This is a genomic window from Paenibacillus sp. 1-8, from assembly GCF_056316205.1.
In genome coordinates this window covers 1,551,766-1,667,108 of record NZ_CM149995.1, presented here as the reverse complement: position 1 = coordinate 1,667,108, position 115,343 = coordinate 1,551,766, and the positions used below count along the sequence as shown (strand labels likewise).

Below are 115,343 nucleotides of genomic sequence, written 5' to 3'. Positions count from 1 at the left end.
AAAACGTTCTGTTATGAATCGTTGAGTATAAAAGCTTTCGATGCTTTGTTCCTCCAGATAAGATGAAATATCCACCTCGAATTGCTTTAGAATATCATCTACATCAAAATGATATTGGTTAGCTGCCTCAACTATAATATCAAGTGCGGGAAGAACTTCATCTTTTCTTGATGAAAAATAAGCAACATAATCGGGAAGCACGTTTACTTCACCCGCAAGGAGCCTATTCACATAGGTATTGGCGTTTGCCCACTCCTTAAATTGATTTTTCCATTTTAGGGTCGTTTCATCTTCTTCTTCCACCCAGCTTAAATCGGCATATTTCTGGATATGCTGGAGCCCTGTTTCATAATCTTTCTTAGCATCACAAACTTCAGCACGAATTAAATGTGAAAATGCCCAGTATACAAATGGAGGGTAAAATGACTTCTTTCTATGTTCGCTCTTTGCATGATACTGTTGATCAATTTTGTATTGTATTTCTGCTTTATTTCCCAAAGTTGTAGCAAACTTATTGGCCTTATCCCACTTACGCAATGAACGACATGTATTCACTAAATCCCTTAACGCATCTAGCTGATCCGCTTCATCCAAGCGCTCAACGTAAGTTTGAAACTGAACTACCGCATCATAGTTTTCCTCTTGATTATCACCTTGTCTTGCCACAAATAATCGATACTGGCACATAGCCAGACGTTCTGAATATTGCTTTTTCTCACTTACAGCTACATTTTCATAAAGTATAGCTGCCGCCTCATATAACTCTTCTTTAAAGAGTTCTTCAGCAAGTTCGAATAAGGATTCTGAGTATCCCAGCTTGTCCATCAATAAGTTTACAACTTCATGAATACAGTCCAATTTGTTTAATCTCGCACAATTATGTAAGAAAGGACTCATTCGACGCCAATTCGGGTTAGCTTCCGCTAAATACTCATGCACATATCGTTCATAATAATAGCCGACAGGATGCCCCATTGCTTTTGTGATTCGATCTAGTTGATCGACTGAAAAAGTGCGATTCCCATTAATGATGCTGCTCATCGTACCAGGATTCATGTCTACTTCTCTGGCTAAGTTGCTTAGAATTAAATCATTATCTTTCATATGATTGGTTATCTCTGTGAGTATCGTGGCTGTATTAGACAAAATAAACCACCCCTTAAAAGGAACTTGTTAGGAATCAACTCATTAAAAAGAAGGCTATTGCAATCCAATGATAGAACAGACTTACTGCAATACATTGTACCATCTTCTGGAACAATATCATATACCTCTCATATATTTACTTAAGATACCTTTTCGGATTTGAATTTGTTCTCCACCTGCTCCACCCCGTACTTTATAACTTTTTCAAAAACTGTGGTGGTACAAAATCAGAAAGCCAAACCTCATTGTTTGCATAATAGAACTTCACATTATTAGCTAGGGCACTTGTCGTGTTAACTTCCAAAATCGCCAATTCTCCACGTCTACTGCCTGCTAATGTTGCAAATTCAAGAGTTTCGGACAAATGGACGTACTCTCTCCCCATTGGTTTAATTCCTTCTGTAAGGATCTTCTCTATAACCATAGTATTTGTACCATGATAGAGAACAATTGGGGGATGAAATTCCTTATAGTCTAGTCTTCCCGCGCTGTGACCGTAGTTAGCCCGTATGTACCCATTAACAGTTTCGTATCGCTTTTTTGCACAATTCGTTACGACTTGATTGATGTCCTCTTCTCTTATATCCGACCACCTATTTTCTGATTTTATTGCTTCAACTAAATCCTGGACATCACAATACCCTTCATGGTCCAACTTAACCCCAAATTGTTCTGGTGTGTGCCTAAGTATTTTGCTCATGAATTTGCTAAGTCCCTCTTCTTGCTTAGGTGACAACATAACTTTCTCCTTTTGAATTAAAATCGAAAACACCCCTTATCAACATCATGATTACAACCTTCCGATTCATAAATCGGTTTCAAAGTGTAACTTCTACAATATCGCCATGAAAATGACCAAAATGTACCGCCCTATGAATAAATAAACCTTTTATTATAGGAACAATATACCATATAACAGTACACTTGTTCGATCCTTTATTTAGGGTATTAAATAACAACACTCTACAGATGGGTTTTAGACGATGGATTGAAGAAAATTCACGATCTGCTCTTTATGATGCCTGTGTGGGAAATAGCTTCATTTAACAAATCATGTGGTTTCATATTTCTTCCGAAATCAACGGATGCATCGTTAAATGCCTGTACATTTCAGCAATCGTTGCCAAGTGAATTCCTCCTATCTCATATTAGAGCGAGAAGTTCTAAATCAGATTGATTTCAATTCGTACAAGCTATTTTGAAGCGAAAGACTGGCAGGACATGTACCTTTAATCAAGACTTTGGTGTTGTACTCGCGCGGCATCCTATCGTCCGGGAACCAAGGCCGCCGCTTGTCTATTACAATTAATAATCCTTCCGCGTCCCCTAGCGGCGTGAATTGCGGCCCAGCTCCACCCCATGAATCAAGCTGGAACACTTCTGTGATAGTTTGACAAAATTCTGGAACATTATCTACGGGAAGGCCAATCTCACTTATACGAAGTAGAGCCTTTGGCCCGAAAGCTTCATCTACAGCGTTATCGAGTGAATGGTGAGCGATGAACTCGATGAGGTTATGATCTGGATCATAGAAGTAAAGTGCTGTTGCATTCCAGCTTTCGAAAAGAAACTCATCCTCTTTGGTTCTTGAAATCAATGAGATACCCCGGTCGATTACCCATTGTTTTGCTTCAATGAACTTATTGGTTGGAATCGCAAACGCAACGTGATAAAACTCATTCTCCATGAGGGAATCTTCCTGAAAAGCAAGAACCGATTCGCCAACTCGAAATGTCAATCGTGAAGCGGTTTCCTCCAGAACTTCAAGGCCAAAGAGAGAGCCGTAAAAATCTTTCATGGCATCCAATCGGTGTGTATTTAAGAGCACTTCTGTTATTTTCATCGCGTTCGTCATCCTCCTTAAAATAAATGATTTTAGCTCAAGATAACTTGATTACGTAAGCCGTAGATTGATATCCCGTGTCCTTCAAAACCCCTGTTGGAATTAGCAGCTTTTTACCGGAAGGACTCCAGCGTAGCTGGTCACTTATGCCATTATCGCCCAGAACCGGGGTTTGCTCCCCTGTTTCTGCTTCTGTAATGAAAAAACGGTATTTATCTCCATCCTCAGAAACCGCATAGGCCAGCTTGCTGCCATCCGGCGACCAGCTTGTACCGAACAGTTGCATACCTGTAGCCAATGTGGACAGCTCTTTCCCTTTGGTGTCGCAGAGAACCAATACGTTCTCTCCTGGTTTGGTGTGTTTTACAACCGCCAGCTTGCTGCCATCTGGGGAAGGAAGGACCACCCAAACGTTTTTTTTCAGGACTTCGGGTTGCTTGGTTTCGATATCATAGGCGATCAATTCCCCCATTGCAACATAGTAGATCATGTTTCCCGACTGAGCCACGCTAGAAACACTTCTCTGTCCAGTCTTGACTGCGACTTCACTTTTTCCGTTCACATCAGCCCTGATGATGTCCCCTTCCATATTGGGAAAAATAACGTGACCTGTATCCTCCCATACGTCTTCCCCAGCCATAAACTCTACATCGTACATCTTCACGGAAACGCCGGTTTCAAGATTCATGATGTAGCCTATTCCTGTGGATTCATACAATTGCTGATAAAGCATATGCTTCCTGTCAGGGGACAGCTTAGCAAATCCGTAGCTGTTCTCCCCCTCCAGCAGCGGCGTCTCCCCACTGGAAGCAAGATCATATTGATAGAGGTTATGTGGATAACGTTTTTCTCCCTCAACTATCACGGGGGAAAGCTTCCTGTTCTCTTTATCAACCGCAAGCGTGCCTTCACTCACCCAATCCATCCCGCGCACACCCTCGATCTTAGCAATGCCCTTCAGCTTCAACTTGGTGTATACGGATTCAGTGGTGTTATCCATCACGGTAATCTTTTTGCCGGACTTCTCTACGACTTGTCGCGCCTCTGTGTTTCCTGTACTGCAAGCAGTCATGGACAGTAGAATCGCCGTGGCGAGCAGAATGAGTCCTGTCTTGCCCTGCTTGCTGTGGATATTTGCGTTCATTGCATGATTCCCCCTAAAAACGTTGTACAGCATGGACATGATTGAATTCGATTCGTACAAAACTCGCTGTGGAGCCTAATCATGAGTTTTGTGTAACCTTGGCTTACTCTAAGCATACTGGAGGAGTATTTCTAAACCACAACTGCTTATTTCCAAGTTGTAAACTTTTTGGCGTAGCTTTGATACAGAGTGCAGACCTGTTAAGATGTGGCCGGAAAAGATAGCTCAAAAACCGAACCTTCGCCTTCCGACTCCAGCAGCGTAATGCTTCCATTCTGCTTCTCAACCAGATTGCGTACCAGTGACAGCCCCAGTCCCGTGCCGCCCGATTGCCTGGATCGGTCGCGGTTGACCGTGTAGAAGGGCTCGAAAATCCTCTCTCTGGCTTCATCAGGAATGCCTATGCCGGAATCACGGATCGTGATCCTTACCCGGTTGTCTCTAAGTTCGCTGTAAACATGAATAGTTCCTTGAGGGACATTATATTTGATCGCATTATCCAGCAAATTAATAAAAATATGCATAAAGCTCTCTTTATCAATCCAGATGTGGGCTGGCTTCGCATCGCAGGAAATAGTGATACCGAAGCGTTCCGCCTTGCCGCTCATACGTGAACAAACATTGCGCAGCCCCTCTGCAACCTCCAACAGCTCGGCCTGTGACTCAAAATCATATTTTTCCAGCGCCGACACCTGTAGCACCTTCTCCACCATTTCATATAGCCGCTGAGTTTCTTGGGCGATGCTGGCCTTGGCTTCCAACAGCAGTTTGGGATCATCGTCGTACATATTCAGCAGATCCACGTAAGCTTTAATGGAGGTCAGCGGTGTCTTGAATTCGTGGCTAATGTTGCCGATATATTGCTTCTGCTGCTGCTCCAGCGCCTGGAGCTTGTGGATAGCCAGTTGCAGCTTCCGTTGCTCTTCATCCTTAGCAGCAATACTCTGCTCAATCTCCATGCTCATAAAGTAGATGCCCTCGGCCAGCTCGCCCAGTTCATCCTTTCTCCTAAGCGGAGGAGCCTGAATATATTCGGCGCGGCGAATATCCTCTGCCGCCTTTTTCAACCGTCCAATGGCTGCGGCTGCCCGGTTAAAATACAAATATCCGATGATGAAGCTTAGCAAAAGCACCGCGATCCCTGTAGTCAGGAACAAATTCTGGAGGGTTCGTAGAAAGCTCTGCGAACTTTTGAGTGAATATTGCAACTGCACTACCCCCATTTGTTCCTCCGGCCCTTGGAGCGGCGCCAGATACAGGAGTGTGTCCCCCACAACCTCATATGCAATTTTATTTTGCAACGCATAGGCCAATGCAGCATTTACTCCACTCTGCTGGTCCACCGCCGGATGATCTTGAATTGAGCTGCCTACCTGGAGTCCCTGCGCATCATACAGCGTGACTCCCAGTCCGGTAAATCCGGCCAACTCTGTAGCCAGCCCCCGGCCTCGCTGCTTCATAAATGTCTGCGGCTCCAGCCGCGTACCCGTATAATAGGTCTGCTTCACTCGCAGATTAACCGTTTTGACGTGCTGGGCCAGATAAACCTCGGTTTGAGTCTGCTGGTTCTTTTCCACCCCTTGAAGAACGAAATAGCTTAGCACGCCTAGAGCAAGAATAAGCAGTACAGCCAGGAACAGACTGAATTTCAGCTTGATGCTAATTCTCATGGATAATCACCGCTCATCTTTTCTTTATTTGTCTCCTTTTATCTCACTCAAAAGCCTGGCATTTACATTCAATGCTGAAAATTGAAAAAGCACATCCTCTTCATCCAATACCTTACTTTTCGCTATTTCCAAATCAACAACCTCTTCATTTAAAAGCTCTGCGGATCGCTGAGTTTGACCGTTAAAGTTGAGAATTTGAACGTATTGATGCAAGGTCAAGCTTGTAATTCCCCATTTATGCTTAGGTTCAGGTATCAGGTTCCAAGTCATGATACATCCGAATATTCATCGGTTTACCTCCAATAGATCATTTCATTCTCAACATAAATCAATACCCCATCCGTTTTCATCTACTTCTTTTGGTTATGGTTCAATGCAACGACAATTGTGATGACTAATCCGATCAGCGTCACCAGCAATGTACCGAACATTATCATTAATGTCAGCGCATCTTTAACCTCCACAGGCGTCACCTCCTTTGCAGGAGATAAACCGACCGCCCATCTAAGCCAATAGAATGGTTAAAAACATGATAGCACACGATATTAGTAGCCTGAAACCAAGTCTCTGGCTTCATCTTCTGCCTTTTCAATAGCTTCAGCTAAAGTCATTTCAGGCTTTACTTGTTTGTACTGAATGGCTTTACTATATGTACCCCCTGCCTCGCTCCACTCCCAATATGTATGAACATCCACAGACTCCAGAAAGTAGACCGATAACGCCTCTACAGGGTTTACAGCATATAAATCCATGAACTTCTGGTTTGAAAGCTGATCGCGCTTAAGAAATTCATTTTTCATATTGTATAATAGATTCAATACATCTTCGTCATTCACATTCACGATGCGATTCACAAATGCATTGCGTCTTTCCACGTTATTCAATATGATTTGGATAGCGTTGCGTATATACCAAGCCTCCGGGCCAATACTGAGCATATGAATTAAATCGTTCGTAGTCAGGTCAGGATGAAATGGTGCTGGCTGAATTATTCGTGTCCACACTTCATCGTTCCCATTCTCAAACACTTGAATTGCATCAGTAACATTCACCCCAATGGTCTGCCATTGGCGGTTGAGGGCATCTATAATGTGATAGTAGTGCAGCCCGGCTTCTTCGTTTTCTTCTGTCTGTTCCCAGACCTGTCCCATACGAACAATGGTTTTGATGGCTTGTTTGTTGGTTTTAGTGTTTTGCATCATGGTATCATCCCCAATTCTATTTTTGGAAAAATGGCAATAGCAAAGCCAAGGGTATGTTGTACATCCCTTTGATAAGGTACCAGTATTACAAACGTTTTGATCGTTAAACGATCATATATACAAACACAGTATAGCACATGAACGTTTAGTGTGCAATAATTTACATGCAGTCTTTGGAGGTTTTTTAATGGATAATAAGGATTGGGTCTTATACTGTAAACTGGGAGAAATAATTGAAAAGCACGATGTGTCTGTGTTGAAGCTATCTGAGGATATTAACCATAGAAGAACAACGATTATGGATTTAATGCATAATAAGGATATGGAGAATAAGCGTATTCCCGCCTCTCTTATCACTAAATTGTGTGTCTATTTCGATATCACTCCTAACGATTTATTTGAAATTCGTAAGCTCTAAATAAAATGAGGACCCGTAAAATATAGACTCTGAAAAGAGTTATTTTTACGGGTCCCACGTTTACGTAATTAGTAAATAATTATCATGCATTAGATTTGAACATTTTTACTTTTATGATGATTGATAAAAAAGCCAGAAGCGTAAACATTATTCCGCTCCAGATAAGCTGGTGTATTCCCAAGTGAGAGATAAACCAACCGCCAATTGAAGCCCCCAAAGTAATGCCAAGATTAGAAAATGAGACAAACAAGCTATTTCCAAATTCGGGAGCTTCTTTCGTCTCCGTCGTTAACCATGCTTGGCTAATAATAAGCCCTCCGGAATGCACTGCCCCCCAAATGAGTACGACTACAACCATGGGAAGGAAAGAAGAACTAAAATAATAAATAATTAAGTAAATGACCACATACAGCAGAGGAAACATAAGGACGGTCTTTATAAGATTTTTATGTAATAACCCTCCAAATAAAAAATTCCCAAAAATCATGATGATTCCAAAGACCATCAACATGATACTAATCCATGACCCATTCATATGGGTGACCTGACCAAGATATTCAGCAAAGTAGCTGTACACAGAAAACATAGCTGCAAAGATAAAAATAACGGTCACGATATTGAACCATAATTGAGGTTTACGTAGTATACCGAGCTGTTTTCCATAAGACATTTTCTCTTTAACCGGCATAGAAGGAAGCCAAATGAGGATTCCTGTAAAGGCAATCATGCTGACAATAGCCCCAAACAAGAAAGCGGCTTCTAACGATATTTTTTCTGCGAGATAAGAAGTTAAAGGTACGCCAAAAGCAAATCCAACCGTTATTCCGGCGAAAACCTTGGTAACTGCTTTACTGCTTTTTTCCGGCGGGACAAGTTTGGCTGCGACCACTAGGGCAACCGAAAAAAAGACAGGATGAAAAATAGCAGGGAGAATGCGGAAAATGAGCATCACATCGAACTCGGTTGTAAAAGCATAAACCATATTTGAAATCACAAAACTGAGCACAGCCGTTAGCAGAATGACTTTACGATTTATACCGGAAACGAGTAAGGTCAGGAATGGACCTGAAATAGCAACGACTAAAGAAAATACACTTACAAGCCAGCCAGCCTGTGAAGTCGATATATTAAATTTTTGAGTGACCTGGGGTAAAACACCTATAATCCCCATTTCCGTTGTAATAATGCCGAATACGCCTAAAGCCAAAATAATAATAAGCAAAGAGTTAACCTGTTTCATTTTAAATGTAAGCCCCCATTATATTTATATATACAGATTTTTAGATGTGTTTTACGAAAAAAAACCTCCTTTCTGTCTATAGTTCCTTTTGGATGTACTCGGCAAATTCCTGTATTGTCTTTTCGTTCCGACGATAGTACGTCCACTTCCCAATTCGCTCAGACTCCAACAAACCAGCTTTTTGCATCGTTAATAAATAACTTGAGATAACAGACTGTGCAAGTCCTGCTTTAGCCTGAATATCCCCCACGCATACTCCGATTCGAAAATTAAGACCTTGGTTCAGATAAGCCTGTTCATCAAAAAATTCCTTTGGATTTTTTAACCACAGCATAATTAGACGACGTGTCTCATTAGACAAAGCTTTATAAATCAATAACGGTTCCATAAAGTACATTATATCTACTTTATTAGATTTGTAAATATAAAATCCAGATAGCTTTGCAGAAGAAATGAATTAAAACCGCAACTGTCTATCTAAAAAGAGGCTGTTTCCCCCACGGAAAATCCGCTCGGAAACAGCCTTTTTGCGTACCACTTCAACTAAACTGACTTACTACGATTAGAGCGATACATCAAGTACAGAAAATACGGCGCACCGATCAGAGCGATCAGCAGCCCGGAAGGAATCTCCGTCGGCGCAAGCACCGTCCGTCCAATCGTATCTGCCAGCACCAGCATTACCGCTCCCAGGATGCTTGACAAAATAATGGAACGGCGTACATGGTGCCCGATCAACGTACGCACGATATGCGGAGCAATCAGCCCGATGAAGCCAATCGTACCCACGGAGGCTACCGCTCCTCCCGCCAGCAGCACACCCACTGCCATCGCCAGCAGCCGGGTGCGACGCACCGGAAGTCCCAGTCCCATGGCGCTGCTATCGTCAAATACCAAGAGATCGAAGCGGCGAGCTAGCCACCAGGCTACTGGCAACAACACGAGCAGAAAGGCCAGAATCGTCGTCACCTGCGCCCAGCTTCGCGCATAGGTACTCCCCGTCAGCCAAATATAACCGGTGCTGCCCCACAGCGAGCCTTGGATAATTAGCACCTGAATGCCGGCTGACCCGATCGCTGATACAGCGATGCCGAGTAATATGACTACAGACGGATTCAGATGTTTGTTCCAGGATAGAAAGAAGATCACGGCCGCTGAAACTGCCGCTCCAGCGATCGCAGCAACTGGCAGCACATAAACAGGCAGTCCGGGCCAGACGATAATTACTGCAAGCGCGCCGAATCCCGCACCAGAAGAAACCCCGATGATCGAGGCATCCGCCAAGGGATTGCGAACGGCTAGTTGGATCAAGACACCGCTGACCGCAAGCGCGATACCAGCCCCGGCCGCCACCAGCGTGCGTGGAATTCTAAACTGTAGCAAAGCCGAATTCGCACTCTCACCGCCGAACAGGCCAGACAGCAGATCACCCACCGGAATCCGCATTCCTCCAAACATCAGGCTGAATACGGTTAAAAGCACGGCCCCGCACGCAAACAATGTGACCAGCCTGCCATACGGTAATTTCCGAGAGCGCACACCTATGTTCATTGAAGACTGTCCGCCGATGCTGGAAGGCAGTTTCATCCTCCACAGGATCAGCCAAATTAACCAAGGGGCCCCGATCAAGGCCATTACTGCTCCGGTTGGCAGATCCATGCTTGATTGGTGGACCATTTTCGCCAGCACGTCAGCGCCCGTCAACAACAGTGCCCCCCACAGGAAGGAACCAGGCAGCACCCAGCGATGCATTTTGAGGCCGCTTAAGCGCACCAAATGCGGAGCCACTAAACCTACAAACCCGATGGGTCCAATGACGCTGACTGTAATGGTCGACAGCAGGACCGCCAATACAATTCCCGCCGCCCGGGTCAAGCCCACCTTTTGTCCGAGGGACGTGGAAGTGGACTCATCCAGATCCAGCACATCGAATTGCCTCGACAGCAAAACCGCGATAACCGAGAGCCCTACAACCCAGGGCCAAGCATAAGTAGTGCCACTCCAATCGTTTTGCACAAGCGAACCGGAACCCCATAGAAACAATCCCTGCGTTTCAAAGGAGTAAAAAATATGCAGTGCCCCGGTAAACGAACCGAGCACCATAGACACAATGAGGCCAGCAAGCGCCAGCCGGATCGGACTGCCAGCTCGCCCACCGCCCATAAAGTAAGCAAGCACCGCCGCCAGCAGGCCGCCGATGGCGGCAAACAGAAACGGAGCCTGATGCAGCAATGCGGGAAACATCACCGCACCAAGCACAACCACAAAGTAGGCACCAGCGTTGATTCCGAGCGTATCAGAAGCCGCCAACGGATTTTTGGTGATGGCCTGTAGCAACGCACCGGCAACAGCCAGCGCACCGCCAGCCAGGATTCCGATAACCGTGCGCGGCATCCGCAGATCCCAAACCATATTATGATCTAGCGTATTCTGACGCTGGGTCAACGCCTCAATTACTGTGTGCAGCGGGATCGGCGCCTCTCCATAGCACAAGCTTACAAAAAAAAGCACAATGAGGACGGCCAATCCGCCCCCAAAAATGCTTCCTACACGCCAAGCCTTCGACAAATTCGTTCTGTCTGCTCGGGTCATTTCGTCAGAACTCCAACCACCTGATCAACCAACACTTTGGATGAGATTGGGCCGCCGAACGTCCACGTTGTTCCGTCAAGTGGATAGGTCCGTTTTTCTTTGACAAAGTTCAGTTGGTTCCAGACTGAATTGTTCTTCATCGAGGCTCCGAATACATCGTCCGTCTTCTGCGTAATGTAGATAAAATGGCTGTCCTGAACAGCAGGAAGAGCTTCGATGCCAACAGTGCTGAATCCATATTTCTCGGTTTTGTCCGACTTCCAGTCATTCACCATACCGATTTTCGCAAGCGTTCCGACTACAACCGAGTTATCCTTGAACATCCGTAGGCTGGCAGCATTCTGAGCTGTAAAGGCCTGGGTCAGCGCATAGTGGAAATCCGCTTTTCCCGCTTTTTCCAATGCGGCCTTTGCTTCAATATAATGTTGGTCAAGTTCCCTCAGGACTTTATCCGCCTGCTCCGTTTTTCCAGTAGCCACAGCGATCTGCTTAAAGATCTCGACCATGCGGTCGTAATCATAACCGTTTCCCTTGTAAGGATCGTATTCTATCGTTGGTGCGATTCCCTTAAGCTGTGCGTAAATCGCTGCATTATTGTCTGCGTTAGAGATAATAAGATCCGGTTTGAGCGCCGCAATCGCTTCCAGATTCGGTTCGCCCCGTGTGCCGATATCAGTTACGTTATCAGCCAGCTTCGCCTCTGGCGTGACCCACAGCTTGTAGTTTGCATTGTCCGCATTGCCGACAGGCTGCACACCCAGCGCGATCAGATCTTCGGTAAACGTCCATTCCAGTACAATGACACGTTCCGCTGGCTTGTCCAGCTTGACTTCCCCGTGATCGTCTTTAACCGTAACCGGCCCAGCCGCTTTGCTGGTCTGCTCAGACCCGGAAGTGGCTCCCGGCTTCGAACTATCCCCGGCTGATCCGCAACCCGCCAATACAATAGCAAAAACCGTAAACAACAATAGACCGTTCAACATCTTTTTCATTTCTCTCATTCACCCCTGCATGTATATGTCTCATTAGAAAATGATAATCATTATCATTAAAAGAGTATAGGGATTGATTAATTTTGTCAACAAAGATTGTACTAAAGAAAAGTAACTATGTCGCATTGGAAAGCTCCATCTGCCCGCTACCCGGAATTCCAAATTGAATCGCAAACGGGTTCCGTATATGATAGCTTTATCATTGTTTTTAAGGGAGGCTTCATTTACGTGGCAGTATTAATCAACGAGCAAATAAAGGCTTCCGAGGTCATGCTCACTGGACTCAACGGTGAGAAGATCGGTATCGTCTCGAGAGAGGAAGCCTTGGCTATGGCCCGATCCAAAGGAATGGATCTGGTCTGTACATCACTGATGAGCAGTCCTCCGCCATGTAGCCTAGTTGCTAAGGGCAAGGGAAAATCGCTCGCGCAGAAGGAAACCGGAACACGCAAGGTGAGCGGTAGCAACATGGCTGGAAAGAGCAGTAAGGAAAAGGTCAAGGAGCTTCGCTTCACTGCTCATATCGAGGAGCATGACTACGACACGAAGCTGCGCCAAGCAGACAAACATCTGCGCTCCGGCAAGCCGGTGCAGTTGGTCGTAAAGTCGTCCGGCGCCAAGGAAGCGGCCGCCGCCAAAGCGGTGTTAGAACGGCTATTGGTCGATCTGAAAGAAGCCGGGATGAAGGAAACCGGAATCCAGACGGGCGGCAAAGGCTCACAGGTGAAATTAAACCCCATCTCAAAGCAAAAACGGACTGTTTACACAGAATGAAAAAGAGGCCGTTTCGGCCTCCTTTTTCTATTGATAACCTTTTATCTGTACCATACTGCAGGGTTCCTGTTTTGCACACACTCAATTATCGAAAAATTTAACTTGCTGGTGACGTTACGTCACCAAGTATACTAACCTAGTAGATTATACTGGAAAATCAATGCATGGGAAGGAGGGAAAACCTGTTGAGCAAAGGAGATTATTTATCGACTGGGCAGCTTGCCAAAAGTACAGGTATGACACTCCGAACTTTGCGATATTACGATCAGATTGGACTATTGACCCCGGAAGACCATCATTCTGGCTCTGCTCGCAAGTATACGGTGAAGGAACTGAAACGACTGCAGCGGATTCAGACGTTGAAGTATGTTGGGCTATCTCTTCAAGAAATTAAAGACATCTTAAACGCAGAGTTGATATCCGATGGGGACATCAGACATTCGTTGGAAGCACAGCTCGATATTCTCCAGAAGAAGATCGCTCATACGGAACATATCGTCCATGCTATTCGAAATGCTTTGGAAAAGTTGGCCGATGGCTCCGATTTGGATCGCTTCGCGGAGCTTATACAAGCCGTACAGAAGGAAGAGAATTGGGGGGATCAATATCGGACGGCCACCCGCTTGCAAGCACGAATCAATCTTTACGACAAGTTCAGTACGAATCCTCAAGGCTGGCATCGTTGGGTTTTTGATCAGTTGGAGGTGACACCGGAAGCCCATATTCTCGAGTTGGGTTGCGGTGACGGGACCTTTTGGTTAAGAAATGCCGAACGAATTCCCAATAGCTGGCGCATCACGCTTACCGATATCTCCAGCGGAATGGTGGAGGAAGCACGTTGCCGCTTAGGCAGCAGCAATGCAATGTTTAAATTTTTGTCGGCTGATGCCCAACAGCTCCCTTTTCACGAAGAGCAATTCGATGTGGTGCTTGCTAACAATATGCTTTATCACGTCTCGGACATCCCCAGAGCGATCGAGGAAATGTACCGTGTTTTAAAGCCCGGGGGACTAGTTTGCACGTCGACGATGAGTACGCAGCACCTTCAAGAGCTTGAAGACTTGGCGGCTTCCTTCGACCCCAATCTTCGCGTATTAGATCAAGCGATTCATCGGTTCCACCTAGGTAACGGAATGGACTTGCTGTCTTCATGCTTTTCTAATCTTCTGTTGCTCCATTACGACGACCGCCTGATGGTAGACGAAGCGGAACCTCTGATCGATTATATGATTTCGACTCCGATGAATGCAAGGGAACGACTTGTAGGAAAGGCCATCGATATGTTTCGTATCCATGTCAACCAAAACCTGAAGCAGACTGGTGTCCTTCAACTGACGAAAGAAAATGGAATATTTCTAGGGAGGAAATGAACATGAACACAATGGAGCAACAACCAAGAGTACGGATCGTCAAAGAGGAGCTTTTATCGGATAACTGGTACATCTTAAAGAAAGTCACGTTCGAGTATGAAAAAAACAGTGGCCAATGGGAGACACAATCCCGTGAAGTGTACGACCGCGGCAACGGAGCAACAATCCTTCTTTATAATCGAAAAAAACAAACCATAGTATTGACCAGGCAGTTCCGAATGCCAACCTACCAGAACGGTAATGAGACGGGAATGCTTATCGAAACCTGTGCAGGTCTGCTCGATAAAGAGACACCGGAGGAAAGTATCCTGCGGGAAACGGAGGAAGAGACAGGATACCGTGTCGACTGTGTACAAAAGGTTGGTGAGGCCTACATGTCGCCCGGATCGGTTACCGAAATCCTGTACTTTTTTGTAGCAGAGTATAACGAAGATATGGCAACAGGACTGGGTGGTGGACTCGAGGATGATCAGGAAAACATTGAAGTGGTAGAGCTTCCTTTTATTCAGGCGCTCAATTTGGTCAAAAGCGGAGAAATTCGTGATGCCAAGACGATTTTGCTGCTCCAATACGCTCAAATCCATGGTCTTTTAAAGGAAAAAACAAATTCGTTGCATATTCTTATAGCGGGACCTTATCGTTCCGGAACGTCTGATGATCCCGTGCTGATCGAGAAAAATGTTCAGTTCATGAATGAAATTGCTCTTCAAGTTTATGAAACTGGGCATTTACCGGTTCTAGGGGAGTGGTATGCATTGCCCCTAATCGCCACAGCTGGTTCCACTTCTTTGGGAGATGAGGTTTTCAACCGCATTTTTCATCCGTCCTCCATTCGCCTGCTAGACCACTGCGATGCAGTGCTTCGAATTGGAGGACCCTCGCAGGGTGCTGATGAAATGGTCAAGGTCGCAAGAGAGAAGCAACTGCTTATTTTCGAGCATCTTGAGGATCTCCCACCAGTAACCCAACCCTAGACTTAGTCCATCTATTGCTAAACCTAAATCACTCTGAACACTTTACATGCTCCAACACTTACCATTCAAATGAGCTTGCCGTTATTTATGCTAGGGTTCCACCGTGCTATCTATAACGGCAAGTGAAAAAGAGCATCCCGACAGAATACCCCTTCCCTGAAATCACTTGTCAGCGCAGATGAAGCCACTAACGGAGTCTTATATTATCCACTTTTCTTCACTTCCCATACATATTACAATCAAAAGAAATATTTAAAATTTAAACCGCTTGATTTCACTCTCACTCTCGTTTATTCTCTGTATATGTATAGTACAAGTTGGTATTTTCATCGGCTTATTCAAAGTCTACTCAGCCACAGCTCGGTCACACCTCCTCATTTTTCGTCCGGAATTTTTATACGTTTATACAGGCCCTATTTTTGTTGATACCTAATAACAGGGCCTAAGGTACTATGACAGATTTCGTTTTAATGATATATTGATAGGTACTATAAAAGACTAATTACCCAGGGCTTGGGCTGGAGGATGTATGAAAACAGAATCAAATCAAGACGAAGCCAGTTATTTATTTAATGTAGATGTATTAGTTAAAGGTCGTTCGAATGTAGAGGCCCTTCAGTTCCTGCTTAACCTCTTGAGCCAAAACGAACAAATTGCGGATAGCCGGATTCAATCTGGTATCGAACTTGGTAATTTAATCGAAGCTGCACTGTATTTAAAAAAACAGTCAGCCGCTAACGGCTCATCTGACGCTGCCGCTAAGCTTGCGGAGAAGTTCTCCAAAAAAAAATTAGCCGCGGCTACGAACAAGCCACCTGTCGTTCAAGAGATCGAACAATCCCACGTACAGCCGAAGCCTGCAACACAACAAGAACTTAGCACTCATGATTGGATTAAACGTTATATACAAGATAATACGCTTGTACGGTTAATCGTGAACCGCTATGGTGGACAACGAAGCATCCCGTGTCGCATACTTAATTTGGATCATGATAATAGCCTGTTGAGTGTGTATCATGTGGATGAGAAACAGGTTTACTCCTTTAAAATGAATGAAATTGATGAAATCACATCGTAAATGTAAAACACTTACATCATGAAATAACACGCAAAAAGAGAACCGCCGGAAAAACGTTATGCCTTTCCAAGCGATTCTCTTTTTTTTGTGATATGATCTGACAAGTTAAACTAATCCTCTTTCTTCAAACCCAAGGCAGCTAATGCCAGCAAAAGCCAACCAGCGATAAAACACACGCCCCCCAGCGGGGTAATGGCACCTAACACGCGAATCCCGGTCAAACTCAGCACATACAAGCTGCCGGAAAACAAAATGATTCCCGTAAACAGCAGCCGCGCTGCCCATTTTAAACGAGCCGACGCTCCCCACTGTCCCGCAGCCAATGCAATGATCAGCAAACCGACAGCATGAATCATATGATATTTCACACCGGTTTCATACACGGCCAAAGCGTCCGCGTCGATCCGCGTTTTCACGATATGAGCCCCGAACGCTCCAATAGCTACCGCCAGCAGCATCATTATAGATCCTACAATTATCCATCTGCGTTGCATGTTTGTGTACTCCTTTTCATCTCATCCTCTAATCCAAGCTATCTCCTTATTTTATCGAATCCATGTGAAGTTTACCAGCCACTCCATTTAAATTTGAACCTGCAGAACTCCATGATTAAACCCTGTCTTTTGGAGGGTAATGTATAAGGTCCCTTGCTTTTTTGTTCATTTTGTGGAAAATTAGTACCTGTTCGAATACTGTTGAAGGAGTTGAAAAAATGAGTAACCAAGATCCTAATCTGCAAAAGCCTGTTGCGTCTGAGGAGCATCCTGTTTTTTCAGAAGCTCCCGTCTTCCAGCCTCCAGTCAAGCTCAAGCATTCCGGTCCCGGTATCGCTTCTTTTATGATGTCGCTCGTCAGCCTGATCGGGTATATCATTCTGGCTGTTATGGTCATTAATCTGTTGGCTCATTTCAGCCAATACCAAACCCTGGACCCGGAAGTTGTTCTGCAACAAACCGGAACCGTCCTGCTTCCTTTTGTATTTTTAGGCAGTCTGTTATTGAATTGCGCCGGGCTTGTGGTTGGCATTATTGGAATTGCGTTGAAGAACCGCAAGAAAGCCTTTGCCATTGCAGGGCTAATCATTAATGCGTTCATTATTCTGGGCTTCATTGCACTTCTGGCCATGGGTCTCGCCGTTCCGAGTAACACAGCGGATATCTATCCTTCCTCTGTGCAATCCTTATAATTTCTCCGCATCACACAGAGAGGATTCAATGTATGAACAAAATCAAAGTTTTTGCGGACAGTACCAGTGATATTCCGGTCCAATGGCGCGAGCAGTACGAGATTAGCATTGTACCATTGTATACGGTATTTGGGGATGAATCATTACGGGATGGCGTGGATATCCAGCCAGAACAGTTATTTCAGCGCGTAAGTCGTGAGGGACATTTGCCGCGAACCGCCGCACCTTCTCCATCGGACTTTATTCAAGCCTTTGCTCCCTACATAGAACAAGGGGACGACATTTTATATATCAGTCTGTCTTCCGAGCTGTCCTCAACCTACCAAAATGCGCTGCTCGCTACCTCCGAGTATCCGGAAGGCCGCATTACCGTCTTTGATTCCCTGAATCTGTCGTGCGGCTTTGGCATGCTTGTGATGAAGGCCGCACGCGCCGCAGCCAACGGCAGTACGTTGGAACAGATTGTAGACATGCTGACGAGAACCCGTCCTCTGGTGGACACGGAATTCGTGATTGATACGCTCGAATATCTGTACAAAGGCGGAAGATGCTCAGGGATGCAAAACCTGATCGGTAGTCTGCTCAAAATTCGTCCGGTGATCAAAGTAATAGACGGAAAAATGACACCTGCGTACAAAGTCCGCGGCAAACGTGAAAAGGCGCTGGATCAGATGCTGCAAAATGCCCTGAACCAGCGGGAACATATGGATAACGATATCATTATTGTCGTACATGCCTTGGCTGAGGAAGATGCGCTGATGCTGCAAGCTCGTTTGCAGGAAGAAACGGGAGCGCAGGAGGTGCTGCTGGCAACAGCCGGATGTGTCATTTCCAGTCATTGTGGTCCACAGACGATTGGTATAATGTATGCCAAAAAAGAATTGTTTCGAATGTAAAGTCCCTTGCCTCTACAGGTAAGGGCTTTTTGGTGTTTTCCAACAATTTAGCAATGAATAACTTTACTATTTTTGATAGTATTAGTCGTCATGTGACGAACGATTCGTCTGACAATCTATCATAAAAAAGAAGGTTATTGTGTATGAGCCCCATACGATCACGCTTGCTAACCAAACTCACCCTGTTGGCGACTGCCGCCATAACTATAATAACTGCATCCGCTTCAAGTTTATCCGTTCCCGCAGCCGCAGCCGGTGTGGCGTTTCAGGATATTTCAGACAGCTATGCTTATCAAGCAATCACCTCACTGCACGCCAAAGGAATTTTGGCAGGTACACAACCCGGCTACTTTTCTCCCAAAAAGGCGGTTACGAGAGCCGAATGGGTTACCGCGCTGGATCGCACACTCGGTCTGGAACCTGTACAAGCATCGGTCCCCTCCTATCGGGATGTATCCAAACAAGCCTGGTATTATGGATGGATTGAAGCAGCCTCCCAGCTTGACGTGGTGCAGAGAGGGACACCCGCCACGTTTCAACCCAACAGCCCTGTAACCCGGCAAGAAGCAGCCTTGATGATCGCCCGTCTCATACGCTCGACGGGATCAGGAGCAGCGGTTTCCACTTTTACAGACACCGACCAGATTGCAGATTGGGCTGTTGAAGCCGTAACTATCGTGAACTGTTACGGTTTTATGAAAGGGGAAGACAACCAATTTCGCCCCACATCTTCCCTGACCCGCGAAGAAACAGCAGCACTTCTGGAACGTCTGCTGACGTATTCAACACAGCATGCCTCCAAAACAGCCTCCGCGGCATCTTCCATCCGAATAGGCTGGCAATATGACCAGAGCGTTCAACAGTTTGAAAGCTCCGTGCTTCAATCTAACATTAATACGCTATCACCGCGCTGGTTTTTTCTAAACGAAACGGGTAATATTAGCGATCTCACAAACACCTCGCTCCTCACCTGGTCCAAACAGCATCAAAAAAAAATCTGGGCGATGGTAGGCAATCGTTCCAATCTAACGATGACACATCAAATCCTGTCCAGTGATGTTTTACGGAACAAAACCATAACTCAGCTTGCGAATGCCGTATCTACACATCATCTGGATGGGCTTGTGATTGATTTTGAAAATGTAGCTGGTCAGGATCGTACTCAGCTCACGTTGTTCATCCAACAATTAAAAGCCAAGTTAAAAGGCTTGAATGCTGTGCTGGCAATCTGTGTATCTCCTGATTACGGTACAGACTGGACAGCTGCCTTTGATTATAAGCAACTTGGCGCTGCGGCAGACTATTTGATTCTGATGGGATATGACGAACATTGGGGAGGCAGCTCGACCCCTGGCTCCGTATCCTCATTACCGTGGCTCCGTGAAAGCGTACGGCGCTTTGTATTAACCACCGACCCGGATAAGGCAATATTGGCATTGCCTTTATTCACACGAAACTGGACCCTGAATGCGAGTGGTCAATCGGTCGCTTCGTCGGATATTTCCTTGATTGAGCAAAACCAGCTTATGTCTCGTTCCACCTCCAAACCGGTCTGGCATGAGGATATTCAGCAGTATACGGTTTCCTACAAGGATACTCAGCTTCATAAGCTATGGCTGGAGGAAGGGCGATCCTTTACCCGTAAATACCGTCTGGGACAGGACAACGGGTTTGCAGGCTTCGCCTACTGGTATCCGGGCGGGGCAAGCTCTGATCTATGGTCCAGTGTGAAAAATGCAGACCGTTTCGCACAGCGTGGTTTGTAAAGGCCAAAAAAAACCTTCAACTTCACTTTTAGCGTGAGGTTGAAGTTTTTTTGCATACATCCTTATCGCCCGTCTATGCCCGGTACGCAACGATTCCGTTCACAACCGTCATACGTGCTTTAACGTCAAGCAAAGCCTGTGGGCGCTCCGACAAGTCCCGGTCAATGACCGTAAAATCGGCGGCTTTGCCTACAGCCATCGCCCCCCGTTCCTCCGCTTCTCCCGCAGCTGCTGCGCTTCCGATGGTAAACAGATGAATGGCTTCGTGAATGTCCAGCTTTTCATCGGGAAGATAGCCCTCATGCGTCTCTCCTGGCTTGGTGCGGGTCACAGCGGCATGTATGCCGAGAAAAGGGTCCAACGGCTCAATCGGCGCGTCACTGCCGCCAGCACATGGAATACCTGCGCTCAGCAGCTTTTTCCAGGCATACAAATATTCGGTACGTTCCTCGCCAACCCGATCCAGCACCCACGGGAAATCACTTGCTACAAAACGCGGCTGGATGTCTGCAATCAGCGGCAGCTTCGCCATTCTCTTGACTAGATCGGCAGTCAGCACCTGTCCGTGGATCAGACGATCCGGCAAACCGCTTTCCTCCGTTAGCGCATGGGCTTCCATCGCTGTCAAAATCATATGCGCCGCCCCATCCCCTATCGCATGTACAGCGATCGGAAAACCTGCGGCTCTGACAGCCGCAACCATCTGATTCAGCTCTGGTTGCGGTTGAATCGCCATGCCGCTGGTATGTGGAGCATCGCTATAGGGCGCAGACAATAGCGCAGTTCTTCCACCAATCGCACCATCGGCAAACATTTTTACCGCGCCGATTTTAAACCACTCATTTCCGTCACCAGCACGCAAACCTTGCGCTTTCGCTTCTTCCATGAACGGATGATAAATGAGCTGATGCGTACGAAAAGCAATGCCTTCCTCCCTCAGCTCCCTGTAAACCCGCTGCATGGTGTCCACGCTGCCCAGAAAACGCAAATCCTCCGTGTGCGCAGCCGTCAAACCGAGCCGTAGTGCATCCAGACAAGCTCGGCGGACTGCATCTTTTTTAACCGAATAATCCGGCTCTGGCTGCACACTTGTAAAGGCAGTGGACGCTTCCTCATAAATCAATCCGTTCAACTGTCCATCAGCATTTCTTCCGTAGGCTCCCGAAGCCGGATCAGGGGTGTTCTCGCCAATACCAGCACGTCGAAACGCTTCTGAATTCGCCAGAAACGTATGAAAGCATGTACGAGTCAAATATACCGGGTGCTGATCCGTAATGGCATCAAGCTCCGATAGGGTCGGAATCTCAACAGGAATAAACGCATTTTCGTTCCAGTTCAGCCCTAAAATCCATTCTCCCGGCGGTGTTACCGCAACCCGTTTACGCAGCATATCAAGCATTTCTTCCTTCGAAGTAGCCGACGTAAAATCCAGCATCGCCAGCTTCATGCCATGCATGGACAAATGCATATGTGAGTCGGTCAAGCCCGGCAACACATATGCGTCCTCCCAATCCACCGTGTCATATTCCTTACCCGACAATTGCAATTCAAGCTCCCGTGCTGGTCCGATGGCCTGTATAATGCCATTTTGTACAATGACCGAATCTCCCTTGGTAGCCCATTCCCCATACAGCTTGCCGTGCTTGAACAATGTTAGCGTCAACGCAGCTCATCTCCCTTTTTTTCAACTATATAAACCAAACTAAAGAGTTACTATATCGCTACTATATCGCCACTGCGCAGTCGGATGGTGCTTCAAATCACGCTTGTGCTGCCGATTCTAAATATAGTGTATGTATGTTTACCTGCTGCACCAGATCGGCAAAGTGGTCATGTGTTGCACAGACAGCCATTTTGTAGTGTCCATCGATCTCATACTGTTTAAAATGACAATACTCAGTGGTAAAGCCTTCCGTCGTAAATCCGATCAACGGACACTCGCTTAAATTGAATGAAAATGACTTTAGAGGCAGCGTTAATCCCTGTCCTTCGGCCTTCACAAAGCTTTCCTTGAGCGTCCACAGATCGTAAAAATAGGATAAGCGGCTCTCCGCCTCCTGACGCATCAACGCATCATACTCCTTGTCCGAAAAGCACACCCTTCCCACCTCAAAATCAATAGGACGGAGCTGTTCAATGTCGATTCCGAGCGGATGATCATCCACGGCGCATACCACCCATTTTCCCGAATGAGAAACATTAAAATGGAATGCGGGTGCATTCAACAAGGAAGGCTTGCCGAAAGCATTATATGTAAACTGAAGACTGGCGTTGGATACCTTCAATTGCCGACAGGCCAACCACCTTAACAACACATCGGCGTATAAGCCTCTTAAAGCATCCTCCCGATGCAAAAAACGATCCAGCTTCTGCCGCTTTTCAGTCGAAACCCGGTTCAGCAGTGACTCGTAATGACCGTCTGCCTCCGGCTTGCTCGTGTCAATCGCATATATTTCCATGGTTGGCCCCCTATGCTTAATAAGTGTACGGTGTACATGGTCAATATACTACTCTAGCACTTTCAATTCAATATGGATACAATTGGGATATAATCCTCTTGCTGCTCACATTGCATCATCAGACAGGGTGATAGGTATCAGCATAGAGAGCTAATCAGTATAAATCATTTTTGTAAGCGCTTTAAAAAAATACAGAGGGGGGACGAAACAATGAAATATGATTTTGCCGTCTTACTGTGTATTATGCTCGCTGTTTTGCTGTCGTTGAGCATTTTCCAGATGTTTTCACCCAAGATCGCTTCAGCGGCTCCAGCGAATGTTGTGAATGGTATTCAGTTTAAAGACACTGCTGGAAACGTGGTCCATGCCCATGGGGGCGGTATGATTAAGGTAGACGGTTACTACTACTGGTTTGGTGAAAATCGCAACCCCAACGGCACGTTCAAGGCGGTATCCGCCTACCGTTCCTCTGATTTAAAAAACTGGGAGTTCCGCAAAAACGTGCTGACCAGCAGCTCGGCAGTAGAGCTGAATGTTTCGAATATTGAACGTCCAAAAGTTATTTATAATGAGAAAACACGCAAATACGTATTGTGGATGCACAAGGAAAATGGAGTTAATTACAACGAAGCCCGAGTGGCAGTTGCCTCTTCGGATACAGTAGACGGGGATTACACCTATCAGGGCAGCTTCCGTCCACTGGATTACGATTCAAGGGATATGACTGTGTACAATGACAACGGTACGGCGTATCTGATCTCAGCTACTCGTGTGAATGCCGACCTGAACATTTATCGTCTGACACCGGATTTCCTGCAAGTAGAATCGCTGGTCTCCACGCTCTGGCCGGGACAATATCGTGAAGCTCCGGCGATGTTCAAAAAAGGAGACGTCTACTTCCTGATCACATCCGGGGCTACAGGCTGGAATCCCAATCAGGCCAAGTATGCTACGGCATCCAGCATTGATGGAACGTGGAGCAACACGATTAACTTCGGAGACAGTACGACCTACGGTTCACAATCGGCCTACGTCATTCCGGTAGAAGGTACCCAAACGACCTCGTACCTGTATTTGGGGGACCGCTGGGCGGGGGCATGGAGCGGTCCTGTGCAGGATTCACAATATGTATGGCTGCCGCTGCGTTTTCCAACCGGGACTTCCCTGGCTATGGACTGGTTCGACAGTATGAACATCGACACCGCCAGCGGTGTGGTTCAAGGTGTAACCACGCCAATCGCCATTGACCCGGACGGATATTATCAGCTGGTAAGCCGCAAGAGCAACAAGCCGCTGAATGTAATTGACGGTGCAACCACGGATGGAGCGGATCTGGAACAGCGTGCAGATTCGGGAGCATCCAGCCAGCAATGGCAGCTCAAAGATGCGGGCGGCGGATATTACAAAATCGTGAACCGCAACAGCGGCAAGCTGATCGGCGTTGAAAACGGAGCGACGACGGACGGAGCGGTCATCGAGCAATGGAGCGACGGAGGCTGGTCCAGCCAGCAATGGCAGCTGGTATCTGTAACCGGAGGTTATTACAAGCTGAAAAACCGGGCAACGGGCAAGCTGATCGACATTTCCGAAGGCACTACCGCCGATGGAGCCAAAGCGATTCAATGGGGGGATAACGGCGGAACGAATCAGCATTTTCGTGTAGTGAAAGTAAATTAGTTCGTTCAGAATAGACATCATCATTGTCATTGAGGTAGCAGCTTCCAGTGACTCCGTAATTTCCAAAAAGCCGTCTCCCCAGCAGATCACTGCTAACGGAAGAACGGCTTTTTTTGCGGGAAAATGAATAGTTAAACCTTTATCTGGGCTAACCCTTGTCCAGATCGGCTTGAAGCGCGTCAGAACGTTACAGCTCCCACGGATAATCTGTTGTCAGGAAGCTCGCCAATTGCTTGCTTTCCTCCCTGCGCTGACGCCGTATCGCTGCACGAGATGGCGCAGTCTGGTGCAATTGTAATTCTTCTTCTGTCTCCGGAATGACCTGCGGCACGATGACTTTACGGTTATTCTCGTCCAGCGCCACAAAGGTCAGGAAGGCGGTGGCTGCGATTTTCCGGTCGCCAGTCATCAGTCCTTCGCGGATAACCTTCACAAATACCTCCATAGAGCTACGACCTGTCCAGGTTACGAACGCCTCCAGCGTGACGGAATCGCTCGGATGGATGGGCAGCAAAAAATCCACCGAATCCGTAGACGCTGTGACCGTATTCGTGCGGCATAGCTTGGAGGCTGCGATAGACGCAATATCGTCGATATACGACATCAATCGGCCTCCGAAGAGCGTGTTATGATTGTTGATATCGTTGGGAAATACACGGGACGTCTTGAAGCAGTAGGTTTCTCGGATGTACTTGCTTTCCATGGATTCTCTTTCCCCTCTTTTCCTCGTAGCAATCTTTTTATATAGTGGAAGCCTGTGTTAGACTGTGCTAATCATCCCACTAATCCGCATAATAAATCAAGACATAAAAATCCGCATCCACATCCGACTCATTACGGTAAGTATGAAGATCATTCACTTGAAATTGCACAGCATCTCCTGCGCTCAGTTTGAGCTGTTGTCCCTTCATTTCAAAGTACATTTCCCCACGGATCATAAGAATGGATTCTTCCCCCAAATGCCGCTCCGCCTGGTGTGTGAAACCCGGCTTCAGGCTTACGATGAACACCTCGAACTTTTTTTCCGAATGATACGGGAATACAGGGTACACAAAATAGTTGCCGTTCTCATCAATCACCGGATGCAGGTCTTCCCTGCTGATTTTAGTGATTTGCGGGGAGTCCTCTTTGAGGAGTGTGGAAAAGGACACATGCAAACCGTTGGCGATTTTCCAAAGTGTAGTCACCGTAGGATTGGATTTTCCCTTCTCAATCTGTGCCAGCATTCCTTTGCTGACCCCTGTCAGTTCAGCCACTTTATCCAGGCTAAGTCCTCTAATCTTCCTGATATGAGCCAAATTAGAACCGATGATATACTGCATTGAATCCACAGACTGTACCTCCTCGTATCCAAAAGTCTATACAAGAAGAATACACAAAAGTAGGCCCGTTAGCTATAGATGATGTTCACCATAACATACAAATGTATAATATATTGATTATTTTCAAGGTTCCGTTATATACTATAATGAAATTTAAAATGGAGGGAAGGTTGAAATGTCTATAGCTTCGGGGTTGAGCGAAACGGAGCGCGATCCACTCCACTTTTTACAAGGAGTCAAGGATTGTATCCCTACGTTGCTCGGTTATGTGTGTATTGGCTTCGCGGCAGGCATTGTGGGGGCCTCGTCAGGTGTTAGCACGATGGAAATGGCCCTGATGTCGGCGCTTGTCTACGCAGGAGCTTCCCAATTTATTATGTGCTCGATGCTGGCTACGGCCAGTCCTCCCTCTGTCATTATTTTAACGACTTTTATTGTGAATGCCCGCCACCTGTTGTTAAGCGCATCGTTGGCTCCTTATTTCTCAAAGTATTCATTGTGGAAAAATATAGGTATTGGCGTTCTTTTGACAGACGAATCCTTCGGGGTAGCCTCTGATAAACTGGCCAAAGGCGGGCAGGTCAGTGACCGCTGGATGAACGGGCTCAATATAACTGCTTACCTCGTCTGGATTGCCTCCTGTGTTGCAGGAGGGATTCTCGGGAACTGGATTTCCCGGCCGGAGGCTTTTGGTCTGGATTTCGCCCTGCCTGCGATGTTTCTTGCCTTGCTCATTTCGCAGCTACAAAGTGTCCAAACCTCCAAGCTCAAGCACCGACTGCTGCTCGTGCTGTGTATGGCTATCCTGATGTACCTTTTATCCTGGTGGGTGCCATCTCATATCGCGGTTATTGTAGCTACTATGATTACCGCAACGATTGGAGTGTTAACTGACAAATGAACATTGATCCATATGTCATGTACATCATTATCGGCGGTATGGTCGTCACAGCCATCCCGAGAATCATTCCCTTCGTCGTGCTGCAAAAGCTGGCGCTGCCCAAGCCTGTGCTCCAATGGTTGTCCTATATCCCTATTTGCATTTTTACGGCGCTCGTGATGGAACATCTACTCGTTCGAACGGAAGGCTCCGTCACTTTTAATTGGCAAGTGCTTATTGCTATCCTTCCTACACTGGTGACTGCCTTATGGAGCAAAAACCTGCTGGCTACCGTTGTTGTCGGTATTGTGAGTATGGCTGTCGTTCGATTGCTGTGGATGGGATAGAAAAAAAGGTGCAATCCCGTTTTACGGCTGCACCTTTTTAGATATTCATTCTGCGTTCGTTATCCTGCTCTCACTTATATAAACTTGCGATGATGCTTCTTGCCGTCGTATGAGAATAAGGCCAGCTTGCCTTCAATCATCGTTTCCAAATGAACAGTCCGCCCCCACAATTGATACACATACGGAAGCGTACGCTCCATATATTTTAAATCCAGCTCAATCCCTTCAAACTGATGCTTGAGCTTTAACTCGCCAGTGTGCAGATAATCTCCATCCTCAACGACGATATAAGGGGAACCACCATTCACACGAGAGAATACGAGCTGGTCCCGTATGTTCTCCCACGATTTATCTGTAATTTTCCAATCCGGCCCTCGTTTCTCAAACACGTACAGATCCAAATCCTCGGTCAGTTTCTTGGTCATGTAATTGCGTATAAAAGAGGTGTCTGAGTCAAACTCCCGTACCTCGAACATTTTAGCGCGTCCTTCGCCCGGTTTGCGTCCTTGTCGCTCCTGCTCTTCACGGGTTGGGTTATCCCATCGCTTTTCAATATCCTCAAATATTTTAAGCCCCAAATAATACGGATTCAGGCTCTGCTTGGAAGGCTGTACGACAGAAGCATTCAGCAGTGCAAATTCAACGGTTTCATCCCCGGTCAAATCCAGTTCCCTGACAATCCGCTGATGCCAATAGGAGGCCCAGCCTTCATTCATAATTTTGGTCTCCATCTGGGGCCAGAAATACAGCATTTCGTCCCGCAGCATCGTCATGATATCCCGCTGCCAGTCCTCCAGCACTTCTGAAAATTCCTGAATAAACCAGACGACATCCTTCTCCGGTTCAGGCGGGAACTGCCGTATCCGAATGCCTTCGCTCTCAGGCGGATCGGGCTGCTCCTGTACCGTGTCCAGTGACCACAGATCATCGTAGGGCCCGTCTGGGCGCTTCCGTTTTCCCGGTTCCTTTTGCTCACGGATTTTAAGCTCCATATATCGCTGTTTATCCAGATGCTGCGGTTTGATCAACTGCGGATCAATATGCTCCTGTATAGCCAGTACCGAATCAATGAAGGATTCGACGGCCTTCGACCCGTATTCCATTTCATAACTGTTAATCCGGTCTGCCGTAGCGGACATACTCTCTACCATATTGCGGTTGGAGGCTGAAAAGCGGGCGTTGTGCTTAAAAAAATCACAGTGCGCCAGCACATGGGCGACAATCATTTTATTTTGAACCAAAGAATTTCCATCCAGCAGGAAGGCGTAGCAGGGATTGGAGTTGATGACCAGCTCATAGATTTTGCTTAGGCCAAAATCGTACTGCATCTTCATCTTGTGAAACGTCTTTCCAAAGCTCCAGTGGCTGAAGCGCGTAGGCATCCCATAGGCCCCGAACGTGTAGACAATATCTGCCGGGCAAATCTCATAGCGCATCGGATAGTAGTCCAGCCCGAATCCGTTGGCTATCTCCATAATCTCAGCAATCGCATATTCTAGCTCCTGATGGTCACTACTCATCCCACCGTTCCCCCTTCCCGTTTGCGAAAAAAGGTACGCAAGGCTTGGTATACCTCGCCCTTTTCCTTGATGACATAGTACATAAACTGATCCTTTTTAATGTTCTTGTAGGCGGACATCAGTGTGCTGCTGCGGTTATATTGATTCACTTCCCCATAGCCGAACATATTGCTGCGCTTCATAAGCTCCTCGATCAGCTTCACGCACCGTTCGTTGTCCGAGGACAGATTGTCACCATCCGAGAAATGGAAGGGATAAATATTATATTGGGAAGGAGGATAGCGCTTGTCGATAATCTCCAATGCCTTGAGATAAGCCGAAGAACAGATGGTACCGCCACTTTCTCCACGGGTGAAAAATTCTTCCTCGGTGACCTCTTTGGCTTCGGTATGGTGCGCCAGAAAGACAATCTCTACCTTTTCATATTGGCGGCGCAAAAAGCGGGTCATCCAGAAAAAGAAGCTGCGGGCGCAATATTTTTCAAAAGATCCCATCGAGCCTGAAGTATCCATCATCGCAATGATCACCGCGTTGGATTGGGGGATGTTTTTTTCCTCCCATGTTTTGTAACGGAGATCGTCCGGACTGATATGATGAATGCCCGGATTGCCCTGACGTGCGTTGCGACGCAGATTTTCGAGAATGGTTCGCTTCTTGTCAATATTTGCCTGCATGCCTTTTTTGCGTATGTCATTGAATACGATGGACTCTACCTCAATCTGTTCCTTGTCTTTCTGCTGCAAATGCGGCAATTCCATGTCCTCGAACAGCATATCTTCCAGGTCTTCCATGCTGACTTCCGTCTCCATAATATCGTGTCCGGGCTGGTCTCCGGCTTTCTCGCCTTTACCGGGCTTCTGGGAAGCAGGATCACGTCCGATGACATCGCCAACCTGACTGTCACCGTCCCCTTGGCCTACATGCTTTTGCTTTTGATAGTTATAAATGAAGCGGTACTCATCCAGACTGCGAATCGGCACTTTAATAATCTGTTGACCGTCCGACATAATAATATTTTCTTCCGTTATCAGATCGGGCAAATTCTGCTTAATGACATCCTTGACCTTCTGCTGATGACGCTGCTGGTCTTGGTACCCTTTGCGATGCAGCGACCAATCTTCGCGGGATACGACGAATGAATATGGCTGACGTGGTTCCGGCATTGTTAGGCACCCCCCAAGTGGATACACGGCACAGTTTGGCCTTGTTGGTTATTAAGTATATTCACGGGGATGTACGATATGTGATGGATGCCAAAAAACCTTTCTAATTTCAGGGCACCTGTTTTAGTTCGGATGAGGGGGATAGGGTCCAGCGCCAAGCAACTGGCGTTCGTTCACAGCATCTTTTCCGCCTTATAGCCAATTCCATACACCGTCTGTAATAGCGACTGATGCGGTTCGAGCTTCTTGCGCAGGCGCTGGATATGAATATCCACGGTCCGCGTTCCCCCTGCATAATCGAAGCCCCATACCTGCTCTAGCAGCTCGTCCCGTGTGTACACCCGCCCGGCGTGTGACACCAGAAGCGCCAGCACATCAAACTCCTTGGGGGTCAGCTCCAACATTGTTCCCTCCAGCTCAGCCGTCCTGCTGGACGGACGCACGCGCAACGGGCCAAGTACCGTTTCTGATCCCTCTGGCGCGGGCGCTCCCTCCCGTTCCAGCCTCCGTACCAGCGCCTTGATGCGCGCGAGCAACTCTCGCAGATCAAAGGGCTTGCTCATAAAATCGTCCGCGCCCAGCTCCAGCCCGAGCACCTTGTCCACGATATCGTTTTTGGCGGTCAGCAGCAAAATACCGATACCCTTCCGACTTTCCAAACGACGGCACACCTCATATCCGCCCAGCTTGGGCATCATCACATCGAGCACCAGCACATCCGGGTGAAACAAACGGACTTTTTCCAATGCGTCCTCCCCGTCAACAGCGGTTTCTACCAAATAACCTTCTCTTTTCAACCCATAGGCCAGCGCATTTCGAATGCTGGGTTCATCGTCCGCTACTAATATTTTTTTATCCATGTCTTTTCCTCCCTGTCCCATAAACCAACCGTATCTGCCTACTTATGTTCCCGTAAATAAGCCTCCTTCAATACGGGCATTGTCATAAGCACCTGAACGGTTACACCCGGTATTTTCATATGGACAGACCACCTTGCTATTTATTTTGCGGTAACGGCACATATATATAGGAGTTTGCAAAGTTCTCGCCTAACTTAATTTTCAGGATAGTGTACCAAAAAAGTTTACAAAACAAAACCTTTTACCGGATGGAACGCAGATCTAGAAGCAAAGCGTATTGCCCTTTAAAACAGCACCTATTTACCTCATCATGAATAGACTGATAACTAACAGAGGATTACCTTTTTCTATAATCACAAGTCAAGTGAGGTTCCTATGACGAAATCCTATACCAAAGCACAGATACGCAAAATTACCAGTCGTTTCGGTCTGATCCCAATAAAATCAAGCTTAGTCTCATCTCTGTACCGAAAAAATGCAGTGATCCAGGTGAAAACGAAAAAGGGAACTTATGCATTAAAGCCCTTTAGCCGTACTAAGATGGTCCGCTCAAATACAATCCAACAGATGGAGCAGGCTGCAAGCATGATCAGGCTTTTGAAAAAGAGAAAGTATAGCTACATGCCCGCGTGGCTTCCAACACATTCCGGGAAGCTGTGGACTATACATCAAGGAACGCCATTTTATGTAAGTCAGTGGATCAAAGGACGGGGATTGGAGAATGCTGAAGATTTTGAAAAGCTTGGGTGGGCACTTGCCACGCTTCACGCCTCGTCCACTGGCTTGCATCGGATTGGAAGGGGGAAATCCCCTACGTTTCAGCAATTGCGGATATGGAAAAACCAGGACCGTCTTTTTCAAAGAAAAATAACACAAATCAGCCGTCATGACAAAGAATACGGCTACTGGTACAACGCTCACGGCAAAGACTGCAAACGTTTAGCTAGGCGGGCATGGAAGGATTTGCAGGACATATCCATTGTTAAGCTGCTTCAGAAGGAAAACCGTTCCCCCTCTTTAATACACAGCGACATCACGATCCCCAATGTCATTATTTCAGATGATGGTCAACTCAAAATCATTGATTGGGATCGAGTTAAGGTCGGCTCAGTCTATGTAGATCTGGCAAAGGCCCTTATGAATACGACCCAATTCAATCCTGAATTTGTGCAATCCTTGCTGAAGGGATACCAAAAACGCAAACCACTAAGCCGAACTGAACGAAAAATGGTTACAGCCTTGTATAAACTGCCACGCGAAGCGTGGCATGCCTCCCTACACCCGAATCGCTCAAGAAACCGCGAGATCCTGAACAATTGGGATCAATCGTGGCCCCTTCGTTTACAAATCATTCATATTTTGCAGGAATGGGTACATGCATAAAAGAAAGTGAGGATCAAAATGTCGATTTTATCGAACGTTGAGCAGATGTACGGAATCAAAATTCAACGTACTCGTCAAAAGAAGGACATATACAAGATCGAGACCGCCGGCATGACCTATTGTTTAAAGCCCTACAAATTCCCAGAAGATGAAATTCGTTTTATTACACATGTGTTGTCCTTCCTGGATGAGCGCGGGTTTACCCGCAGCCAAAAGGTTTATCCGACAGTGCAGCAAACCGCTTATATGACCCATGAAGGCATTTCGTATACATTAACCAATTGGGTTGATGGAGAAAGACCAAAATTTACAAAAGTCATAGATTTCAAAAAGGGAATTTACACCTTAGCCAAATTTCACTCCAGTGCCGTAGGCTTTCCTATCACCGAGGCTCCGGCAGCCAGAATACGTTACGAAGGCTTGGGTGATGAAATAGCTGGATACAAAAAACACCTCAGTCCCTACAAAGGCACAGCACATCTCGTGGCTCTCTGTGAAGAAGTGTCGAATCATTTACAGCAGACCAAAGTTCGAGAAGCAATCGACTCGGAACAAAAAATCGCCGCATTTATACATGGCGATTACAATTACCCCAATCTGATTAAAGACAGACGGCTCAAGCTCCATTTAATTGATTTTGAAAATTGCTCCCTGCACGTAAGAATGAAAGACTTGTCCCATCTTCTTCATCGAAATTGTCTTTGGAACGGGACCAAGATGCTGCGTGCGGTCGACTACTATCAACGATATCGTCCGTTGAGCGCCCATGATTTACATTTGCTTCACACACTTTTGATCTCTCCCTATCATGTGGTCCGCAACATCAGAATAGGCGGCATCCGTTCTGCCAAACGTGTTATTCCATCATTCGTGCAGTTAAACAAATACCGACGTGAGCTTAGAGCGCTGCTATAATCTGTCGGCTTGGAGCCAAACAGGAAAACAGACCCGACGAAACGGTCTGTTTTTTTATGTTCTGACAACGATCTATGGGAAATCTACATGCCACTGAACCGAATCCGCTTGCTGATTGTACCGGTACAATCAAAAATGTATAGCATTGTAATCAGTACGCCCCCCTTCTACAATGATGCTAAGACTCAAGGATCATTTGTTCCGAAAAGAAAATTTGGGAAACTAACAATAGAGGTGACTGCACATGTACATCATGACAAAAGAAGAAATAAAGGCTTATCTAAACAGGATCGGAATTCAAGATATTCAGCCTCCTACCCAATCCTATTTATTTGAGCTGCATAAGGCCCATGTGAAACATCTTTCGTGGCAAACGGTGGACATTTTTGCAAGAAAGCCGGCAGCCATTGGTTTTCAAGAATCAGTTCAACTTATTTTACAGGGGAGAAGCGGCTATTGTTTTCATCTGAATGGTGCCTTCAGCGCACTACTACATTCACTGGGCTACAAGGTCTCCCTGCATCGTGCCGGGGTTCAGCCTTTAGGGGCAGAGCCGCGCATCAATTCATTTCATCTCGGGTTAACCGTGAACTTGCTAAATGAGCAGCACGAAGATGAAGTATGGATTGTTGATGTCGGTTTAGGCGATATGCCATATGAGCCTGTTCCACTCCGTATGGGCACTTATGAACAAGCCCCTCTTCAATATAAGGTTACGGAGTCCGGGGTTGTTGCAAAAGGCTGGCGGTTAGAGCATGATTCGCTTGCTTCATTTGTCGGCGTTGATTATGACCCTACGGTTGTTCGGGATTTGGAAGAATTTATGCCAAAACATCATTTCTATAGCCGCTCAGCGGATTCTCCATGGTTCAACCTGTTTCTGATTCGGCAAAGACAAGCATTAGAGACGAATGAACTAAGAGGCTGCATCTGGAAAAAACACGGGCTGAACGGACTGGAAAAAATAGAGCTGGATCATAAATCGCAGTGGCTGGAAGTGTTGGCAGATGTATTTGGTGAGCCGCTTGTTAACTATAGTCACCAGGAACGGGACGAGTTATGGAGAAGGGTATTTGCGGCTCATACTGAATGGAAGAAATCAATCATTTCCTTATAAGTATTACGCTCTTCCTCGGTTGGTTGATTGGACCGCCACGGAGGGAGAGCGTTATTTTCCTCAAAAAGCTCTCCCCGGGATACAACTCATTCTATCCTCTCACACCTACATCATTTCGCCGGAATGTTGAAGCGTTTCTAATTCCTTCACCATATTTTCGATCAGCTTTGTAAAGGAAGCCAATTTCTCGGAACTGGAAGCTTGTTGTCGGGCATAATAAAAAAAGAATCCGACAGCAAGCACTGGAAACTTACTGTGCATGCTACCGGATTACTCCACCCTCTTGCTCTTGCTAACCTTAAGCTTACCGAATTTTACCGATTCAGCAGACTGCCCACATACCGAAGCAGGTCGTTGGCGCTGGCACCTGTATAGCCGTGTTCCTCAATCAACCGCTTAATCACCTCATTCATTCGTTTGAGCTGATTAGCATCAGGTGTTTTGGTCGAGGTCGTAATTTTCACAATATCCTTCAAATCAGCGAACAGCTTCTTCTCAATCGCCTCTCTCAGCCGATCATGATGATGATATTCAAACTTACGCCCCTTGCGTGAGTAAGCGGAAATTCGGATGAGAATTTCTTCGCGGAACGCCTTTTTCGCATTTTCCGATACCCCAATCTGCTCTTCGATCGAACGCATCAGCCGCTCATCCGGGTCGAGTTCCTCATCCGTAAGCGGGTCGCGGATTTTCACCCAATTGCAGAAGGCTTCGATGTTATCCAAATAGTTATCGAACAGCGTCTTGGCTGATTCCTCGAACGAGTACACAAAGGCTTTCTGGACTTCTTTTTTCGCCAGCTCGTCATACTCCTTACGGGCCACGGAAATGAAATTCAGATAGCGCTCCCTTTCCTCCTTCGTAATAGAAGCATGCTGATCCAGACCATCCTTGATAGCTCTTAAAATGTCCAGCGCATTGATGGATTCTACATTTTGCTTAATGAGCGCACTGGAAATGCGGTTGATGACGTACCTTGGGTCTACCCCGGACATGCCTTCCTCCAGAAACTCATTTTGCATTTCCTTCAGGTCGGCTGTCTTGTAGCCTTCTACCTCTTCGCCATCATACATGCGCATCTTTTTGACCAGATCCATGCCCTGCTTCTTCGTCTCTTTCAAGCGGGTAAGCACGGAAAAAATAGCAGCCGTCCGCAGCGCATGAGGAGCGATGTGAATATGCTTCATGTCACTTTGTTCAATGAGCTTGGCGTAAATTTTTTCTTCTTCCGAGACTTTAAGGTTGTAAGGAATCGGCATCACGATCATCCGTGATTGCAGAGCCTCGTTCTTTTTGTTTGCGATAAAGCTTTTATACTCCGACTCATTGGTATGGGCAACGATCAATTCATCTGCACTGATTAACGCAAAACGTCCCGCTTTAAAATTACCCTCCTGGGTCAGTGACAGCAAATTCCACAAAAACTTCTCATCGCATTTCAGCATCTCCTGAAACTCCATCAGTCCACGGTTGGCTTTGTTCAGTTCTCCGTCAAAACGATACGCGCGTGGATCGGATTCCGACCCATACTCCGTAATCGTAGAAAAGTCGATGCTGCCCGTCAAATCGGCAATATCCTGTGACTTCGGATCCGAAGGACTGAACGTACCGATGCCGATCCGATTTTCTTCCGATATAAATACCCGCTCCACGCGGACCTTTTCAATATCTCCATCAAATTCTGTGCGTAATCTCATCTGGCAGGCTGGGCATAGATTGCCTTCAATCCGCACCCCCAGTTCCTTCTCAAAATCCGGACGCAGCTCATGAGGAATGAGATGAAGCGGATCTTCGTGCATGGGGCAGCCTTCAATGGCGTATACCGCTCCCTGATCCGTCCTCGAAAATTTCTCCAGACCGCGTTTGAGCAAGGTGACCAGTGTGGATTTACCTCCACTGACGGGTCCCATCAAAAGTAGAATACGTTTGCGCACATCGAGCCGACGGGCTGAGGAATGGAAGTATTCCTCCACCAACTTTTCAAGCGCACGGTCCAGTCCAAAAATCTCCTGCTCGAAAAATTTATATCGCTTATGTCCCCCAGCCTCTTCTACACCAAAAGATTCAATCATCTTGTAAACCCGTGCATGAGCGGTCATCGCCGGCGTCGGGTCTTTCTTGAGTATCTCGATATACTCTCTAAAAGTGCCGCTCCAGGCCAGACGGTTGTTTTCCGCCCGGTACTCCGCAACGCGTTCAAAAATATTCATGCTAGGTTCCTCCTATGACTGCGTAATGACTATCCTCCACTCCGGATGGTTAATGGCTACACTCGTCCACGCCTTTCAGGATATGATGCAATCCTCTTAAAAAAAGTGTAATACATACCTATGCAGATTGATTTCAGAATTGACCTTTTTTTTGCGACAGTTTCCCTGCCTTTTCGAAAAACAGAGAGATACACTGTGCTAAAATATACAACAACGACGCGGACCTGCCGCATTATGGTACAATATAAGCTCGGAATAATGGGATAAAGGAGCGGGAGAAGCATGGCGGTTCGGCATGAGACGGAGCTGTACGCTCCGATCAAAGCCTTTTTTGAGAGCTCGGGATACGAAATCAAGGGAGAAGTGCGTAACTGCGATTTGGTGGGAATAAAGCCAGAACAGCAGGAGCCACTGATTGTGGAGATTAAAAAGACGTTCAATCTGGCGCTGGTGCTGCAAGGCATGCAGCGTCTGAAGCTAAGCAGCAATGTGTATGTGGCGGTGGAACGAAACCGTGCGAAAAAAGGGGCTGTCAATCAGCGCTGGAACGAGCTGGTCGGACTGTGCCGCCAGTTGGGGCTGGGCTTGCTCACCATCACCCACTACAAGACCAAGCCGCCGCTCGTAGAGGTACTTTGCAAGCCTGCGGGTACGAACGGTGGTGACCGCAAAGCGGCGGCAGCCCGCCCCGGCTCGCGCAAGGAAAAGCTGCTGCGGGAGTTTCACGCACGCAGCGGCGACCACAACACTGGCGGCAGTACCCGGCGCAAGCTGGTCACGGCCTACCGGGAAAAAGCGCTGCGCGTGGCCGCAGCCTTGCAGGGCCTGGGGGAAGCGGCCCCGGCGCAGCTCGCCCGCACAGCAGCCGTCAGCGGGGCAGCAGCCGTGCTCCAGCGCAACTACTACGGCTGGTTCGAGCGCGTAGCCCGTGGCCGCTACAGGCTAACCACGTTTGGCGAAGCCGCCCTGAGCGAGTATGCGGCGGTGCTGCAAGAGCAAGTCGCCGAAACGACCGCTGGCAAGGCCGTAGAGCCCAATGATCGCGGCGGACAACGCCTGATCGCGGAAGCACCAGCCGCGTACTCTGCCGCCGCGAATGCAGACAATCTCTGAAAATCCCGCCGCATACTTCTGACGCCACGACTGCCGAAAGTATGCCACAGCAAGTAGATCGTTCGGCCCCTGCTAGCTTCGCGCAGTGAATTCACTGATCGTCTCACCGATCAAGTTCATGCCCATGAGTAGCTGCTCGCGGCCCGGATGACTGAAGTTCAGGCGGATATGGGACGCGCCTTCGCTGCCAACCGCGCACAACTCCCCTGGCATAAAGGCTACACCTTTGGGTAGAGCCGCCTTTAGCAGCAGTGCGCTGTCCAGCCCATCGGGCAACCGAACCCACACATACATGCCGCCGGACGGAATGCGGTACGTCACGTCTTTCCAAAACGGGCGCTTGAGCAGCTCCAGAATTAATTGCAGACGTGTCGAGTACTCTTTGTTCAACATGGCTAAATGCTCGTGCCATTGAAAACGCGAGCTGGTCAGCAACTGGAACAGGAGCCGCTGGTTCATCGTACTGGACTGCATATCGGCCAACTGCTTCAAAGCGTACATACCTTCGATCAACGGGGCGGGGCCTGCCGCCCATCCGGTTCTCAGCGCGGGCGCAACCGTTTTGTTGAATGAACCGATATATAGCACCTGGCCGCCCTGCCCCGCATGATCCAGCGCAAATAACGAAGGATAGGCTTCTGCAAATTTCCGGCTTTGCCCATGCGGGCTCTTGTCGCCGGATTCATTTTTTTGTTTAAAATGAAGTTCTCCATAAGAATCGTCCTCCACGATCAACACCTGATGACGCCTGCACAGGTCCAAAATCTCCTGACGCCTTGCCGCGCTCCATAAGGAGCCGGTCGGGTTCGTAAACGTGGGCGTAGCGAAAAAAAGCTTGGGATGGTGGTGAACGATTAAAGCTTCAAGCTGATCGGGAAGCACACCTTCTCCATCAGATTCTACGGGAACGATCTGCGCTCCCTGCATCGACAGCACTTGCAGACATCCGGGCGACGTCGGATTTTCGACCAACACCGGGTCGCGTTCATCCACCATCAGCCTTACAATCAGGTCAATGGCCTGCTGACTGCCTGTTGTCAGGAGGATTTGTCCTGGTGGTACTCTAACTCCTTTGCGCTGTTCCCACTCTCCTGCAAGCCACGCCCGCAAAGGAAAATAGCCCTCCGGTTCACCATACTGTAGGGCGTCAGGGCCGGAGCCAAACACATCATGAGCCGCTTCTTCCAGCAGCTTCACCGGAAAAAGCTCTTGTGCAGGCAATTCTTCAGCCAAGGATATAAAGGAGTGTCTTCTCGCATTTTCCCGGATATGACGCACTGGAGAAGCCAACATTGCAGCCGTTCGTGAAGCAAAGGAATATTGCATGAACATCCTCCTTCTGCTGAAAAATAGGTCAAGGCTTCCGGGCTGGCGCGTCAGGCATATAGCTGCTTGGTCTGACGCGCATACAGGGCATAACGTTCAATCGCCTGTGCCCGGCTGGACACGCCCAATTTCGCATAAATTTTACGTAAATAATTATCAATAGAGCGCCGACTGACTTCGATCTCAGTAGCAATTTTGTCATATGTAATTCCTTGTACAATACGTTCCATAATAAAAACTTCAGTTTGTGTCAATTCGTCAAAAGGCTCAGAAGCCATTAGCGGTATAAAAGGCCATTTTCCACAACGAATCCAGTCCATCGGTAACGAAGCAAAGCCTTCGCGCAAGCCGTTGATCAGATGGATCAACTGGCTTGGTGACGCCTGTTTGGATAACATTCCATTCGCTCCCAGCGAAATCAGCTGTTGGAAGAGCGTAATATTATCCTCATCCGTCATAATAACAATATGGCTGTCTGGAGACAAGGCCCGTATTTGTGTTAGAAACGGTTCCGCCGTCCCCTCAGGCAACCTGTAATCCATTAAAATGATTTCCGGCCGAATGGAGCAAGCCAATTCCAGACCTTCCGTTCCGGAGGAGGACATCCCTCTGACAAGCAAATCCTGCTGGTCTTCTAAAATAAGCTTTGTTCCCAGCATACTTGTAGGATGGATGTCTATGATGACCACCTGCCATACTTTTCTCATGTCTAAACCTCCTGATTTAACAAAAATACAAAAAAATACATAGTTAGCGAAAATGAATCTATAATTTGGGGTTGCATATGTAGAAATTGCGCAAATGTGAACGTATAAGAAGCGAAAACCGTTTAAAGAAATTGTATCCTAGGACTTCCTTCCGATGCAATCTCTTTTTCCAAATAATTTTATGCATCTATTTCGCTTTTGCGAAATAAATAGGCCCATGATAGAATTGGAACTGCAAAATAAAGACTGGAAATTTGATTTTACACAGGAGTTGAAAATCGCATGCAAGCTTCACCTGAACACCCTCCTGCCGAATCCCGGCGAGGCACTTCAAGAAAGGGGATGCCTGTAAAGGCTTTTCTGCTATTTTGGTTCCTGCTTATTATACTAGGTGCTCTCGCAACCTATCTGTACAGCAATCATTTGAAGCAGGAAATGCTGAACGAAATGCAAACCCATACGGACCAGCAGATTCAAGCGCTCAAAACCGACTATGAAAAACAGTTGGCCGCGCTTTCCAAGGAAGTAAGCGGATTAGAGGGCAAAGTGCAGTCCTTCAATGAGCTGCTGACCTTTACCAAGGATAATGCAAACAATAAAACCGACAACAGCAATAAGCTTTACACCCAACTGAACGAAGTTAAGCAGCGGCTCAATACACTTCAGAAAAAAATGGACCTGCTGAAATGAATATGGATACAAAACAGGTAAATCGTTTCTTCATGTTGGCCCTTGCTCCTTTTATCGGTTTGTTGGGGTGTATTTTGTTAATTCATCCCACATTTAGTTTTTCCGAATCTACTGTCCCGAGTCTGCAAAAAACCGAGGTCGTTCTACAAACGCAGTCCGTAGGCAACCAGCTTGATGAAGCCAAACAAACGGCAACATACACCTTGTCCACCATTCGCCGAACATCGGAGCTGTACAAGCAAACGACCCAAACGATGAACCAGCTTGTTCAAACGGCCTCTACCCAATCCAAGCGTCCCGAAAAAATCTATGATCGACGCATCACCGCCAAGCTCGGGGTTCCCTATGAGCGGGTAGACAGCAACCGGATTACTATTGAATTGTTTAAGGTGAACCCGGGAATTTATCATGGCTATGCCATGAAGGTCAAGCTTAAAGATCCTGCCGCTATGAAAATGTCTCTGGGGAGCGACAAACTGGGCGGCTCTGAAACGACCATGCGTGCTGTCCTGAGACACGGAGCTGTCGCTGGCATTAATGCAGGCGGCTTTGCGGATGGAGACGGCAAACGCTATCCATTAAGCACTACCGTCATGAACGGCCATTACCTGACCGGCTTTCAGTCCAGCTTTAAGGATTTGTCCTTCGTTGGAATGAATAACACCGGCAAGCTCATCGGCGGCAAGTTTTACAGTCAAGGTGCTCTGGACAGCCTGAAGCCTGCCTTTGGAGCTACCTTCGTTCCTGTTCTGCTGCAAAGAGGCCAAAAGATGCCTATTCCAGACAAGTGGAAGGTATCGCCTAAACGGGCGCCACGTACAGCCATCGGCAACTATAAAGATGATCAACTGCTCATTATTGTCGTAGATGGCTACAATGAAAGCGGAGGTTCAGGTGCAACACTGGAAGAATTGCAAGGAAAAATGTACAATCTCGGCGTTCAGGACGCTTATAATCTGGATGGGGGTGGCTCCTCCTCACTCATCCTGAACGGTAGGGTCGTGAACAAGCCGTCGGATGGCAATCTCCGTCCGGTCCCTACTCATTTTTTGTTCTATAAATAGGAGCTTATCGTTTACAGGCATGTAAACTACGCTTGCTCCCTTATACTATTCTATAAGAAAAAAAGCATCACGAACGAATGTCGTGATGCTTTTGCCCCATTTTAGGAGTACTGTGTCATTTCCGTCAAACATTGAGCACAAATATAACGGTCTTTAAAATTGTTCACTTGCTCAACTGATCCGCAGAATACACATTTCGGACGATAACGCTCCAAAATAATATGGTCGCCCTGAACCAAAATTTCGACAGGGTCTCCCTCATTCATTTGATATCTTTTGCGTAGTGACTTGGGCAAGACTATTCTCCCCAGTTGATCAACTTTACGCACCACACCGGCAGGTTTCATCGTGATCGTACACCTCTCCTATTCATTATACTTGCAATTTCTTCCCTGCGAAAAACTAGGTACAAAGACACTATTCTTTATGTAGTATTCGCTGTCTTTTTGTCGAATCCTGCTGATCACAGGAAATTTTATTACATTTTTTCATAAAATCATGAACCATATCAAAGTATGGTACAGAATGTCTGTAATATTTTTATCGACCGGAATGTCCATTATCATTAGCTTTATCTGTGGATTTTACAAATTACTGAATATAACCTTATTTTCAAGCCCTACGTCGGGTTCGTCTGAACAACAGATACGCGAGGCTTGATTAGCAACTAAGGTCCTGGTTCTTTATTCGCATTTATACTCACTCACTTGATATATTCACGATAAACCTGGAAAATCCATTTGCCGCAACGCCTCATATACGATAATTGCAGCGGAATTCGACAAATTTAGCGATCTTACTTTATCTGACATAGGCATCTTGATGCATGTATCCGGGTTGGCAGCCAGAAGCTCGGGAGGCAGCCCCTTCGTTTCTTTGCCAAATACCAGAAAGTCTCCATCCTGAAATGCAATATCACTATAACGCTGATTTGCTTTCGTGGTGGCATAAAAAAAGCGGCCTTCCTGATACTTCTCCTGCACCTCAGTAAAAGATTCATGGTATTCAATATGGACCGCATACCAGTAATCAAGTCCAGCACGTTTTAACGTGGCGTCGTCGGTACGGAAGCCCAGCGGCTTTACCAGATGCAGATGTGTTCCGGTAGCAGCACACGTTCTGGCAATATTCCCTGTGTTAGCCGGGATTTCCGGCTCAACAAGCACAATATGTAATGGCATCACGTTTCGTTCCCTTCATGTTTGAACTGAAAAAAATTACACATTCTATTATTTTAACAAAATCGGCGAGATATGAACATCAAATGAGAAAAATTATCGCTCCACACCACTAAAAGCCTTCCCCTATACACATTCAGGGAAGGCTTTACTTTGGTTTTTTCGATTTCCAACATTCGTGTATCGAAATATATGTCCGTTACAATCAGCTATGACGCTGCTTAAAGCCATCCATAAACTCGGCCAACGCTTGACAGTTCTCCAGCGGAACAGCATTGTAGATCGAAGCGCGAAGCCCTCCTACACTGCGATGTCCCTTCAGACCGACGAAACCAGCCTGCTCGGATTCCTTAATAAATTGCTTTTCCAAGTCCTCATTTGCAAGGCGGAAGGTCACATTCATAATGGAACGGTCAGCGACCTCTACACAACCACGGTAGAAGCCTTCGCTGCTGTCAATACGGTCGTAGAGCAAAGCAGCTTTCTGCTGGTTGATGCGTTCAATACCTTCCAGGCCGCCTTCTTCCTGAATCCATTTCAGTACCTCATTCACCATGTATATAGCAAAGGATGGGGGTGTATTGTAGAGAGAGTTATTTTTTTCATAAGTGCTATAACGCAGCATCGTAGGAACGTTGTCCGGTGAAGATGTTAACAGTTCTTCACGGGCGATCACGACCGTTACGCCGGAGGGTCCCAGATTTTTTTGTGCTCCAGCATAGATCAGTCCGAATTGAGTAGCATCAAACGGCTTGCAAAAAATATCACTGGACATGTCCACAATCAACGGCACAGTACCAGTATCCGGGAATTGCTTGAACTGTGTACCTTCAATCGTCTCGTTGGACGTAATATGCACATAAGCAGTATTGTCAGGCAAGTCCAAAGAATCCACATTCGGAAGACGCATATACTTCTCATCAGCGGAAGACGCAGCAATATGAGCCTTGCCCACAAGCTTGGCTTCTTTGTAAGCCTTGTCCGACCAGCTACCTGTCATGATATAGCTTCCTGTCTGTCCTTCACCCAAGAAATTTAAGGGCAGCATAGCAAATTGCGTACTAGCGCCTCCTTGAAGAAATAACACCTTGTAGCCTTCTGGATTGCCTAGCAGAGATAACACACGTTCCTGCGCTTCATTATGAACAGATTCATACACAGCTCCACGGTGAGACATTTCCATAATGGACATACCTGTTCCCTGAAAATCTACGAATTCAGCTTGTACACGTTCCAGCACTTTGAGCGGCAATGCCGCTGGTCCTGCATTAAAATTATAGGCTCTCTTACTCAACAAATTCCCATCCCTTCTCTACTCTGGTGCGGATATTATCGCTATGATAGCAGTATTCATAAGACCGTTCAAGACTTGTTAAAAAATGTTTCCGATTTCATTTATGATGTGACAAAGATGTGAATGTAAGTATATTTAACATCTTAACTTTGTGGTATTTAATTTAATGTTAAAAGGTCCCCGGCTTAAAAACCGGAGACCTATCTTGAACATTAACCGTTACCAGAGGCTAATGTTAATGTTCAAGGCAGCTACGCTGCTCATTTATTAACTGCTATTAGCAGTCGAAATAAAGGCTGTATTCGTGCGGATGAACACGGATGTTAACCGATTTAGCTTCAGAACGTTTGAGCTCTACATAGTTATCAATAAAGTCCTTCGTAAATACGTCGCCTTCTGTCAAGAACTCGTAGTCGGCTTCCAGAGCGTCCAGAGCCTCATCTAGCGAAGCAGGAACACTACGGATTTTACCTATTTCAGCATCGGACAGCTCATAGATGTTCGTATCAAGTGGACCATATCCCAATTCGATCGGGTTCAGTTTGCGCTTGATGCCATCCAGACCCGCCATCAGCATTGCGGAGAAGGCGAGGTAAGGGTTAGCTGTGGAGTCCGGTGTACGGAACTCGATCCGACAGCCTTTAGGCGTAACAGCCGCTACTGGAATACGGACAGCCGCAGAACGGTTACCTTTGGAGAATACCAGGTTAACTGGAGCTTCATAGCCTGGAACGAGACGCTTGAACGAGTTCGTACTTGGGTTCGTCAAAGCGATCAGCGCTGGTGCATGGTACAGGATACCGCCAATGTAATGAAGGGCCAGTTCGCTCAGGTTAGCGTAAGCACCTTTTTCGTAGAACAAAGGAGTGTCTCCATCGAAAATGGATTGGTGAACGTGCATACCGCTTCCGTTGTCTCCAAAGAGTGGTTTTGGCATAAATGTGGCCACTTTACCGTATTGACGAGCTGTGTTGTGTACAATGTATTTATAAACAAGCAGATTATCAGCTGTTTTCTTGAGTGTATCAAAACGGAAGTTAATTTCCGCCTGACCTGCCGTAGCAACCTCATGGTGATGGCGCTCAATTCTCAGACCTGCTTCTTCAAGCAAACGGCACATTTCACTACGGATGTCTTGTTGGGTGTCTACTGGCGCTACAGGCACATATCCGCCCTTCACTCCCACTTTAAAGCCCAGATTTCCGCCCTCTTCCTTGCGATTCGTGTTCCAAGCTGCTTCTTCGGAATCCACGAAAAAGGAGGAGCTGTTCATACTGGTCTCGTAACGTACCTCGTCAAAGATGAAAAATTCAGATTCAGGTGCAAAGTTAACTTTCGTACCTACACCAGCAGTTTTCAGGAATTCTTCTGCTTTTCTTGCAATACCGCGAGGATCGCGGTCGTATTTTTCGCCGTCTGGCGTAGCAATATCACACAGAATATTCAGTGTAGGATGCTGAGTGAAAGGGTCGATGAAAACCGCTTCCGGATCAGGCAGCATAACCATGTCAGATTCCTCGATGCCACGATAGCCGGGAATGGAAGAACCGTCGAAAGCAACACCGTTAACAAATGTTTCTTCATCTACTTCGGAAGCTGGCAACGAAATATGGTGAGCACGGCCGGACAAATCTACAAAGCGAAAATCTACCCACTCAATATTATTTTCCTGAATTGTTTTCAATACATTTTCAACGGACATGTCTTCTTCCTCCCAATTTTCCGAACATTAAGTCTTATACAACCCTGAAATGTTCATGATCGAATGTTTTTTCTGTCGTTATTATAAATCTCAAACATGACACGGGTCAATAGCTATGTAAGGTATTTTTTAAACTAATGTTAGCTATGCTTACGCTCTTGATAACATTTGAATAGCACAAAAAGCCCGAAACACCGGGCTTTTGAGGCAATTTTAATCGAATTACTGTGCTGCGGCAAAACTTTTATGCATTAATGTTAAGCATTGGTTTTAAGAAATGGTACTAGGCGTATGAAATGTTTTACCTACAGCTGGAGCCAGCAATTCCAAATCTTTCAGCAAATCTGAAAATTGATCTGGGAACAAGGATTGTACACCATCGCCCGTCATCGAATTGTCAGGATCTGTGTGCATTTCAATAATCAGTCCATCCGCTCCGGCAGCTACCGAAGCCTTCGTCATAGGAACAACCAGCTCACGACGACCTGTGCCATGGCTCGGGTCCGAAATAACCGGCAAATGGCTCAGTTGTTGCAGAACAGGAATAGCTGACAAGTCGAGCGTATTTCTGGTGTAAGTTTCAAATGTACGGATTCCGCGCTCACACAGCATAACATTCGGGTTACCGCCCGCTAAAATATACTCGGCAGCATTCAGAAACTCATCGTAAGTTGAACTGAAACCACGCTTGAGCAGCACCGGCTTGCCGCAGGTTCCCAGCTTGCGCAATAGATCAAAGTTTTGCATGTTACGTGTACCTACTTGTAAAATATCCGCATATTCTGCACAGATATCCACGTATTCGGGTGTCATAACCTCTGTAATGGTCAGGAGGTCATGCTTTTTGCCCGCCTCTGCCATCATGATCAAACCTTCTACACCCGTTCCCTGGAAGCTGTAAGGACCCGTACGCGGCTTAAAAGCACCTCCACGGAGAACTTGCGCGCCCGCAGCTTTAACCAATGCAGCAATTTCGTCGATCTGCGCAGCAGACTCAACGGCACATGGTCCACCCATAATCACAAGCTCGCCTCCGCCGATATTCACACCTTTGATAGAGATAACGGTATTTTCAGGATGAAAATCACGGCTCGCCAATTTGTAGGACTTCGATATTTTGACTACATTCTCTACGCCCTTCATTTGGCGCAGGTGTTCAGCCAGCTTGGGCTCTACACTGCCGATCAGCCCAATAATCGTACGATCCGATCCATGGGAAACGTGAGCCTGCAAACCTTCTTTTTCAATAACTGCAACAATAGCTTGGATATGTTCTTCAGGTGTTTGAACACCAGCAATAACGATCATATTTTTCTTCCTCTCTATAAAACATATTTTATGGATCAATTAAAGATGATATTATGACACTTAAACGCTTGTTCGCTTTTAAGCTTTTATTCGTTAAAGTAACTATACCTGTTTTGCCTGTACTCGTCAAGACTTAATTATCCTGAATATTGGTCTGCATTTTCGCTCCTTATGATGCTGATTTAATCCGGCGATCTACCTTCCAATCAGTAAAAAAGCCGCCATTCGGGATTTCCTCCCGAACAGCAGCCATCATCTGTTACATGTTATTTCGTCGTTTTTGACTTTTCACGCACAGGGGGCAGCAGCTTCTTCATATCAATCGTCCGCTGAATCTCCCATGTATCCGGGTTAGTCGGATCATATTGCTCCAGGTACAAAATAACCTCTTTCGTAATCAGCGTAGGCGTGGAAGCTCCTGAAGTCACTGCTACCTTGTTAACACCCTCCAGCCATTCCCGCTTCAACTCCGTCACATCGGAAATACGGTAAGCTGTTGTACCCGCAATTTCCTCAGACACCTGAGCCAATCGGTTTGAATTGTTACTGCGCGGATCGCCAACGACAATCACCAGATCCGCCTGTCCGGCCTGCTCCGCTACCGCTTCCTGACGCACTTGCGTGGCCAGACAGATTTCATTGTGTATCTCGGCACCGGGGAACTTCTCCAGCAGCTTTTTCATAATATGCTTGATGTCCCACTGACTCATAGTCGTCTGATTCGTGATCAGGATTTTGCCCGCAGACAATGTAAGGCTGTCGATCTCCTCTTCCTTCTCGATCAGATGGACATGATCAGGAGCAATACCGATAGCTCCCTCCGGCTCAGGATGATTCTTTTTGCCGATATAAATAATCTGATATCCCTCGGCAGACTTCTCCCGAATCAGATCATGGGTCTTCGTCACATCCGGGCAGGTTGCATCAACCGTAGTCAGCCCCTTATCGCGAGCCAGCTTGCGAACCTCAGGGGATACACCATGGGCGGTGAAAATAACGGTACCACTCTCCACCTGGCTTAAAATCTCCATGCGGTTAGGGCCGTCCAGTGTAATAATTCCTTCATCCTCAAAGGAATTTGTGACATGACTATTATGCACAATCATGCCTAGTATATAAATAGGCCGAGGTAAGTCCAAGTTTCTGGCCGCCTGACGAGCCAATACCATGGCATCGACTACGCCGTAGCAGTAACCCCGGGGCGAAATTCTGAGCACTTCCAAAAATAGCACCCGCTTTCTTCGACACAGTAGACAGCTCCAAAAACTGGGTAGCTGCGGCATCCAAGCCTTTACCGGCCAATTCTATGATGTAGTTGCCTTCCTATTATAGCCTATTCCAAAGGCGCGGAAAAGCTGACCGGAAGCCAGATGATAAATGTCGTCCCTTCACCTTGGCGTGTAACCACTTCCACGGACCCGTGATGTTCATCTATGATCCACTTGGCAATGGACAAACCCAAGCCAATTCCCTCTGTCACCCCGCGTGACTCATCCGCCCGATAGAAGCGATCAAAAATAAAGGGAACCTCACTCTTGTCCATCCCGATGCCTGTATCACTAATTCGCAGACCTACCTGTCCCTGATAGACGATAGCATCAAACCGGACCGTACCTTCAGGTGTATATTTGAACGCATTATCTATGAAAATGAACAGCATTTGCTGCAAATAATCCTTGCTGCCATCCATATAAACGCCATTCAGTATCGAAAAGTCACCCACATTCCATTCGGACGTCCGCTCCAAAAATTGAGCACGCCGGGCAACCTCACTTACGAGTGGCTCCAGCGCCACCGGGGCCTTCTCGAATGTTTTCCCTGTATCTGCTCTGGCGAGCGATAGCATATCGCCAACCAGACGACTCATCCGTTTGCCTTCATCCGCCATATCACTAAGGGCCTCCATGGAGAGTTCACGAATCATCGCTTCATCCATATTGGGGCGGTCTCCCGGCTCTGTAGTCCACATTTTAAGCAAAAAATCAACGTTACCCCTGATTGTCGTAAGCGGCGTACGCAATTCATGGGAAGCATCAGCTACAAAGCGACGCTGGGCTCCATAAGCATCCTCCAGCTCCTTATAAAAAACCTCCGTACGCCCCAGCATCTTGTTAACCGTCGCGATCAGTTGCCCAATTTCATCTGGCGGTCCATCATATTCAATGCGGACACTCAAATCATTACTGGACTGAATCTGGTTAGCCCCTTCAATCACCTTCACTAACGGCTTCATGGATTTACGAGCCAGAAAGAGACCTGAGGTCGCAGCGGCGAGCAATGCAAATAACGAACCGTATACAAGCACACTTTGCAGCCTGTTCATCAGCCGATCCTGAGAGCCTGTAAATTGTCCCACCTGTAACAGTCCAACCACTAATCCCAGTTCCTCAGATTTGATCGGTTGCTGATAAATCATAAAGGAATCCCCATCCACACTTACACGTCGAATTCCCTCATTTTGGACCGCTCCAGCCGCTGTGGATGGAACGGGAAAGGTAATATCGAGATTTTTCATATTTTGCGTCGTCTTGGTGACGCCGGATGTATAATTATAAATTTGTACATATAGCTGTGATTCATCAATTCCACGACCCTGAACCAAGCCCAAATCTAGATTGGGGACCTCAAACAGTCCTCCTTTGACGGTAAGCAGTAACTGCTTGTTAATACGTGGCGCCTGGTTCGTAAGCTGACTTTTCACTTCATTATATGTGTAATAATATACCAGTCCGTAAATAGCCAGTCCAAACATAACAAGCACTATAGCCAAGATGCTGGAATACCAAGCTGTCAGTCGCCAACGAATGGACATAATTACACATCACCTCTTAAAATATAGCCCGCTCCCCGAATCGTACGAATGAGCCGTTTGCCGCCATCATGCTCCGTTTTTTGTCGGAGCATGGCAATATACACCTCCAGCACGTTCGACTCCCCGCTGTAGTCATAGCCCCAAATTTTGTCCATAATCAGATCACGAGACAGAACGCGCTTCGGGTTTTGCATAAACAAGTGGAGCAGTTCAAATTCTTTTGCCGTCAGCTCCAGCCGCTTGCCGCCGCGAACCACTTCACGCGATTCGTTATCCAGCTGTAAATCTTCGAAGGTCAGTCGATGTCCGTTATGATCCTGCTGCTCGGTTTTACGGCGCAGAAGCGCCCGCACACGAGCCAGTAGCTCCTCCAGAGCAAATGGCTTGACGAGATAGTCGTCTGCACCCAGATCCAATCCCTTGACCCGGTTCTCCACCTCGTCCTTGGCTGTAAGCATCAGAACGGGCACCGTACTTCCTCCCTCCCGCATGCGACGGCATACCTCGAAACCATCCAGTTGCGGCATCATCACATCCAGCACGACAACATCAGGCTCAGCTGTAAGCATTTTATTCAATCCCTCTGCGCCGTTGGCAGCCGTCATCACTTCATAGCCCTCGAAGGCCAGCCCTCTGCGCAGCATGGACACAATTTTTTCATCGTCATCAATAATCAGAATGGTAGAACGCATACACCATCGAGCTCCTTTATTATCTTCTTTTCACTCTATTGTAGCAGGAGTAGACGCGTGTAGCATCTTGCCGCCGCATACAGCAAGAAACGGAAGGTGGCTTCCTTCCGTTTCTTTTCACATTTTTCACTTTTAAAGAATGATTGGATTACTGTTGAAGAGTCGAGCTAAAGTCGTTCTTGTTACCCACTTTTAACTGAACATCCTTTTTCTGTCCTGCCCGTTCAATGTTAAGCGTCAGTGCTGTACCCACTTTTTGCTTTTGAATGAAATCGATCAGCTCCTGTGATGTGCTGTAAGGAGTACCATTAGCTCCGATAATCACATCATAAGGACGCAGATCCGCCTGATAAGCTGGTGATTTGTAAATAATATCCCGCACCACCGAGCCTTCAGTCAGGGTTGTCCCCAATTCCTTGGCTACTTCGGGACTCAGATTCAACAGACTTGCGCCAATGAAAGGAACGGGTTCTTTCGGAATAGGCTGATTATTTTTCAGCTTGTCGACGACTTGCAAAATCGTATTGGACGGAATCGCAAACCCGATTCCCTGTGCGTCAGCACTGACAGCTACGTTCATGCCGATAACCTGTCCTTGTAGGTTCAACAAAGGGCCACCAGAGTTCCCCGGGTTAATGGACGCATCGGTCTGAATTAAATGTTTATATTGAGTAGGTTTTCCCGTAGACTCACTGTTAATGGTAATCGTACGTTCCTTCGCACTTAGCACCCCGGCTGTTACCGAATGCTCGAAGCCTTCAGGGTTACCGATGGCTACCATCCACTCACCGACTTTAGCATTTTCGGAGTTGCCTAACGTTACCGTCGGGAAGTTATCCTTGCCTTCAATTTTCAGCACAGCCAAATCCAGGTCTGCATTTTTGCCCAGCACTTTAGCTTCATAAGGCTTATTGGTTCCCTCTACCGTGACCTGGACCACATTCGCGCCTTCAACAACGTGATTGTTCGTCAGGATGTAGCCCGTTTTATCGAAAATAAAGCCGGAACCAATACCAAGCGGAGTCAGTTGTCCGCTGTTGCTGCCTGCATTTTCATTGCTGCCGCCGTTGTTTCCGCTATTACTGTCTCCATACTGATCTCCGAAAAAATATTGATATAGCGGGTCATTATAATAAGGACTGCTTTGTCTGCCACTGCTACTAGATTGCTTAGCCAGTGTTTCAATTTTGACGACTGCCGGACCCGCTTTGGCCACAACGGATTGAACGTCTGCAGTGCCGGAAGGCATCACAGCCGGAACTACGTTAGGTGACTGACTCGTCGTTCCCGAATTAGTCGTTACTCCGCTTTCGGCTGCCGCCGACGTTAACGCCGTCTCGGGTGTAAACATATTGGTGCGGTCGGCTGTATACATCAAAACAGTTATAACCAGCATCCCGGCCAAAAAAGATAGGAAAATCGTCTTTACCTGAGACTTGGGCTTGTTCTGTTTAAATTGCCAGTTACCGCTATTCCGACCCGAGCCGTCTTGTTGTTGCTCAGCCTCGGCACGATGGTATGAGGAAGGAAGTGGCCTTACCGCCTGCGGTGGCGTAATCTCAACGTCCTTCTCTACAAGCTTCCCATCCTTGCGTTGTCCATCTGATTGAACTGAAGAAAAGGGACCGTACGAATAGTAATATGAGGAATTTGAATCATTTCGCCGAGTTGTTTTATCGGATTCAACCTGATCGTTGTCATCCCGGCGTCCGGAATTATTATTTTTAAATTCGTCCATTGTATATCTCCTCCCAAACCCTATGCTTCAAGGTGGTGTTGTTTAGCTGACTTTATTTTGCACTTTAAACCTTAATTCCACCTTAAAAACAATTAAAAAGGAGATAAAACCTTTAACCCCATCTCGCTGACCCCTTGTTCAAACACGAAATGCCCCGGATAAGAATCCGGAGCATTGCCAATCGTATATGCTTTTTTATTTCGTGTTAAAGTTTTCGTCAAATTTTTCATTCGGTGTTTGAGCATTGTTTTGAATTTTGCTGCGACTGGAGTTTTGTACCTTTTGTGCTACTGCACCTGTACCGCCTTGATCTGTTGCAAATTCTTCATCATACTTCTCATTTGGTGTCTGGAAGTTGTCTTGAATTTTATTTTGTTCAGACTGCTTTACCTTTTGTGAAACGACACCTACCGTATTGTCTTGTGCAAATTCCGCTTTGAACTGATTTCCTGTGCTTGCCTTGAAGCCTTTGTTCATGAAAGAACTTCCGCCTTGATTTGGCATAATTCTCAACCTCCCAGTATGTTTTGCGGGATAAGCTCATCCCGCAACATAGTATGTGAAGTCAGAAAGGACAATATTCAAGGATTATATGGAAGCATCCAGCGTCGCGGTCGAAATGGATTTATGCGTTTCTATCGCCTTTTGGAGCGATTTCACCATCTTTTCCGTACATTTTCCGTTCCCTTTTTTTATAATTTGAACATCCACATCTTTCTTGCCCCATTCAGAATACACCTGCCGAGTTGTTTTAAAATACAAATCAATTTTATTGCCCTTAATTGCTGAACCTGTATCTGCTACAATCCCGTAGCCATATCCTGGAATGTACAAAATGCTGCCCAAAGGAAACGTTTTGGGATCAGCCGCAATGGTGGACAGTGTGTTCTTGTCACGACGCACTTTTACACCGGAATACGTAATACCGTAACCGGGATGACTTGGCCGTTTGCCAGTGGATTCATAGCCTGCTGTATATCCTGTTGCCGTGACCGTCATGGTCGTAATAACCTGCTCTTCGCGTGGAGCTAAAACAGGTGTGGACTGCCATTTCTTATGCTGGACCGGTTCTTTGTGACCGTAAACTTCATTGCCGGGCAATACCAGACAGGTTGCAATTAGCACGGTTCCCAAAATCCGTTTCCATACCAACATGGATCTCATAAAAAACCTCCCCTTGAGGCAAAGGCTTTCCAGAAATCCATTGGTTTATACGAACAGATTATTATTTTTGAACATCCTGACCTGGATAAAGTCTGCTCAGCTTCACTTTATCTTCAAAAATATGCAGGAGCGTCCGTACAATGGGGGTGTGCTCGTCGTCTGTGTGTAATATAATGGAAGCAGGAGAAATCGAAATAAGTGTACTCACGATTCGATCCTCGACCTCCATTTCCAGTTCAACCCCCGGCATCTCCACAATAATGTCATCTCCATCGGGTGTTGGTATCGGCACCATGGAGCTATCGAGGATGGTAAAATCATGTCCACCCTGATGAAGCACATGCACCAGTGGAACTTTACTTTCCTGAAAAAACACAAAGTACTTGAGCAATCCCATAAATTCTTCATACTGCCGATCCGCCCAAAACTCTTCCATGGCATAGTCGACGATTTCCACAAGCTCTTTTTTGTATGCGTTCAATCTGAATTGTATAAGTCCTTCCAGATTTATCACGCGCAGCTCCATAAAATCCTTTTCCAGTAAAGCCGCCAGTTTGCCGTGACGCTTCATACGCCCTCTTGGTCCATCGTCCTTTAACAAAGAATGCACCATGCTGCGAACCCGCTCCGTATCCTCTTCCTCCTGCAGCGAGCAGGCTTTGGCGAGGATCAGATCAAGCATTCCCCATTCCTTGACTTCGATAATATAATCCGCTATCGCGGAAGCCATGATGCTGTATACACAGGGGAGAAAGCTTTCAAACGCCGGATTGCTCTCTGTCCCCTTGCAGGTCCATGCCACTTTGTTTTCGAGTTGTCTGAAAGTGAATCGAAATCCGCGCCGTGACATATGTAGTCCTTTGTTTCTACTCTTGACCACCTGATAAAAACGGTCGCTTTCCTGATTTCCGTCTGTATGGGTCCACACTGTAAACAGTTCCATTGGCTCACTCCTTTCGATCACTGATTACAGTATATGGCGGGCTCGAAAGGGTTATACGAAGTGAACGACTGGAAACAGGATACAGCGTAAAATGAGAATAATCGGGTTTCAAAGAGAAGGGTTCGGTGTTATACAGAATGGCTGCGACTCAGGACAGAACCAGAAGACGTTTGAATATTTAGGCTTGGGTATGTTAAAGGTTATAGTCAACGATGCTGAACATGCTGCGTACACTCATGATTGTCATATTGAGCCTCGTTCAGATTTTGTCCCTTCCTGGGACGTTTCATGCGGAAGATACTACTCAATCCCTCCAGCTTACTGCGGGATCTTCTCTCATGCCGATTGTAGAAACTTCTTCGTTGGACAGGTTTGTTTGCCTTTTCAGGCTCAGCCATTATTCTGTCTCCTTTTCCGGCAGTGAGTGGCCACCCGGTCGTATGCGCTTTGGGCGGCGGAATCTGTATTGGACTTGGCGCAGGGCTGGCGGCCCGTCATGGAGGTTTGCTCGATTCTCTGGGACTGAACGAATCTGACGATGGCCGACCGTCCAGTCTGCTGCTGACGCATCGGAAGATTCCGTTGATACAAATTGTGATGCTTTGTAATGGTTTGCTGCTCATTACGGCTGGCTTTGTGCTAGGCTGGGAGCCAGCTCTGTATTCAGCCTTATCCTGCCTCGCCGCCTATGAGACGACCCAGCTGATGTTTACAAGTCTGACGCGTATGGTTTGTGTTGTCAGCAAGGATCAGCAAACCATCGAAGAAGCCTTATTCCGCAGGCTTCGTATACACAGTACGCCTGTGGGAAATTCTGCACAGATAGAGGGCAAAAATAGAGGTGGACTGGCAGAGGAAAAAGATGAACAGGTCATCGTTTACAGCGTTCACCTATTGGATTTGCAACGCTTTAAGGCGGTCATCCAAATGGCAGACCCGCAGGCTGTGATTATGTATGTGAAGCGATGGAAAGTGTAACAAGGCCAAGTATATTTACCGTAATACGCCTTTACTCCATTGTCATGCTGGTTGGCAATATGATAAAATATAGCTAAGATGTATACACTAAAAAAGAGTAAGTATGTTGTAGCATCCTTACTCTTTAGCAACAGCCGCTTATAAGGGCGGTGGCTGTTCAAAGATTTGTCGATCGAAATAGACCGTTTACCTTTGGAGAGGGCGGTCTATTTCTTTTTGTTGAAGGAAATAATCAAGATCACTAACGTTGCAAATTGAATCATCAACATCAGCGTATCTTTAACCTCCACAGGCATCACCTCCTTTGCAGGAGACTAGCCGACCGCCCATCTAAGCCATTCTGTTGTTAAGGGATATTATACCATATAGATATTATTTAGAGGAAGAAAAACGCCTGTTTTAAGTCTGAATTTGAGATTAGTACCCTGATAAATAGTTTTGTGACTCATCTTCTGCCCTTTCAATAGCTTCAATGAAAGTAAATAAAGGTTGATCTCTTTTGTTCTGAATAGCCTTTTTACCTGTGTCCCCTACCACCCTCTATTCAGTAGTTATGTACATCAATCGTCTCCAGAAAATAAACTGACAAGGCTTCGATTGGATTAACTACATACAATTTTATAAAATCCTCGTTGGAAAGTTGATCATACTTAAGATAATCGTTCTTCATTTTATAGAGCAAAATGGATATATCTTGAGCATTAACATTTACAATTCGATTTAAGAATGCATTGCGCCGTTCGACATTATTCAGTATGATTTGTAAAGCATTGCGAATATCACGAGCATCTGGGCCAACGTTGAGTATATTGATTAAATCATTAGTCGTCAGATAAGAATTAAACGGTGCTGGCTCAATAATATGTGTCCACACATTGTCGTTCCCTTGTTCAAATACTTGAATAGCATCAGAGACATTAATTCCGATAGTGCTCCATTTGCGGTTTAGGGAATCTGTAATATGGTAGTAGTGCAATTCTGTATCGGTATCACCCTCATTCTTCTCCCAAACCGGTTCCATACGAGTAATATCCTTAATCGCTTGTTTGTTGCCTTTTGCCTGTGAGGTCATTTAGCTTCCATCCTCCATTGAAAATTTGTTAAAATGGCGATAGTACAGCCAAGATTTTATTAAAACATTCTTTAATAAGGTGATATTATTTATCACGATATCGGTATAACAATAAAATATCACGACATCGGCATATTGTCAATCTATATTCGGAGGACATTTATATGTTAAAGTTCAGAATTAAACTAAAAGAGGTTCTAAAAGATCGTGGAATAACTCAGAAAAAATTAGAGGAACTCTCGGGAGTTCCACAATCCAAAATATCTAATTTGTGCAACAATAAATTTCAAGAACTGAATATAAACAACATTGAAAAAATTGCCCATGCATTACATATCAAAGACATATCTATATTAATGCGATTTGAGGAAAAAGAATAATCTATAATTATAAACACATCAAAAAACGCTTATCTACACTAATCCCTCTACACGGATTAATGATAGATAAGCGTTTTGTCGGATTACGATATATTAACGGATGTATTCCTAATTTCGCATAATAAAGTCATGTTCGATGCTGCTGGCACCGTCAAAGGTACGAATAATATCATAGCGGGTATTGCGTTGTGCCGGAACATGACCCGTTTCGCGGATCAGCTGTAAAATGGACTTGATGTTGACTTTGTACGTTGCGCCTGCTGTAGAAACGTGAATTATTAGTAGCTTGTTCAAGATACATCTTAGCTATATAAATGATTTAGAGTCAGTTAATTCTAATAAAACCAATTTAGTGTTATAATCTCTTGCCCGAATTTAGCCCACATCCAAAATTGTATCTAAATAAGTAACGGTGGATCATGCGCATAGTGAGCGGGTACTCCCATCCATTTATCCCATCTGATCACATGAAAGTCCCGTTTCAAGCCGCCGCTGGTTAAACGGCTTCATAACTTGAGCAATGCCGAAGCCCCCTCGGCTTTGAAAAAGAATCTGCTTAGCAAAAAATATGGACTGTTTGATTATTATATTATGGATGTACTAACTCAATCCAATGACTGATATACTAGCGAAAACAATCCAACATTATAGGAGTGGTTGAAAATGGATAAGGTTCGTTACAAGATAAGAGAAGTATTAGACAGTGACAAAATTGATTCTTTCTTGAATAAAGCGAGGATTGGACATCTGGGTATGGTTGATGGTAAGTTGCCATACGTTGTTCCGCTCAATTATGTTTGGTCAAACGGAAAGCTTTATTTTCATGGAGCTACAGGCGGGAGACGCAACCAGGTGATGAGTACAAATCCAGAGGTTTGTTTTACAGTTTGCGAAGAATATGGAACTATTACTGATCCAGTACCAGCCAAGACAGACACCGCATATATGAGTGTTATGATTTTCGGCAAGGCTGAGCCTATTGTCGATCTGGACGAAGTTACACATATGTTGCAGGAAATGATTCGAAAATATGTGCCTGATTATTATAACCGCCCATTGGCCAAACAGCACGTTGACAAATACAGGTCCGCTGTATTCGGAGGTCCAGTTCAGGTATACCGAATTGACCCCTATCATATAACGGCGAAAGAAAATCCAATCGAAGAAGAAAAAATGTATAGACCAGCAAAAACAGTCCAATAGCGGTCTCTAATGAAAACATTTATTTTGCCAATTTGCATGTGTCTTTCTTCGTGATCTCCATTCCTGAACCAATATAGAGGTTTACTTACAGGAGAATGGTTGAATTTACCGTTAACTATTTAAAAGAGCAGCTTCCTGTAATGATTCAGTTCTACACGAGTAGAGCCATATTACTATTGATAAATTTTCATAGCTTGGAATGCAACGTGGCGAAGTCTCTTTTCCGAAGGAACCATTTTCGAAAAAAGAGTAAGGAATATTTGTGCATTAACTTGGGCGTGTCACCAGGCTATTTTCACCGTGATATATAACAAACCAGACCGTTTTGATCTATATATTGCTGATTTGAAATCGCTCTTGGGATTTATGCAAAACGCTCATATATGAAAGGAGTTTAATAATGTTGAATATCACCTATAAGAATAATAAGGAATGGACGTGTGATATCATCAACAATATTTTCGATCTTGCCAATCAACTTGAAATCCAATTGTAAGAAGCTTGTCATAGAAAAATAGAGATCTATAAAACAGGGTTTGGTATGAAATTTAAACCAGCCAGGTCGTATAATGACCAAAAGCCATGGATCCTAATCATAAGGACCGTGGCTCTTTACTGATGTTAGAACTAAAAATATTGATAAGAAGACATCAAAAATGCGAAAAGCTAAAAATACTTGAACAAAATACATGGGTGAGAAGCAGAAAGAGGGTGGAACGAACATGGGCCATTTAGTCGAAGAAAATCTTGAATCCGTACGACAACTGATGGAATTGGCTTGCCAGGCTTCAGGGCGCAAGAAAGAAGATGTGAAATTGTTGTTAGCGACAAAAACCGTACCACTTGAAAAATTAAAAATTGCCCTTCAAGCGGGCGAAACTTTATTTGGTGAAAACAAAGCTCAAGAACTTTTGGGGAAATTTCCACTTATGCAGCAGTACAACCAGGTGGAATGGCATTTTATCGGACATCTGCAAACGAATAAAGTAAAAGACGTTGTAAAATATGTCAAGCTCATTCATTCTGTGGACCGTTTGAAATTGGGGCAGGCATTGCATCATCAACTCTTGAAAGAGAACAAGACCATGGATATTTTGGTACAAATCAATACGTCCTACGAAGAAAGCAAATTTGGCGCTCCGCCAGAAGCAGCACTGGAGTTAGTTGAACAATTGTCTCAGTTCGAAACGTTAAACATTAAAGGCTTGATGACTATTGGAAAACTGAATGCCTCAAATGACGAGACCAGACATTGCTTCCGATTGTTAAAACAAATTCAAGCACAGATTATGGCAGAAAAATTTCCAAGTGTAGAAATGGATACTCTCTCGATGGGCATGTCAGGGGATTTCAAGGTTGCCATCGAAGAAGGAGCTACAATCATACGAGTAGGGACAAGCGTATTTGGCCAACGTTATTTGCCGGACAGGTATTACTGGAACGAAAACGCGCGCCAGAACGATTAGGAGAGAGGCAGGAGAGAGCTTATGAACACAACATCACCTTCACTGCGCGGCCGCGATTTGATTTCACCCACTATAGCTGCTTTAATATCTGTCATTGTCAATTATGGGGGTACATTTATTCTCGTATTTCAGGCAGCAAAAGTAGCAGGTGTTATCGGGAATGTTCGAACGTTTCGTCCGGCTTATCCCTCCAGGCATTGCTTCAGGGCTGCTGGCAGGTATTTTACTGCAGTTTGGCATTTCAGCCTTTGGTGGCGCGAAAGTTGACCCTCTGCTTGTAGTTGTCCTGTTTTCTACGTATGTAGTATTAAGAAGGTTTACATCCCGTTACGCTATCGTGGGTATTTTGGCAATTGGACTTATTTATTTGATTAGTGTGGGGAAAGTAGATTTCAGCAATATCAAATTGGCAATTGCATCGCCGGTATTTGTCGTTCCGGAGTTTTCGTTTCATGCTTTATTGGGCGTTGCATTGCCGCTGTTTATTATTACCTTGACGGGACAATATATGCCTGGAATGCTAGTGTTGCGAAATGACGGATTTAAAACAAGCGCGAATCCGATTTTGACCGTAACGGGTTTGGGCTCGCTCTTAACAGCGCCATTTGGCTCACACGCCTTTACGGATTTAATCATAATTATCAATTAATCAATAGTTGGAACCGGTTTTCGATTGCAATGGGAAATGAAGCGGAATAACGCTTAGGTGCAGAACAAAGATATATCTAAGGCGGAGGTGCTGGAATTATAAAAGCATCTCCGCAAGGCGATAAATACCGACTTCAATTGCCTCCTCATCTACTTTAGCAAAACCAAGTACCCATCCTTTTCGGTCGCTATTTAGACAATAACTGCTCAGGGGATAAATACGTATTCCTTCTTTGAGCGCTTGGTTCGTCACAGCTTCTTCGTCAAACGATTCCACAGCTTCGAGAAGCATGTGCAATCCTGTTTCTACCCCACTGAGTTTAAAACGCTTGTCTAGACCAGTAGCAGCTATGGCCTTTGTCATGGCTGCATGTCTGCGCCGATATACATTTCTGACTCTTCTCATATGGCGCATGAAATGCCCGTGTTCAATAAAATGAGCAAGCGTCAATTGTTCCATAATTGGAAGATGACGATAAGTGAGTGCATGGACTTGAGCAAGCTGTCGGATGGCCCCTTTTGGCCCAACAATCGCCGATATTCGGATTCCAGGAGCAACCATTTTGGAAAAGCTCATCATATATAATGTATTTTGGGGTTGATGGCTGAATAACGTAGGAAGTGGGTCCCCTCGATATCGAAATTCACTATCATAATCGTCCTCAACAATCCAAAATTGATGTTGTGTAGCCTTACGTAACAATTGTTGCCTCCGGGGTTCCGACATTATGACTCCAACTGCACACTGATGCGAAGGCGTGACAAAAGTTAGCTTGGATTGTGGATGAATGCGATCTACCTGTATTCCGTACTCGTCAACAGGAACGGGCACAACATTCATACTCCTATATTTCATGGTCATCCAAGCTGCAGGAAAACCGGGATCTTCAACAGAAACCGTGTCTCCTTCATTTAATAGCGCTTGGGCGATCAAATCAAGGCTATGCTGCGCTCCTGAGGTTAACATAATTTGATCGATATGCACATGGATTCCTCGTTCAAGTGACAAATACCGTTGTATCTGTTCGCGCAGTGATACAAAACCGTAGGCGTTACCATAAGCCCAATTCGCCAAGTCCATTTCTGTGGAGGCTTGTAAAAATGATTGTCTCCATTTTCTTTGAAAATGTTGATCCAAATAAGGCTCGTGGGGACAGAAATCAATCTCCACATTTTGCTCTTCTTTGCCTCTAAGCCAGCCGTGTAGATGATTGACTGCAGCGTTTAATACAGGTAATTCGGGGGTGACTGGCCCTTGAGGCATAACATCTTCAAAAGAACCTGTTATATAGCTCCACTCACTTACCCTTGTTCCACCGCGCCGAGATGTCACGGTGTATCCACGGCTGAATAATTCCTCATAAACAATCTGTATGGTTGAGCGCGAGACACCGACTAATAAAGCGAGCTCACGAGATGGGAGTAGCAATTCCCCTGGTGGCCATTTTCCTGTTCTAATATTATGAATCGCTTGGTCTAGAAGTTGCTGCCATAGGGGACGTTGGTCGTTTCGGTTAACTTTTAGCATAAGATTCACCTTCATATGTATTTGAATTCAAAATGTGGATTGCTTGAATCACTTATTAATGTATGATTATAACACTCCATTAATTAATATATTATCATGACGATAGCTACCTTTCAATACGATAGGATAACTAGAGCGTGTCTTCAAACTTTAAGCAGCCAAATCATGATGGAAACCAACGTCAAAAATCCTGAAAGGTACAAGCTGGTTTTTTCGAATCTTGTAGCGATTCGACGATAATGTTTAATTCGATTGAAGAATTGAATCTTAAGGGATTTCTTATTGGGAATTACGGGGGTGGTGTTTTCTTCCTCAAGAAGATTCAGGATGGCATTCGTATCGTATGCTCGATCCGCTAACACGTTCGGTTTCGGTCAGTTCGATCTCTTTTAACATCTCATACCCCATCACGCAATCGGGGCTTTGTCCACATGTTCATTCAAAGTGTAGGGGATTGCCTGACGCATCTACGATCGCGTGGATTTTAGTGGTTAGTCCGCCTCTGGAGCGTCCAATGGCCTGAAATGGCTGCCTCTTTTGCCCCGGTTCCGTGCTGATGAACGCGAACGATCGTCGCATCAATCATCACGTTTTCGAGGTCAGGCTCGATCGTAACGTGTTTCAAAATTTGCTCCTATACGCTTGCGATTTGCCAGCGACGAAACCGAGTGTATACGGTTTTCCAAGAACCGTAATATTCCGGTAAATCGCGCCAGGGCGCACCGGACTATTATGAAGCTCTTTCAAAATCTTATTTATTCGAGAACGCGATAATCTTACAGTAGATTGATCTTTTTTGTCTCTCAGCAAATCCATTTTCCTCCGTTCTGAGATTCCTTCTGACCGCTTAATATTAATAAACTTGGAATACAAACCGTGGATGGTTAGCTTCGTGTAATTCTTGGTTTCATTACGATTGCTCTCCTCCGACAATGTTGCTCTTTTCCTTCCGCGTATATCTCTGCCAGACGACAAAGAACGCTTGTCTATCATTAATCCTTCCATTTGGATTAATGATAGACAAGCGTTGTGTTACTACCGCAAAATAACAGGTTACATGCTCCATTATGTGTCGCACATATGTGTTAATTTAGTTATGGTGTGTTTGTCTTAATTTTGCATAATAAAGTCATGTTCGATGCTGCTGGCACCGCCAAAGGTACGAATAATGTCATAGCGGGTATTGCGTTGTGCCGGAACGTGGCCCGTTTCGCGGATCAGCTGTAAAATGGACTCGATATTGACTTTGTACGTTGCGCCTGCAGCGGAAACGACGTTTTCCTCAATCATCGTACTACCGAAGTCGTCGCAACCATAGTACAGTGATTTTTTGCCGATTTCTGGTCCCATCGTTACCCACGAAGACTGAATATGCTTGATGTTATCCAGTACAAGGCGGCTGATTGCAACAGTCTTCAAATATTCCTCCGGCGTTTGGCGTTCTTTTTTCAGGTTCGTGTTATCCGGTTGGAAGGTCCATGGAATAAAGGCCAGGAAGCCTTCGGAATCATATTTATTTTCAATGCATTCGTCCTGGGCATCACGAACACGCAGTAAATGCAGCGCACGCTCCTCCATCAACTCGCCAAAGCCGATAACCATCGTGGCCGTCGTGTTCATACCAACCTTATGGGCTGTCTGCATCACGTCCATCCAATCCCGCCACGAGCCTTTGAGACGGCTGATTTTGCGGCGTGTGCGGTCATCCAAAATTTCTCCGCCGCCGCCTGGCAAGGAATCCAATCCGGCTTCATGAATGGCTCGCATCGTATCTTCCATGGACAAGCCGGATTTTTCCTTCATCTTATGAATTTCAGCCGGGGAGAAGGAATGCATCGTAATATCGGGAAAACGCTCCTTGATCGCTTTTAGCAAATCGGTATAATAACTGAACGGCAGATTAGGATTCACACCGCCTTGCATCAGAATCTCGGTGCCGCCTACATCCTGGGTTTCCTTGATTTTCTGGAAAATCACTTCATCGGGCAGGACATAGCCTTCATCTGAACCCGGTCTGCGGTAAAAAGCGCAAAAGCGGCAATATACGTCACAGACGTTCGTATAGTTAATATTTCGTCCGATGACGAAGGTTTTGATCGGATCAGGATGCATACGGTTCATCACTTTGTTCGCTGCGTGACCGATCTTTTCTACCTCGTCTGACTCGAACAAAGCAACGGTGTCCTCTAAATTCAGGCGTTCGCCGCGCAGAGCTTTATCTAAAATATGGTCGATTACACTCATGGTGTATCCTCCTTCGCTTTCACAGGGGGACGAAATGAAAGACAGGACTTATGAACGAGAATGATTTCACAAACCTGCGTTCGAACCCTGTCGTATTATATGTGTTCATGACTGGCTTTGTATTTGTCTGTGCTATATAGCATAGTAAAACCTAATGATAATACTAACATATCTTTAGGTAAGGAACCATACTTATTCCCGTTTCTTTCTGCTTTTAACCCAGTGAATGATGCAACAAACAGGCTATAACTCCATGATAAACGTAACCAATAATTGAGAACATGTGATTGCAAAGCGTGCCCCATTCGCCTTGCCCTCCAAGTCATACATACGTAAAACAGCAAGTCTCCTATTGAGCTGGAGCTTGCTGTTTTTCTAATACATCTTCGATTCCTGTGTGAAAAACGGGAAATTCTCTCCCCATATGCTAATTCTTAACGAAGAGCCTCATTTAGATCACTGATCAGATCGTCAATATCCTCCAGACCTACGGAGAAACGCAGCAGACCATCCGTGATCCCCCGCTCCAGACGTACACTGTGTGGCATTGCCGCATGTGACATCATTGCGGGATACGACAAGATACTCTCCACAGCTCCCAGACTTACCGCCACAATCGGGATTTGTATGCGATTGAGTACCTCTTTTGCACGCTCACCGGAACCTACATCAAACGAGATAACCGCACCGTATCCACTGGATTGGCTTTCATGTACGGCACGCCCCGGATGATTTTCCAGGCCCGGATAGTATACCGCCTCAATGTCACTTCGCTCGTTCAGCCAGTTGGCCAGCTTCGCCGCACTCTTCTCACTGTGAGCCATACGTGCTTTCAGTGTCTTCATCCCGCGCATAAGCAACCACGACTCCTGTGGGGCCAACACGGTTCCGAGTCCATTTTGAAGCTGCTTGATTTGTCTGCCCAACGACTCCGTACGTGCCACCGCAAGTCCTGCGAGTACATCGCTGTGCCCGCCGAGAAATTTGGTTGCACTGTGCAACACGATATCGACACCTTGCTCAATCGGACGTTGATAATAGGGTGTCATGAATGTGTTATCCAGCAGCGTCAGAAGCCCTTTCTCCTGGGCCCAAGCCGTTATCCATGCCACATCGGTGATTTTGAGGGTTGGGTTGGAAGGTGTCTCCATATATACAGCCTTCGTATTTTCCTGCAACGCTTCTTTCACAAGGTTGATGTCCGTCATATCGACGAAGGTGGTTTCGATATTCATCCGTTTTAAAATAGAAGTCAGCAGGCGGTAGGTCCCTCCATATACATCTTCCGAAACAATGACATGGTCCCCAGCAGACAACAGCATAAACGTACTGGATATAGCCGCCATGCCCGATGCAAAGGCAAAACCTCTCGCTCCACCTTCCAGTAAGGCGATGTAGTCCTCCAAAGCTTGCCGTGTCGGATTGCCGGAACGGCTGTAATCATGCAGCGGAGGATTGAAAATATCGTGATGGTGAAAGGTGGACGCCTGATAAATCGGTACGCTAGACGCACCCGTAACACTATCAATTTCAGAGCCAAAATGCAGCAGCTTGGTAGCGAACTTCCGTTCTTTTTCCGTTTCCCGCCCGATTTTCCGCACGTCCTCAATCATTGCTGTTCCCCTCCTTCGATTTCTTGATGTGCCGCTTCCAACGCTGAACGCAAATCTTCAATTAAATCATCCGTATGTTCAATGCCGACGGAGAAGCGCAGCAACCGATCATCCACTCCGACTGCATCCCGAATCTCAGCCGGTATATCGGCATGTGTCTGTACAGCAGGATAAGTCATTAACGATTCCACACCGCCTAGACTTTCTGCAAAAGCAATAAGCTTAATGTTTCGAAGCAAGGGCTCCACATAACGGGCATCTTTTACTTTAAACGAGAAAATACCTGTGTTGCCGCTGGATTGTTTGTTTTGAATCTCACGCCCTGGGTGACCCTCAAGCCCTGGATAAAACACCTCAGCCACCGCTGGATGCGTCAGCAGATAATTGGCCAGCACTGTCGCATTATGCTCATGCCGATCCATACGCAGCGCCAATGTTTTCATGCCCTTCATCAACTGATAGCTATCGCTCGGAGAAAGTACGGCCCCAATGGAATTATGCAGGAAGGAAATTTCAGCTGACAGCTCTTTACCCTTGGTTACGATCAAGCCTGCCAGCACATCATTGTGTCCGCCCAGATACTTGGTTGCGCTATGTACCACAATATCGGCACCCAGCTCCAAAGGACGCTGGAAATATGGTGTTAACAGCGTATTATCTACAATAGTAAGCAACTGACGTTGTGACGCCCATTCGGCTACTGCCCGAATATCCGTAATCATCATTAATGGATTCGTAGGCGTTTCTATGAATACTGCTTTGGTATTTGGTCGACATGACTGCTCGATGGCTTCAAGATCGTTCGTATCCACATAGCTCGCCGTCACGCCAAATCTGGATAAAATACGTTCCAGCAGGCGATACGTGCCTCCATACAGATCCAGCGATACAATCAGATGATCTCCTTGCCCAAACAGGGCAAATACCGTTTGCAGCGCCGCCATACCTGAACTGCATGCAAAGCCTGCATCACCGGATTCCAGTGCAGCGGACGCCTCTTCCAGTACTTTACGTGTCGGATTGATCGTCCGAATGTAATCAAAACCTGTGCTTTGTCCCAGACGGGGATGGCGAAACGCTGTAGACTGATAAATTGGAAAATTCACTGCTCCGGTTACCGGCTCTTCGATTGAACCAATCTGTGCTAACCTGCTTTCGATTTTCCACTGTTTCTCACTCATATGTTTCCTCCTGTTCACTCCCATAATAGGTGCTGTAACATAGGCTGCAAAATAGGATTATCATATCTATACTGCTGCGCTGCTGCAAGGTGGTACTGCGTAGATATAAACGTTAAGCCCCTTTTTAAATCTGGGGCCCGATATCGAAAGGGGTTTCTTGGTATACATAATAGTTGAGCCAATTTGAAAATAATAAATTGGCATGCGCACGCCAGGTTGAGGGCGGTGTACGCTCAGGGTCATTGTTGGGAAAATAATTCTTCGGTACTTCAATATCCATCCCTTTGGCGACGTCACGATCATATTCCCATTTCAGAGAAAGTGGATCGTATTCGGAATGCCCTGTCACAAAGATTTGTTTGCCATCACGTGTAGCTACCAGATACACTCCGGCTTCCTCAGATTCGGATAAAAGCTCCAGTTCGGCAATATGCTCAATATCTTCGCGCCGAACCTCTGTATGCCGGGAATGAGGTGCATAAAACAATTCATCAAAACCGCGTAGCAACTTCACTTTAGGTTTATTAACGCTATGTGGAAAAACGCCAAAGCATTTGTAATCAAGTCTGTATTTGGGAACGCCGAAATGATGAAACAGACCCGCCTGTGAGGCCCAACAGATATGCATGGTCGAAGTTACATTCGTTTTCGTCCATTCAAAAATTTGCCGGATTTCCTCCCAGTAGTTCACATCTTCAAACTCAAGCTGTTCAACGGGTGCTCCCGTAATCACCATGCCGTCAAAGCGGCTGTTTCTGATCTCGTCAAACGTTTTATAAAACATGTTCAAATATTCCTGCGATGTATTTTTAGATACATGCGACTTCATGTGTACCAGCGTAACGTCCACTTGAAGCGGGGTATTGCCGACCAGACGCAACAGTTGAGTTTCCGTCGTTTCTTTGGTAGGCATCAAATTCAAAATGGCGATGCGCAACGGACGAATATCCTGATGATAGGCCAGGCTCTCATCCATTACGAAAATATTTTCGCCCTCCAGCACTTCCTTAGCAGGTAGTGTATCCGGAATTTTAATCGGCATGTAAACTCACTCCTTGTTCGGTGAAGTTTTTGCGAAAATCGTCATGTTGAGATGCCGGGCATATAATAAAAAGACCTTCCTCGGTTACGAGAAAGGTCATATTTGTATCCATATGCGCCTCTCTCATCTGTCAGGGCATCGCTCTTTGTAAAAAGCACGCGTCCTGCAAGAATTAGCACCGTGCGATTAAAATCGCCGGTTGCCGGGTATCATCGGGCTAGTCCCTCCACCTGCTCTTGATAAGATTTCGCTATATTCATTTTGGGTTCATAAATTGTTCTTGTTGTTCACTTTAATGCATCAGCTGTGCTTCGTCAAGATAGGACTTGTAATTTTGTGCCCTGCATTCACACTTCGTCTTATATTTCCATATGTTAAATCATACATTACCCTATCGCCGAAGCTCTTGTCACTACTGTTGATTTAGCCCATGATTTTGCGCTTGAAAGGCTGTAGGCCGAGCGTTATACTATACAAGTGCTATAGGCCGAAAATATAAAGCAGTCGTGCAGATTTAGAGTGCTTTCTGCGGTACTGTGGCAACCTAAAAAAGAACATTTGTGAGGTGAATCCGGAATGGAAGGCGACCCGAGTCCGAATAGGCGGCGATCCCTGAACAACAGCATAGGAATGACTTCAGCTTGCCGAAAGACGGGACGCCAGGCTCTGCATACTCCAAAAGCCTCTGGCTTTTGATGGGGATGCCGCTTACCCGATCCGGCTAACTGAGTCCATTCCTTATGCTTGAGGTACACGTATTTTCCGTTTCGACGGAGCATAAGGAGTGACATATATGAAAATCCGTTTGGTAAACAACGGGGTTTTTACCCCTGTCGAAGAAATTGAAATGGCGCTTACTCCGCCAGCAGAAGGCTTTTATTGGATTGATGCCGATGTGGATGATCTTGCAGTGCTCCAGCCTTTATTCTCCATGCATGATCTCGCAGTAGAGGACTGTTTGAGTGAAGAAGAGCAGCGCCCGAAGATTGAAATTTACGAAAGCCATTATTTTATCGTTGTAAACAGCATTCGTTTTGATGATGAAGAAATATTTTTACGTGCTTTGAACATTTTTCTCGGCCGCCATTTCATCATTACGGTGACCAAGCAGAAAATCAATGAGCTACGCACCCTCAAGCCTATGTTGTGGGAGCAGGAGGTCAGCCAGCCTGACCGTTTTATGTATCTGTTGGTCGACTTGATCGTTGACAACTATTTTCTGGTTGGTGACCGGATTGAGGTTCGCATTGAGAAGCTGGAAGAAGACATTCTGATGCATACAAAAAAATCGCATTTGAATGAAATTATCGGCTTACGCAGTGAGATTCTGTGGCTGAAAAAAGTGCTTGGTCCACAAAAAGAAGTCATCAATACGTTGAACAAACGGGATTTACGGCTGATCGACGATCAATTGCAAAAATATTTTAGCGACATTTATGAAAATGCCGTGAAAATTTCGGAGACTTTCGAAACTTACCGCGATCTAATGGGTAACCTTCGAGAAGCTTATCAATCCAGTATCGCTAACCGTGCGAATGAAATCATGCGCGTGTTTACAGCGATTACAACCGTGTTTATGCCGTTGACGGTGATTACCGGAATTTATGGTATGAACTTTGATAATATGCCTGAGCTTCATACGCGTTATGGTTATTTTATCGTCATTGGTATTATGGTGGCGCTGGGGGTTAGCATGTTCTGTATTTTCCGCAAGAAGGATTGGGTTTGAAAAGAAAAGGTTGAAGCAGTAGCCGTATCCTCACAGGATATAGCTACTGCTTTTTTTTGTGTGATTATTTTATATTTGCGCGATGTTATCCCGCATGTCGATCTGATGCCACCTGATGGCGAAAACGGATACGAATCAGACGCAGCCGCTCATAAACTTGATCCAGCCCCGTTTCCGCAGCCTGTTCCTCACCATATACCCGCAGCATAACGGGCTTAAGCAGCGTATCCCCCAGTTCTTCATATGCAGACCAGATCGCCGTCTGCTCTTCCTCAGATACGTTCACCAGTTCCTGACGGATCAGCTTTTCCATATCGATTCCATCTCGATCCAAATGCTCCACTGCTTCAATCATTTCTCTACGATGTAACCCCGCCTTCAGTCCAATATGCTCCAACGCAAGACCGTCTGAAATACCTTCAATAATGGTTTTTGTCAGACTGAATTTATTCAGTTCCTGCTTATATTGGTTCTCTTTTTGCTTGTACAGCCATGATAAGAAAACTTCCTCATCCAACGTCTCTGTAACCCAATTTAGCGGAAATGGGGTAGTCCGGTCATTTTGTGTCGTAATAGCCAGCAGCTCTTGACCATATTGAGATATTTTACCTTGCCCTATCCCTGGTAGCTCCAGCAACTCCTCCTCGGTATGGGGAAGATAGACGCTAATCAACCGGAGCAGACGATTGGTAGCGATAAAATAAGGTGCTTTTCGCTCGGTAGCCGCCTTTTGTCGTCTCCACATCGTCAATTGCTCATACACATCATCACGCGGAAACAAATCACTATAACAATACAGCTTTTGTAATGTTTGCCCACGTCCTGCTGCCCCTTCCTGCTCATGAAAAACACCATGGATTAAGGGTCTGTAGCCCTCTGCCATCTTAAGCGCCAGCTCATGACGGTACACATGCAGCAACTCCTGCCACAAGCTGCCCTCATACCACAGATCATCTGTGCTTTCATCCAAACTGTGTTGTGTGCTCCACCCTGCACTCCATACCCCATCATGTTGTCCAATCCATACCTGGGCAAATTGCTCATGACCCTGTTCATTCCGTTTGGACAAGCGATTTAAAAATAAAATTTCCATGCTTTTTTCCTCCATGCTTATAATTGGGTTACAGTCCGGTACAACGCCAAACGCAAAAAAGCACCTATCTCGCGTATTTGCAAGAAAGGTGCTTCCCTTTTTGAGCCGTACTATGCTGTTGCCTATATGATAACCGTACCTCGGATTGTCGTCAACCCGTAATTCTCATTTGTTCAGCTTTTCCTTTGCCAAAGCAAGAGCGCCGCACAATCCGGCATTGTCTCCCAAGCCTGGGGCCACGATATACTGATCAATTTCTGTAGTCAGACTCGGATGCTGTACGTATCCGTTTAACAGTTTTTGAAACTCGGCGCGAACGAGTGGGAACAGTTGCTCCTGCTTCATCACTCCGCCGCCCATAATAATTTTTTGCGGTGAAAGAATCAATACATAGCTCATCAAGGCCTGTGCCAGATAATAAGCTTCCATCTCCCAAGCCGGGTGATCCACAGAAAGCTCATGGCCTTTGACCTTCCATCTTTTTTCAAGCGCAGGACCCGCTGCCAGTCCCTCCAGACAATCTCCGTGATAAGGACATGACCCTTCATAGGTATCTTCCGGATGACGACGCACTAGGATATGGCCCATTTCAGGATGGGACAATCCATGAATCAGCTTTCCACCGACCAGAGCACCCGCTCCGATACCTGTACCTATCGTAATATAGAGACAGCTATCCAGTCCCTTAGCCGCCCCCCAGATGGATTCGCCCAATGCTGCACCGTTCACATCCGTGTCAAATCCCATAGGTACGTCAAAATGCTCTTTCAGCTTGCCGATCAGGTTATAATTGCCCCAATGCGGCTTTGGCGTTGTTGTAATATAGCCATATGTATCACTGCCTTCGATAGGATCAATCGGCCCGAACGACCCTACGCCCAGCGCTTCAATGCCCTTCCCTTCAAAAAATGCAACGACATTCGCCATCGTTTCTGCTGGCGTGGCTGTCGGAAAGCTCACGCGTTCCAGCACCTCTCCCTGTTCGTTGCCAATTCCACATACAAATTTGGTACCGCCTGCCTCAATTGCTCCCAATACTGTCATAGCTGCTGTTGTCCCCTCTCAGTCATGATCCGGTTCTCTCTATCCTATATTCGCCTGAAACGTGTCCAAGGTCAATCCCCTGATCCCAATTGTATATAATCCTTCACAACAATATATATCTCCCTTGACATAACTGTGTAAAAAAGGACACTAACGCACCAAGCGCCAGCATCCTCATATGTGTAATACGAGTTCCGAGTTGTACCTGTGAAGCCAAACTGGCTTCGTTATGATCCAGTTGCCACACCCATTAACGTACACAAGCTTTTCATTTCAAGCTCCTCAAACTTGTCTACAATTTGCACATGATCCAGCGTCAACAGACAACTGTCCAGTGCGCATGCTACAGGTACACCACAGTGAATTTCAGCCAGCTTACGTGACAAATGCAGCATATCCAGATCACTCTCGATCTTTTTGCGTACTGCTGGCGTCAATTGATCCAGATTCTCCAGAATACCTTCAATGGAGTCATATTCCTGTACCAGCTTGAGTGCCGTCTTTTCACCAATGCCTCGTACTCCCGGGTAATTGTCGCTTGCATCCCCCATCAGGCCCTTGAGGTCCACAACTTGGCGGGGTTTGAGCCCTTTTTCAGACAGTAACGTTTCCGGGGTGTACACCATATAATTGCCGTGACCCTTTTTCATAATAATAACCCGTGTCCGCTCATCCACCAATTGGAGTAAATCGTGATCTCCGGAGAGAATCATTACATCCATGTCCTCATTCTGCGTATAGTGGCGTGCCAGCGTACCGATGCAATCATCCGCTTCAAAGCCTGCAGCTCCAATATTAGGAATGCCGAGGCTATCCGTCACATCACGAATCAATGTAAATTGAGGAATCAAATCATCTGGCGCGTCAGCGCGATTCCCCTTGTACGCAGCAAAATGCTCTCCGCGGAACGTCGTTCCTCCCATATCCCAGCAGCATACGACATGCGTCGGATTATAGGTTTGTACCGCATCCCAAAAATATCGAATAAAACCATATATGGCGTTCGTTGGCACTCCGGCCTTTGTGCGCCTTATATAACCGTTTGCAGCAGTTGCATAATAAGCGCGGAATAACAGAGCCATGCCGTCAACCAACATTATGGATTGTTCATTACGTTGTGTCACAGATTGTATTGCTCCCATTCATCATATTATTTTAACCACAACAGTATAACATATCGCAGAGCCAAATTGGGCGTTATTGAGCGCTCCATGCTTCCTCAAATGTTTCCTCTTTGAAGCCTACCGTTACTTTGTTCCCGTCTGTTACAATCGGGCGCTTGATCAATCTTCCATTCGAGGATAAAAGCGAGATTTGCTCTTCACGGCTCATGTCTGCCAGCTTGTCCTTCAGCTTTAGCTCCTTATATACCTCACCGCTCGTATTGAAAAACTTTTTCAGCTCCAGTCCACTTTTGCTGATTAAATCAGCTAATTCCTCCGGGCCGGGCGGTTGTTCAAAAATAGGAATCAATTCCGTTTCATGTCCCTTGCTTTGTAGCCATTTCACTGCATTGCGACAAGTGCTGCATTTGGAGTACTGGTATACTTTCAACTGGCTCATCGTTATGTTAACCCTCCATTTCGATTTCTTAACAGCTCCTGCAACTGGGCCATATCGTCCGGCAATGGGGCGCAAAACGTCAACTGCTCTCCGGTCACAGGATGCACCAAGGACAGCTCTGAGGCATGCAGTGCCTGTCGGGGCATCTGGGCATCCAGCTGATCATAACGCTCACGTTGCGCAGCGTCAGCAGGCGTATTTCGGTACATTTTATCACCGATCAACGGACATCCAATAGAAGTCATGTGTACCCGGATTTGGTGCGTACGTCCGGATTCCAGCTTGATCCCGATGCGGCTCCCCTCATTCCAGACTTCCTCCAGCTTATAGAGTGTAAGGGCCGGATAACCATCAGGGGTCACCATGCGCAAATGCGGATCATCCGGATTACGGTCAATCGGCCCATCCACCCTTCCTTCCTGTAGATCAGGGCAACCGTGCACCAGGGCCGTGTAGCGCTTATCCACCGTCCCCGCAATCATTTGCTCGGAAATATGCTGGTGTACATATGGATTTTTAGCCACCACAAGGACACCCGTCGTCTCCTGATCGAGACGATGAACGGGACGGAACCTGAACAGCTCGCCTTTGGCCTGCCAATAATGCACAACCCCGTTAGCCAGCGTTCCCGTGTAATGACCATGAGTCGGATGGACAATCATACCCGCCGCCTTGTTGACAACCAATAAATGCTCATCTTCAAATAAAATGTCAAAAGGAATCGGTTCAGGCAAAATATCATCGGAACGCTCGCGTTCCATACGAATTTCCACCCGATCCCCGGACTGTACCTTTACGCTGATATACACTCGTGTTCCGTTCAGCATAATGCCTTGTTCCGTCAGCTTAAGTTTGGATATCAGCTTGCGTGAAACATTCATACGTTTTTGCAAAATGGTCTTCAACAGCATTCCCTCCTCCTCAGGAGGGATCGTATACACGATAGGTTCATAATACAAGCTCATCACAAATTCCCGGTTGCCTCCTTATTTGCGAAACACTTTTTTGCTGCGCACATATTCGACATCCGGTACCCCTTGACGTACATTCGCGGTGCGGGCCACGACGAAAAAGTAATCAGACAGACGGTTCAAATACCGACGTACCGCAGGATTGATTTCCGTATGCTTACTCAGTGTGACAGCACGACGTTCCGCGCGGCGGCAAACCGTACGGCAAACATGAAGCGCTGAAGACAACGTGCTACCCCCCGGAATAATAAAACGCTCCACCTTCGGATTTTCCTCCTGACATGCGTCAATCCAGCCTTCAAGCCGCTCTGCCAGCTCATCCTTTACCTTGTATTTGCTTTCGTTGATTTTGACAAACGCCAAATCCGAGCCGCAATCAAACAGTTCCTGCTGTACTTCCTCCAATTGAGCCCGAATATCCGCAAACTTTTCCCCTTCGGCAAAGCTGATCGCTTGTCCTACAAAGCTGTTCAGTTCGTCAATCGTACCGTATGCCTCCACACGGTCATCATCCTTGGCCACTCGACCGCCGATCACCGAGGTTTGTCCCTCATCACCTGTTCTTGTATAAATCCCCATGGTATCTCATCCCCTCTATCATTCCGTCAGTGCTTTTAATACCTTGATGGCTTCCTCCTTATTACTCGTACGCGGTGGCACGGTAGCAAATAATGTTTTGGAGTTATATTTTACATCCTTGAACATCTTCATCTGCTCCACCGGAATCCCGAACAAATGAGTTTCCTTGATCATATCTGTTCCTTTTTCCCCCTGCTCTTTCTCCTTAAATACGCCGCCCTCGAACACACCCCGAGCATACGTTTTCTTGTCAAAAGCATCGTCTAAAGGCAAATTCGAACCATTCTGTCCATACAACTTCATATCCTCTTCCGGTAAAATAAACAGATCGTTTTCCCCGGCTGCATATTCAACGACCAGTTTCTGCTGGTTATACAGTGGGCTAACTGCAATCTCAATGGTTGGAGCCTGTTCGCCCAGTTTATCCTTAAGCTTTTGCGCCAGTTCATCACGAAGAACTGAAGCATCCCCTTGCTTATCCATGATAAAAATGGTGAAACTGTCCTTGTCTCGCCCCCCGCATCCCGCCAACAGCACGAGTACCAGCATTCCGATGATCCATGGCGACAGCCTTTTCAGCCCTGCTCTCATATGTACGCCCCCTCTTCCATGCCACTAATATATCATAAGTTGTGAACGCAAAAAAAGAAGGCCCTGCGGCCTTCTCTATATATACGGCTTGGCTTCACACGGTTACACCTTGCATTCCGAACCGTACAGCTTCATGTATTCGTTAATTTTCAAATCGAGCTTGCAACTGATCTCAATGACAAGATCAGAGGTAAAGGACTTCTCTTCCTGAAACGTCCGCATCATCTCATTGCGCAGGAATAAAATTTCATCTTCCAGGGAAATGTCGTATCCAGTTGACACCGACGAATTATATCCAACATATGACATGAGCATTCCTCCTGCAATTGAAAAATTAAACTTCCTGCTTTCGATTTCAAATTATAGCATATAAATTTAGAAATAAAAGACTATTTTCTATGATTTACCCATAAAAAATAATTTTTAACCTTCTTTTTTTACTTTTTCTACAAAATGACCAATACGATCCAATGCTTCCGTCAGTTGAGCAACAGAGGTCGCATACGAGCAACGAAGGTATCCTTCGCCCCCCAAACCGAATACGTTCCCCGGCACAGCCGCAACCTTGACCTCTGCCAAAAGACGCTGCGCAAACTCATCCGAGCTCAGCCCTGTGCTTTGAATACTTGGGAAAACATAAAAAGCCCCTCTCGGCTCGTGGCATTCCAGACCAATTTCCCGGAACCCCTCAACCATCAGACGGCGACGCTGATTGTAAGCTTCCACCATGCGATCCTTCTCCCCCAAACCATTGCGCAACCCCTCAAGAGCCGCTACCTGACCCATCGAAGGCGCACACATCACGGTATACTGGTGGATTTTAAGCATAGCAGCAATTAAATCAGGATGCCCGCATGTATACCCAATACGCCAGCCCGTCATAGCGAAGGCTTTGGAAAAACCACTGACCAGAATGGTGCGATCCATCATGCCCGGCACAGCCGCGAAGCTGACATGCTTCTCGCCATAATTCAGTTCTGCATAAATTTCATCAGAAATGACGATCAAATCATGTTTTTCTACAACTTTCGCAATCGGAAGCCAATCCTCATAGGTCATGGTCGCCCCGGTTGGATTACTCGGATAGCATAAAATCAGCACCTTGGATTTAGGTGTGATTTTAGCCTCCAGCGCCTCTGCTGTCAGCTTGAATTCATCCTTGGCGAAGGTTTCGATTCCTACGGGAATACCGCCGCCAATGGAAGTGATCGGAGAATACGAGATGTAGCATGGCTCTGGAACGAGAATTTCGTCGCCGGGTACAATTAACGCACGCAAAGCCAGGTCAATCGCTTCGCTGCCGCCCACCGTCACGATAATTTCACTTTTTGGATCATAGCGGACTGCAAATTGCTCATCCAGATATTCACTAATTGCCTCACGCAGTTCAGGCATTCCCGCGTTGGAAGTATAGCTGGTAAACCCCCGCTCCAATGAATAGACGCAGGCTTCCCGCATATGCCAAGGGGTTGTAAAATCCGGTTCGCCTACCCCCAGAGTAATAATATCCTTGTTGCCGCCCACCAGATCAAAAAACTTACGGATGCCCGAGGATGGGATCTCGCGCACCAATGGAGACAAATACGAGCTCATGGCTTTATTACTATCAGTCAATGCTTCAGGTTTGATATTCATCATGATCTTCCTTTACGGTGAAATCATCAGACGATTATCTTCCTGATGATCTTCGAAGATAATTCCGTCCTGTTTGTATTTTTTGAGCGTAAAATTGGTCTTGGTTGACAGGACGGAATCAATAGGCGACAGCTTTTCGGACACAAAGTTCGCTACCTCACGGAGGTTACGTCCTTCGACTTCCACTAGCAAGTCGTACGCACCGGACATGAGATATACTGATTTAACTTGTGGATACAAATAAATCCGTTCGGCGATGCCTTCAAATCCTCTTCCCCGCTCCGGTGTAATCTGCACCTCAATCAAAGCAGTAACCTTTTCGTCGTCGACTTTATCCCAATTGACCACAGCGGCGTATTTGACGATCACATGTTGATCTTCAAGCTCTTTAATCGCGGCACGTACATCCTGTTCGGCAACTCCCAGCAAGGTAGCAAGCAGAGTCGGCGTCCTTCTTGCATCTTCTTTTAACAATTCCAGCACTTTTAATTTCAAATCATTCAGTTCTGTCATTCTACATAAGGCCTCCATCAAAAGAGATTACTATACATCATACAATACGCGCTTTAAACCTGCAAAGAAAAACCGCCCGCCCCGGTGAATCCGGCAGACGGACGGCTTGTTGTGAGAAAAAGCTTCAAAAGCGGAGTGTCCCATTTACATATAGTAAGGGTTGTTTTGGTGAGACGGCTGGCCCTGTTGATGCATCGGTTGACCGTATACTCCCGCTGAGGAGGATTTTTGCTGAATGAACTGCTGGCACTCCTGTTGGGTCTTCCGGGCTTCCTGAATCTGTTTGTCCAAATCGATGCGCAGTGCTTTAGATGGAGTGGAGTACATATTGTTCTGACTCATCAGACGATACAAATCACCTTGCAGACGTAACGTGTCGTTCGTAAGGTCAGTGAACATCTGACGCACAGACGGACAATTGGATTCTGTTGTCGCCGTTGTGTACTCGCGCACTGTACGTTTCATATCAGCAAGAATGGTATAGAGCAAATCTTCTTCGGGCATAAATGACATATTGTTCTGTGAATACATCCTGTCATACCTCCTTTATGGTTAATGCATGATTACTGCTGCGGTTGCATAGGAGCAAGCTGTTGGTGCTGTTGGAGAGCATTTGAAAGCAAGCTCAGGTGGTGCTCATGAGTTCTAGCGAGTTGCAAACAGGCTTGTTGAATAGCAGGCGGCTGGACGGATGCCGCTGTCGCCGCACATTGCTTGAGTAGCAATTTTTCATTGGAAATAGAGTCTGCGATATACTCCAATTCTTTACCAGTCAAAGGTTGCATGTTCGTAGATTGCATGGTCTGTGCCTCCTTAAATGTTTTGTTGCACATTGGTTAGCTTGTCCGTTTGGCGGAATTATATGTATATGCTAGGAGGAGCGGAGCTTATTGAAATTTGACAATTTTGTGAGGGGCGGTTTCTTTTGCTGAGGACGCTACGCGATCCATTTGATCTTACGATCGCTGTTGCCACGGGATTCTTTAGATTGTATAAAACATTTAGAGGTAAGAATTCCATGGCAAAGGCGAACGCTGTCGCTTCTTCAGATTCAAATGAATCGCCTCGCTGCGTCGGCAGGAACGCCCACCACTAAGGCGCCAAGATCTCGATAAGACTCCCCTTTGGCGTGGGAAGTGAAAGGTATTAAAATATGAGAAGCCTGATGGCTTCTCGGAACTACTGTAAATAACTACACACATTGGATATTGCTTATAGGGAGTGTTTTGTTATGGAATTGATTAGTGGACATACGTATTGGCCTAGTATTCTGGAGCAGAAACTGGATTTTCCTCCTTTAACAGAAGATTTGACTTGTGATGTGCTTATCGTCGGCGGTGGGATGGGTGGAGCGCTCTGTGCCCGGCTGCTAGGGGAGCGAAAGGTAGATACGGTCGTGATTGATAAGCGCAAACTAGCGCATGGAAGTTCTTCGGCCAATACCGGATTGCTGAAATATAGCAACGATAAGACACTGACCTCTTTTATCAACACCTTTGGTGAGGCTAATGGGGTACTGTTTTATCGGATGTGCAAGGATGCGCTGGATCAGTTGGAAAAGCTGGCTAGCACAGTGGACCTGGATCCGTGCTTTATCCGCCGCAGCAGCCTGTATTATGCGAGTATACCTGAGGATGTGTCGGTGCTCCAAAAAGAGTTCGAACACCTAACCCGCTTTGGATTCCCGGTGGAATATTGGGATGAGCAACAGGTGGCTGCTCGTTTTCCTTTTCGTAAACCGGCTGCGCTGTATACACACGAAGATGCTGAGGTGAATCCGTTTCGTTTTGTACAGGGACTCCTGCAATCCGCCAGCCGCCTCGGTGTACGCTTAAATGAGCATACCGAAGCGAAGCATTTTGAATTTGGCGACAATGAGGTCGTTTGTCATACCAGCGGTGGAACCATTCGGGCGAAAAAGGTTGTTTTTGCGGCAGGCTATGAGTCCCAGGAAATTAAAAAGGATCGTGGAGCCATACTGGAAAGCTCTTATGTGATTGTCACCAATCCAATTGGAGATTCAGCCATGTGGCATGAGCAATGTCTGATCTGGGAAACCGCCCGTCCTTATATGTATATACGCTCCACCACGGAAGGACGCGTGATTATCGGAGGGCTGGATGAACCTGTACTCGACCCGGACCAACGTGAAGTCAGACTGTTGCACCAACAGAAAAAACTGCTGCAAGCATTACAGGAGCATTTTCCGGATATACCCTTCAAGATTGATTATGCATGGGCAGCCGTCTTTGGCTCCTCCCATGATGGCTTACCGTATATTGGCCCGCACCCGCGCTTTCCGAACTGCTACTTTTTGGAGGGCTACGGGGGAAACGGTACAGTTACCAGCATGATGGCTGCACAGCTATTGGCTGATGAACTGACGGGCACACACCGACCTGAGATGGAGCTTTTTTCACTAACACGTACCACCAAGCCTTCACCCGAAATCACGGAGCCGCTGGCTTAATAAATACGAAATACGAAGTACGAAAGAGCCTCCAATTCCCATTTCCGTGGGTTTGAAGGCTCTTTTTTTGAATATATATTTCAAGCTACTCGGTTTGCCTGTGCCAGCGTCGTGCCTTGGAATGAGACTTGCTCTGTTTCGTTGTTTGCTCCTTCTTTAGCACATTACGCATAAATACCCATCCCGCCACGGGCATTAATGCAAGTCCAATCAACAGCCAGATCATGGCTATAGGTGCCTTGCTCATACTCAACACACCCAGAAAGATAAGCATTCCTGTCAATCGACCTACCATCAAACACAACTCGCGTAGTACGACCAGTTCGACCCTTTTATTTACATCCTTTTCACTAACCCCCATCAAGTCAAAGCTCGCAGAGATCATCGGGATTAAATATAATGGCAAAAACAAGGCGGTCCCGATGCCCATAATCAGCAGCGTGCTATACTCCATACGCCACAGTAACGGCACAAGCGCAATCACCAGCAGCGAGGCACCCAACAGCATGCCAACCGAGCGATAATGTGGCTTGAGCCATTTGCCAACAGCCCAAAAGCTGAAAAATGAAACTGCGGATGTAATAAGCGAAAACTGCGCCAGCTTCCACTCCTGCTGAGTAGCGACGTACACAAGTAGCGTAATCAGGAAGGCAAAAACGCCTTCACGAATGCCCTGTGTAACAAGCGACAACGACAATGGCCGCCACATACTTCCTTTTTGCGACAAACGCTGCTTGGGCTCCAGCCAATTGTAACTTCCTGTCGTCTTACGCTTGCGAAGAAAGAAACTCAGCACTACCCCTACCACATAAAGTGCTAAAGAGATGCTAAATATCACGCGGTATCCAGCATCATCCTCCATACGGGCGATAATCCAGCCGGACAGCCAGGGACCGACAATACCCGAAAACGAGCCCAGCAGGCCCACCCATCCGTTAAAATGATCCCGGCTTACCCGATCTGTGACCTCAAAAAAAATCACATTAAAAGCTAGCCAAAACAAACCCAACGCTGCACCCAATAGCATCCCTAACGGCCATATGTAGTTTACAGCCTGCGATCCCGTATATAAAACCACCAGATAAAATAATCCGGACAACGCGGTCCCTACGCGCAGAGCATTCATTTTGTTATGCTCCTTGACCCATTTTCCAGCCACCCAGACCATGATTCCCAGCGCAATTTGCTGGCTAACATTAAACCAGCCAATCATCGCGTAATCCTGCCTGCTTTTCCACAGATATACGTTAAGAAAAGTACCTGACAAAGCTGCCGCAAACACAAACAATCCATTCAGGCTTAGCAGCAGAATGGATTGTCCGTTCAGGTTTGATTTCAATGAATTTCCCCCTAACCGAAAATCACCATTCAGCTCCTTTTAACTCAGCTTGCTTCAGAGCTTCTTCGGCTTAAGATGCCCGAATTCAACTTGGGCTTATCCGGGGGAATATAATTAATTGTTGGAAATACCACTCAGCTTCTCTAACAAACGCAATCGGTCATCCTCTGACAACGTCTGCTGAACATGGAAGCAGCTTGGACATACATATACATTTAAGACAAACGGCAAATCCAGAACAGGTCTGCCGAGCGCAGGAGACATCGACGGTACAAAGCCTTCTTCGGTCACGGTTTGCGAACCTGCATGCAGCATGTATTCACCGCATTGGGAACATTCAAGAACCTCATCTTGTCTGTCGAGTATTTGTTCAGCACCTTGTTCATAAGCCATTAGATCCGCACCGCTTTCTTCAAATTTTTGCAGGGTATGCAGCACAGGCAGCTTGTGAAGCTCGTTGTCCTGCAACAATGGAGCGTCAGCCGGCTTATCAACTACGACTTCATCCTCTGCTTCATATAAAATATCCTGCTCATCCTCATCCCCAAGCTGAATGCTCAACGTACGATAGCCCTTTAGGTCTTCCTTCCCAGGGGAAGGCGCTGCTTGACCCACAGAAGTCGCATCATCATGGCTGTGTTCGTGGTCATGTGCATGAGTATGCATGTGTTCACTTTCTCCATGTCGGTGCTCATCCGTATGCCCATGAACATGTGCAGAAGCAGACTCCGTTTCATCTTCATCATCGGTGATATCCGAATACCCTTTCAGGTCATTATGGCAATAAGGGCACTCTTCTTCAGGCCCCAATTCTTCATCCCAAATAATTTCCATGGTACACCATGGACAAATGGTCATTTCCAAGCTTCATCATCCTTCCGTTCCATGCGTATACCAAGCTCTAGTATACAGGATGTGTCAAGTTACACTGGCACCAATCACATAAGATAACGATATCGAGATAATCATGGAGAACAAGCCGACAGCGCGGTTGTCCTCCTTAATTTCCTGATCGATTGAAAATACCGGTGTCAGAAACTCAAACAGAAAGTACGCCGCAAGCAGCAGTAAAAAGCCGACGAACGACCAAATCATCGTATCGTACACGCTGGATTTGGCTTCCATCGCAAAGCGGAGCACGTTGCAAATACCGAACATTTTCCCGCCCGTAGCCATCGCTACTGAAATATTGCCGCGTTTGATCTCTTCCCAGCATTTATACCGGGTTACCAGCTCAAAGCATGACAAAAATACAATCAGCTCCAGCACCGCCACCGAGAAATAGCCCAGCATCATTCCTAACGGATGTGACAGCAATTCATCAATCGCCATCTTCACTTTGTCCCTCCCGTTCTACAAAGCGTTCCCGGCCGGAGCCGGTAACCCGTAGCTCATTCCAATTCAGCAACCGTCACACCTGTGCCGCCTTCATTGTAATTTCCGATACGGTAGCTTTTCACATGCTTATGCTTGCGAAGGTACTCCTGAATACCGGTCCGAAGAACCCCTGTACCCTTGCCATGAATAATGTGTACCTGCCCCAGATTGGCCAGAAATGCTTCATCCATGAAGCGATCTACCTCCATCAGCGCTTCCTCCACGTTCGCACCGCGCAGATCAAGCTCGTTTCGCACATTATCATCCCGTGTTCGCTTAATGCCAGTTACCGGCTTCTGGACTCTCGGTGCCGTTGTTTGGGCGGGTTGCAGCAGCTCCAGATCGTCCAGACTGACCTTCATTTTCATGATTCCCAGTTGCACCACGGCTTCCTTGCCACCGGACAGTTCCACCACATGGCCTTTTTTATTCAGACTGTGAACGGACACCTCATCGCCAGCTACGATAGAACGTGTACGTGCAGCGGCCGGGCGCTTGACTGCGCTTTTCTTACGCTGTTTCGGTTCCGCTTCATCCAGCTCTCTGCGGGCTGCAATCAGCCTGTGCTCCTTAACAGAGGCTCCTTCTTCCTGAGCCAACTTACGCAGATCAGCAATGATTATCTCCGCTTCACTGCGAGCTTTGTCCACGAGACCTCTTGCTTCGTCCGCAGCCTTTTCCAGCATACGATCCCGCTGTGCTTCCAGCTTATCCAGCTCATTCTGGTGACGGGTGCGCAGTTCTTCCATCTCACCACGCAATTGCTCCGCCTTTTCCCGCTCCTGCTCGGCTGTCAGACGATTCTGTTCCAGTGACGCAATCATATGTTCTACGCGCTGGTCTTCTTCTGTCACCTCACCACGGGCATAATCCAAAATACGACTCGGCAATCCCAGGCGCTCAGCAATGGCAAAAGCGTTACTTCGACCAGGTACACCCACGAGCAGGCGGTATGTCGGACTTAATGTAGCAACATCGAACTCCATACTCGCATTAATGATTCCTTTGCGCTCATAAGCATAGGCCTTCAATTCACTGTAGTGAGTCGTCGCAACCATACGGCAACCCAAAGCATGCATATGCTCGAGAATGGATACAGCCAAAGCCGAGCCTTCCGCAGGATCGGTTCCTGCACCTACCTCGTCAAGCAGCACAAGGCTTTTAGGCGTCATATTTTTTAGGATGCTGATAATGTTGGTCATATGACTGGAAAAGGTACTCAGGTTTTGCTCAATGCTTTGCTCGTCACCAATATCTGCATAGATCGCATCAAATACGCATAGTTGGCTTTCGTCCTCTACAGGCACAAAAAGTCCCGACATCGCCATCAGACTAAGCAAGCCGATGGTTTTCAGCGTAACGGTTTTTCCCCCTGTATTCGGTCCGGTTACGATAATGGAGGTATACGAATTGCCCAGCTCCACATCAATCGGAACGACCTGCTCCAACGGAATAAGAGGGTGTCTGCCTTTTTTCAGCTTCAAGTAACCCCGATCATTCATCAAAGGCAAGGTTGCCTTCATCTCACGAGCGAGACGAGCTTTGGCGAAAATAAAATCAAGCGTCCCCAAAACATCTACATCATATAGCAGCATATCCGCTTGTTCTGCGACAAGTGCGGTCAGCTTTTGTAAAATCACTTCAATTTCGCGTTCTTCTCTCAACCGTGTTTCCCGCAGCTTGTTGTTCATGGCCACGATGGATTCAGGCTCGATAAACAGCGTTGCACCGGAACCGGATTGATCATGCACAATTCCGCCAAAATAAGAACGATACTCGGCTTTAACCGGGATTACAAAACGGTCTCCACGGATCGTAATCAACTGATCCTGAAGCATTTTGGATACGGTGGAGGAACGAATCATGGAATCGAGCTTTTCCCGAATACGCACTTCACCCGAGCGCAGCTCTCTGCGAATTTGTGAAAGCTCGGTACTGGCAGAATCCAGTACCTCTGCATTTTCGTCGATACAGCCTTTAATCGAGTTTTCCAGACCTCTCTGTTCTGAAAGCTGCTCACTCCAATACAGCAGTGTTTCAACTGGATTTTCCTCATGCAAACTTGCCACGTACACCTGTACACGGCGTGCAGCCTGAACTGTTGTCCGAATGCCAAGCAGCTCCTGCGGACTCAGTGTTCCCCCGATACGGGCGCGCTTGACCGCCGGAGTAATATCCACGACTCCGTTAAACGAGGGTACTCCTTTAAGTCGATCGGCAGCATAGGCCTCATCCGTGCCTTTCAGCAATTTCTTGATATGCTCCAAATCATCGCTGGGCTGTAGCCGCTGGGCTGTCTGCTGACCAATCGCGGTTTGAGCATAGTGACTTAGTTTATTTAAAATTTTTTGATATTCTAGGGTTTTGAATATTTTAGAGTCCAACTTCACTACTCCTTTCACTTATATATATATTATAACGAAAGCCGCGCACTTACGCTATTTGCCAACTCTGTTTTACACATAAGAAAGCCGTTTATGCCACACAATACCTTTGTATAACCCTGTACATTCAAAAAACAAAGGAGGTTATTCCGTGAGCATTCTCGGGCACATTGTGCGTTTCATCGTTGCCGCTTTGGTTCTGATGGTCGTAAGCTGGATCGTTCCCGGCTTTAGTGTAGGCGGCTTTTGGAGCGCGCTGATCCTTGCCATTGTCATTGCCTTGATCGGTTACATCATTGAGGCTATGTTTGGCCGACGCGTTTCACCATTCGGACGCGGTATCGTAGGCTTTCTGGTGAGCGCTCTGGTTATCTGGATCGCTCAATATGTCGTGGCCCATGTCAGTGTTTCCGTTCTGGGCGCATTGCTCGCTGCATTGGTTATCGGGATTATCGACCTCTTCATTCCGGTATCGACACCGTTTGAAGCCGGCCGCAAGAGCGAGAAATAATTTGGGTTCACATTTCCGACAAGGTTGTTCCACAGCAGATTTCTTCTGCCGATGGACAGCCTTTTGTCATCTACAGAACCGAACAGAATACAGCATACAAATAATCCCCGGCGATAAGCAGCCGGGGATTGCATTGCATGTATAATCCGTATCTACTGATCCTGTTCGATTAATTCAATCCACTCATTGTACTCGGATTGAAGCTTGGTATACTCTTCTTGCAATTGACGTAATTCCGTCGATATCTTCTCCGTATTTTCCCGATCCACATCCTGCTGAACCTGTAAAAGACGAAGCTGATGAGCCGCCAGCTCATACTTCTGACCGACTTCCTCCAGCTCGGACTGTAAAGCCATCCGTTCCTGATCTACAGATTGCCGTTCAGCCTTCGCCGCCTCGGCAGCTTCAACGGCCAGACGAATTTCCTCTTGAAGCTGTTCCTTTTGTTCAACTGTTACGGCTATTTCCCGTTCCCACGAAGCAAATTCTTTCTTGCGGGCAGCATCTTCGGCTTCCAAACGTTCCGCTTCGGCCTTCAACTGCTCATATTTAAGCTGCCATTCCAGTGATTCTTCTTCAGCGCGCTCCAGTTCCTTCCGCCGTTCGCTATCTTCACGCTGGAGCTGCTTGATATTCTGTCCCAGTTGCTCTGCCCGGCTCTTCATGCTTCCATACTGCTCCTGAAGTGTTTTGTAAGCCTTTATTCCCTCTTGCTCACGCAGGATTACCTTCTCCAGCTCGTCCTGAACCCGCATCAACTCAGGTGAAAGCTCCTTGATTCTCGCTTCCAACTGCAACAAACGTTGCTGCTGCGCAGCAAGTTTATGGTTTACAGCTTCAACCTCAGCCATGGCATACTGTAATTGCTCCTGTACAGCCTCCTTCTGTTCACGTACTTCCAGTATCGAAAGCTCCAGCTCATCTACTGCGAGCTGGCGTTCCTCTGCAAGCTTCTGCCAAGACTTCTCACTTTCCGCCAGTGTAGCCAACTCACTTTGCAGTTTGCGGGAGGACACATGCGCCTGTTCCAGCAACTTCTGCATCCGGCGCTGTTCTTCCTCCAGCTTGGCCGCCTGCTGCTGCGTTGCCTTGGCTTTTGCCGCCAATTCATCGTAACGGCTTTGCAGCTCTTCACGCGCAAGTGTATCCGCCTGCTCTCGCTCTGTTGCAGCCAGTCGCTGTGCCTCCAGCGTAGACTCCAGCTCGGAATGCTGTTTCTTCAAAGCTGCAACCTGCTCTTGCGCCTCTCCCAGACGGGAAGACAGCTCTGTACTGCCTGCTTGTACCTGCTCCAATTGCTCTTGAAGCTCCTCGATCCGAATTTCCTGCTCCAGTGCAGCTTCCTCGGCCCGTTTCTCCGCTTCCTGATGCTGGAGCTTTTCTTCATTCAACGCCAGTTCCGCCTGTTTACGCTCCTGCTCCAGCTGCTCGTTTAGCCCGGACCACTTGCCCTGCCATTCGGTGACCTTCCGGCTATGCTCCTGCTGCAAAGCAGAACGCAGCTTGTCCAGTTCTGTACGCTGACGCTCCTGATGAGCCTTCTCCGCAGCCGACAGCTTGGCTTCCGCCTGCTTGACCGCTTCGGCCAGCTCCTTCTTGGTTTGCTCCTCCATCTGGCGGATACGGGCATTTGCCGCCTCCTGCTGCTCTTTCAGCTTACGGGAAGCTTCCTGACGGGACTCCTCCAATTGACGTTCAGCCTGCTTTTGTCCATTTTCGAGTTCTGCCGCTTTTTTCTCCTGCTGTTCCAGCTTCGCCTTTAATTCGGCAATTTCCCTGGCTGATGCGGATTCGGTCTCCCTCCATTTTTTCAGAACCGTTTCCTTCTCTTCCTTCAATTGGGCAAAAGACTGCTGCATATCCGTATTTTTTTGCTGCTGTTCTCCAAGAGCCGTCTGAAGTTGAGCCAATTCGCCCCGAAGCTCCGCCCGCTCCCCGGCCAACCGGTTCATATGACTCTGAATTTCCTGAATTTGTACAGCTTCTTCTGCCATATGAACCGCAGCCAGCACGGCAATTCGGGGCATATCAAGACGCGAATGAGCCTGAGAAATGCTATGCATGCGTTCATCCACGTAATTGGCAACCTGCTTCATATAATCGGTATTACTGCCGACGAGTTTATAAGAAGTACCGTAGATCTCTACAGTGACGCGAGTACGATCTGGTGTAGTCACAATTATGCCCTCCTTCAATACTACTGTATGTTGATTCTAAGTTGTGTCCGGTACTATGGTAACCCGCCCTTCGTGAAGCGTTCAACCCCATTAGTCCGGTTTCCCCGCAGCGGGTGAATATCAGAGTAGAGAGCTTCAATGATGATAGGCCAAAAAGCCGTATCGAACCTCTGTCACTAAGATTCGATACGGCTCCCCGCATTTCCTGCTACTTTCTCAATTCCGCTCCAAAAGTTTGTTCCAGAGACGTCACGACAGGAATATGCGCCGCATTAATCTCTTCATCCGTCAGCGTATGCTCCCAATGACGGTAGGTCAGGGAGATAGCTACACTCTTCTTGTCTTCGCCAAGCTTGCTACCTGTAAATACATCAAACACCCGTGCATCCTGTAATAGCTCTCCGCCCGCCGCATGAATCACACGCAGCAGTTCGCCTGCTTCTACGTCCTTATCCACCACGAGGGCAATGTCGCGTTCCACGGACGGGAAGCGAGCCAGCTCTCTGAACTGAATGTGACTGTTGGCGTGTTCGATCACCTGTTGCAACGCAATTTCCGCTATATACGTATCATTCAGCCCATAAGACTGTTGCAGCTCCGGATGGATCTGCCCGATGGTGCCAATTCGTTGGGAGGTCCCATTTACATCCAGCCATACCGAAGCGGAACGGCCCGGATGATAGCTTTGCGGCTGGTCAGCCACATAACGGATGCTTGCACCCAATCCAAAATAGTCAAATACCGTTTCCAGCGCGCCTTTAATATCAAAGAAATCGACCTTCTCAGCACCGATATTCCATTGTTTTTCACGGCGTACGCCAGTCAGCAGCAGACTGAGCACTTGAATTTCCTGAGGCTGACGGGTCAGCGATTGTTCCGCGGTATAAAATACAGTTCCTATTTCGAAAATCGCCAGATTTTCCTGCTTCCGGTTCATGTTATACACTGCTGTATCTAGCATTTGCGGAATAATGCTCGTACGCAGCACACTGCGGTCTTCGCTCATAGGCATCGCCAAACGTACAGGATGGCTTCCCTCTGTCAGCGCATTAAACAAACCTGCACTTTCCGGATGCACAAACGAGTAACTAATCGTCTCTTGCCAACCGCCATGGGCCAGCAATTTACGCAGCGAACGGCGCAGTGATTGCGATGCTGTCAAAGCACCCGGCGTCGTCGGTCCTTCAATCGGTGTCGTCGGAATGTTGTCGTAACCATACAGACGGGCCACCTCTTCAATCAAATCCACATCTATGGTAATATCTCCACGGCGTGTAGGTACTTCAACTTCCAGTACCCCTTGCTCTGCGTCGCCACATCCGAAATGAAGTCTGCCGAAAATCGTTTTCACCTCAAGCAGCGACAGTTCCGTCCCCAAATATCGGTTTATTTTATCTAACGACAGCTTAATAATGCGTTTCTCGGCCTTCGCAGAAGCAGATTCCACGATTCCTTGATGCACAGTGCCTCCTGCATAACGCTGAATCAGCGCTGCCGCACGGTTCACCGCAGGTACAACAACACCCGGATCAACCTCTTTTTCAAAACGCAGGCTTGCTTCGGAACGAAGTCCAAGCTGACGGGACGTTTTGCGAACCGTACCGCCGTCAAACTTTGCGGATTCCAGCGCAATGCTGACTGTCGCATCCGTAACTTCAGAATTGGCTCCGCCCATCACCCCTGCCAGCGCAATCGGCTTCACGCCGTCTGTAATCAGCAGCATATGTGGCTCCAGCTTGCGCTCCTGATCGTCCAGCGTAACCAATGTTTCGCCTGCACGAGCGAGACGTACTTCTATGTTGCCATTTTCCAGCTTATCCGCATCAAAAGCATGCAACGGCTGACCGTATTCCAGCATGACATAGTTCGTAATATCCACGATGTTATTGATTGGACGAACACCCGCCGCCATCAGGCGGTTTTGAATCCACAGCGGAGAAGCCCCCACTTTTACACCCGTGATATATCGAGCCGCATAATGCGTGCACAGTTCAGGTGTATCCACCTTTACCGACAGATGATCTGCCGCCGCATCGCTGATTTCCACCAAATCCTTAGCCGGTTCAGCCAGCGAAATGTCACGCCCCAGAATCGCGCTCACTTCATAAGCCGCACCATGCATACTCAAGCAATCCGAACGGTTTGGTGTCAGATCAAAATCCAGCACCTGATCATCCAGCGCCAACAGCTTCGTAATCGGCGTACCAATTTCAGCATCCTCAGGCAGTACGAGAATACCTTCTTGCAGCTCTTTCGGCAGTAGTTTGTCATTCATGCCCAGTTCCTTCGCCGAACAGATCATACCCATGGATACAACACCACGCAGCTTGGCCTTTTTAATCTGAAAATCTCCCGGCAGCTTCGAACCCACGATGGCAACAGGAACCTTTTGCCCTGCATCCACATTTTTGGCGCCACACACGATTTGCAAATCTTCCTCTTGTCCCGCATCGACGATACACACATTCAGCTTATCCGCATCAGGGTGTTTTTCCTTGCTTTTGACATAGCCGACCACGACGCCTGTAATCCCTTTGTTGCGATGTTCGACTTCATCAATTTCAATGCCCGAACGGGTGATTTTCTCAGCCAGATCCTCCGCGCTCACCTGATCCAGCGATACATACTCGGATAGCCAATCGAATGATACTTTCATATGGGTTCACTTCCCTCGATATAGTTGTTTATTGACGCGCAAACTGCTTCAAGAATGACAGGTCGCTGTTATAAAAATGACGAATATCGTCAATTCCGTATTTCAAAATGGCAATCCGCTCTACACCCATACCGAATGCAAAACCGCTATATACCTCGGGATCAAAACCGCCCATTTCCAGTACTTTCGGATGCACCATGCCACAGCCCAAAATTTCGATCCATACGCGCTCGCCATTTTTCTTTACAAAAGTCACGTCCACCTCGGCACTCGGCTCTGTGAACGGAAAGAAGCTTGGACGCAGACGGATTTCGGTCGATTCCCCGAACATTTCGCGTGCGAATTGCAGCAAGGTTCCTTTCAGATCACTCATGCGAATGTCTTTTCCAATCACAAGCCCTTCAATTTGGTGGAATTGGAAAGAATGCGTAGCATCGTCATCATCACGTCGGAAAACCGTACCCGGACAAATGACCTTAATCGGCGTCTCGCCCTTCATCGCCTCCATTGCGCGAATCTGAACGGGTGACGTATGGGTACGCATCAACAGATCCTCGGTCAGATAAAACGAATCCTGCATATCCCGCGCCGGGTGATTCTTAGGGAGGTTCAACGCTTCAAAGTTATAATAATCTGTCTCTGCCTGTGGACCCTCCGCAACCCGGTAACCCATACCAGTAAAAATGTCCTCAATCTGCTCAATTACTTTATTAAGCGGGTGCAGTCCACCTTGCGGCAATGTGCGTCCAGGCAGCGTAACGTCGATCTTTTCCGCTTGCAGACGCTCATTCGTCTCCGCTTTCGTGAACTCATCCTGCTTACGGTTGACGACTTCTTCAATCGCCTCGCGAACTTCATTAGCTACCTGTCCGACAACTGGACGCTCTTCCGCGCTCAGCTTGCCCATACCGCGCAAAATTTCAGTCAGCGCACCCTTTTTACCCGAATATTTAACCCGCAGATCGGCCAGCTCTTTGGGCGTTGCCACCTTCTCCAATACTTCCAGTGCTTCTTCCTTCAAGGCCAGCAAATGTTCCTTCATTTGGATGGTTTCGCTCATCGCCTGTTCAGTCCCCTTTCTTCATATCCAGCTTTTCAGACAACAAAAAAAGGTCTTTTCTCCCGGTAAAGGGACGAAAAGACCGTGGTACCACCCTCGTTAGACAATCCTGCTCAGCTCATCCCGCGCTTTGTCTTTCGACAATTTCTGCCATTCGACAGTACAGGTTTATACATGCTTTGCATGATCATCTCGCTCTGCACGTTGTAACGGTCGTGAATCGGTATCCCCTACTTGCCCGCTTGCCATCTACAGATGGCGCATACGAGGTTCAAGGAACTGCTCCGGAGCGAACTTCAACAGCCTTGTTTTGCAGAAACGCTCTCAATCCTACGGCGCTTCCTCCCTGTTCAATCAGACACTGCCTACTCTTCTCCATCAAGACATTTTCAAATTTCGAACTATTGCTCATTATTATATGCAAACCCTAGCGCTTTGGCAAGCCGGGCATACGGTTTTACCCATTCTGACGCAGCCGTTTAATCCGACTGATCCAGTTTGGCACGAATACGCCTGATTTCTGACAACAGTTCCTCATTTTCATCGTCCAGCCCGACCGTACCCATCAGCTCCGTAAGACGCAACTGCAATCGCAGACGCTCCTCGCGCTGCTCCTGATCCTCTGGTTCCTGTTGACGGTTCTGCTGATCTTCCTGCTTTTCGTCGGCGGTCCCTTCGTAGATTTCATAAACGCCTCCAGGCTGCATATCAAGCAAACGGGTTGCCGTCCGGCGCACCAGCTCCCGGTCATGCGAGACAAGCACCAGCGCCCCGCCGTAACTGCGCAAGGACTCCTCTACAATCTCACGGGTTTCAATGTCAAAATAATTGGTCGGCTCATCCAGCACCAGCAGGCTGGCTCCGCTAAAATACAAGCGTAGAAAGGCCACCCTGCATTTCTCCCCCATACTAAGCTTCCCGATCCTCTTGAACACATCTTCTCTGGCAAAAAGAAAGCATCCCAGCACCGTTCTCGCTTCTGTCTGCGTCATGGTGGGGAGCGCAAGCAAACTATCCAGCAATGTCTGATCCTCTGGAAGCTGCTCCAGTTCCTGTGAAAAATAACCGATTTTCAGCTGTGGATTCGCTGTGATCTTACCCTTATACGGCTCCAGCTGACCCGTCAACAGCCGTAGCAGCGTTGTTTTGCCAATCCCATTCGGACCCCGAACAGCCAGGCGATCGCCACGTGCAATGTTCAGGTTGAGATCCTGCACAATGGTATGGTCGTCGTAGCTAAAATAGACATGCTCGGCGCGCAGCAGATATTTGGCCTGAAACCCGCTGTCACTTAATTTCATATGCAAAGATGCTACTTCACGCGGCTGCTCAACCCGGTTGGCCTCCAGTCGTTCCAGCTCCTTCTCCTTCGCATGATAACGGGAAATATTTTTATTAGCCTTGGCCTTATAAAAGCTTTGCGTAACGGCCATTTCCACATTGGAAGCTGCCCGGTGCGCCTGATGGAACCATTCCTGGTAATTTCGGATCGTCTCCTCCAACGCCTGCCGTGCCAGTTCCTGCTTCCGATAATTGGCTTCCTGCTCCCGCAGTTCCCGTTCCTTATGCGCCTTATATTCCGTATAGCCACCCTTATAGCGCCGAATGCCCGTTGACGTCAGCTCACATATGCCTGTAGCTACCCGATCCAAAAAGGCTCTGTCATGCGATACAAACAACAGCGTCCCATGATATGTGGACAGCCACTGCTCCAACCAGAGCAAACTTTCGGCATCCAGATGGTTGGTCGGTTCATCCAGCACCAGCAGCTTCGGCTGTCTGACCATCAGCCCGGCCAACCGTACTCTCGTCTTCTGCCCTCCGCTCAGGTCACCATAGGCAATAGGCCACGTCTCAGCAGGCATGCCCATCCGGGTCAGCGCTTTTTCCACTTCGGACTCCCACGCAAAACCTTGCAGCCGCTCGTACTCATCCATCAGCTCGCCATATTGCTCCAGATGACGCTCTGCTTCCTCTCCCTTATGGGCAATTTCGGCCTCCAGTTGCTTCAGCGTCATCCTGACTCGCCAATGCTCAGGACTGGCCTGCTGTGCCGCCTCAAGAGCAGTTCGGGCGGATTGAATGGTGTCCTGCTGCTTCAGCCAGCCCCGCTCCTCCAGCGGTAATTCATGCTCTACCTTACCTGAAGTCGGCGCCTCGTCGCCTAACAGTATCCGCAATAGCGTCGTTTTGCCTGCTCCATTTCTTCCGAACAGGGCGAGTCGTTCCCCCTCCGTCACATCCATCGATACATTCTCAAACAAAGACGTTCCGTTCCAATCCTTTATCACATTGCGGATACGCAAAATGGTTTTCATATGGTAATCATCCTTTCCCTGTCCGGTTTTCACCACCGAAAGCAATAAAAAAAGCCGCAGAAGGCTGCGGCTTGCATACAAGGAATATAGAATGACTGCTATGAATCGTTTCAGAACATACGTTTATGAGAAAGAGAACCGTAAACGGAAAAAAGCATAATCCCGTTACGGAGCAAACGTATACGTCCCAAACCTCATTTCAGACACACTTCTCCCGTTGCAGCATACAGCCGCCTGCCAGTAACTGTGCAGTTTATGGGGAAAATCAGTGTGCTTACTTCATCGGACGTATCGTTACCTTCCTTTTCACGGAATACTTGCTTGCAGCCAGTATAGCAGATCAGAACGTATTTGCAAATCCATTGTGCATCAAAATTATTTATTTTTAACATGGAAATACCCATATCTCATAAGCTCGGGACCGCGAACTAGCAAGTTTTCAAAATAATTATTCGCGATGGTGATATGAGGTAAGCCATCGTAACTCTTATTGCTATCATCAGGATAACCCAGAATGAGACCGTACTTATGATTAGCAAATTTGGAATTACTGATGGTTACCTAATCAGCCGATTGCCCTACATACAAAAGCTTGTCCAGATCTGAACCATTGGAATCATATTCTGCCCCCTTTGAAAAAGGAGTCTGCCGTACGTCGAGCTATGGGCAAAAATAAAAACCCCTGCGCCGCAAGGGTTTCGAGCATTTTTACCGCAAAGCGGGTGATGGGAATCGAACCCACGCTATCAGCTTGGAAGGCTGAAGTTCTACCATTGAACTACACCCGCATTTTAGAATATCTCAATTCTTATGTTTGACATCATTAAACTGTTGCCAACTAGCAGAATCAGGATGTTATCTAGTATAACTTACCTGCCTGTAAATTGCAAGCAAACTACATACCATCCTGAACCAGCCAATTCATAGGTTTGCGCAAAAACAAGTTTTCAAAGGATTCCGCCGGAATAGGCCGACTGAAATAATAGCCTTGCCCCTCATGGCAATCCTGAGCCTGTAAAAATTGGAGCTGACCCTCATTTTCCACTCCTTCAGCCGTAACCTTCAGCTTCAAATGGTGGGCCATGGAGGCAATGGTCGACACAATAGCCGCATTTTTGCTGTCTACCAGCACCTCATTGACAAAGGAACGGTCAATTTTAAGACGGTCAATCGGAAGATTTTTCAAATAATGCAACGAGCTATAGCCTGTTCCAAAATCGTCGATACTGATTGCGACACCAATGGCTTTTATTTTTTTCAGTTGCTCAAAGGCTCGATCTTTATCAAAAGTCATACTCTCTGTAATCTCCAGCTCCAGATAGCACGGTTCCAGTTCCGTGTAGGTCAAAATGCCCCGAATTACATCCACCAGTTTTTTTTGCTGAAATTGGCGCATGGATAAATTCACTGATATCGGGATCGGCTGGTACCCTGTCTTCTGCCAGCGCTTGTTTTGCAGGCATGCTTCCCGCAGCACCCATTCCCCCAAAGGCACGATCAGACCGCTTTCTTCGGCCACCGGAATAAAATCTCCCGGCATCACCATTCCGCGATGAGGATGATTCCAACGCACCAGTGCCTCCAAGCTCGTCAGTTCACCGCTTTGCAAATGAACACGCGGTTGATACACCAGTGAAAATTCCTCATTTTCGAGCGCGCGCCGCAAATCATTTTCCAATTGGAGCCTTTCCTGCGCACGCATCTGCATGCCACTGGTATACCGCTGAAAATTCACTCCCTGCTCCTTGGCATTATGAACAGCGGTATCCGCATGCTGAATGAGCTGCTCACCCTGAGTGGCATCCAGTGGGTACAAAGCTATCCCCATACTCACCATCACATGATAATGTTCTCCATTAATATCAAAAGGTTGCTCAAACAGCTTTACCATATCATCAATACGATTTTTCATGGCATCTATATCCTTGTAGCCTGTGAGAAGAAACGCAAACTCATCTCCGCCCATGCTGAAAACATCCTCGCCTTCACGGCAAAAATGCTCCAAACGTTCGCCTACCGCATACAGCAAATAATTCCCTGCCATATGCCCCAGCGAATCGTTAATGGTTTTGAATCGGTCAATATTCAGTATTAAAAGAGTTACCGTTTCATCGGGTTTTAATGAATTGCGCAGGGATTGCTCCAGACGTTGTGAAAGACGCCGACGATTCGGCAGCCCTGTTATATCGTCATAATAGGCTATGTAATTAAATTCAGATTCTGCCGCCTTCTTTTCCTGGTATGGAACAAAGACCATTAGCCGAACCAATCCGCTCAGCAGATCATAGAATGCAATAGCATTCATCAAAAGTCCCATAAGGTGATTTATATCACTCATTTGCCGGGAGGACAAATAAAACAACTGGCTCACGGTACACAGCCCAATCCCGCGAAGCATAAGCAACATACCAAATTCCGTTGGGAGATGTCGGGAATATTTTCGTGCACCTAAAATAAAATTGGATACAAGCAGAAACAGGATAACCCAGTTCAAGATCCACCCCGGATTGTCCATCTCGTGACTTATACGCAGATCCGGTAAGTGCGACTCGTATATCTGAATGGTCCCGAGGATCAGCAAAGTAAAACATATCCCTATCCATAAAGCGGTTTTCTTGTATCCCGATTCAGCTTTTCTAAAGGGGAGGGAGCAAATGACTATAAGCATAATAGAGGTAAAGACACGATTCACATAAAGAAGCCACAGCGAAATGCCCGGAGACAAAACAAAGTCCGTCAGGCTAACAAAACTAAACGAGACGATATGAACAAGGTAAAGCAGACCAGCCACCAGAAATGTGGGCGCGATGAGAAGTCTCTGGCAGGATAACTGCTCCAGCAAAACCGACCAGGATTGATAAAAAATAGAGAAACAGATCGCCGCACAGGCGAATCCTGCAATGGGGTATAGCAAGAAAAAAAGATCATGGGAGTATAGCTTATTCAAAGTTACATGAAATAACTGAACCAAGACAAACAGAACTAGGGCAGCAATGCCAATGCCTATCGTTTTCTTTACTTCCAGCCGTGTACTCATTCAGCCTCTTCAGCCCCCTGCATATCGGAAATTCCGATCATCTAAGACGTTTGACAGCTTTGGAAGCCGTTTTTTAAGTCTATAGTATATCAAAAATAAATATGGGTTCTGGTACATAATAACATTTAATCTGTGAAAGGTGAATCATTTTTTAGTCTTATATTCACTATTTAATTTTCGTATTTACGCAAATAAATAAGCTTTCAGCACCAAAAAAGCGCATCATCTTTTCAGATCATGCGCTCTATCCAGTCTTTTTCAAATGAGTGATACCTATGCCCCAGTGTTGTACAACACAAAAGAATCAGTAGCTACTACACCCCTTTGTGAAAGGTCCAAAACATTAAACTACAGGAAGCGTGATTTTAAACTGTGTCCCCTTCCCATGTGTACTGTCTACATGAATAAAGCCTCCGTGATTTTTGATGATCCGATAGCTCACTGCCAGTCCCAAGCCGGTACCGCTTTCTTTCGTTGTAAAAAATGGATCAAATAAACGTGACAATGTATTGTGATCCATTCCCAAACCGTTATCTTCAATGCAAATATGGACATACGAGCCTTCCAGCACCGTATGGATATCAATGCATCCCTCACGGTCCTCTCCGATACCTTCAATGGCATCCATTGCATTTTTGATCATATTGAGAATGACCTGCTTAATCTGCTTTACATCAATGGAAACCTTCATGAGCGTACTATTTTCATCCAGTGCGATCTGGCAACCCTTCATCAGCGCCTCACTTTCGGTCAGCATCACAACCTCCTTCAGCAGCCCCATCACAGGTACAGCCGTTTTTTGAGGAGCTGAAGGCTTGGACGAATTCAGAAACTCATAAATAATGTCGTTCGCGCGATCTATCTCTGTCAAAATTATACGAGCATACTCATCTCTTCCCAGCTCCACTAGATGCGGCCGCAGTAATTGAATAAAGCCCCGGATAGCGGTAAGCGGGTTACGGATTTCATGAGCAATCGAGGCGGAAATGCGTCCTAGCATCGCGAGCTTGTCATTTTGATACGCCGTCTGCTCAATTTGCTTATAATCCGACACATCCTTGACGCTGAACAAAAAATCGCCATCCATCTGATCCCCGTAGGTCACTGTAATCAACCAATGCCGGCCATACTCATCAATCAACTCATGATAGCGCTTTCTATGAAAGATGGTCTCTTTATATATCCGCAAAATTTTCTTCTTCTTAAATCGACTTAACTCGGGATGATGCAAAATTTGCATCAAGTCGCGACCTGCCAGCGAGCTACGCGGCAGTTCCAGCAGTTTGGCCATTTGCACGTTAATAAAGGTCAGTACCCCGTCACTGTCAAACAGCATGATACCACTATCCAGGTTCTCCAGCACATTTTCATACTTGTTATTGGCGATCTGTGTGGAAGGGCAAGCTCCCACGGTATCAAGCAAGGCTTCTTGGAATTCACTGATCATGCCAGGCTTCCCCCTTGTTTCGGAATGATAAACTGGCCGTATCGGACGCTTAACATTATTGAAGAAGAGAAAGACATCATCTATCGACTACCCTTCAACGGTTAGAAAACAGATTCACAAAATCCCGGTCATCTCTTTCCAATTGAGAGTCTATTTTTATGATAGACAAAACTTAGGATTCCAGTCAATCGGAAAAAGTGTCGAATTCACATTTTTATCCTGTTTTCTTTCGTCATAATATCTGCGCAACATTACCAAAAACGAAATAATAAGTTAGAAATAAGCGCCCTACACACCAAAAAAGCTCTCTAGGTGTGAGAGCTTCTTTGGTGTGTAGGATGTCAACTGCCGCTCTTATTATGCTGAAACCGAGAGCGTCTCTGGCTCATAACAGCCAGTCTTCTCTTGAGCTCTCCCTGCCATTTTTCATCGTTCATCTGTTTTGCTACCATCAATAAATCCAGAGACATGTCAATTTGGCGCTTCACAATTTCAAACGCATCTTCACTCTCCCGATTCACACAATTCTCAAATATCGTATCATCATCTTCCATGACGTAGTCCTGAAAATCAATCTCGCTTGCCCCGTCTCCATGTGCATACTCAGCCAAAATTTCATACTCATTCTCGACTTTATAATGGACCTCAATGCGACGACATACCGGGCAAAACAGCAAAGGAACATTATGAACTTGGGTGCGGTAATGCTTCAGCGTTCCCTTGGTTCCTACCATGCTTGCTCCACAGCAATAACTCATCCGGGCTCAGCCTCCTCTGAACAAAACCTATTCTGCCTTGTTTATCCTCTATGTTACCTTATTCGCTTTCACCAGTTGAAATTCCTCCAAAACACAGTAACATTTCCACAATTATTTCTTATTTCTCCCTGCACTGTTCACTTCAAACACACATAATCATAAACTCTTTTCCTGCATAACATAGGCAAGCAAGCCCCCAATGTCGGTAAAAAACCGCTTGTTGGGGGCTTGCAAATTTAATGTTCAACTTCTTCTAAAGCTTATATTACAGGTTATTGTCGCCTGGTTTCCAGTTCATTGCACACAAGCCGCCGGATTGCAAAGCTTGTAGTACACGCAATGTTTCTTCTACACTACGACCTACATCGTTGTGGTTAACCACTTGATATTTCAATTCGCCTTCAGGATCAATGATGAACAAGCCACGCAATGCAACTCCTTCTTCTTCGATCAGAACGCCATAATCGCTTGCTGTTTTTTTCGTAATATCAGAAGCCAACGGGAAGTTCAGTTTGCCCAATCCGTTGTTTTCTTTAGCTGTGTTGATCCATGCTTTGTGGCTGTGTACGGAGTCTACACTGATACCCAGAATTTCAGTATCCAGCTCTTTAAATTGGTCAGCAGCATCACTCAACGCTGTGATTTCTGTTGGGCACACAAAAGTGAAATCCAGTGGATAGAAGAAGAATACGAGCCATTTGCCACGGTAATCGGAAAGCTTCACCGAACCAAATTCTTGACCGTCTCCAGTCACTGTTTCCAATGCAAAATCAGGTGCGGGTCTTCCTACCAATCTTTCTGCCATAATATGAAATCCTCCTTTTAAAATATGTAAGAAAAACATCAAATGTGTTTTCCTCAATCATCTGTATTGTATTAAAACAACCTACTTGATAAATGTTATCATTCGCAGAAATCAAAGTCAATATTGTAACCATTACTTTTTTAGAATTATTTTAAACTAGCTTTTGAAAATTCACAATTTATACACATTCATCAGGTTGTACACTTCCGGATATAACAGCAGCCCCTGATTGCTCAGGAGCTGCTGTATCATGCACTTGCTGTATAATCAGCTACCTTATTTCAAGGAAGCCGCTAAGCTTTTATCGAATAGCCGCTGCGATCAAATCACCCATTTGAGTTGTCGAGATGGCCCTGGATTTATCCACCGCGATATCGGCTGTGCGATGTCCGGCATCCAGTACCTCTGCTACCGCCTTCTCAATGGCGTCAGCAGCTTTCTCATATCCGAAAGTCATACGGAACATTAAAGCAACGGACAGGATCGTAGCAATCGGATTAGCAAGCCCTTGGCCCGCAATGTCCGGTGCTGAGCCGTGGACCGGCTCGTACAGACCGAAGCTGCCTTCTCCGAGAGAAGCAGAGGACAGCATACCGATGGAACCAGTCAGCATAGCCGCTTCGTCACTAAGGATATCGCCGAACATATTTTCCGTCACGATGACGTCAAAGCTGGACGGGCGACGCAGTAATTGCATTGCGCAGTTATCAACCAGTACATGCTCCAGTTCAACATCCGGATAGTCCACGGCGACCCGGTTAACCACTTCGCGCCACAAACGGGAAGTTTCCAGCACATTTGCCTTGTCGACTGATGCAAGCTTTTTGCGACGCTTCTGTGCAATTTCGAAAGATTGGCGAACAATGCGCTCCACTTCCGTTACATTATATGCGCATGTATCGACAGCTTCCTCACCCTGCGGGCTTTCACGTCTGAACTTCTCACCGAAGTAGATGCCACCTGTCAGCTCGCGTACAACGATCAGATCCGTTCCTTCCAGTACTTCAGGTTTCAGTGTCGATGCGTCCTTGAGACAATCAAAGACGACAGCCGGACGAAGATTCGAGAACAGGCCCAGCTCTTTGCGTATACCCAGCAGTCCTGTTTCAGGGCGAAGCTCCTTCGGATTGTTATCCCACTTGGGACCACCTACAGCTCCCAACAGTACGGCATCTGCAGATTGGCAGACAGCCAGCGTTTCTTGCGGCAATGGTGTACCCTTCTCATCAATAGCAATTCCGCCGAACAGTGCATGCTCCGTTTCAAATGAATGACCAAACACTTCCTCCGTACGCTTCAAAATTTTCTCTGCCTCAGCGACCACTTCCGGTCCAATTCCGTCCCCAGCTATTACCGCAATCTTTTTCACGTCTGCCATTACGTACACTCCTCTTGTTTTACAGCCTTACGGGCGTATTATTCATACCTTCTTTGTAACATACATGGCAGGGCTTTGACCAAGATATAGAATCTATCAATTAATAGGCTTAGCCTATAAGCTGAAAATCTGTAGTAAGACATAACAAAACAGGACCGGAAATACCCGATCCTGTAAACTCCAAATTGCTTGATTTGCAATCCTTAGGACTTGTAATCTACACGATTGCTATAGGTTTTACGCTTGTCGATCAAGCCATTTAATGCATCCACATAAGCGCGGGCACTTGCTTCCAGAATGTCAGTGCTTACCCCACGTCCCTGTATAGACAGATCGTTTTGGGTCAACACGACATGCACTTCACCCAGAGCATCCTTACCTTGGGTAACAGACTTGATCGAGTAATCCGAAAGAACGACTGCCTCGCTACTGGCTTGGTCAATCGCATTGTAAATCGCATCGACCGAACCGTTCCCTTCAGCTTCTGTCTCTATAACCTGACCTTCGTCGGTAACCAGACGTACCTTGGCGGAAGGTGTAGCCTCGTTGCCATAAGTTACGAAAAGCGTTTCCAGCTTGAAGACTTCCGGTGAATCGGCCAGTTTTTCTTCCAGCAACGCCAGAATATCATCATCCGATACTTCTTTCTTCCTATCAGCTAAATCCTTGAACTGTCCGAAAGAGCGGTTTAGCTCCTCTTCGCTCAATTCGTAGCCCAGCTCGATCAAACGTTCGCGGAAGGCATGGCGACCGGAGTGCTTGCCCAGCACCAACTTGCTTTCCTTCAGACCAATACTTTCCGGCGTCATGATTTCGTAGGTCGTTTTTTCCTTCAACATGCCATCCTGGTGAATACCCGATTCATGCGCAAAAGCATTCGCTCCAACAATCGCCTTATTGCCCGGCACGACCATACCCGTCAGACGGCTGACCAACCGGCTCGTACGTGCAATCTCGGACAGTTGCAGAGACGTTTTGGCCTGGAAAAATTCCTGTCTCGTCTCCAGCGCCATTGCGATTTCCTCAATAGCGGTATTTCCGGCGCGTTCACCGATACCGTTAATAGTTCCTTCAATCTGATCCGCCCCGTTCAGGATCGCAGCCAGTGTATTCGCCGTAGCCATTCCCAGGTCGTTATGGCAATGTGCGCTCAATTGAATCTTTTCCACACCAGCCACATTTTCCTTAATATGCTTGAAAATATTGCCGTATTCATAAGGTGTCAAGTAACCCACGGTATCCGGAATATTGACGACAGACGCGCCTTCCTGTACAGCCATGGTGACCATTTCCACTACAAAATCAAGCTCTGTACGACCTGCATCCTCCAGGGAAAACTCTACCTTAGGCAAATATTTTAACCCGTAACGAATGGCTGAACGGGCAGTCTCCAATACCTGTGCCTTCTCCATCCGCAGCTTATGCTGACGGTGAATCGGAGAGGTTGCCAAAAAGATATGGATACATGGGTCCTGAGCTCCCTTAAGTGCCTCGCGGACCGCATCAATATCCTGTTCCCTCGCACGTGAAAGACCAATAACCGTTGAATTTTTGACAGCCTTGGCAACTGCATTGACAGCAGCCAAGTCACCCGGAGAGGCAGCCGGGAAGCCAGCTTCCATGCGGTCAATTCCCAGTTTCTCCAACTGGTAGGCGATCTCTACTTTCTCACGGGTATTCAAGTTCACACCAGGTGACTGTTCTCCGTCTCTCAACGTTGTGTCAAATATATATATTTTGCGCAACGCAACGCACCTCCCTCAGGATAGAAGCATTAAATTACAATGCGGCTCACGCAATAAGCAGGGCCGCATTGTAAGATTACCTTATAAATGAATCATGTTGTCGAACTTGTTGTACAAAAAGATCTTATTTTTTGATCCAGTGCATCATTTCACGCAATTGTCCGCCCACCACTTCAATCGGATGGTTAGCTTCATTACGACGAGTAGCCGTCAGGAATGCACGTCCGGATTGATTTTCAAGGATAAAGTCACGAGCAAATTTACCTTGTTGAATGTCAGTCAATACGTCTTTCATTGCTTTCTTCGTATCTTCTGTTACGATACGTGGTCCAGTTACATAGTCGCCATATTCCGCTGTGTTACTGATGGAATCGCGCATTGATGCCAATCCGCCTTCATACATCAGGTCAACGATCAGCTTAAGCTCATGCAAGCATTCGAAGTAAGCCATTTCAGGAGCATATCCTGCTTCAGTCAACGTTTCAAAACCTGCTTTAACGAGTGCGCTCACGCCGCCACACAATACCGCTTGCTCACCGAACAGATCCGTTTCCGTTTCTTCACGGAAGGAGGTTTCGATCACGCCTGCACGTGTACAGCCAATACCCTTGGCATAAGCAAGACCGATTTCTTTCGCTTGACCTGTTGCATCCTGCTCGATTGCGATCAGACCCGGTACGCCAAAGCCTTCTACATAGGTACGACGTACCATATGTCCTGGGGATTTTGGAGCAACCAGCAATACATCGCTATCTTTAGGAGCTACGATTTGTCCAAAATGAACGTTGAAACCATGGGAGAATAAAAGAGCTGCGCCTTTTTTCAGGTTAGGTTCAATTTCATTTTTGTACACAGAAGCTTGTGTTTCATCTGGCAACAAAATTTGAACCACATCTGCACGGCTTGTTGCATCAGCCACGTTCAGAACTTCAAAACCGTCGTTTCTTGCAACATCTGCTGATTTACCTTCACGCAAACCGATAACAACATTCAGACCACTGTCACGCAAGTTTTGTGCTTGAGCATGTCCTTGGCTACCGTAACCGATAACGGCAACCGTTTTTCCTTTCAATACGCTGAGCTCTGCATCTTTTTCGTAGTACGTTGTAACTGCCATGGTTAATTTCCTCCTTTTAATTGGACCCTTCATAATGAGCGGGTACTCCAAGAGACTCTGTCTCGTTACCAAAACTTGAAAATCTCTTCGAGCCCCCGCTCTTATGCGGGCGGTTCTTTATTGATGTAATGCGCTATAAGCGGTAATTCGTTAAAGTTCCGTATTAAGCATTGCCACGTATCATGGCTGTAACCCCGGTTCGGGTCAGCTCACGAATACCGTAAGGCTTCAATAACTCAATCATGGCATCTATTTTTTCTGTATCGCCAATGACCTGAACGATCAAGCTCGTCGTTCCAACATCAATTACAGCTGCTCTGAACGTTTCTACCACGCCCATAATCTCTGGCCGCTGAGGCGGTTCTGCCTTTACCTTTATCATCGCCAATTCCCGAGCAACCATCGGCTTGGAACTGAGATCGATGACCTTGATCACATCAACCAGCTTGTAAAGCTGCTTTTCAATCTGCTCCAGGTTGTTCTCATCTCCTACAGTCACAATGACCATACGGGATAATCCGGCTTCTTCCGATTGACCCACGGTTATGCTCTCAATGTTAAAGCCACGGCGACCGAACAGGCCGGACACACGCTGCAAAACGCCAGGATGATCATTTACCAGTACAGCAATGGTATTTTTAGTCGTCATTTTACTCGTCCCCCATCAGCATTTGATCAATTGTCGAACCTTGCGTCACCATCGGATATACATTCTCTTCCTTGCTGACTACAAACTCGACAACGACCGGTCCGGGTGTATCAAGCGCCTCCTGCCAAGCCCGACGTGCCTCTTCCTTATTCGTAGCACGCAGTCCTTTTACACCATATGCTTCGGCCAGTTTCACAAAATCCGGACTTCCGGCCAGATCAATGTGACTATACCGATTGTCATAGATCAATTCCTGCCATTGTCGAACCATTCCAAGTACCTGGTTGTTGATGATTACGATTTTGACCGGGATGTTATTGATTGCACAAATAGCCAGCTCCTGCGAACACATCTGCATGCCGCCGTCTCCGTTAATCGAGATAACCAGTCTGTCGGGATTCGCCATCTGAGCGCCGATCGCGGAAGGGAAACCAAATCCCATCGTACCCAGTCCACCAGATGTTACCCATGAGCGCGGCTGATTGAATTTATAATACTGCGCCGCCCACATTTGATGCTGACCCACGTCCGTCGTTACGATTGCGCCGCCTTTGGTCGTTTCATCCAGCAGCTCGACAACCCATTGTGGCTTAAGCACTGTATCCGAATCCTTATAAGAATAAGGCTTCTCATTTTTCCATTGTTGAATTTGCGCTCTCCATGCATCCGCTCGATTCGCGCGTTTCACATCCTGATTTAGCAATTCCAATACCGCTTTCACATCGCCTACAATCGGAATGTCTGTCGGTACGTTTTTACCGATTTCAGCAGGATCGATATCAATATGGACGATTTTGGCGTGAGGAGCAAAGCCGTCCAGCTTGCCTGTCACCCGGTCATCAAAGCGGGCACCGATACAGATTAGCAAATCCGACTGTTGAATCGCCAGATTGGAGGTGTACGTTCCGTGCATCCCCGGCATTCCCGTCCACAGCTCATGACCACTTGGGAAACCGCCCAATCCCAGCAATGTTGTCGTAATCGGAATTTCCGTTTTGCGAACAAACTCGTAAAGTGCCTCATGTCCGCCGGAGTATACAACCCCGCCACCTGCCAGAATAAATGGACGTTCCGCTTCAGCAATAGCCTGAGTCAGCTTGTCTAGCTGAATTTTGTTTGGCAATACCTTCGGGTTATAACCTCGCATGGTCACAGGTCCCGTTTGCGGAACAAACAGCGTTTGGGCTGCCGATATATCCTTCGGAATATCAATCAGTACCGGACCCTTGCGACCCGTGTTGGCAATATGGAACGCCTCATGAATGATTCGCGGCAGATCCTCTACATCTCTTACCAGATAGCTGTGCTTCGTAATCGGCATCGTGATTCCCGTGATATCGGCTTCCTGGAAAGCGTCCGTGCCGATCAGGGAAGATACAACGTTACCCGTGATGACTACTAACGGCACCGAATCCATAAAAGCCGTCGCAATGCCGGTTACCAGGTTGGTTGCTCCGGGTCCGGAAGTCGCGATACAGACACCGACTTTACCGCTGGCACGTGCGTAACCATCTGCCGCATGAATGGCTCCCTGCTCGTGACGGGTGAGGACATGCTTGAAATCCTCAAAGCCGTACATGGCATCATAAATGTAAAGCACTGCACCACCAGGGTATCCGAAGACACAATCTACTCCCTCCAGCAACAGGCTACGGAGCAAGATTTCCGAACCTGTAATCACTTCAGGTTTCATCCACTTTTCACGTAATTCATCGGTTGACCGAACTTCAGGAATTTGTGCACTCATAGGTCATCCTCCTCCACAAAATTTACACACATCTGACATTTGTAAAAACAAAAAAACCTTCCATCCCTAGAACAGACTTGCTGTTACTGAGGGACGAAAGGCTGTAGCTTCCGTGGTACCACCCGTGTTTGCCCGATATTTCGCAATATCGAACCTTGGCAGGTACAGAAATCACAAAGGATCTCCATATCTGGCGTCTGTAACGTAGACCGTACGATTTTCCCTAATAGGTGATTCAGCCCACCGCTAAATATCATCGGGCCCAAATACTTTTCAGGAAAACAGCTCCAAGGTGAGCTCGTTAAAAAGGGATTTTGGTGAAGCTTGCAGCTAATGCCTCACTCTCTGAACAAAAGAGCCCTAATCACTTCGTCCTTTTCATTGCCGTTGAGTTCATGTCATTCTTTCAAATGTTTAGACACATTATATGTCCCCCATCTGGGATAGTCAATACCCAGATTCCATAAAAATTTATGTTTTTTCTCCGGGGTACCTCTGAGTCGCACGCTTGCAAGAGGTATCCGCATATTATAAAAAAGACCACACGGCGAGACTGTGCGCACCTCCAAAGCTGCATCTTGCCTTGCTAATAGGGTGGAAAAGGAGGCCCGCTTATGATCCGCAAACGCAGCGCCCAGGATGACAGCATGATCCTTCGCCTGATTGAGCAAGAGCTTGTTCCCCTATCGCATTTAAGCGCACAAGAAATGGATCAAATTCGTAAAGAATTACCCCGGCGCTTAAACCGGGGCATCACTTTTGTTGCTTGCAGGCCGGATAATGCACAGCCTGTCGGCTTCATTCATGTCATGCTGCATGGAGAGCTGCTGTATATTGATTTGATCGCAATCTCTTCGTCTCATCAAGGTAAGCGATACGGAAAAAAACTGCTGGAGCATGCCGAGCAATATGGACGACTACGACGCTGCAAGCGGGCAAAAGTCATGGTAGACGAAGACAATATCCGTGGAATCCGCTTTTATCTGCGCAACCAGTACCAAATGCTACGATACGTCTCCCTGAGCCGATGCCATGAACTTGAAAAGGCATTGTGAAAAAGTACCTCCTCCAGCTCATCATTCCATTATCCTAGAATAAATTGGGGTAAAACGGATAACCTTCTCCTGGGTATCCCCCATCTGTATATGGGCCGTACTGAGGGCCACCGTATCCCGGTCCCCCATAACCTGCTCCGTAGCCGCCATATCCGCCACCATATCCACCAACATAAGGAGCCGTGCCGATGGCAAGCAAGTCAAACAGCACCAAGGGAATAATTGCCTTCGTCTTTACCTTTTTCTTACGATTGGGCTGAAGAATCAGTCGGTTACCCGAAATGCGAATCAGCTTGCCGCTGACCTGGGAACCATCCTTGCGAGTAGCCAGAATGACTTTGCCGACAAGCTTCTCCACCTGCTTTCTGGTTACTGCCTGTTTCATCGTATTTCCTCCTTCTTTCTCAACGGATGGACAGATTGAACGGCTCCTTGATAGCTCACCGCCACCACAAAACAGACTGGAGCTGACAGGGGCCGAGCGTTCGTCCAATCTGCATAGCACAGTCTATTCCATCCATGCCAGAAGCGTATGTTTGAATGCCTGCACAACCTAAAAAAATCCGGTACCTGCGAATGCAGATACCGGATTTGCGAACAAATGCAATTTCCAGATTTCAAGACAAACAGCTTTCAGCTGCCCATGTAAAATTAGCGCTTGCTTGGATCATAGAGCTGACCCAAAGCAGCCGGAGCACGCGAGCGTCCTACAGCCGCTACCAGCACAATAATCGTCAGGAGATATGGCAGCATAAAAATAATTTCCTGGGGAATACTTTGCGACCATGCGAACAACTGCACATAGTTGCGAATGGCCTGAGAAAAGCCAAAGAACACGGCTGCGCCAAAAGCGCCGAGCGGATTCCATTTTCCGAAAATCATAGCGGCAATGGCAATATATCCTTGACCGGATACCGTATTATGCGAAAACATATTTGTCGTCGTCAAGGTGATCGTAGCTCCGCCAATACCAGCCAACGCACCGCTGATCATGACCCCGATATAACGCAGTCGATTTACCTTGATACCAACCGTATCCGCAGCGCCCGGATGCTCTCCGACAGAACGCAGGCGCAAGCCGAACGGCGTTTTATACAATGTAAAATAACCAATAATGACTAATAATATGGCCAAATAGGTCGTTGGATAGGCTTGGAAAAAGGCTTTTCCCAAAATCGGAATATCTACTAGATAGGGAATGGATATTTCGCTAAATCCCTGAATTCGCCCAGTATCGCCATCACCCTCAAATAAAAGCTTAACCATGTATAGCGTACTGCCTGCCGCCAAAAAGTTAATAACAATCCCGCTAATGACCTGATCGGCTTTAAACGTAATCGAGGCAACAGCATGAATCAGCGAAACCAGAATACCGAATACCGCCGCCGACAGCACACCTATCCAAGCGGCAGAGGTTCCCCCAAGCCCTGCTTGTTCCGCATAAAATCCGCCTACACCCGCCGCAAATGCCCCGAACACCATAAGACCTTCCAGCCCGAGGTTCGTTACACCGGATTTTTCCGAAAAAACTCCGCCGAGAGACGCAAATATAATCGCCGTCGCAAAAACGAGCGTTGTATGGATTAATTCACCAAGTGTTAACCAACTCATTTTACAACACCTTCTCTTTCTTCCGCTTGGAGTAGAGCGGCTTCACAACCCAACGTACAATTCCCTGGGCTGCAATAAAGAAAATAATCGAGCCGATGACAACCCGAATAATTTCGGGCGGTACATCCGCGCTAAAGCTCATCCCCGCAGAACCATACGTAAGCGTTCCGAACAAAACAGAGCCCAGCAGCACACCGAACGGATTATTCATCCCAATGAGGGCCACGGCGATACCGTCAAAGCCGGTTCCCGGCGATCCTGCCATGACGGATTGATAATGGAATACCCCCAGCACTTCAAAGGCACCCGCCAATCCGGCAAAAACACCACTAATGAACATCGCTTTTACGATGTTGCGATTCACATTCATACCTGCATAGCGGGATGCGTCCTGATTAAATCCGACAGCACGCAGCTCGTAGCCCTGCTTGGTTTTCCACATGAAAATATAGAAAAATACCGCCGCCAGCACAGCAATGACCGTCCCCCAATGAACCCGGGCATTTCCCATCATCTGTGACAGCCATTCAATCGAAATCGAAGCGGAAGGCTGAATATCTACGGAACGATTTTCACCCTCCAGGAGTGCAAACTGGTTAATCACCAGGTTAGCCAAATACAGACCAATCCAGTTCATCATAATACAGGTGATAACCTCATTAACGCCACGCTTGGCCTTCAAATAGCCAGCAATTGCTGCCCATAGACCACCGAATACCGCCCCGGCAATGATCGCCAGCGGCGCATGTATAATAGCAGGCAGTCCATGCAGCTTGATGCCCACAATCGAAGCAGCCGTCATCCCCACCAGAAATTGCCCTTCACCGCCGATGTTAAACAATCCGGCACGAGCCGCAAAAGCAAATGCCAATCCCGTCAAGATCAGTGGAGTCATTTCACGGATAGCCTCACCAAAGTTGTATGAGTCTCCGTACACACGGCTAAATAGTGCAGAATACGCCACAATGGGATCGTAGCCGCCAATCAGCATCACGACAGCACCCAGAAGAAGACCCAAAATAATAGAGACCAGCGCCAGAACAAAGGAGTCTTTCGTAAATATTTTCAATAGGTTAGCCATTCTCTACTCCTTTCTTCACTGCACTTCCGGCCATCATCAGTCCCAATTCCTGATCATTCGTTTCTTCCGGCAGCACTTCTCCAACAATCTTACCCTCATAAATGACAGCAATACGATCGGATACATTCATAATTTCATCCAGCTCAAAGGAAATGAGCAATACTGCTTTGCCTTGATCCCGCTGGGCAATCAGTTGTTTCTGGACAAACTCAATCGCTCCAACATCCAACCCACGTGTAGGCTGAGCCGCAATAAGCAGGTCTGGGTTTTTATCGATTTCACGCGCAATGATTGCCTTTTGCTGATTACCGCCGGATAACGCTCTTGCCTTGGTATGAATATCCGGTGTTCTCACATCAAATTTCTCAATGAGACTTTTCGCCTGCTTATCAATAGCCTCTTTGTTCAAAAAGCCATTTTTACTGTAAGGAGCCTGATAGTACGTCTCCAGAACCATGTTTTCGCTCATGGAAAAATCGAGTACCAACCCGTGCTTATGCCGGTCCTCCGGAATATGCGAAACGCCTGCCTCTGAAATTTTACGTGGCGACTGATTCGTCATTTCTTGTCCGAGCAATCGGATGTGCCCGCCATCGACCTTACGTAAACCAGTCAAAGCTTCAATCAGCTCACTCTGTCCATTGCCATCTACTCCGGCGATTCCTAAAATCTCACCTGCCTTGACTTGCAGGTTCAGCTCATTCAGAACGTTAATGCCATCCTTGTTTTTAGAGACCACATGGCTCATTTCCAGGACGGTTTGTCCCGGCTGGGCAGGCTGCTTGTCCACTTTAAAGGACACACGGCGGCCTACCATTTTCTCCGCCAGATCATTTGGAGTCGTTTCCGATGTCTTGACCGTATCAATGACCTGACCCCGACGAATAATCGTAACTGTATCTGCAATTTGCATGATTTCTTTAAGTTTATGAGTGATTAGAATAATGGACTTGCCTTCAGCTACCAGACGCTTCATAATGTCCAGCAGCTCAATGATTTCCTGTGGAGTCAACACCGCTGTTGGCTCGTCGAAAATCAGGATATCTGCGCCACGGTAGAGCGTTTTGATAATTTCCACACGCTGCTGCATGCCGACGGATATATCTTCAATTTTGGCATTCGGATTCACCTGAAGGCCGTACTGCTCAGACAACCGTTGCACTTCGGCGGCAGCCTTTTTATAATTGATTTTCAGACCTTTGCGTGGCTCCGAGCCCAGGACAATATTTTCGGTTACGGTAAACGGCTGCACGAGCTTAAAATGCTGATGCACCATGCCAATACCCAGATCAATCGCCTTATTGGGGCTATCAATCTGTACTGGTTTCCCACCGATTTCTATCGATCCTTCATCCGGCTGATACAGTCCGAAAAGAATGTTCATAAGCGTAGATTTACCCGCACCATTCTCACCCAAAAGGGCATGAATTTCTCCCTTTTGCAGCTTGATGCTGATGGAGTCGTTGGCAACGATGCCGGGGAATCGTTTTGTAATTTGCTTTAACTCAACGACGGGGGTCGCTGCATCCATGAGATCACCCTTATACACTTTATAGTATGTGCTCTAATGAGCTGATTGACCGTTATGATCTGTATAACTCCAGACGTAAGAACAAGGCTAGTCTTGTGAACCAGCCTTGTCGCCACCTTTATTTATCTTGCAAGCCAAATCTTATTTCGAAGGAACTGTAATTTCGCCCTTAATAATTTTTTGCTTGTATTGTTCTACGAGATCAAGCACATCTTTAGGAACGTTTTTACTGGATGTATCCGCCAGGCCGACTCCGTTGTCTTTCAGAGCCAGCGTTTCGATACCGCCCTTAAATTTACCGTCAATGACTTCCTGGGATACGCGTTTTACGGCTTCATCCACACGTTTGACCATTGAAGTCAACGTTACGTCGTCACCAAACTCAAGCGATTGGTCTTTGTCTACACCGATAACCCATACTTTCTGACCTTGTTGCTTCCGTGCGAGCGCTTCGTTAAATACGCCTGTACCTGATCCGCCAGCCGCGTGGAAAATAATGTCCGCACCGCTGTTGTATATCGTTGCAGCTGCCGCTTTACCCAGATCCGGCTTATCAAACGCACCTGTGTAGTTTACTTCCAATTTTGCATTTGGATTTACTGCTTTAATACCCGCTTCGAAGCCTTTTTCAAAACGTTTGATCAGCGGGCTGTCTTGTCCACCCACAAAACCGATTTTGTTTGTTTTGGTGAGTTTACCAGCTACAACTCCCACCAGGAAGGAACCTTCATTTTCAGCAAAAACAACCGATTTTACATTAGGCGCATCTACGACACTGTCGATGATCGCCAGATTCTTGTCCGGGTTGTCTTTCGCTACTTGTCCAATCGCATTCGACAGACTAAAACCAATACCCCAAGTCAGGTTAAAACCACCCTTAACAAATTGATTCAGGTTAGGAATATAATCCTGGTCCGATTTACTTTGCAGGTATTTAGCCTTGGCGCCTGTTTCTTTTTCAATAGCTTTCAGTGCTTCCCAAGCAGATTGGTTAAACGACTTGTCGTTTACTCCACCTACATCTGTAACCATGCCGATTTGGACATTGGATGTTTTGGCAGAACCGCCTGCGTCTCCGCCACTTGCATTGGACGCGCCTTGATTTTTGTTACCGCAGCCTGCGATAATGACCGAGATCGCTAGCAGCATAACCAAAGACATACTAAACATTTTCTTCATGCTGATACTGTTCCCCCTTAGTGTTAGATCCCTAGACTGTCTCTTTTCTCTGAAAATGGACACGTCATACACGCCATTTACTGTCGAGACAGATCGTACAGAAGACTTACTTTAGAGATTATACAATTATGATCGACTAAAATCTAGATGATTAATAACCTTGGGTCAATTTTTTTTGAAACCCTATCATTGTAAGCGCTACACCTATTGCAAAACCCATACATTCTGTCATCACACGTCATGTTTATTCGTATTTTGAATAATTTGGACCTTTTTCATTTCGTTAAGTATGTACAAAAAAAGGCATCCCTACACAGCATACTGCTCGGGATACCTTTTCAACCACTTTCGCGGTTTCAACGCCTTCATTTCAATAATTAAGCGTTGATTTTGCCTTTAGCAACAGTTGCCAAAGAGTTGAACGCATTGATATCGCTGACTGCAAGATCAGCCAGGATTTTGCGGTTAATGTCCACACCAGCCAATTTCAGGCCGTGCATCAGTTTGCTGTAAGACAAACCGTTCAAACGAGCTGCTGCATTGATACGCACGATCCACAGTCTGCGGAAGTTACGTTTCGTCTGACGACGGTCACGGTATGCGTAAACAAGCGATTTCATTACCTGCTCGTTAGCTGTTTTAAAAATGCGGTGTTTGGAACCAAAATAACCTTTAGCAAGCTTCAATACTTTTTTATGACGACGACGAACGACGAATCCGCCCTTTACTCTTGCCATATCAAAAGACCTCCCAAATAATATTTATGCTTAATTCATTGCCGTGCTGTGTGCTATTTCAGGTTAGCAAGACCTTGTTTCAGACGCTTAACGTCCCCAGGTGCCATCTCAGGGTTAGTACCCAGAACGCGTTTTGCACGTTTGGATTTGTGGGAAAGCAAGTGGTTTTTGTAAGCTTTGTAACGCATTACTTTACCAGTACCAGTAATTTTGAAGCGGCCTTTAAGGCTGCTATGTGTTTTCATTTTAGGCATTGAACTTCCTCCTTAATTTGTCATTGACTCTTTGGAGCCAATATCATAATCATGCTGCGTCCTTCGAGCTTGGGTTGGCGCTCCACGGTACAAAGATCAGCAACTTCCAATTTCACACGTTCGAGAATTTTTTGACCCACATTAGCATGGGTAATTTCACGACCGCGGAAACGAACGGAGCATTTCACCTTGTCCCCTTCATTCAGGAACTTCACCACATTGCGAAACTTGGTTTGGTAGTCATTCTCCTCGATGTTGGAACGGAACCATACCTCTTTGATGTCAACGATCTTCTGGTTTTTACGGGCTTCCTTTTCTTTCTTCTGTTGCTCATAGCGGAATTTACCGTAATCCATAATCCGACACACGGGCGGCTTCGCTTGAGGCGCCACGTTCACGAGATCCAAGTTTGCGTCAATCGCCATTTGCAGAGCTTCACGAGTCGGTGTAATCCCGATTTGTTCCCCGTTAGCACCAACCAGACGTACTTCTCTCACCCGAATCTCATCATTGATCATATGTTCCTTACTAATAACCCTCCACCTCCAGAACCTGTTATTGTTGTATTGTGTTAAAGCACAAAAAAGGGATGACGACTATGCAGCCGACATCCCTGTCTGATACTCAATTCATCATGAAAGTTCAATTCACAAATCATTGGATCAAGACCAGCCGGCAATACCGGACAGGTGAGAAGTCGGACCTTCTACTTGTTAATCCATCTTTTCAATTAACATACTCGAACATCTTATCACGCAACTCACCAGAGTGTCAACACATTTATTCAAAACAGTTGACACTTAGGATCTGCGATACACTCATGCCCTTCTGCATTTAGCCCTGCTTACTTTGAACTTCTTCCAGCCGAACGACACGCGTATGCTGGGTGTGGCTCCATTGCTTGTTGTTTTGCGTGAAGAACGCATAAAACGTAATCGGATACCACGAAATCAGATAGACAGGGAACAGCAGCAAATAAAGATATACTTTTTTGAACGTGACCTTCTCCAGAATCATCGCAATCACAAATGTTGAAATATTCAAACCAACAGCTATAGCACCGGTCCAAGCCGGGAATTGTACATAGATATTTTCGATATTAGGTCCACCAAATAACGTAATGTCTACCCACATCGCTACTGTCATCAAGAAGGTAAGCAGTACGATATACACGTTCAGACCATAAAGAGCCATATCGAATTTGATCAGGCTTCTATGCTTAATGCTCTGCCACAGCAACGGAAAGAAATAACGGCGAGCGACTGTAAAGTGACCCTGCATCCAGCGCAGACGTTGTCTGGAGGAAGCTTTAAAAGTCAACGGCTTCTCATCATATACCTTGGCATCATAATTAAATCTTGGATATACGCTGCGTTGCGTACAGCGCATGGTGAACTCCAAATCCTCTACCAGGCTCGTCGCACCCCAGCCCATTTCCTTGAGCAGATTCGTTTCAAAGCACATGCCTGTACCACCAAGGAAGTTAGCCATGTTCAGGTTGTGACGCGACAGTTGCCACAAACGGTTGATGTACCAGTAAGATACCCCGTATGCCGCAGTAATCCATGAATCCTCCGGATTCTTCGTATCAATGTACCCCTGGATAACACGGGCACCTGTGCACAAATCGTTGTTCATTTCACTTAAGAAATTCGTATGTGCCAAATTGTCAGCATCGAACATGACAATCGCATCATATTGACGTGGCATTGCCCACAATTCCTTGAGCATCCACTCAATCGCGTAGCCTTTACCACGTAAATTCGGATTCGTACGTTCACAAGCATTCATACCGTGAGCGCGAACGATGTCCGCCGTCTTGTCCGTGCAGTTATCACAAATAACGAATACATCGTACAGTTCCTTTGGATAATCAAGTTGCTTCAAGTTCTCCATCAGTGCTCCAACAACCTGTTCCTCGTTGTGGGCAGCGACCAAAATGGCAAATGATTTTTCCGGAGCCGCATTCTCT

At 46.7% G+C, this 115,343-nt stretch carries 105 protein-coding genes, 1 tRNA gene, 5 pseudogenes and 1 riboswitch (2 of these 112 only partly in view); of the genes and pseudogenes, 26 read left to right on the top strand and 85 right to left on the bottom strand.

All coding sequences use genetic code 11. From position 1 onward, the window contains the following. The 8 genes from AC0WRU_RS07685 to AC0WRU_RS07650 form a co-directional block, all read right to left on the bottom strand. Positions 1-1,146, bottom strand: the 5' portion of a protein-coding gene (locus AC0WRU_RS07685; RefSeq protein ID WP_476127861.1) for a transcriptional regulator. The gene continues 225 nt to the left of window position 1, outside the view; 1,146 of the gene's 1,371 nt are visible here — the first part of the coding sequence; it begins with the start codon at positions 1,144-1,146; its stop codon lies beyond the left edge, outside the window. A 193-nt stretch (positions 1,147-1,339) separates the two neighbouring features. Continuing rightward, on the bottom strand, positions 1,340-1,885 hold the full coding sequence (locus AC0WRU_RS07680; protein WP_476127860.1) for an RNA 2'-phosphotransferase: 546 nt from the start codon (positions 1,883-1,885) through the stop codon (positions 1,340-1,342). A 429-nt stretch (positions 1,886-2,314) separates the two neighbouring features. Then, complete coding sequence (locus AC0WRU_RS07675; protein WP_476127859.1) at positions 2,315-2,989, bottom strand: VOC family protein; 675 nt, start codon at positions 2,987-2,989, stop codon at positions 2,315-2,317. 37 nt (positions 2,990-3,026) lie between these two features. Continuing rightward, positions 3,027-4,133 carry a hypothetical protein gene (locus AC0WRU_RS07670; protein ID WP_476127858.1) on the bottom strand — a complete coding sequence of 369 codons (1,107 nt, stop codon included), beginning with the start codon at positions 4,131-4,133 and terminating at the stop codon, positions 3,027-3,029. A gap of 200 nt (positions 4,134-4,333) precedes the next feature. Then, positions 4,334-5,803 carry a sensor histidine kinase gene (locus AC0WRU_RS07665; protein ID WP_476127857.1) on the bottom strand — a complete coding sequence of 490 codons (1,470 nt, stop codon included), beginning with the start codon at positions 5,801-5,803 and terminating at the stop codon, positions 4,334-4,336. Between the two features lie 24 nt (positions 5,804-5,827). Next, a complete protein-coding gene (locus tag AC0WRU_RS07660; RefSeq protein ID WP_476127856.1) occupies positions 5,828-6,073 on the bottom strand; it encodes a hypothetical protein in 246 nt (81 codons plus the stop codon). Between the two features lie 80 nt (positions 6,074-6,153). Next, complete coding sequence (locus tag AC0WRU_RS07655) at positions 6,154-6,267, bottom strand: putative holin-like toxin (RefSeq protein WP_222934653.1); 114 nt, start codon at positions 6,265-6,267, stop codon at positions 6,154-6,156. Between the two features lie 81 nt (positions 6,268-6,348). Further along, complete coding sequence (locus tag AC0WRU_RS07650; RefSeq protein ID WP_476127855.1) at positions 6,349-7,005, bottom strand: hypothetical protein; 657 nt, start codon at positions 7,003-7,005, stop codon at positions 6,349-6,351. 187 nt (positions 7,006-7,192) lie between these two features. Here AC0WRU_RS07650 and AC0WRU_RS07645 point away from each other — a divergent pair, with 187 nt between their 5' ends. Then, a complete protein-coding gene (locus AC0WRU_RS07645) occupies positions 7,193-7,423 on the top strand; it encodes a helix-turn-helix domain-containing protein (RefSeq protein ID WP_404581359.1) in 231 nt (76 codons plus the stop codon). Positions 7,424-7,505: 82 nt separating this feature from the next. Here the strand turns inward: AC0WRU_RS07645 and AC0WRU_RS07640 are convergent, their stop codons facing one another. The 4 genes from AC0WRU_RS07640 to AC0WRU_RS07625 all read right to left on the bottom strand — a co-directional run bounded on the left by AC0WRU_RS07640 (position 7,506) and on the right by AC0WRU_RS07625 (position 12,247). After that, the gene (locus AC0WRU_RS07640; RefSeq protein ID WP_476127854.1) at positions 7,506-8,663 is read right to left on the bottom strand and encodes an MFS transporter; all 1,158 of its coding nucleotides are present in this window, start codon (positions 8,661-8,663) and stop codon (positions 7,506-7,508) included. Positions 8,664-8,739: 76 nt separating this feature from the next. Beyond that, complete coding sequence (locus tag AC0WRU_RS07635; RefSeq protein WP_476127853.1) at positions 8,740-9,051, bottom strand: ArsR/SmtB family transcription factor; 312 nt, start codon at positions 9,049-9,051, stop codon at positions 8,740-8,742. A 155-nt stretch (positions 9,052-9,206) separates the two neighbouring features. Then, positions 9,207-11,255, bottom strand: coding sequence for an iron ABC transporter permease (locus tag AC0WRU_RS07630; protein WP_476127852.1), 2,049 nt, complete (start codon positions 11,253-11,255; stop codon positions 9,207-9,209). Further along, on the bottom strand, positions 11,252-12,247 hold the full coding sequence (locus AC0WRU_RS07625) for an ABC transporter substrate-binding protein (protein ID WP_476127851.1): 996 nt from the start codon (positions 12,245-12,247) through the stop codon (positions 11,252-11,254). Before AC0WRU_RS07625 ends, AC0WRU_RS07630 begins: the two co-directional genes overlap by 4 nt. 228 nt (positions 12,248-12,475) lie before the next feature. On the opposite strand from AC0WRU_RS07625, the gene infC (AC0WRU_RS07620) reads away from it, so the two are divergent. The 4 genes from infC (AC0WRU_RS07620) (at position 12,476) to AC0WRU_RS07605 (ending at position 16,443) form a co-directional block, all read left to right on the top strand. Then, positions 12,476-13,021, top strand: coding sequence for a translation initiation factor IF-3 (gene infC, locus AC0WRU_RS07620; protein WP_476127850.1), 546 nt, complete (start codon positions 12,476-12,478; stop codon positions 13,019-13,021). A 185-nt stretch (positions 13,022-13,206) separates the two neighbouring features. Then, positions 13,207-14,391: a MerR family transcriptional regulator gene (locus AC0WRU_RS07615; RefSeq protein ID WP_476127849.1), complete on the top strand. Its 1,185-nt coding sequence runs from the start codon at positions 13,207-13,209 to the stop codon at positions 14,389-14,391. A gap of 2 nt (positions 14,392-14,393) precedes the next feature. Continuing rightward, entirely contained in the window at positions 14,394-15,365 is a 972-nt protein-coding gene (gene nudK, locus AC0WRU_RS07610; protein WP_476127848.1) for a GDP-mannose pyrophosphatase NudK, read from the top strand. A gap of 529 nt (positions 15,366-15,894) precedes the next feature. After that, positions 15,895-16,443 (top strand): hypothetical protein, encoded by a 549-nt coding sequence (locus tag AC0WRU_RS07605; protein WP_025681871.1) that lies wholly within the window; start codon positions 15,895-15,897, stop codon positions 16,441-16,443. Positions 16,444-16,553: 110 nt separating this feature from the next. On the opposite strand, the gene AC0WRU_RS07600 is transcribed toward AC0WRU_RS07605, so the two are convergent. Beyond that, the gene (locus AC0WRU_RS07600; protein ID WP_134910466.1) at positions 16,554-16,937 is read right to left on the bottom strand and encodes a DUF423 domain-containing protein; all 384 of its coding nucleotides are present in this window, start codon (positions 16,935-16,937) and stop codon (positions 16,554-16,556) included. A 218-nt stretch (positions 16,938-17,155) separates the two neighbouring features. Here AC0WRU_RS07600 and AC0WRU_RS07595 point away from each other — a divergent pair, with 218 nt between their 5' ends. From AC0WRU_RS07595 to AC0WRU_RS07585, 3 genes are all read left to right on the top strand, one after another. Beyond that, positions 17,156-17,629, top strand: coding sequence for a hypothetical protein (locus tag AC0WRU_RS07595; RefSeq protein WP_476127847.1), 474 nt, complete (start codon positions 17,156-17,158; stop codon positions 17,627-17,629). A gap of 32 nt (positions 17,630-17,661) precedes the next feature. Continuing rightward, positions 17,662-18,525 carry a DegV family protein gene (locus AC0WRU_RS07590; RefSeq protein WP_476127846.1) on the top strand — a complete coding sequence of 288 codons (864 nt, stop codon included), beginning with the start codon at positions 17,662-17,664 and terminating at the stop codon, positions 18,523-18,525. Positions 18,526-18,668: 143 nt separating this feature from the next. After that, on the top strand, positions 18,669-20,291 hold the full coding sequence (locus AC0WRU_RS07585) for an S-layer homology domain-containing protein (protein ID WP_476127845.1): 1,623 nt from the start codon (positions 18,669-18,671) through the stop codon (positions 20,289-20,291). A 73-nt stretch (positions 20,292-20,364) separates the two neighbouring features. On the opposite strand, the gene AC0WRU_RS07580 is transcribed toward AC0WRU_RS07585, so the two are convergent. Both AC0WRU_RS07580 and AC0WRU_RS07575 read right to left on the bottom strand, forming a co-directional pair. After that, on the bottom strand, positions 20,365-21,954 hold the full coding sequence (locus AC0WRU_RS07580; RefSeq protein WP_476127844.1) for an amidohydrolase: 1,590 nt from the start codon (positions 21,952-21,954) through the stop codon (positions 20,365-20,367). A gap of 97 nt (positions 21,955-22,051) precedes the next feature. Then, positions 22,052-22,750: a 4'-phosphopantetheinyl transferase family protein gene (locus AC0WRU_RS07575; protein WP_025681877.1), complete on the bottom strand. Its 699-nt coding sequence runs from the start codon at positions 22,748-22,750 to the stop codon at positions 22,052-22,054. Between the two features lie 210 nt (positions 22,751-22,960). Between AC0WRU_RS07575 and AC0WRU_RS07570 the strand changes: the two genes are divergently transcribed. Beyond that, on the top strand, positions 22,961-24,427 hold the full coding sequence (locus tag AC0WRU_RS07570) for an RICIN domain-containing protein (RefSeq protein ID WP_476127843.1): 1,467 nt from the start codon (positions 22,961-22,963) through the stop codon (positions 24,425-24,427). Between the two features lie 187 nt (positions 24,428-24,614). Here the strand turns inward: AC0WRU_RS07570 and AC0WRU_RS07565 are convergent, their stop codons facing one another. Together AC0WRU_RS07565 and AC0WRU_RS07560 are read right to left on the bottom strand one after the other, a co-directional pair. Next, the gene (locus tag AC0WRU_RS07565; protein WP_014280639.1) at positions 24,615-25,130 is read right to left on the bottom strand and encodes an acyl-CoA thioesterase; all 516 of its coding nucleotides are present in this window, start codon (positions 25,128-25,130) and stop codon (positions 24,615-24,617) included. Between the two features lie 79 nt (positions 25,131-25,209). Beyond that, complete coding sequence (locus AC0WRU_RS07560) at positions 25,210-25,758, bottom strand: helix-turn-helix domain-containing protein (RefSeq protein WP_476127842.1); 549 nt, start codon at positions 25,756-25,758, stop codon at positions 25,210-25,212. A 166-nt stretch (positions 25,759-25,924) separates the two neighbouring features. Between AC0WRU_RS07560 and AC0WRU_RS07555 the strand changes: the two genes are divergently transcribed. Beyond that, a complete protein-coding gene (locus AC0WRU_RS07555) occupies positions 25,925-26,650 on the top strand; it encodes an AzlC family ABC transporter permease (protein WP_476127841.1) in 726 nt (241 codons plus the stop codon). Continuing rightward, positions 26,647-26,976, top strand: a complete 330-nt coding sequence (locus tag AC0WRU_RS07550) for an AzlD domain-containing protein (RefSeq protein ID WP_134910516.1) — start codon at positions 26,647-26,649, stop codon at positions 26,974-26,976. Before AC0WRU_RS07555 ends, AC0WRU_RS07550 begins: the two co-directional genes overlap by 4 nt. A 74-nt stretch (positions 26,977-27,050) precedes the next feature. On the opposite strand, the gene AC0WRU_RS07545 is transcribed toward AC0WRU_RS07550, so the two are convergent. The 3 genes from AC0WRU_RS07545 to AC0WRU_RS07535 form a co-directional block, all read right to left on the bottom strand. Then, complete coding sequence (locus tag AC0WRU_RS07545) at positions 27,051-28,496, bottom strand: SpoVR family protein (RefSeq protein WP_025681882.1); 1,446 nt, start codon at positions 28,494-28,496, stop codon at positions 27,051-27,053. Continuing rightward, on the bottom strand, positions 28,493-29,659 hold the full coding sequence (yhbH, locus tag AC0WRU_RS07540; protein ID WP_476127840.1) for a sporulation protein YhbH: 1,167 nt from the start codon (positions 29,657-29,659) through the stop codon (positions 28,493-28,495). Before yhbH ends, AC0WRU_RS07545 begins: the two co-directional genes overlap by 4 nt. 173 nt (positions 29,660-29,832) lie before the next feature. After that, positions 29,833-30,519, bottom strand: a complete 687-nt coding sequence (locus AC0WRU_RS07535; RefSeq protein WP_476127839.1) for a response regulator transcription factor — start codon at positions 30,517-30,519, stop codon at positions 29,833-29,835. Between the two features lie 375 nt (positions 30,520-30,894). Between AC0WRU_RS07535 and AC0WRU_RS07530 the strand changes: the two genes are divergently transcribed. The 3 genes from AC0WRU_RS07530 to AC0WRU_RS07520 all read left to right on the top strand — a co-directional run bounded on the left by AC0WRU_RS07530 (position 30,895) and on the right by AC0WRU_RS07520 (position 33,934). Further along, a complete protein-coding gene (locus AC0WRU_RS07530) occupies positions 30,895-31,902 on the top strand; it encodes a phosphotransferase (protein ID WP_476127838.1) in 1,008 nt (335 codons plus the stop codon). A gap of 18 nt (positions 31,903-31,920) precedes the next feature. Next, positions 31,921-32,817 carry a phosphotransferase gene (locus AC0WRU_RS07525; protein WP_025681886.1) on the top strand — a complete coding sequence of 299 codons (897 nt, stop codon included), beginning with the start codon at positions 31,921-31,923 and terminating at the stop codon, positions 32,815-32,817. Positions 32,818-33,061: 244 nt separating this feature from the next. Next, complete coding sequence (locus AC0WRU_RS07520; protein WP_025681887.1) at positions 33,062-33,934, top strand: arylamine N-acetyltransferase family protein; 873 nt, start codon at positions 33,062-33,064, stop codon at positions 33,932-33,934. Positions 33,935-34,039: 105 nt separating this feature from the next. Here AC0WRU_RS07520 and AC0WRU_RS07515 read toward each other — a convergent pair whose 3' ends face one another. Together AC0WRU_RS07515 and AC0WRU_RS07510 are read right to left on the bottom strand one after the other, a co-directional pair. After that, a complete protein-coding gene (locus tag AC0WRU_RS07515) occupies positions 34,040-34,195 on the bottom strand; it encodes a hypothetical protein (RefSeq protein WP_476127837.1) in 156 nt (51 codons plus the stop codon). 53 nt (positions 34,196-34,248) lie between these two features. Next, a complete protein-coding gene (locus tag AC0WRU_RS07510; protein ID WP_025681888.1) occupies positions 34,249-36,144 on the bottom strand; it encodes a PrkA family serine protein kinase in 1,896 nt (631 codons plus the stop codon). A 282-nt stretch (positions 36,145-36,426) separates the two neighbouring features. Between AC0WRU_RS07510 and AC0WRU_RS07505 the strand changes: the two genes are divergently transcribed. Next, positions 36,427-37,257 (top strand): DUF2161 domain-containing phosphodiesterase, encoded by an 831-nt coding sequence (locus AC0WRU_RS07505; RefSeq protein WP_476127835.1) that lies wholly within the window; start codon positions 36,427-36,429, stop codon positions 37,255-37,257. 72 nt (positions 37,258-37,329) lie between these two features. Here AC0WRU_RS07505 and AC0WRU_RS07500 read toward each other — a convergent pair whose 3' ends face one another. Both AC0WRU_RS07500 and AC0WRU_RS07495 read right to left on the bottom strand, forming a co-directional pair. After that, the gene (locus AC0WRU_RS07500) at positions 37,330-38,583 is read right to left on the bottom strand and encodes an aminotransferase-like domain-containing protein (protein ID WP_476127834.1); all 1,254 of its coding nucleotides are present in this window, start codon (positions 38,581-38,583) and stop codon (positions 37,330-37,332) included. Between the two features lie 50 nt (positions 38,584-38,633). After that, entirely contained in the window at positions 38,634-39,290 is a 657-nt protein-coding gene (locus tag AC0WRU_RS07495) for a response regulator transcription factor (RefSeq protein WP_025682871.1), read from the bottom strand. Between the two features lie 282 nt (positions 39,291-39,572). Here AC0WRU_RS07495 and AC0WRU_RS07490 point away from each other — a divergent pair, with 282 nt between their 5' ends. Then, positions 39,573-39,980 carry a hypothetical protein gene (locus AC0WRU_RS07490; protein ID WP_476127833.1) on the top strand — a complete coding sequence of 136 codons (408 nt, stop codon included), beginning with the start codon at positions 39,573-39,575 and terminating at the stop codon, positions 39,978-39,980. Continuing rightward, positions 39,977-41,044 (top strand): phosphodiester glycosidase family protein, encoded by a 1,068-nt coding sequence (locus AC0WRU_RS07485; protein ID WP_476127832.1) that lies wholly within the window; start codon positions 39,977-39,979, stop codon positions 41,042-41,044. Before AC0WRU_RS07490 ends, AC0WRU_RS07485 begins: the two co-directional genes overlap by 4 nt. Before the next feature lie 101 nt (positions 41,045-41,145). On the opposite strand, the gene AC0WRU_RS07480 is transcribed toward AC0WRU_RS07485, so the two are convergent. From AC0WRU_RS07480 to AC0WRU_RS07425, 12 genes are all read right to left on the bottom strand, one after another. Further along, positions 41,146-41,391 carry an AbrB/MazE/SpoVT family DNA-binding domain-containing protein gene (locus AC0WRU_RS07480; RefSeq protein WP_014280616.1) on the bottom strand — a complete coding sequence of 82 codons (246 nt, stop codon included), beginning with the start codon at positions 41,389-41,391 and terminating at the stop codon, positions 41,146-41,148. A gap of 369 nt (positions 41,392-41,760) precedes the next feature. Beyond that, the gene (trmL, locus tag AC0WRU_RS07475) at positions 41,761-42,225 is read right to left on the bottom strand and encodes a tRNA (uridine(34)/cytosine(34)/5-carboxymethylaminomethyluridine(34)-2'-O)-methyltransferase TrmL (RefSeq protein ID WP_025682874.1); all 465 of its coding nucleotides are present in this window, start codon (positions 42,223-42,225) and stop codon (positions 41,761-41,763) included. Between the two features lie 202 nt (positions 42,226-42,427). Beyond that, complete coding sequence (serC, locus tag AC0WRU_RS07470) at positions 42,428-43,519, bottom strand: 3-phosphoserine/phosphohydroxythreonine transaminase (RefSeq protein WP_476127831.1); 1,092 nt, start codon at positions 43,517-43,519, stop codon at positions 42,428-42,430. Positions 43,520-43,793: 274 nt separating this feature from the next. Continuing rightward, entirely contained in the window at positions 43,794-45,218 is a 1,425-nt protein-coding gene (glnA, locus tag AC0WRU_RS07465; RefSeq protein WP_134910540.1) for a type I glutamate--ammonia ligase, read from the bottom strand. A gap of 270 nt (positions 45,219-45,488) precedes the next feature. After that, the gene (gene aroF, locus AC0WRU_RS07460) at positions 45,489-46,526 is read right to left on the bottom strand and encodes a 3-deoxy-7-phosphoheptulonate synthase (RefSeq protein ID WP_025682268.1); all 1,038 of its coding nucleotides are present in this window, start codon (positions 46,524-46,526) and stop codon (positions 45,489-45,491) included. Between the two features lie 266 nt (positions 46,527-46,792). Continuing rightward, positions 46,793-47,749, bottom strand: coding sequence for a 4-hydroxy-3-methylbut-2-enyl diphosphate reductase (locus tag AC0WRU_RS07455; protein ID WP_476127830.1), 957 nt, complete (start codon positions 47,747-47,749; stop codon positions 46,793-46,795). A 110-nt stretch (positions 47,750-47,859) separates the two neighbouring features. Further along, positions 47,860-49,338 carry a sensor histidine kinase gene (locus AC0WRU_RS07450; protein WP_476127829.1) on the bottom strand — a complete coding sequence of 493 codons (1,479 nt, stop codon included), beginning with the start codon at positions 49,336-49,338 and terminating at the stop codon, positions 47,860-47,862. 2 nt (positions 49,339-49,340) lie between these two features. Next, a complete protein-coding gene (locus tag AC0WRU_RS07445) occupies positions 49,341-50,030 on the bottom strand; it encodes a response regulator transcription factor (protein WP_025682271.1) in 690 nt (229 codons plus the stop codon). A 148-nt stretch (positions 50,031-50,178) separates the two neighbouring features. Continuing rightward, positions 50,179-51,768: a S1C family serine protease gene (locus AC0WRU_RS07440; RefSeq protein WP_476127828.1), complete on the bottom strand. Its 1,590-nt coding sequence runs from the start codon at positions 51,766-51,768 to the stop codon at positions 50,179-50,181. 195 nt (positions 51,769-51,963) lie between these two features. Then, complete coding sequence (locus AC0WRU_RS07435) at positions 51,964-52,272, bottom strand: hypothetical protein (protein WP_025682346.1); 309 nt, start codon at positions 52,270-52,272, stop codon at positions 51,964-51,966. Between the two features lie 84 nt (positions 52,273-52,356). Next, positions 52,357-52,932 (bottom strand): 3D domain-containing protein, encoded by a 576-nt coding sequence (locus AC0WRU_RS07430; RefSeq protein ID WP_476127827.1) that lies wholly within the window; start codon positions 52,930-52,932, stop codon positions 52,357-52,359. Between the two features lie 61 nt (positions 52,933-52,993). Then, positions 52,994-53,875 (bottom strand): putative sporulation protein YtxC, encoded by an 882-nt coding sequence (locus AC0WRU_RS07425; protein ID WP_476127826.1) that lies wholly within the window; start codon positions 53,873-53,875, stop codon positions 52,994-52,996. 369 nt (positions 53,876-54,244) lie between these two features. On the opposite strand from AC0WRU_RS07425, the pseudogene AC0WRU_RS07420 reads away from it, so the two are divergent. Continuing rightward, positions 54,245-54,853, top strand: a pseudogene (locus AC0WRU_RS07420) (YitT family protein); the annotation flags it as partial. Between the two features lie 206 nt (positions 54,854-55,059). Here the strand turns inward: AC0WRU_RS07420 and AC0WRU_RS07415 are convergent. Together AC0WRU_RS07415 and AC0WRU_RS07410 are read right to left on the bottom strand one after the other, a co-directional pair. Beyond that, positions 55,060-55,149: a putative holin-like toxin gene (locus AC0WRU_RS07415; RefSeq protein ID WP_007429455.1), complete on the bottom strand. Its 90-nt coding sequence runs from the start codon at positions 55,147-55,149 to the stop codon at positions 55,060-55,062. Positions 55,150-55,397: 248 nt separating this feature from the next. Then, complete coding sequence (locus tag AC0WRU_RS07410; RefSeq protein ID WP_476127825.1) at positions 55,398-55,925, bottom strand: hypothetical protein; 528 nt, start codon at positions 55,923-55,925, stop codon at positions 55,398-55,400. Positions 55,926-56,089: 164 nt separating this feature from the next. Here AC0WRU_RS07410 and AC0WRU_RS07405 point away from each other — a divergent pair, with 164 nt between their 5' ends. Beyond that, a complete protein-coding gene (locus AC0WRU_RS07405; protein ID WP_430065981.1) occupies positions 56,090-56,305 on the top strand; it encodes a helix-turn-helix domain-containing protein in 216 nt (71 codons plus the stop codon). Positions 56,306-56,413: 108 nt separating this feature from the next. Here AC0WRU_RS07405 and AC0WRU_RS07400 read toward each other — a convergent pair. Further along, positions 56,414-56,575, bottom strand: a pseudogene (locus AC0WRU_RS07400) (dehypoxanthine futalosine cyclase); the annotation flags it as partial. Positions 56,576-56,968: 393 nt separating this feature from the next. On the opposite strand from AC0WRU_RS07400, the gene AC0WRU_RS07395 reads away from it, so the two are divergent. The 3 genes and pseudogenes from AC0WRU_RS07395 to AC0WRU_RS07385 form a co-directional block, all read left to right on the top strand. Then, the gene (locus AC0WRU_RS07395) at positions 56,969-57,508 is read left to right on the top strand and encodes a pyridoxamine 5'-phosphate oxidase family protein (RefSeq protein WP_476127824.1); all 540 of its coding nucleotides are present in this window, start codon (positions 56,969-56,971) and stop codon (positions 57,506-57,508) included. Between the two features lie 722 nt (positions 57,509-58,230). Next, positions 58,231-58,974, top strand: coding sequence for a YggS family pyridoxal phosphate-dependent enzyme (locus AC0WRU_RS07390; protein ID WP_476127823.1), 744 nt, complete (start codon positions 58,231-58,233; stop codon positions 58,972-58,974). A 21-nt stretch (positions 58,975-58,995) separates the two neighbouring features. Next, positions 58,996-59,596, top strand: a pseudogene (locus AC0WRU_RS07385) (benzoate/H(+) symporter BenE family transporter); the annotation flags it as partial. A gap of 123 nt (positions 59,597-59,719) precedes the next feature. Here the strand turns inward: AC0WRU_RS07385 and pdxR are convergent. The 6 genes and pseudogenes from pdxR to metA all read right to left on the bottom strand — a co-directional run bounded on the left by pdxR (position 59,720) and on the right by metA (position 67,230). Beyond that, positions 59,720-61,150: a MocR-like pyridoxine biosynthesis transcription factor PdxR gene (gene pdxR, locus AC0WRU_RS07380; protein WP_476127822.1), complete on the bottom strand. Its 1,431-nt coding sequence runs from the start codon at positions 61,148-61,150 to the stop codon at positions 59,720-59,722. A 651-nt stretch (positions 61,151-61,801) separates the two neighbouring features. After that, positions 61,802-61,877: pseudogene (locus AC0WRU_RS07375) on the bottom strand (transposase); the annotation flags it as partial. 383 nt (positions 61,878-62,260) lie between these two features. Further along, positions 62,261-63,394: a cyclic dehypoxanthinyl futalosine synthase gene (gene mqnC / locus AC0WRU_RS07370; RefSeq protein ID WP_476127821.1), complete on the bottom strand. Its 1,134-nt coding sequence runs from the start codon at positions 63,392-63,394 to the stop codon at positions 62,261-62,263. A gap of 434 nt (positions 63,395-63,828) precedes the next feature. Next, positions 63,829-65,007 (bottom strand): trans-sulfuration enzyme family protein, encoded by a 1,179-nt coding sequence (locus AC0WRU_RS07365; RefSeq protein ID WP_476127820.1) that lies wholly within the window; start codon positions 65,005-65,007, stop codon positions 63,829-63,831. Then, positions 65,004-66,188, bottom strand: coding sequence for a PLP-dependent transferase (locus AC0WRU_RS07360; RefSeq protein ID WP_476127819.1), 1,185 nt, complete (start codon positions 66,186-66,188; stop codon positions 65,004-65,006). Before AC0WRU_RS07360 ends, AC0WRU_RS07365 begins: the two co-directional genes overlap by 4 nt. 124 nt (positions 66,189-66,312) lie before the next feature. Beyond that, a complete protein-coding gene (gene metA, locus AC0WRU_RS07355; protein WP_476127818.1) occupies positions 66,313-67,230 on the bottom strand; it encodes a homoserine O-acetyltransferase MetA in 918 nt (305 codons plus the stop codon). 120 nt (positions 67,231-67,350) lie between these two features. Then, positions 67,351-67,476, bottom strand: a riboswitch (SAM riboswitch). 547 nt (positions 67,477-68,023) lie between these two features. On the opposite strand from metA, the gene corA reads away from it, so the two are divergent. Further along, positions 68,024-68,959 (top strand): magnesium/cobalt transporter CorA, encoded by a 936-nt coding sequence (gene corA / locus AC0WRU_RS07350; RefSeq protein ID WP_134910551.1) that lies wholly within the window; start codon positions 68,024-68,026, stop codon positions 68,957-68,959. A gap of 85 nt (positions 68,960-69,044) precedes the next feature. Here the strand turns inward: corA and AC0WRU_RS07345 are convergent, their stop codons facing one another. The 12 genes from AC0WRU_RS07345 to AC0WRU_RS07290 form a co-directional block, all read right to left on the bottom strand. Next, on the bottom strand, positions 69,045-70,052 hold the full coding sequence (locus tag AC0WRU_RS07345; protein WP_476127817.1) for an HRDC domain-containing protein: 1,008 nt from the start codon (positions 70,050-70,052) through the stop codon (positions 69,045-69,047). Between the two features lie 165 nt (positions 70,053-70,217). Continuing rightward, complete coding sequence (locus AC0WRU_RS07340; protein WP_476127816.1) at positions 70,218-71,096, bottom strand: ROK family protein; 879 nt, start codon at positions 71,094-71,096, stop codon at positions 70,218-70,220. A 227-nt stretch (positions 71,097-71,323) separates the two neighbouring features. Further along, complete coding sequence (locus tag AC0WRU_RS07335) at positions 71,324-72,220, bottom strand: 5'-3' exonuclease (RefSeq protein WP_134910553.1); 897 nt, start codon at positions 72,218-72,220, stop codon at positions 71,324-71,326. Between the two features lie 73 nt (positions 72,221-72,293). Then, positions 72,294-72,659, bottom strand: coding sequence for an arsenate reductase family protein (locus AC0WRU_RS07330; RefSeq protein ID WP_025682357.1), 366 nt, complete (start codon positions 72,657-72,659; stop codon positions 72,294-72,296). Between the two features lie 2 nt (positions 72,660-72,661). Next, complete coding sequence (locus tag AC0WRU_RS07325; protein ID WP_476128596.1) at positions 72,662-73,624, bottom strand: RluA family pseudouridine synthase; 963 nt, start codon at positions 73,622-73,624, stop codon at positions 72,662-72,664. A 21-nt stretch (positions 73,625-73,645) separates the two neighbouring features. After that, positions 73,646-74,209, bottom strand: a complete 564-nt coding sequence (locus AC0WRU_RS07320; protein ID WP_476127815.1) for a cob(I)yrinic acid a,c-diamide adenosyltransferase — start codon at positions 74,207-74,209, stop codon at positions 73,646-73,648. A gap of 18 nt (positions 74,210-74,227) precedes the next feature. Next, positions 74,228-74,800: a type 2 periplasmic-binding domain-containing protein gene (locus AC0WRU_RS07315; RefSeq protein ID WP_025682360.1), complete on the bottom strand. Its 573-nt coding sequence runs from the start codon at positions 74,798-74,800 to the stop codon at positions 74,228-74,230. A gap of 102 nt (positions 74,801-74,902) precedes the next feature. Next, positions 74,903-75,109 carry an aspartyl-phosphate phosphatase Spo0E family protein gene (locus AC0WRU_RS07310; protein WP_025682361.1) on the bottom strand — a complete coding sequence of 69 codons (207 nt, stop codon included), beginning with the start codon at positions 75,107-75,109 and terminating at the stop codon, positions 74,903-74,905. A 114-nt stretch (positions 75,110-75,223) separates the two neighbouring features. After that, entirely contained in the window at positions 75,224-76,435 is a 1,212-nt protein-coding gene (locus AC0WRU_RS07305) for an aminotransferase class I/II-fold pyridoxal phosphate-dependent enzyme (protein ID WP_476128595.1), read from the bottom strand. Between the two features lie 12 nt (positions 76,436-76,447). After that, the gene (locus AC0WRU_RS07300) at positions 76,448-76,948 is read right to left on the bottom strand and encodes an Lrp/AsnC family transcriptional regulator (protein WP_025682363.1); all 501 of its coding nucleotides are present in this window, start codon (positions 76,946-76,948) and stop codon (positions 76,448-76,450) included. Positions 76,949-77,092: 144 nt separating this feature from the next. Further along, on the bottom strand, positions 77,093-77,479 hold the full coding sequence (locus AC0WRU_RS07295) for a spore coat protein (RefSeq protein WP_134910557.1): 387 nt from the start codon (positions 77,477-77,479) through the stop codon (positions 77,093-77,095). A gap of 32 nt (positions 77,480-77,511) precedes the next feature. Continuing rightward, positions 77,512-77,748 (bottom strand): hypothetical protein, encoded by a 237-nt coding sequence (locus AC0WRU_RS07290; RefSeq protein WP_476127814.1) that lies wholly within the window; start codon positions 77,746-77,748, stop codon positions 77,512-77,514. A gap of 431 nt (positions 77,749-78,179) precedes the next feature. Between AC0WRU_RS07290 and AC0WRU_RS07285 the strand changes: the two genes are divergently transcribed. Continuing rightward, entirely contained in the window at positions 78,180-79,418 is a 1,239-nt protein-coding gene (locus AC0WRU_RS07285; RefSeq protein WP_476127813.1) for an NAD(P)/FAD-dependent oxidoreductase, read from the top strand. An 85-nt stretch (positions 79,419-79,503) separates the two neighbouring features. Here the strand turns inward: AC0WRU_RS07285 and AC0WRU_RS07280 are convergent, their stop codons facing one another. From AC0WRU_RS07280 to AC0WRU_RS07265, 4 genes are all read right to left on the bottom strand, one after another. Further along, positions 79,504-80,757, bottom strand: coding sequence for an MFS transporter (locus AC0WRU_RS07280; protein ID WP_476127812.1), 1,254 nt, complete (start codon positions 80,755-80,757; stop codon positions 79,504-79,506). Between the two features lie 114 nt (positions 80,758-80,871). After that, positions 80,872-81,621 carry a hypothetical protein gene (locus tag AC0WRU_RS07275; protein ID WP_476127811.1) on the bottom strand — a complete coding sequence of 250 codons (750 nt, stop codon included), beginning with the start codon at positions 81,619-81,621 and terminating at the stop codon, positions 80,872-80,874. 54 nt (positions 81,622-81,675) lie between these two features. Beyond that, positions 81,676-82,089, bottom strand: a complete 414-nt coding sequence (locus AC0WRU_RS07270; RefSeq protein ID WP_007429540.1) for a DUF350 domain-containing protein — start codon at positions 82,087-82,089, stop codon at positions 81,676-81,678. Between the two features lie 59 nt (positions 82,090-82,148). Then, entirely contained in the window at positions 82,149-84,518 is a 2,370-nt protein-coding gene (locus AC0WRU_RS07265; protein ID WP_476127810.1) for an endonuclease MutS2, read from the bottom strand. A gap of 151 nt (positions 84,519-84,669) precedes the next feature. Between AC0WRU_RS07265 and AC0WRU_RS07260 the strand changes: the two genes are divergently transcribed. Further along, positions 84,670-85,029: a phage holin family protein gene (locus AC0WRU_RS07260; RefSeq protein WP_476127809.1), complete on the top strand. Its 360-nt coding sequence runs from the start codon at positions 84,670-84,672 to the stop codon at positions 85,027-85,029. Between the two features lie 152 nt (positions 85,030-85,181). Here the strand turns inward: AC0WRU_RS07260 and AC0WRU_RS07255 are convergent, their stop codons facing one another. The 15 genes and pseudogenes from AC0WRU_RS07255 to ilvB form a co-directional block, all read right to left on the bottom strand. Then, complete coding sequence (locus tag AC0WRU_RS07255) at positions 85,182-87,206, bottom strand: cell division protein ZapA (RefSeq protein ID WP_476127808.1); 2,025 nt, start codon at positions 87,204-87,206, stop codon at positions 85,182-85,184. 208 nt (positions 87,207-87,414) lie between these two features. After that, positions 87,415-89,862, bottom strand: a complete 2,448-nt coding sequence (gene pheT / locus AC0WRU_RS07250) for a phenylalanine--tRNA ligase subunit beta (protein ID WP_476127807.1) — start codon at positions 89,860-89,862, stop codon at positions 87,415-87,417. 28 nt (positions 89,863-89,890) lie between these two features. Then, the gene (pheS, locus tag AC0WRU_RS07245; protein WP_273041806.1) at positions 89,891-90,922 is read right to left on the bottom strand and encodes a phenylalanine--tRNA ligase subunit alpha; all 1,032 of its coding nucleotides are present in this window, start codon (positions 90,920-90,922) and stop codon (positions 89,891-89,893) included. Positions 90,923-91,401: 479 nt separating this feature from the next. Beyond that, entirely contained in the window at positions 91,402-93,240 is a 1,839-nt protein-coding gene (abc-f, locus tag AC0WRU_RS07240) for a ribosomal protection-like ABC-F family protein (RefSeq protein ID WP_476127806.1), read from the bottom strand. A 381-nt stretch (positions 93,241-93,621) separates the two neighbouring features. Continuing rightward, positions 93,622-93,855 (bottom strand): annotated as a pseudogene (locus AC0WRU_RS07235) (pectate lyase family protein); the annotation flags it as partial. 102 nt (positions 93,856-93,957) lie between these two features. After that, positions 93,958-94,028 (bottom strand) — tRNA-Gly (locus AC0WRU_RS07230). Between the two features lie 107 nt (positions 94,029-94,135). Then, on the bottom strand, positions 94,136-96,277 hold the full coding sequence (locus AC0WRU_RS07225; RefSeq protein WP_476127805.1) for a putative bifunctional diguanylate cyclase/phosphodiesterase: 2,142 nt from the start codon (positions 96,275-96,277) through the stop codon (positions 94,136-94,138). 343 nt (positions 96,278-96,620) lie between these two features. Next, complete coding sequence (locus AC0WRU_RS07220) at positions 96,621-97,724, bottom strand: ATP-binding protein (protein ID WP_476127804.1); 1,104 nt, start codon at positions 97,722-97,724, stop codon at positions 96,621-96,623. A gap of 341 nt (positions 97,725-98,065) precedes the next feature. Beyond that, entirely contained in the window at positions 98,066-98,482 is a 417-nt protein-coding gene (locus AC0WRU_RS07215) for a hypothetical protein (protein WP_025682958.1), read from the bottom strand. Between the two features lie 265 nt (positions 98,483-98,747). Next, positions 98,748-99,287, bottom strand: coding sequence for a peroxiredoxin (locus AC0WRU_RS07210; protein ID WP_476127803.1), 540 nt, complete (start codon positions 99,285-99,287; stop codon positions 98,748-98,750). Positions 99,288-99,588: 301 nt separating this feature from the next. Further along, positions 99,589-100,665, bottom strand: coding sequence for a 3-isopropylmalate dehydrogenase (leuB, locus tag AC0WRU_RS07205; protein WP_476127802.1), 1,077 nt, complete (start codon positions 100,663-100,665; stop codon positions 99,589-99,591). Between the two features lie 203 nt (positions 100,666-100,868). Beyond that, a complete protein-coding gene (locus AC0WRU_RS07200; RefSeq protein ID WP_476127801.1) occupies positions 100,869-102,410 on the bottom strand; it encodes a 2-isopropylmalate synthase in 1,542 nt (513 codons plus the stop codon). Positions 102,411-102,534: 124 nt separating this feature from the next. Beyond that, complete coding sequence (ilvC, locus tag AC0WRU_RS07195) at positions 102,535-103,527, bottom strand: ketol-acid reductoisomerase (RefSeq protein WP_025682961.1); 993 nt, start codon at positions 103,525-103,527, stop codon at positions 102,535-102,537. Between the two features lie 163 nt (positions 103,528-103,690). Continuing rightward, positions 103,691-104,176, bottom strand: a complete 486-nt coding sequence (gene ilvN / locus AC0WRU_RS07190; protein WP_016820552.1) for an acetolactate synthase small subunit — start codon at positions 104,174-104,176, stop codon at positions 103,691-103,693. Between the two features lies 1 nt (position 104,177). Next, positions 104,178-105,923, bottom strand: coding sequence for a biosynthetic-type acetolactate synthase large subunit (ilvB, locus tag AC0WRU_RS07185; protein WP_431089805.1), 1,746 nt, complete (start codon positions 105,921-105,923; stop codon positions 104,178-104,180). Positions 105,924-106,537: 614 nt separating this feature from the next. On the opposite strand from ilvB, the gene AC0WRU_RS07180 reads away from it, so the two are divergent. Continuing rightward, a complete protein-coding gene (locus AC0WRU_RS07180; protein ID WP_476127800.1) occupies positions 106,538-106,978 on the top strand; it encodes a GNAT family N-acetyltransferase in 441 nt (146 codons plus the stop codon). A gap of 34 nt (positions 106,979-107,012) precedes the next feature. On the opposite strand, the gene AC0WRU_RS07175 is transcribed toward AC0WRU_RS07180, so the two are convergent. The 9 genes from AC0WRU_RS07175 to AC0WRU_RS07135 form a co-directional block, all read right to left on the bottom strand. Next, the gene (locus tag AC0WRU_RS07175) at positions 107,013-107,363 is read right to left on the bottom strand and encodes a hypothetical protein (protein ID WP_476127799.1); all 351 of its coding nucleotides are present in this window, start codon (positions 107,361-107,363) and stop codon (positions 107,013-107,015) included. 266 nt (positions 107,364-107,629) lie between these two features. Continuing rightward, the gene (locus tag AC0WRU_RS07170) at positions 107,630-108,589 is read right to left on the bottom strand and encodes an ABC transporter permease (protein WP_476127798.1); all 960 of its coding nucleotides are present in this window, start codon (positions 108,587-108,589) and stop codon (positions 107,630-107,632) included. Position 108,590: 1 nt separating this feature from the next. Continuing rightward, positions 108,591-109,670, bottom strand: coding sequence for an ABC transporter permease (locus tag AC0WRU_RS07165; RefSeq protein ID WP_025682966.1), 1,080 nt, complete (start codon positions 109,668-109,670; stop codon positions 108,591-108,593). Further along, positions 109,663-111,201: an ABC transporter ATP-binding protein gene (locus tag AC0WRU_RS07160; protein WP_476127797.1), complete on the bottom strand. Its 1,539-nt coding sequence runs from the start codon at positions 111,199-111,201 to the stop codon at positions 109,663-109,665. Before AC0WRU_RS07160 ends, AC0WRU_RS07165 begins: the two co-directional genes overlap by 8 nt. A gap of 141 nt (positions 111,202-111,342) precedes the next feature. Further along, a complete protein-coding gene (locus tag AC0WRU_RS07155) occupies positions 111,343-112,380 on the bottom strand; it encodes a BMP family lipoprotein (RefSeq protein WP_476127796.1) in 1,038 nt (345 codons plus the stop codon). A 377-nt stretch (positions 112,381-112,757) separates the two neighbouring features. Continuing rightward, positions 112,758-113,117, bottom strand: a complete 360-nt coding sequence (gene rplT / locus AC0WRU_RS07150) for a 50S ribosomal protein L20 (protein WP_476127795.1) — start codon at positions 113,115-113,117, stop codon at positions 112,758-112,760. Positions 113,118-113,170: 53 nt separating this feature from the next. Further along, positions 113,171-113,371, bottom strand: coding sequence for a 50S ribosomal protein L35 (rpmI, locus tag AC0WRU_RS07145; protein WP_013309379.1), 201 nt, complete (start codon positions 113,369-113,371; stop codon positions 113,171-113,173). Between the two features lie 20 nt (positions 113,372-113,391). After that, positions 113,392-113,889, bottom strand: coding sequence for a translation initiation factor IF-3 (gene infC / locus AC0WRU_RS07140; protein ID WP_134910574.1), 498 nt, complete (start codon positions 113,887-113,889; stop codon positions 113,392-113,394). Positions 113,890-114,205: 316 nt separating this feature from the next. Beyond that, positions 114,206-115,343, bottom strand: the 3' portion of a protein-coding gene (locus tag AC0WRU_RS07135; RefSeq protein ID WP_476127794.1) for a glycosyltransferase family 2 protein. 101 nt of this gene lie beyond the right edge of the window; only the last 1,138 of its 1,239 coding nucleotides appear in the window; its start codon lies beyond the right edge, outside the window; the stop codon is at positions 114,206-114,208.

What these genes read in the sequence shown, in the direction of transcription:
- AC0WRU_RS07680 (WP_476127860.1), bottom strand. Translation starts at nt 1,885, where the DNA reads ATGTTGTCACCTAAGCAAGAAGAGGGACTTAGCAAATTCATGAGCAAA.
- AC0WRU_RS07675 (WP_476127859.1), bottom strand. Translation starts at nt 2,989, where the DNA reads ATGAAAATAACAGAAGTGCTCTTAAATACACACCGATTGGATGCCATG.
- AC0WRU_RS07670 (WP_476127858.1), bottom strand. Translation starts at nt 4,133, where the DNA reads ATGAACGCAAATATCCACAGCAAGCAGGGCAAGACAGGACTCATTCTG.
- AC0WRU_RS07665 (WP_476127857.1), bottom strand. Translation starts at nt 5,803, where the DNA reads ATGAGAATTAGCATCAAGCTGAAATTCAGTCTGTTCCTGGCTGTACTG.
- AC0WRU_RS07660 (WP_476127856.1), bottom strand. Translation starts at nt 6,073, where the DNA reads ATGACTTGGAACCTGATACCTGAACCTAAGCATAAATGGGGAATTACA.
- AC0WRU_RS07650 (WP_476127855.1), bottom strand. Translation starts at nt 7,005, where the DNA reads ATGATGCAAAACACTAAAACCAACAAACAAGCCATCAAAACCATTGTT.
- AC0WRU_RS07645 (WP_404581359.1), top strand. Translation starts at nt 7,193, where the DNA reads ATGGATAATAAGGATTGGGTCTTATACTGTAAACTGGGAGAAATAATT.
- AC0WRU_RS07640 (WP_476127854.1), bottom strand. Translation starts at nt 8,663, where the DNA reads ATGAAACAGGTTAACTCTTTGCTTATTATTATTTTGGCTTTAGGCGTA.
- AC0WRU_RS07635 (WP_476127853.1), bottom strand. Translation starts at nt 9,051, where the DNA reads ATGGAACCGTTATTGATTTATAAAGCTTTGTCTAATGAGACACGTCGT.
- AC0WRU_RS07630 (WP_476127852.1), bottom strand. Translation starts at nt 11,255, where the DNA reads ATGACCCGAGCAGACAGAACGAATTTGTCGAAGGCTTGGCGTGTAGGA.
- AC0WRU_RS07625 (WP_476127851.1), bottom strand. Translation starts at nt 12,247, where the DNA reads ATGAAAAAGATGTTGAACGGTCTATTGTTGTTTACGGTTTTTGCTATT.
- nudK (WP_476127848.1), top strand. Translation starts at nt 14,394, where the DNA reads ATGAACACAATGGAGCAACAACCAAGAGTACGGATCGTCAAAGAGGAG.
- AC0WRU_RS07605 (WP_025681871.1), top strand. Translation starts at nt 15,895, where the DNA reads ATGAAAACAGAATCAAATCAAGACGAAGCCAGTTATTTATTTAATGTA.
- AC0WRU_RS07600 (WP_134910466.1), bottom strand. Translation starts at nt 16,937, where the DNA reads ATGCAACGCAGATGGATAATTGTAGGATCTATAATGATGCTGCTGGCG.
- AC0WRU_RS07595 (WP_476127847.1), top strand. Translation starts at nt 17,156, where the DNA reads ATGAGTAACCAAGATCCTAATCTGCAAAAGCCTGTTGCGTCTGAGGAG.
- AC0WRU_RS07590 (WP_476127846.1), top strand. Translation starts at nt 17,662, where the DNA reads ATGAACAAAATCAAAGTTTTTGCGGACAGTACCAGTGATATTCCGGTC.
- AC0WRU_RS07585 (WP_476127845.1), top strand. Translation starts at nt 18,669, where the DNA reads ATGAGCCCCATACGATCACGCTTGCTAACCAAACTCACCCTGTTGGCG.
- AC0WRU_RS07575 (WP_025681877.1), bottom strand. Translation starts at nt 22,750, where the DNA reads ATGGAAATATATGCGATTGACACGAGCAAGCCGGAGGCAGACGGTCAT.
- AC0WRU_RS07570 (WP_476127843.1), top strand. Translation starts at nt 22,961, where the DNA reads ATGAAATATGATTTTGCCGTCTTACTGTGTATTATGCTCGCTGTTTTG.
- AC0WRU_RS07565 (WP_014280639.1), bottom strand. Translation starts at nt 25,130, where the DNA reads ATGGAAAGCAAGTACATCCGAGAAACCTACTGCTTCAAGACGTCCCGT.
- AC0WRU_RS07555 (WP_476127841.1), top strand. Translation starts at nt 25,925, where the DNA reads ATGTCTATAGCTTCGGGGTTGAGCGAAACGGAGCGCGATCCACTCCAC.
- AC0WRU_RS07550 (WP_134910516.1), top strand. Translation starts at nt 26,647, where the DNA reads ATGAACATTGATCCATATGTCATGTACATCATTATCGGCGGTATGGTC.
- AC0WRU_RS07545 (WP_025681882.1), bottom strand. Translation starts at nt 28,496, where the DNA reads ATGAGTAGTGACCATCAGGAGCTAGAATATGCGATTGCTGAGATTATG.
- yhbH (WP_476127840.1), bottom strand. Translation starts at nt 29,659, where the DNA reads ATGCCGGAACCACGTCAGCCATATTCATTCGTCGTATCCCGCGAAGAT.
- AC0WRU_RS07535 (WP_476127839.1), bottom strand. Translation starts at nt 30,519, where the DNA reads ATGGATAAAAAAATATTAGTAGCGGACGATGAACCCAGCATTCGAAAT.
- AC0WRU_RS07530 (WP_476127838.1), top strand. Translation starts at nt 30,895, where the DNA reads ATGACGAAATCCTATACCAAAGCACAGATACGCAAAATTACCAGTCGT.
- AC0WRU_RS07525 (WP_025681886.1), top strand. Translation starts at nt 31,921, where the DNA reads ATGTCGATTTTATCGAACGTTGAGCAGATGTACGGAATCAAAATTCAA.
- AC0WRU_RS07520 (WP_025681887.1), top strand. Translation starts at nt 33,062, where the DNA reads ATGTACATCATGACAAAAGAAGAAATAAAGGCTTATCTAAACAGGATC.
- AC0WRU_RS07515 (WP_476127837.1), bottom strand. Translation starts at nt 34,195, where the DNA reads ATGCACAGTAAGTTTCCAGTGCTTGCTGTCGGATTCTTTTTTTATTAT.
- AC0WRU_RS07510 (WP_025681888.1), bottom strand. Translation starts at nt 36,144, where the DNA reads ATGAATATTTTTGAACGCGTTGCGGAGTACCGGGCGGAAAACAACCGT.
- AC0WRU_RS07505 (WP_476127835.1), top strand. Translation starts at nt 36,427, where the DNA reads ATGGCGGTTCGGCATGAGACGGAGCTGTACGCTCCGATCAAAGCCTTT.
- AC0WRU_RS07500 (WP_476127834.1), bottom strand. Translation starts at nt 38,583, where the DNA reads ATGCAATATTCCTTTGCTTCACGAACGGCTGCAATGTTGGCTTCTCCA.
- AC0WRU_RS07495 (WP_025682871.1), bottom strand. Translation starts at nt 39,290, where the DNA reads ATGAGAAAAGTATGGCAGGTGGTCATCATAGACATCCATCCTACAAGT.
- AC0WRU_RS07490 (WP_476127833.1), top strand. Translation starts at nt 39,573, where the DNA reads ATGCAAGCTTCACCTGAACACCCTCCTGCCGAATCCCGGCGAGGCACT.
- AC0WRU_RS07485 (WP_476127832.1), top strand. Translation starts at nt 39,977, where the DNA reads ATGAATATGGATACAAAACAGGTAAATCGTTTCTTCATGTTGGCCCTT.
- AC0WRU_RS07480 (WP_014280616.1), bottom strand. Translation starts at nt 41,391, where the DNA reads ATGAAACCTGCCGGTGTGGTGCGTAAAGTTGATCAACTGGGGAGAATA.
- trmL (WP_025682874.1), bottom strand. Translation starts at nt 42,225, where the DNA reads ATGCCATTACATATTGTGCTTGTTGAGCCGGAAATCCCGGCTAACACA.
- glnA (WP_134910540.1), bottom strand. Translation starts at nt 45,218, where the DNA reads ATGTCCGTTGAAAATGTATTGAAAACAATTCAGGAAAATAATATTGAG.
- aroF (WP_025682268.1), bottom strand. Translation starts at nt 46,526, where the DNA reads ATGATCGTTATTGCTGGTGTTCAAACACCTGAAGAACATATCCAAGCT.
- AC0WRU_RS07450 (WP_476127829.1), bottom strand. Translation starts at nt 49,338, where the DNA reads ATGTCCATTCGTTGGCGACTGACAGCTTGGTATTCCAGCATCTTGGCT.
- AC0WRU_RS07445 (WP_025682271.1), bottom strand. Translation starts at nt 50,030, where the DNA reads ATGCGTTCTACCATTCTGATTATTGATGACGATGAAAAAATTGTGTCC.
- AC0WRU_RS07440 (WP_476127828.1), bottom strand. Translation starts at nt 51,768, where the DNA reads ATGGACGAATTTAAAAATAATAATTCCGGACGCCGGGATGACAACGAT.
- AC0WRU_RS07435 (WP_025682346.1), bottom strand. Translation starts at nt 52,272, where the DNA reads ATGCCAAATCAAGGCGGAAGTTCTTTCATGAACAAAGGCTTCAAGGCA.
- AC0WRU_RS07430 (WP_476127827.1), bottom strand. Translation starts at nt 52,932, where the DNA reads ATGAGATCCATGTTGGTATGGAAACGGATTTTGGGAACCGTGCTAATT.
- AC0WRU_RS07425 (WP_476127826.1), bottom strand. Translation starts at nt 53,875, where the DNA reads ATGGAACTGTTTACAGTGTGGACCCATACAGACGGAAATCAGGAAAGC.
- AC0WRU_RS07415 (WP_007429455.1), bottom strand. Translation starts at nt 55,149, where the DNA reads ATGCCTGTGGAGGTTAAAGATACGCTGATGTTGATGATTCAATTTGCA.
- AC0WRU_RS07410 (WP_476127825.1), bottom strand. Translation starts at nt 55,925, where the DNA reads ATGACCTCACAGGCAAAAGGCAACAAACAAGCGATTAAGGATATTACT.
- AC0WRU_RS07405 (WP_430065981.1), top strand. Translation starts at nt 56,090, where the DNA reads ATGTTAAAGTTCAGAATTAAACTAAAAGAGGTTCTAAAAGATCGTGGA.
- AC0WRU_RS07395 (WP_476127824.1), top strand. Translation starts at nt 56,969, where the DNA reads ATGGATAAGGTTCGTTACAAGATAAGAGAAGTATTAGACAGTGACAAA.
- AC0WRU_RS07390 (WP_476127823.1), top strand. Translation starts at nt 58,231, where the DNA reads ATGGGCCATTTAGTCGAAGAAAATCTTGAATCCGTACGACAACTGATG.
- pdxR (WP_476127822.1), bottom strand. Translation starts at nt 61,150, where the DNA reads ATGCTAAAAGTTAACCGAAACGACCAACGTCCCCTATGGCAGCAACTT.
- mqnC (WP_476127821.1), bottom strand. Translation starts at nt 63,394, where the DNA reads ATGAGTGTAATCGACCATATTTTAGATAAAGCTCTGCGCGGCGAACGC.
- AC0WRU_RS07365 (WP_476127820.1), bottom strand. Translation starts at nt 65,007, where the DNA reads ATGATTGAGGACGTGCGGAAAATCGGGCGGGAAACGGAAAAAGAACGG.
- AC0WRU_RS07360 (WP_476127819.1), bottom strand. Translation starts at nt 66,188, where the DNA reads ATGAGTGAGAAACAGTGGAAAATCGAAAGCAGGTTAGCACAGATTGGT.
- metA (WP_476127818.1), bottom strand. Translation starts at nt 67,230, where the DNA reads ATGCCGATTAAAATTCCGGATACACTACCTGCTAAGGAAGTGCTGGAG.
- corA (WP_134910551.1), top strand. Translation starts at nt 68,024, where the DNA reads ATGAAAATCCGTTTGGTAAACAACGGGGTTTTTACCCCTGTCGAAGAA.
- AC0WRU_RS07345 (WP_476127817.1), bottom strand. Translation starts at nt 70,052, where the DNA reads ATGGAAATTTTATTTTTAAATCGCTTGTCCAAACGGAATGAACAGGGT.
- AC0WRU_RS07340 (WP_476127816.1), bottom strand. Translation starts at nt 71,096, where the DNA reads ATGACAGTATTGGGAGCAATTGAGGCAGGCGGTACCAAATTTGTATGT.
- AC0WRU_RS07330 (WP_025682357.1), bottom strand. Translation starts at nt 72,659, where the DNA reads ATGAGCCAGTTGAAAGTATACCAGTACTCCAAATGCAGCACTTGTCGC.
- AC0WRU_RS07325 (WP_476128596.1), bottom strand. Translation starts at nt 73,624, where the DNA reads ATGAGCTTGTATTATGAACCTATCGTGTATACGATCCCTCCTGAGGAG.
- AC0WRU_RS07320 (WP_476127815.1), bottom strand. Translation starts at nt 74,209, where the DNA reads ATGGGGATTTATACAAGAACAGGTGATGAGGGACAAACCTCGGTGATC.
- AC0WRU_RS07315 (WP_025682360.1), bottom strand. Translation starts at nt 74,800, where the DNA reads ATGAGAGCAGGGCTGAAAAGGCTGTCGCCATGGATCATCGGAATGCTG.
- AC0WRU_RS07310 (WP_025682361.1), bottom strand. Translation starts at nt 75,109, where the DNA reads ATGTCATATGTTGGATATAATTCGTCGGTGTCAACTGGATACGACATT.
- AC0WRU_RS07305 (WP_476128595.1), bottom strand. Translation starts at nt 76,435, where the DNA reads ATGAATATCAAACCTGAAGCATTGACTGATAGTAATAAAGCCATGAGC.
- AC0WRU_RS07300 (WP_025682363.1), bottom strand. Translation starts at nt 76,948, where the DNA reads ATGACAGAACTGAATGATTTGAAATTAAAAGTGCTGGAATTGTTAAAA.
- AC0WRU_RS07295 (WP_134910557.1), bottom strand. Translation starts at nt 77,479, where the DNA reads ATGTATTCACAGAACAATATGTCATTTATGCCCGAAGAAGATTTGCTC.
- AC0WRU_RS07290 (WP_476127814.1), bottom strand. Translation starts at nt 77,748, where the DNA reads ATGCAATCTACGAACATGCAACCTTTGACTGGTAAAGAATTGGAGTAT.
- AC0WRU_RS07285 (WP_476127813.1), top strand. Translation starts at nt 78,180, where the DNA reads ATGGAATTGATTAGTGGACATACGTATTGGCCTAGTATTCTGGAGCAG.
- AC0WRU_RS07270 (WP_007429540.1), bottom strand. Translation starts at nt 82,089, where the DNA reads ATGGCGATTGATGAATTGCTGTCACATCCGTTAGGAATGATGCTGGGC.
- pheT (WP_476127807.1), bottom strand. Translation starts at nt 89,862, where the DNA reads ATGAAAGTATCATTCGATTGGCTATCCGAGTATGTATCGCTGGATCAG.
- pheS (WP_273041806.1), bottom strand. Translation starts at nt 90,922, where the DNA reads ATGAGCGAAACCATCCAAATGAAGGAACATTTGCTGGCCTTGAAGGAA.
- abc-f (WP_476127806.1), bottom strand. Translation starts at nt 93,240, where the DNA reads ATGAAAACCATTTTGCGTATCCGCAATGTGATAAAGGATTGGAACGGA.
- AC0WRU_RS07225 (WP_476127805.1), bottom strand. Translation starts at nt 96,277, where the DNA reads ATGAGTACACGGCTGGAAGTAAAGAAAACGATAGGCATTGGCATTGCT.
- AC0WRU_RS07220 (WP_476127804.1), bottom strand. Translation starts at nt 97,724, where the DNA reads ATGATCAGTGAATTCCAAGAAGCCTTGCTTGATACCGTGGGAGCTTGC.
- AC0WRU_RS07215 (WP_025682958.1), bottom strand. Translation starts at nt 98,482, where the DNA reads ATGAGTTATTGCTGTGGAGCAAGCATGGTAGGAACCAAGGGAACGCTG.
- AC0WRU_RS07210 (WP_476127803.1), bottom strand. Translation starts at nt 99,287, where the DNA reads ATGGCAGAAAGATTGGTAGGAAGACCCGCACCTGATTTTGCATTGGAA.
- leuB (WP_476127802.1), bottom strand. Translation starts at nt 100,665, where the DNA reads ATGGCAGACGTGAAAAAGATTGCGGTAATAGCTGGGGACGGAATTGGA.
- ilvC (WP_025682961.1), bottom strand. Translation starts at nt 103,527, where the DNA reads ATGGCAGTTACAACGTACTACGAAAAAGATGCAGAGCTCAGCGTATTG.
- ilvN (WP_016820552.1), bottom strand. Translation starts at nt 104,176, where the DNA reads ATGACGACTAAAAATACCATTGCTGTACTGGTAAATGATCATCCTGGC.
- ilvB (WP_431089805.1), bottom strand. Translation starts at nt 105,923, where the DNA reads ATGAGTGCACAAATTCCTGAAGTTCGGTCAACCGATGAATTACGTGAA.
- AC0WRU_RS07180 (WP_476127800.1), top strand. Translation starts at nt 106,538, where the DNA reads ATGATCCGCAAACGCAGCGCCCAGGATGACAGCATGATCCTTCGCCTG.
- AC0WRU_RS07175 (WP_476127799.1), bottom strand. Translation starts at nt 107,363, where the DNA reads ATGAAACAGGCAGTAACCAGAAAGCAGGTGGAGAAGCTTGTCGGCAAA.
- AC0WRU_RS07170 (WP_476127798.1), bottom strand. Translation starts at nt 108,589, where the DNA reads ATGAGTTGGTTAACACTTGGTGAATTAATCCATACAACGCTCGTTTTT.
- AC0WRU_RS07165 (WP_025682966.1), bottom strand. Translation starts at nt 109,670, where the DNA reads ATGGCTAACCTATTGAAAATATTTACGAAAGACTCCTTTGTTCTGGCG.
- AC0WRU_RS07160 (WP_476127797.1), bottom strand. Translation starts at nt 111,201, where the DNA reads ATGGATGCAGCGACCCCCGTCGTTGAGTTAAAGCAAATTACAAAACGA.
- AC0WRU_RS07155 (WP_476127796.1), bottom strand. Translation starts at nt 112,380, where the DNA reads ATGAAGAAAATGTTTAGTATGTCTTTGGTTATGCTGCTAGCGATCTCG.
- rplT (WP_476127795.1), bottom strand. Translation starts at nt 113,117, where the DNA reads ATGGCAAGAGTAAAGGGCGGATTCGTCGTTCGTCGTCGTCATAAAAAA.
- rpmI (WP_013309379.1), bottom strand. Translation starts at nt 113,371, where the DNA reads ATGCCTAAAATGAAAACACATAGCAGCCTTAAAGGCCGCTTCAAAATT.
- infC (WP_134910574.1), bottom strand. Translation starts at nt 113,889, where the DNA reads ATGATCAATGATGAGATTCGGGTGAGAGAAGTACGTCTGGTTGGTGCT.